Genomic DNA, 115,343 nt, shown 5'->3' with positions numbered 1-115,343 from the left:
GACCCCGTTGATGGTGATCTGCTGTGTTATTGAGCTGGCGCCGCTGAGTTGTTTGCGGCTGGAGACCTCGGTGTAGCTCAGCGCCTGTGGGAAGGTCTTAGAGACCACGACCCGAAGCTGCCCGGAACTGATCTGCTCGGCGTTGGCGGGTAGCACCCCGCCAGGGGCCGCCGAGGCGCTGCCCGCGGTCAATGCCAGGCCGCCGAAGGAGAGGGCTGCGGCGGAGAGAAACGCCAGGCCCTGACGGGTCAAGGCGGCGGAAACGACTGCACTCATAAGGAAACTCTTTCTGCACGAGGCCGAGCTGTGAATGCTCTTTAGTGTGCCTGAGTGTGTTCTCAATCACAAGGGTTTTAATCACAAAAATGATCATTTGGCGCTGTTGATTGCTCGAAATACACCAAAAGACATCATGTTAAGTCACTCATGGTAGGCTTTGATTAGTCTGTTTTGAGCTAGCTACGCGGCCTCGAACCCGCTCCAGCGCAGCGTTTTTTAACAAAGCAGGCACGATGGGAACAACGGTTTTCTGACTTTGATCGAGGAGAATGTCTCTATGACTGAACAGCTCGCCCGCGGTGGCGTCTTTATGGAGGCCGAGCTGCGTAGCCAGCCGGATGTTTGGCGTCAGGCCATTGCGCAGTCTGAGGCTGAGCAACAGGACGGTCAGCGATTGCTGCCACCGAACGGCGCCCGGGTTGCCGTGATTGGTTGTGGCACCTCCTGGTTCATGGCGCAGAGCTATGCCGTCGCTCGCGAATCCGCCGGCCTGGGTGAGACAGACGCTTTTACCGCCACCGAGGCTTTTCTGGACCGCGGCTACGACGCCGTGATCGCGCTGACCCGTTCCGGTACCACCACCGAGGTGCTTGCAGTACTGGAACAAATCAAAGGCAAACTGCCCAGCACCCTGATCGTGGGTGACATTGACTCACCCGCAGTCGCGCTGGCAGATTCCGTGGTGAAGCTTCCCTATGCGGACGAGCGCTCAGTGGTGCAGACCCGTTTTGCCACCACCGCATTGTGCTACCTACTCAGCAGCCTCGGCATCGACCTGGAACCGGCGATTGCCGATGCCGAGCGAGCCCTTGCCGAGGACATTTCAGCTGAACTTATTGCCGCCGAACAATTCAGCTTCCTGGGTCAGGGCTGGACGAACGGTCTCGCTCAAGAGGCAGCCTTGAAAATGCGTGAAGCCGTGCAGGGCTGGACCGAGGCCTACCCGGCGATGGAATACCGCCATGGCCCGATCTCGATTGCCGCTCCCGGCCGAGTGACCTGGATGCTGGGCGAAGCGCCGAGCGGGCTGGCCGAGGAGGTACAGCGCACCGGCGCTAGCTTCATCGCCAAAGCAGCACATCCGCTGGCCGAGCTGGTATTGATCCACCGGGTGGCCTTGGATCGAGCGCGAGCACGGGGCCTGGACCCGGACTCGCCGCGTAACTTGAGCCGCTCAGTCATTCTGGACGACTAGCGCCAATAGACTTTTGGCATGACGATTCCTCACAGTGTGAGGGCCATTTTGGCCTTCGACGTCGGCGGTACCGATACTAAGGCAGGCCTGGTTCTATCAGCTGCTCCCGGCGAAATTCCGGAGATCCGTGACATTCAACGCTTCCCGACCGCTTTGGACGCCGAGCAGCCGGGGGAGGTGCTGGTGGAGTTCTTAGCCGGATTGGTGGACCGTTACACTGCCGCGCATCCCGAGTTCGCGGTAGATGCGATCGGCGTCAGTGTTCCCGGCCTGGTCGATGAGCAGCAGGGCATTGGTATCTACGCGGCTAACTTGGGCTGGCGGGATTATCCTTTCAAAGCCAGCTTGCAGGAACGTTTAGCTAGACCGGTGGCCTTTGGCCACGACGTCGGAGTGGCTGGCGATGCCGAAGTGGCGTTGGGGGCCGGCCAGGGGGCCGAGAACGCGATGATCCTGGTGGTGGGCACCGGGATCGCTGCCGCTCTTTACGTTGACGGGCGCAGGCTTCGCGCCGCAGGGTATGCCGGTGAGGTGGGGCACGCGATGGCCCCCGCACCGGGCGGCGGTTTGAAGATTATGGAAGCCACTGGCTCGGCCGGCGCAATTACCCGACGGTACGCGGCAGCCAGCACAGGTTTCATTGGCGGCGCTCGTGAAGTGTTGGAACGGGCCCAGCACGGCGATGCACTGGCGGCCGGTATTTGGAGCGAAGCGATCGCTGCGCTGGCTTTTTCAATTGCCCAGGCAGTGGCGATGATCGGGGTAAGCAAGGTAGTGATTGGTGGTGGTCTGGCGGAATCCGGAGCGGCGCTTTTCGAGCCGCTCGCCGCCGAGATCGATAAGCTTTTGACCTTCCAGCCTCGGCCCAGCTTGATCAAGGCCAGTCTGGGCCAGGACGCTGGACTGATCGGCTCGGCGCTTAATGCGCAAGCGTTATTGGCACAGCAAGACGAGTCATTGAGCGTTTCAACGGATAATGGCGAAGGGCTGGAAGCCATCCTATGATCCTGACCTTGACCCCCAACCCAGCGATTGATCTGACCTATCGAGTGAACGGGCTCGTACCGGGTGAGTCACACCGGGTGCCGGCTCCGTTGAACCGAGCCGGTGGAAAAGGTATTAATGTCTCACGAGTGCTGCATTCACAGGGGATTTCGAGCCGGATTGTGGCCACTGCGGGAGGCCAGACCGGAGAGCAGCTCGCCACGGAATTGCGCTCCGATGGCTTGTCGCTCCGCTTGATTCCGGTGCAATCCGACACCCGGCGCACCATTGCACTGGTTGACGAGGCCAGCGGTCTGACCAGCATCTTTAATGAGCGCGGTCTCGAATTGGACGCTGCTGAATGGCAATCGGTGGCCGATGTGGTTGCTGACGAACTGGTTGGCGCCCAGATCCTGGTCGCCTCGGGCTCTTTACCGCCCGGTGCGCCAGCCGACTTTTATCCTGGGCTTATTGCCCTCGCTCGGCATCTCGGCGTGTCAGCTGTGATCGACACCTCGGGGGCTGGTTTGCTTTCCGCGGCCAGCGCCGGGGCGGAGTTGTTAAAGCCGAACCGGGCGGAATTGCTTGAGGCGACTGGTGAGCGGGAGCTAAGCGCCGGTGCTCGGGTATTGCTGCGACTAGGCGCCAAGCGACTATTGGTCAGCGACGGCGAGAACGGCATGCTGGCTTTTGAAAACGGGGTAGCCGGGCACCTCAGCGCCCGACTGCCTGAGCCGCTTTCCGGGAACCCGACCGGGGCCGGGGATGCTGCCGTCGCCGGGGCCGCGTCAATCATGGCTGAGGCTCGGCAGGCAGCCAAGCCCGTGGTACTAGAACAGATGTTGCGCCGCGCCGCCGCCTGGGGCTCTGCAGCCGTGCTAATGCCCGGTGCCGGTGAAATTTCCGAACGTTGGACCGAGCTAGAAGCCACTTTGATCCTGGAGGAACATCACTAATGCCACTTGTGTCGACCCGCGAAATCATGGCCGAGGCAGTCGTTGGAAGCTACGGCCAGGGAGCCTTTAATGTGCTTCACCTGGAAACCATTGAGGGGCTGATCAGCGGGGCTGAGCACGCAGAGCTCCCGCTGATTCTGCAGATCTCAGAGAACTGCGTTGCGTATCACGGTGGCCTAGAACCGATTGCAACAGCGACGCTGGCTGCGGCGCGAGCGGCGGAGGTGCCGATTGCTGTGCATTTGGACCATGCGGAATCGGAAGAGCTGGCAATTGCCGCGATTGATCTGGGCTTCGGCTCGGTGATGTACGACGGCGCGAAACTCGATTATCCCGACAATGTCGCAGCCACTCGCCGGATTTCCGACTATGCGCACGAGCGTGGCGTTTACGTCGAGGCAGAACTGGGGGAGGTGGGCGGAAAGGATGGCGCACACGCCCCCGGAGTGTTGACTGATCCGCAGGAAGCCGCGTCCTTTGTTGCCGAGACAGCGGTTGATGCGCTCGCCGTCGCAGTCGGTTCCTCGCATGCGATGACCGAGCGCAGCGCGGCACTCAACCTGGAACGCATCGCCGAATTGCACGCCGCCTTAGAAGTTCCACTGGTACTCCATGGTTCCTCCGGCGTGGCGGATCCGGTTTTGGTGCAGGGGATTGCGGCGGGCATGCGTAAAATCAATGTTTCAACCCATTTGAACGGATTCTTCACCCGGGCGGTCCGAGAATATCTCGCGGAACATCCGGAAACCGTGGACTCGCGGAAGTATCTGGCGGCGGGTAGGGCAGCTTTGGTTCCCGAAGTTGCTCGACTGTTGAGGCTGTTTCACGAAAGAGGTTAGTGATGATTCGCAGTGAGCGCTTGACCGCAATTTTGGACCTGTTGGCACAGACCGGCCGGATCGACGTTGAGGATTTGGTCACTAAGCTCGGCATCTCCCCGGCAACCGCGCGGCGAGATCTCGATTCACTTGCCAGTGAGCGACTGCTGAGCCGGACCCGCGGTGGCGCGGTGGCCGGTTCAGTCTCTTACGATTTGCCGGGTCGCTACAACCGTGATGATCACGCCAGCCAAAAACATCAGATTGCTCTTGCGGCCAGCGAACTAATTCCGCGTGGCGCGGTGATCGGCTTATGCGGTGGCACCACTTCGACGGCACTAGCCCAAGTGCTCTCGACTCGCGATGACTTGGCTGAGCCCTCTAATAAACCGACCCTGACGGTGGTCACCAACGCGATTAACATCGCCGCTCAGCTGGCGGTGCGACCAAACTTCAAGATTATGGTCTCCGGTGGCATCGTGAATCCGCGCTCCTACGAATTGGTGGGGCCTTATACCGACATCATCCTGCAGAAAGTCGCCCTGGACTTCGCCTTTATCGGAGTGAATGGCATTGATCCGGTGGTCGGCCCGACGGTGACCGACGAGGGGGAGGCCACCGTGAACTCGTTAATGGCTCGGCGCGCGGCGGATGCTTATATGCTGGCCGATTCCTCGAAGATCGGCCAGCGGGCCTTTGCCACCATGGAGGGATACCACTTCCGACGGCTGATTACCGATTCCGGAGTGACCGATGAGCAGGTCGCGGCCTTTGCCGCGAATGACATTGAGGTGCTGGTAGCTCCCGAAGCCTAGCGTCGAGGCAGGAAGCCTTGCTGCCAATGGCGTCGTCCCAGCAACCAGCTGGCGCTGCCAAGCAGGGGTAGTGCCAGCACAATCAGGGCCCAGAGGAGCTTGTACTGGGGTGTCAGGATCGACCGAGCAATGCTGATCCAAGCCCAGAGAGCCAGCGCAAAGAAAAGCACGGCCAACAGGATCTGCCAGGCCTCGGCCCAGAACGGAATGATCGGATTGACGCTTTCGCCCATGAAGCGATCATCTCACGCGCCGGTGAACTAGCTGAAGAACTCCTGACCGAAATATTTCCCGGCCTCCGGCAAGCCACGCGGCACCGCGAACAACGCCGAGCCAACGTGCCTAATGTACTCATTGAGCCGGTCAGAAGCTCCGAGCTTTGATTGCAAGCTAATGAACTGCTGCGGATCCTTCTGGAAGCTTAGGAAGAACAAGCCTGCGTCTAAACGTCCTACGCTGTCGATGCCATCGGTGAAGTTGTAGCCCCTACGCAGGATTTTCGTCCCGCCGTTGTTCTCGTGAGCGGCCAAGGCAATATGCGAGTCCGCCGGAATCACTGGCTTGCCGTCCGTCCCGGTGGCCTTGAAATCGGGAGTGTCGTGTTCTTGTTTTCCGGTGAGCGGCGCACCTTCGGTCTTATTCCGGCCAAACACCGCGTGCTGGTCGGCGATATAGTCGGCGTCCCAGGTCTCGATTAACATATGAATTTTTCGCGCCACCAGGTAACTGCCGCCGTCCATCCAGGATTGATCCGAGTCCTCGACCCAGACATGCTCCTGGAGGTCCTCCGGCGTGGTGATATTGCGGGTGCCGTCTTTGAAACCCATGAGATTGCGCGGGGTGGATTGATTAGCTCCGGCCGAGGCCCGGCCGAAGCCCAATACTGTCCAGCGGGTCTTCACCTGAGTCCGAGCCATCCGGGCCAGGTTACGGACCGCGTGATAAGCCACCTGTGGGTCATAGGCGCAGGCCTGGATGCATAAATCACCGCCCACATAAGCGGGGTCGAGCGATTCTCCGGCCATCGCGGGCAGGTCTTTGAGCAGCTTCGGCTTGAATTTAGCCAGCCCAAAGCGCTGGTCGAAAAGCGAAGGTCCGAAACCGAGGGTCAGGGTTAGGCCTTGCGGTCCCATTCCCATTGCCTCGCCGGTATCCACCGGGACGGCCTGTTCACGGGCTGGTTCAACATTGCCCACCGGCTCTCCCGCGCACATCTGGGCCATCGCGGCGCTCCACTTAGCCAACACTAGCTGCAGCTCGGTGGCGCTCTGCGTGGTCAGATCAAAAGACATGAAGACCAGATGATCCTGAGGTGGGGTGGCGATACCCGCCTGATGGGCGTCGTAAAAGGCATAACGCCGCTCGGAAATCGGTTCGCTGGGCGCTGGCTCGGCGTGTAGCGAGTTGGCTACTAAAGCCCCGCCAGCAGCACCAACAGCGAGCGCCCCAGCCGCCGATACCGTTGCTCCGGCGCCGAAAAACCTCCGACGGGACACCCCGTCGGAGGTTTCGGTTGATTCGTGGGAACTCATCTAGGCGGTGGCAACCTTTTCGGCGATTTTGGAGAGCGGAGCCTGCAAGGACTGGATCAACTGGGTTAGCTTCTTGGCATCCGAGGCCTTCAGCGCTGCATCGTAAATCTTATAGCCGCCAATCGCAGAGGCATCCTTGTACCCGTCCAAAGCCTTAGTGACTTCGTCGAATTTAGCGCTGATGGTGTTGGTCAGATCGGCGTCGATCTTGCTCAGCGCAGGTTTGAGGTATTCAAAGGACTGCTGGGAACCTTCAATATTCGCGACAAAGTCGACCAAGTCAATGTGGCTGTACGCCTCTTCCTCGCCGGTGATCTTTGACGACTGGACTTCCTCGAGTAGACCCGAGGCGCCATTGGCCAACTCTTCGGCCTTGTACTTCAGGCCAGCGGTCAGGGATTTCAGTTTGGCAATGTTTCCCACCAGACCTGCGGCCAACGCCTTGGTATTGGCGGTGATTGTCTTGGCTTCGAAGATATCCTTCTCAATCGGGTGGAAACCAGTCCACTTGGTGCCCGGTTGCACGTCGGCGATCCGCAAGTCGAGGGCGGGGTCGAGGTCGGGGAAGCTCTCGGCAACCGGTTCGATCCGCTCGTAGAATGGCCGCGCCTTGGCGTAGGCGAGCTGCGCCGCGTTGACGTCTCCGGAATCAATTGCGGCTTTCAGTTCATCGACTGCGCCGACCAAGGAGTCGACTTGGCCGTCAACGTACTTCGCATAACCATCGGTGCCAGCCTTGAGCTGTTCGGCGACCGAGTTCCCGGCGCTCGCGGCACTGCCGGTGACGGTGAAGGCGGTATTCTCCGGCTCACTGCCCGGGCAGTAGAGCTGATAGCTGCCGCCGCCTAAGGTGACGGTGAAGGAGGAGGGCTTGAGGCCAGGGATCACATTCTCGCGTTCGCCGAGGATGCGCTTATCGCTGAGTAGCTCAACTTCGCTGACACCGGAGGCGTCCTTATTTGATACCTCGAAGGAGACCGGGCCGGCCGGGGCAGAGCTGTGATCCAGCACGCAGACAGCCTTGCCGTCGACATTCTGAATAGTCACCTTGACCTGGGCAGCTCCGTTGGAGACCGGGGCGGCGTCGCCGCTGCTTCCGGTTGTCCCAGTGGCAGCTCCGCTATTGCCGCCGCAAGCAGCTAAGGCCAGCACGGTGAGTGTCCCGAGGCCGGTGATGACAGCCGAACGCAAGGCGCCAGACTTCGGTCGCGGGGTTGCGGATGGATCCGGCAGCCGCAGGGCGGAGCGAGACTTAGACACGTACTGGTCCCTTCGAAGAAGAACCCTGGGGTTCTTGTTGAGTTGATTGTTGTTGTTTGGGAGTCGGATCATTAGTCCGGCCCGTTTGCGGTGAAGATCGCAGTGATTGCAGTGATCGCAATGAGAAGATGAAGAAAACGACTGCGCCCAGCAGCAGCACACCGGGCAGCCACCAGCCCCACAGCACACTCTCGTCCCGCCACTGTGCGGCGTGCTTTAGCGAATTGGCTGCGGCATTATTGCTGGCCTCGGTGCTCTGCCAGTTGCCCTGCGGATTATCGACAGAGATGGTGCGCCTGGTTGGCAGCCCGCCGCCACTGAGCGTCAGCTCGGTGGTGCTTTGTTTGTTCGCCTCAATCAGCTTGCCAGCGGCGAGCCAGACCTCCAGTGTCTCCTGGTGCTGCCAGCCCGCGTTGAACGGTCCGGGGTTGCGTTGCCGATCAACGCCGACCGGCAATCTGCCGCCATTGAGAATGATGAGTTGTTCGAGGGTGAGGTTCTCGGGACGCTGCCCCTCTGCTGGAACGCTAATGCTGAATCGTTGCGCGCTGAGCCCGGAATGGATCGCTGTCTCGCTTGGTGAGCTAGGCAGCGGATAACTGCTCGTATTGCTGCCCGAGCTGAGCGTGAGTTGATCGCCGTTCAGGCTGAGGCTGCCGATTGACTCGTCACCAGCAACAAGTTGTAGTGGCTCGGTGGTAGAGGCAGGGGCTGGCAGCAGCGCGACCAGTGCCGCCAGGGCGACCGCGGTCGCCGCCAAGGAAAGCGCGATGATGCGCTGAAAGCGGGGGAGGGTTTGCGCCGTTGGCCGGAGTTTTTGCGGCCACAGTACAAACAGCAGCATCGGGATGAGGTAGAGCGACCAGCCCAGGACCTCGATCATTCTGGGATCGGCGGGTATTCCGAGCACTCCAGTAAGCAGAGCAGACTGCGGGGAACCGTTTGGTGCCAGCCAGGAAAGATCGATGGTGCTGGCCTGGCCGATGGTCAGCCAGCCAGCTTCATGTGCGGTGCGCAGTGACATCAGCACCAGACCGGCGGCAACCAGTACTAGAAAGACCCCGGTAATCCGGAAGAATCGCGCCATATTGAGTTTCACGCCACCACGGTAGATGCCGTAGCCAATGGCCACCGCGATCAAGACGCCCAGTACCGCCCCTAGCCCGGCGCTCAATGCATCGGTCGAGGATTGGAAGGCTGCCAGCATAAAGACAGAGGTTTCAACGCCTTCGCGCAACACCGCGAGGAACGCCATCACAGCTAGCGCTGCGGTGCTGCCGGTACTCAGCGCCCCCGCGGCTTGAGTTTCCAGATCGCCTTTCAAAGAGCGGGCGTTTTTGGACATCCAGAGGATCATCCCGGTGACCATCAACACTGCGATGGCACCGATGATGCTCTCCATCCCTTCCTGCTGAGCTTGCGGCAGCGATGCGGCAATCAGTTCAAGGGTGAGTCCGACGCCGATGCTGATGGCAAGTGCCGTGGCGACGCCAAGCCACATTGCGCCGAGTCCTCTGCCATGGCGTTTCAGGAAGGCGGCAATAATGCCAACGATCATCGCGGCTTCCAAGCCTTCACGTAGGCCAATGACGAGGGTAGCGAGCAAGGACGGACTCCGAGGGCGAAAGAAACCAGCCGAAACTAGGTCGAGCGAGAATAAACCAAGGTAAGGCTACCCTCAAACTAGGCTTTGGTCCTAATTAAGTCATGCCTGAATGCGCTATTGGTGAGGATCGGCTGCGCTAGCTGGGTTTAACTGGAGCTGCGCCCTGCAAAACCGTCTGATTAGGAGCTACCGGTTTCCACTGCTGGAAGCCGGGGGTAAGGAGATAGCGGCCAGCTGGTTGCCGGATGAGGGAGCGGATTTCGGCATTCTCCGGGTTATTGAGCGATTCGAAATATTCGACCGACCAGTGGAACCAGCGCATGCAGAACAGTCTCATGGTCAGCCCGTGGGTGATGAGCAGGGTATTTGGCGCGTAGTCCGGCCGGCTCCAGTGCCGATAGAGCGTCTCGAGGAACGAGGAGATCCGATCATAGACATCCGAGCCGGATTCGCCGTCGCGAAAGCGGTAGAAGAAGTGCCCGTAGGCATTGCGTAGCTCCTTCTGCTCGGCAATGTCCTCAGGGTTCTGGAAGTTGGCCCAGTCCTGTTCACGGAGTCGTGGTTCTTCGAAAATCCGATCGGTGTGCTCCGCTAGACCGAGCGCCTCCAGTGTTTGATAGGCGCGCAAATAAGGCGAAACATAGATGCAGACCTTTTCGCCCGCGAGTTGCTTTCTGATTTCGGCGCCGGCCTTTTCTGCCTGCTCAATGCCCAATCCGGTGAGCGGAATCCGGTAGTCGGGGATCCGGTCGTAAATACTCTGGTCAAGGTTGGCCTCTGACTGGCCGTGTCGCAGCATAATAATCTGCCGGGGCGCGCTCATGTCCTTGAGTGTAGTGCGCGGGGCTGGAAGCTGTTTAATGTGAGCCATGGGAACTGTTCATGCTCTGGCGCGACGCTGGCGGGTAGAAATCCTGATTGTGCTCGGACTTTCGTTGGGAAAATCAGCGATTTACGCCGTCGTCAATCTGGTCGAAAACCTGAGTCGGGCACCCATCTCGCAGGCCACCGCCCAGTTGAACACCCCGAGGATCAACCGGGAATACTTTGACCTGACCTATCAGCTGCTGGACAACTTCTTTGCTTTGGTGCCGGTGGCGCTGGCAATCTATCTGCTTTGGCGGCCACATCGCTCCGGGTTCCGCGCGATCGGTTTTAACTTCAGCAAACCCGGACGCGATGCGCTCTGGGGGATTGGGCTAATGGTGCTGATCGGTCTGCCCTCCTTGGGGCTCTACGCCCTCGGTCGCAGTCTGGGTATCACCGCCCAGATTGTCACCAATTCGCTCAACGACTATTGGTGGACCATCCCGGTGCTGGTGATTTCGGCGCTCCGCAACGCCATCGTCGAGGAAGTTATTGTGGTGGGTTTTCTGCTCACCCGCTTCAAGCAACTCGGCTGGCAGCCCTGGCTGGCTATTGTGGTCAGCTCGCTATTGCGCGGCAGCTACCACCTCTACCAAGGGTTCGGCCCGTTCGTTGGCAACTTCGTAATGGGGCTGATCTTTGGCTGGCTGTACACCCGCACTAAGCGAGTGATGCCGCTAGTGATAGCGCACGCGTTACTCGACATTGCGGCCTTCAGCTTTGGGCGCCAGCTAGGCTTCGGCTAACCGCCGCATTAACGCCGCGAGTTCGCGGTTTCCTCTCGTTTTCGCTAGTAATTACTGGCGAATTGGTGAGAAAACCGCGAACTCGGCGGAAACGAGACTTAGACGGTGACCTGGCCATTGGCGGTCTCGAAGGTGACGCTCATGATGCCCGGCGTGCCATGTGGGGCAATCCACTCCACTGCGACGTCCTCTAGGGGCTTGTCGACGCACTCGCCGAGCCATTCGGTGACTCGCTCGGCGGAGCCAGCAATGGTCAGCTTCGAGAGCTTCACCTCGCTGGGGCGCGCTAGCGAGGGGTGAAGTGAAGGGTCGCCTTCCCACTTGAGCAGATAAGGAACCTGAGGGTCGGCAATCAAACCTTTAATGCCGATCTGCTGCCAGATGAGTTCTTGGCCGTCAGGAAACTTTCGGTTGCCGGGCACCGCGCTGCGGCCCAGGCGTTCTTCAAACGGCAGCAGATCGTCTACCTCGACGCACCAACCCATCCAACCGCCGCCGGCGCTGGAGCGGGCTCGCACTGCCTGGCCGAAGGGGGCTTTGTCGGAGGCGGGATGGTCCAAGACCTCAACCACCTCAAGGTAGTGATGGTTCGTCAGCGGAATAATCATGTTCCGGGTGCCGAAGCGGGGATGCACGCCACCGCGAACGGCCTTTACACCCAAAGCATCCGCGATTCGCTCCGTGGTGGCAGCCAATCCATCTGATTCACAAGCGTAAGAAACGTGATCCATTCGCATGGCAATATCCTTGCACTTTGTGACGCACGTCTCGACTAAGGGCTACCTAAGTATGAGCCCGGTAGCTGCTTCGTAAATCTGAGGAAATGAACTGTCACATTCCCTTCATCTACTTGCTAAGGCCAACTTCAAGCCCGCAGACTTTAGTTAGGTCATGAGTGCCAGCAAAGTTCCATGACTGTGAGTTAGATGGAACGCCTGCCCCGGCTTGCTGGACGGCAACCCTCCTCCGCGGTGGGGTGCCCCGGGTGACGACCAGGCCCTCATCACAAGATGGGGAGCAAGCGCGGTCTCTCCTCTTGGGACGTCAATGACGGCTACCCGGGAGAGCCTTGAACCGAGGAGTCTCGATGACAACTGGTTGGTCTTTTGAAACCCGACAAATCCATGCCGGGCAGCAGCCCGACCCGGCCACCGGTGCCCGGGCCTTACCCATTTTCCAAACCACTTCCTTCGTCTTCCCTAGCGCGGAGAGTGCTGCGAATCGCTTTGCGCTAGCCGAGCTCGAACCGATTTACACCCGGATTGGTAACCCCACTCAGGATGTGGTGGAGCAGCGCATTGCCAGCCTTGAAGGCGGCGTCGGAGCGTTGCTGCTCGCCTCTGGTCAGGCAGCCGAGACCTTTGCAATCCTCAATATCGCTCAAGCCGGTGATCATTTGGTGGCCAGCCCGAGTCTCTACGGCGGCACCTACAACCTCTTCGCACACACCCTGAAGCGATTCGGCATCGAGGTCACTTTCGTAGAGGACCCGGATGACTTAGAGCAGTGGCGGGCGGCAGTGCAGCCCAACACCAAGCTTTTCTTCGGTGAGGTGGTGTCGAATCCACGCCAAGATGTCTTAGACCTTGAAGGGATCAGTGCCGTCGCCCATGAGGTCGGCGTGCCGTTGATTGTCGATAACACGCTAGCTACCCCGTATTTGGTGCGTCCACTGGAGTGGGGTGCCGATATTGTGGTGCATTCCGCGACCAAGTATCTCGGTGGCCATGGCACCGCCATTGCCGGGGTGATCGTCGACGGCGGTACCTTCGATTTCGCGCAGAACCCGGAGAAGTTCCCCGGCTTCAACACCCCCGATGAGAGTTATAACGGCTTGGTTTATGCGCGGGATCTAGGCGTCGGTAGCGCTTTGGGAGCAAATCTGGCCTATATTCTCAAGGCCAGGGTCCAGTTACTCCGTGACCTCGGCTCGGCGGTGGCCCCCTTCAACGCTTTCCTGATCGCTCAGGGCCTGGAGACCTTGAGCTTGCGGGTGGAACGGCATGTCGCCAATGCTTTGCAAGTGGCGAATTGGCTGAGCGAGCACGAAAGTGTGGCCTCGGTGGCCTACGCCGGACTTCCCTCCAGCCCCTGGTATGAACGCGGGCAAAAGTATGGACCACTGGGTATCGGCGCAGTGGTTGCCTTCGAGATCAACGGCGGTGTGGAAGCGGGTAAACGCTTTGTTGATGCCCTCGAACTACACTCTCACGTAGCCAATATCGGCGATGTGCGTTCGCTGGTGATCCATCCTGCCTCCACCACGCATTCCCAACTCAGTGAAGCCCAGCAGCTCAAAGCCGGGGTGACGCCCGGTCTGGTGAGGCTCTCGGTCGGGTTGGAGAACGTCACCGATATTCTGGCCGATTTGGATGCTGGTTTCAGAGCGGCCAAGTCCGAGCTGCGATGACGATTTCGGATTTATCGCTCGAAGCTTTACGTGGAGTCGACGTGTCTCAGCTGCATTACCTGGAGCTTGGCACGTTGTCGCTTGAGGTCTCGGGGGTGCTGCCCGGGGCGAGTCTGGCCTATGAAACCTGGGGAACCCTCAACGCCGATGCCAGTAATGCGGTATTGGTGCAGCACGCACTCACCGGGAGTTCTCATGCTGCGCAAGGGGAGTCCGCGCAGCCGGGGTGGTGGCAAGAACTGGTGGGACCGGGGAAGGCAGTTGACACCGAAAAATACTTCGTAGTTGCGGCCAATATTCTCGGTGGCTGTTATGGCAGCACCGGCCCGTCCAGCATCGCGCCAGACGGCGAACCGTGGGGCTCACGCTTCCCGTTCTTGACCCTACGAGATTCGGTGCAGGCGGAAGCACGTTTAGCTGACGCCCTCGGCATTACTCGTTGGCACGCCGTGATCGGTGGCTCGATGGGCGGCGCGCGTGCCCTGGAATGGGCGGTGAGTTTTCCGGAACGAGTGCTGCACGCTATTGTGCTCGCGGCGTGCGCTGCGAGCACCGCTGAACAGATAGCGCTTGCCCAAACACAGATCCTGGCGATCCAGCAAGATCCGCGCTACCAAGGTGGCGACTACTATCAGGACGATCCGCCACTGAACGGCCTTGGCCTGGCTCGTCGGATCGCCCACATTTCCTACCGCTCGGAGAGTGAGTTGGCCGCGCGGTTCGGCCGGCAAGCCCAGCAGGGCGAGTTGCCGGTCTCGGCGCAGCGTGCAGGGCAGCTTCGGCTGCAGCGTTATCAGGTGGAGAGCTATTTGGATCACAAGGCCGCTAAACTCAGCCAGATCTTCGATCCGAACAGCTACCTAACGCTGACTGAGGCGCTCATGAGTCATGACCTTGGCCGGGGCCGGGGAGGACTGAGAGCTGCCCTGGAACGCACCTCCGGGGTGCGCTTCAGCTTGGCGGCGGTGAGTTCTGACCGGCTCTACCTGCCGTCCCAAATGGCCGAACTAGCCGCCGCCTTGCCGAAGCCGGTCCAGGTGCATCAGATTACTTCAGAGATTGGCCATGACGGTTTCTTGACCGAGACTGCACAGATCGCTGCTCTGATCGCGCAAAGTGGCTTTTGAGATGAGTTATCTCATCAACTAAACAGAGGTTATGCTCTGAAGATGGACACTCCAGAGCCTCGACGTCGTGGTCGGGCACCCATGACCTCGGCCGAGCTGATCGCTCGAGCCGTGATCAAGGTGGGTTTTCAGGATCTGACGATGGCAAAAGTTGCCAACTCACTCGGCATGAAACATTCCTCCTTATACCGGCATGTTGCCTCGCGGGAGGAACTTATCAGCATGGCCGTCGATCTGATGATCTTGGAAAGCCCTGCGGTGACGCCCGCTCAGGACTGGCGAGGCCACCTTGAGCAGCTCACTGACGCGGTCTGGGAACAATTCGAACGTTTTCCGGGGCTGGCTTCCGAGGTCGCCGCCTTGCCGGAGCCGCCCGCCGGATTGCTCTGGGTCTTTGCTAGCAGCGCCGAGATTTTAGTGTCCTTCGGCTTCAGTGCCGAGCGCGCCATGATGGTGACCGATCTGCTCTGCGATATGACGGTTAGCAGCTATCTCAACGCGACCCAACCGGTCAGGGCGAAAGCCGATAGGGCAGCGGAGATTAAAGCCAAATATCGTAGCCTCAGGGAAGTTCGTCCCGATGTTCAGCTGCCCGGCAGTGAGCAAAAGAGTGAGCAGATCGAGGCTGCATTAGCTGATGCTTTTGCCAGCCAGGGCAAGCAGTGGTGGCGACAGAAGCGCGACTTCATCCTGGACACGCTCGCTGTCGAAGTGAGGCGAGCTGCTGGCTTGCAATTCAGACCCAGCTCGCCACCAATAATGAACTGAGACTTAGCCGAGTCGGCGATTCACTGCCCTTGGGGGCACCGGTTCAGTGGTTGCGGAAGATTGCTTCCCGTTCTTGGGCGTATTGCTCGGCGCTGATTTGGCCAGCTCGACGACGTTGGTCAAGTTCGTTGAGAACTCGCTTCATTTCTTGTTCGGCAGCCCAGCGAGCCGAGGCAAAGCCTGACATTCCAGAGCTTGTTTGAGCCGGTTGCTGCCAGTTGCTGGGATTATTGGCCGGCGATTGCTGAAATTGTGGCGTCGGGGTATAGCCGTTGGGTGGCGCGGCGGGAGCTTGAAAGTTTGCTGGGGGTGCCTGGTAGTTAACATTGTTCGCAGCTGGCCGGGGCTGCTGATATTGCTGGCTATTCTGCTGTTTGGCTCTGGCTCGTTTGCGGGCGTTGGCCAGCTGGCCGATGATTGCTAGCACGACAAAAATCACGAAGAACCAGGGGAACACCGAAAAACCGGAGTTCGAGGCGGCAGGCAGCACAGCAGCGATCATGGCATCAGGCTACTCTGATTTTGCCCGCCGGTGCTTAACTGTGCCGATGACTCTGCTGGCTTTTCTCGTTCGTGACGACTTTTTGTCGCTGCTTACGGCCCGGCGACCGGACCCGGCGTCGGCCGTTTCGCGCTCACTCCATCGCCCGAGGACTGATGACGAATCCGGCGGAGCACCCAGGGAACTAAGAACTCCCGGGCCCAGACCAAATCCTCTGCCCGGGCTTCTCGCCAGGTTCTCGCCGGAAGTGGTGGTGGTTCCATTGGCATCAGCTGGTGCGGAACATTGAGCGCGTCGAGGGCCATCATGGCGATTCGATGATGACCAAGTGGGGAAAAATGTAGCCGATCATCGTCCCACATTGCCGGTGCAGACAGCTCTCGAAGCGACCACATATCGGCGATCACCGCGTCGTGGCGGGCGGCGATTGTTCTCAAGTTCTCGTTATAGATGGCCACCCGGCCGCGCACTAGTCCGAGCACCGGTGTATCACGAATATCCGGACCGTTGAAGAGCAGCACGGTGGCGCCGCTCGCCGCCATTTTCGCAACCGCCGCGTCGAGGCTCTGGGCTAAGCCGTCGGGGTCGGAACCTGGTCGGATCAGGTCATTGCCGCCCGCCGAAATAGATATCAGATCGGGGTTAAGCGCCAAGGCGGGCTCAAGCTGCTCGTCCAAAATTTGTTGCAGCAGCCGACCTCGGATGGCTAGATTCGCGTAGGCGAAATCCTGGTGGCCTTTGCTGAGTTCTTCGGCCAGCCGGTCGGCCCAGCCGCGATGACCACCGGGGCTGGTGGGTTCGGGGTCACCAATGCCTTCGGTGAATGAGTCGCCTAGGGCGACATAACGACTCCAGGGGTGCTGTTCGGATTCGATAGTGCTCACCTTCCTATCCTGCTCCTGCCAAGCTCAACTACCAACTTAATGACTGTTGCTGAATTCTTCATTTTTCTGGCACCTCGGAGGAGAGGGACCAGCCGAATGCTTCGCCAACTAAGGGTACTCAGCAGTCATCCCGCTAATACTCAGTTACTCGATTTGGTGAAGGCGTGCAGTATTTCGATAATTCCTATCGCGCCAGATTTGAGTGAGAAATCGGGGTTGCTAAGAGTCTCGGCGGTAAGCGCGTCGACCGCCCCACCGTAGATGATTGCGTGGGTGCTGGCATTGGCGCTGGCTTCGTACTCACCCGCTTGCTGAGCTCGGGCTATCAGCTCGGCGAGTGGGCGCCATCGAGTCTCAGTGTCGGTATGCTCACTAATTCCGCTCGTCGGGTCATTGAAAGATTCGGCCATCACCCGGACGTGGTGAGGGTGTTCTGTCAGATAAGCCAATTGAGAGGTGAGATACGCCTCGACCGCAGCGCTGGGACCGTCAGCGGCGGTGATTTTCTGGCGCATGTGTTCGATGAGCCCGGTTCTGACGACTTCGTAGGCTGCCTGAATAACTGCCTGCTTGGAAGGGTAGTGGTAGAGCACTGCAGCCTTGGTGATCGAGGCTGCTTCGGCAATGCTTTGCAAAGAGGTGCGCGCGGCGCCGTTTTGAGCGATGAGTTCTATTGTGACGTTGATGAGTTGTTCACGGCGCGCCTGCTCTGCAAAGGTCAGTTCTCGCTCTGAGTGGCGACGCCGAGGTGTGGTCGAGTTGGCAGAACTACCGGTTTGCGAGGGCATCGATCAGGCGTCCTTCTAATGAAACGACAGAGAGCTTTAGGTTAGCCGATCCATAAGCAGCAAAAAGACTTAGCTGTTCGCTGGAGATCAGAAACCTTGCGAGCCGTTATTAGCATTTACCGTGGAGATGATCGCCATCCGGACGGCCGAGTTCGCTTGCTTGATGACCTTCCGCACCGCTTCGGAAGCCCATTCCCCTTCAACGATCGCCTTTACTTCGGCCTTTGAGACTGCTGGCAAAATTCTCCTCAGAAGTCCAGTGGCATCACACAAGCTGATCAGCGAGGCATTCCAGCCGGTGGGCTGACTCTGCCCCCTCAAAACGTCGGTGAGCAGAGATCCTAGCTGCGCCAAGATCTCTGGTTCAGGTAAGTGACGAACTATAGGGAAAATGCCGAGCAGCGCATCGCTCTGCGACTGTACGAGGCCTCGTTCTTGTAAGCGAGAGCTGACGTTTCTTTCGATGTTGCTGCTTCTAAATTTCCTGACCCAATGTTTCGCGGTGCGTGGTTGGGTCTCGGCTCGGATCAGATCATCAGGCTCTGCTAGCAGCCCAGATAACGCTGCACTGCCATTTTCAGATACCACTTTGCCTGCGTTGATTGAAATGCGACGATGCTCTGCTAGATCCGTCAGGAGGGCGCCTGCGAGTCCGATTTTAAGGTATTTACGCTGGATGAGTCGTTTCCCATCCGGTTTATGAGCCAAAAGAAACAGTGCCTCGGTGAGACAGATCTGAGAATTGTTCATGAGCTGCTACTTTCCTGAATCGAGAAAATTATGGATCAGCGAGGAGGCACTAGGTCGGCATCAGTCTGATACCGAGTCTTGAAAAACTCCCGACCCGCCCGCGAGCCCACAAGAAGCAGCAAGATCACCAAGGCAGCCAAGATGAAGGGCACTGTGATAAATCGCACGACGTCCGGCGAGATGAACCAGGTCGTGATGCCGAAGATCACCGACAGCACCTGGGATGCCACGATGATACGGAATACTCTTTTTGACCTCGAGCCGATTTTTACCGCGTAGATGCCGCAAACCACCACTAATAGCGCATGGAAAGATCCTGTCCGCACTAGTTCGACGGCGACTAGTTTCGAGAGGTCTTCGGCAGTCAACCCCGGTTGCATAGTACTGATCTGCGAAATCAAAAGTCCTTGCAAAAGTAGTAGTAGCGCGATGGCTACGGCATGCGCAATGGCAACACCAGCCAAAAGCACGCGCGCCACTCGTACCGGTCCGGGCATCAGTCTCTCCAATCATTAACCAATTGGTAAATATATTAACCATTTGGTTAGCATATGGCAAGTGGTGTTATCGAACGATGCAAGGCGGCAATTGCTTTGCTTGGCGACAGTGCAAGAAACAGTGCAAACAGTGCTGAATAGAATCCCCCTTGGTACTGTTAGTGGGTCAGAATGCCGACCGGGGAGTGGAATGATCGGACAACGTTGGCGCGCAGCCAAGATCGGTTCAGTAGCTGGACTCCTGGCCTTTGCTGCCACGGCGGGTCTGACCGCCTGCACCTTTACTGTGCAAGCGCCCCAAGACACTTCCACTATCTCGCCGAGTCAAAGTCCGAGCTATCAGGGTCCGACCATCCTGCCGGGGCATAACGCCGATGCGGTGGCTGCCAAAGATATGACCTGGGCGGCCGGCAACACCCTCTCGGTTGGCGTACCGGTTGGCTGGTCCGACCAGTTGACCCAAGTGGAGATGGTGAATAACAAGACGCCACCGCCCAGTTGGAAGGAACTGAAGAGCAACCAAGCAGGCTGGACCGAGTACCAGCACGTCAATGGTTGCGTGTTGAGCTACTGGCAGTCCGTCAATCAGCAGAATCTGATGGTCGCTAATGACGATAAGGCTTCGACGGTAGCGCTTTTCAAATATCTGGTGCCTTCAATCCTGCCCGAAGTGTTGAAAGTGAGCACGATGCGATGGGCGAAGCAGCTTGATAAGCCATCACCAAAAATCGAATTCCTCAGTATTCGTACCTCCGCTAAGGGAAAAAGCCCAGCGAAGCTCTATAGTGCTCGGATGTTCAATCGAGCCGGCACCGGGCTGGTCTTCAGTCTCAGCTGTGCCACTGACGCCTTGTTGAATAGCACCTTCGCCTCGGCGCAGAACAAGCTCGTAGTCTCACCGCCACAGCAGTAATAGTCAGCTGTTGAGCTACGCAGCGGCCTGGCTGGCCTTTTGCTCAACCACTCGCGACGGCACCAGCGGGGTGGCCGCTAAGGGGGCGAGTGCAACTATGGCAAAGGTCGCCGGGAAGCTGAGAAGACCAATCAGGCCCCCGATCGCCGGCGGTACCACTGCGGAAACCAAGTATTGGCCGGTGTTCTGAATGCCGAGAGCCCGTCCGGACCAATACGGCCCGGAGATTTCTGCCACCGAAGTGAAGGCCAAACCGTTATCGGCCACGGTAATCACCGAAGCTACCACCAGCAGTGCTATCGACCAGGGCGAATTGAGCCAGTCGGTGAGTGCGAGCAGCAGTAGGGCAGCAGCCGCGGCCAAGGAGACGAGACGTAGCGGCAACACTCTGGAGCCCAGTCGATCCGACCAGATGCCGACCGCTATCCTCCCCAGCGCTCCGGCAAATTGCGCTAAGGCGATAACGCCGCCGGCTAAGGCGGCGGGGAGCTGTCTGTCGTTCATCAGCCAGAGTAGCGAAAAGGTCCAGATGGTGAACTGTGGGATGACCAGGATCGCAGAGACCAGATGGATGCGCACCAAGAAGTTGCTACCAAGATAGGGGTTTTCACTGCTTGGCTCAGCCCGCCGGGCACGCCGGGCCGGGTTCTGCACGCCCAGCCAGCATGACACCGTCGCGGCTGCGGCGATGATTGCGACGGCGCCCAGGGCGCCCTGGATACGAAACCCGTCGGCGACGGCAGGCAGCAGCAGTGAAGCCAGCGCCACGCCCAAGGGCTGCGCCATCTGACGGATCCCCATCGCCAGGCCGCGTTGCTGTGCGGGAAACCAGCCGACAACCACTCGGCCACCCGCCGAATTCGTGCAGCCGGTCGCTGCGCCGGCTAAAAACAAGAATCCGCCCAACAGCACGGGAGATTCGCTGAATGCAGCCGCGATCAGGCAAACTGTGCTCGCGGCAAGAGCGACGGCGAGCGAAAGTCGCTCGCCGATTCGGTCGAGGACAGCACCCCAGGCCACCAAGGTCAACATGGTGCCAGCCAGTGGCATTGCGACCAAAACACCTGACTGCACCAGATCAAGATTCCACTGTTGACGCAATTGAGGAATCAGAAAAGCCATCCCGTTCACCACAATTGAACTGCTCAGCTGTGCAAACACGGCCAGCCCCAGCATGAACCATCGATGTGGTCTGAGTTGCTGGAACAAATTGACTCCTGAGAGGCTGGTAGCGTCTCATTATGTGAGAAATGAGTCTCAAATAATGAGCTAATGACTAGCCTATGCAACTCAGTTCATCGGTTACCACTGTGTCCATAGAGTGAACGCTAGACGACGCAGGTTCGGCTGAGCGCGCTTGAGTCGCCGCGCAGGGAACTAACCGAGGTGATCGTTTTGGCCCGAGGCCCAGGCGATATAGCGCTCTGCTGAAGCGTTCACTACTTCTTTGGCTTGCTCCGGAATGACATTACCGAAGTTGCCGTGCAGCCGATTGAAGTCCAGGGTCGAGATGCGTTGAGTGATGTGACGCACCAGGTTCGGTGAGAGCGGGATGTAATTAGGGTAGCTCCGCATAAAGGTCACCCACCCCGAGGGCGTCGGAAAGATAGTGTCTCCGCTCAGCAGAACGCCTTCCCCGGCCGAGAAGTGTGCCACCGCGCTGCCCGGGAAATGACCGCCGGTCTGAACCAACTTCACCTCGGGTAGGACTTGCTCACTTTCCGACCAGTAGCGAATCGCCGCCCCCTCGCGCCTTAGCCACTGCCGATCCGCTTCGGCGACATAGACCGGAGCATTCGAAAAAGCCGCTGACCATTCAAGTTGCACGCCGAACATGTGCGGGTGGCTGGAAGCGATGGCAGCAATCCCGCCCAGTTCCTCGACTCGGGCTATTGAAGCGGCATCAATAAAAGCCGGCGGATCCCAGAGTAAGTTTCCAGCCGAGGTGCGCAGCAGGATCGAATGCTGCCCAATCCCCATTCGAGGCGTGGGTTGGATCTCCCAGATTCGTGGATGGACTTCAGCGAATTCCATCTGCTGCTCACGACTGACTAAATCGGCGAGGGTGACCCACGATTGCCCAGAGCGCGGCAGGTACTGCCGATCGTCCTGACAAATTTTGCAATCGCCAGCCTTGAGTGTCTCGCTTGAGTGTTCAACGCCGCAGGTTTCACAAAGCACTACTGAAGTATTCACAACACAATTCTGAAACCTCAAGTGCTCTTCGGGTCAAGCTGCTCGGCGGTCCGCGACTGAAATGAGCGGCTCAAGATAGGTAGGGCTAGTCAAAGCTAGCCAGAAATTACCAGAAGTAGATCAAGGTAGAATTATCAGGTGCCCGTGTACTTTGATCATGCGGCAACCACGCCGCTCTGCGAGCCCGCGTTAGCCGCACTCACCGAACAACTTAGCCGTAGCGGCAATCCTTCCTCGCTGCACGGCTCGGGTCGTCGCGCCCGCGCAGTGGTCGAGGAGTCCCGTGAATCGCTGGCGCTCGCCGCAGGTGCGCACCGCTCCGAAGTGATCTTCGTCTCCGGCGGTACCGAGGCCGATAACCTCGCGGTTAAGGGGCTCTATTGGTCGCGGCGTGATGCTGATCCGCGACGCAACAGAATTCTGGTCTCTGCGGTTGAGCACCCAGCTGTGCAGGATACCGTTGAATGGCTGGAAAAACACGAAGGCGCCAAGGTCAGCTGGCTACCCGTCGACGAGTCCGGTTTGCTACGGCTGGACGCCTACCGAGCTGCCCTTGACGAAGACCCAGAAGCGGTGGCGCTGGTCAGCGTGATGTGGGCGAATAACGAGGTCGGCGCCATCCAGCCGATTGCTGAGGTGGTCGCGCTCGCCGCAAGCTACGGTATTCCGGTGCACTCCGATGCGGTCCAGGCCTTTGGCACCATTCCGCTGAATTTTGCGGATTCGGGACTGGCAGCAATGTCCATTAGCGGGCACAAGATCGGTGCACCGGTTGGGGTTGGCGCGCTATTGCTTGGCCGCTCGATCAAACTCACCCCGGTGCAGCATGGCGGCGGACAGGAACGCGATGTGCGTTCCGGTACTCTCGATACCGCTTCGATTGCGGCCTTCGCGGCCGCTGCCCAGCATGCGGTGAGCGGCCTGGTGGAGGAGGGTTTGCGGCTTTCGCAGCTCCGCGACGAGACGATCAAGCGGGTGCAGGAACTGATCCCCGAAGCTGTACTACGGGGGCCGGCGCCTGAAACCGGGAAGCGACTGCCCGGCAATGTGCATTTCACTTTCCCCGGCTGCGAAGGGGATTCGCTGCTGTTCTTACTCGACATGGCTGGCATCGAAAGCTCAACCGGTTCGGCCTGCACCGCCGGAGTGCCCAGGCCTTCGCAAGTTTTGCTCGCGATGGGCCTGAGCGAAGACGAGGCCCGGGGGGCGCAACGATTCAGCCTGGGGCATACAACCGGGCCTGCCGACGTTGAAGCACTTATTGCCGCTTTGCCAGGTGCTCACGCCCAGGCCAAGCAAGCCGGGATGGCTGGACATGAATCCAGCATCCAGACCGCAACCACCGTAGCGAAAGCCAAGGCCTTCGCAGCGGTCGGTACAACAGAGGAAAATGCATGAAAGTTTTAGCTGCTATGAGCGGCGGCGTGGATTCCGCCGTAGCCGCTGCCCGCGCAGTCGACGCCGGGCACGAGGTTGTCGGGGTGCACTTGGCCCTCTCCAGGATGCCAGGCACCTTGCGCACCGGAAGCCGCGGCTGCTGCACTATTGAAGACTCCAATGACGCTTGGCGCGCCGCCGATAAACTAGGCATTCCTTACTACGTCTGGGATTTCTCCGAGCGTTTCAAGGAAGACGTGGTGGATGATTTCATCGCCGAGTATGCGGCTGGCCGGACGCCGAATCCATGCATGCGATGCAATGAGCGGATCAAGTTTGCGGCGCTTTTAGAGAAGGCGATTGCGCTCGGTTTTGACGCGGTCTGCACCGGTCACTATGCCCGGGTCATTCAGGACGAAGCAGGGAATTACGAGCTGCATCGCGCTAATGACTGGGCGAAAGATCAGTCCTATGTGCTCGGCGTGCTGACTCATCAGCAGCTCAAGCACTCGATGTTCCCACTTGCCGACGTAGCCAGCAAGGCAGAGGTGCGAGCCGAGGCGGAACGACGCGGCCTCTCGGTAGCGAAGAAGCCAGACAGCCACGATATTTGCTTTATCTCCGATGGTGATACCCGTGGCTGGCTGGCTGAGAAGATCGAGATGAGTCCCGGTGCGGTGATCGACGAAACCGGAGCGAAGGTCGGCTCACATGATGGGGCTAACGCTTTCACGGTCGGGCAGCGTCGCGGATTGAAATTGGGCACTCCGGCTGCCGATGGTAAGCCGCGCTTCGTGCTGGAAATCCGTCCCAAGGAAAACACCGTAGTGGTCGGTCCGGAGCGGATGCTGGCTATTGACGAGATTCGTGGCATCCGGATTTCCTGGGCTGGAGAGCCCATTGCTGAGGTGGCCACGGGCAGCGAATTCGACTGCATGGCCCAGGTCCGGGCGCACGGTGAGCCGGTGCCCGCACGAGCCCATGTGCAGCCAGACCAGACGCTTGTGGTGGTGTTGAACGATCCGATGCGTGGAGTTGCGCCGGGCCAGACAGTGGTGCTCTATCAGGGCAGCCGAGTGCTCGGCCAGGCGACCATCGATGCTGCCCGATCGCTAGAACGTGCTGCCACGGGCCAGTAAGCCAGCAGGGTTAGCGCTGTTCTTGCACACCAGTGTAAAGACCTCGGGCCAGCACCCGACCGTCAAGCTTGCCCAGTAGTTTGGCGAACTTTGGCGTGTCGGTACCAAGCTCTCGATCCAAAGCGAATAGTTGGAAACGATAACGATGCGGGCCGTGCTGGGGTAAAGGACGCGGCCCACGATAGCCGCGGCTGCCGAACGCGGCTGGCAGGAAGCGGATATCTGCGCTTTCGCGGCTAAGTTCGCCTTGTTCGAGCCCGAGCCGGCTTGCCGAGATGAGCGCCACGGTGTGAAGGATTGGTCGCGGCATTGGCACATCAACGTCCTCCAAAATAAAAAGAAACTGCTTCGTTTCCTCCGGAGGATCGGACCAGGCAAGGGCGGGGGAGAGATTATCTCCTCGGCCCTTGCCTGAATGTAATAGCGGGATATCCCCTTCGTCGTCGAACGCGGTGCTACTCAGCTGCAGGGTTTGCGGGGCGGCAAGTTCCGGTGCATACCAGCAGCTTTTAGCCTCGCTTGAATGAACATTTTTCAACAACCTGCCCAGCAAGTGCTCTAGCACGCCAACCCCTTTTCCTTATTTTCCCCACACTCTGATAGCCACCTTGCCGAACGTTACACCGGTCCGTGGAGTTCCGGTCGCCAGCTGAGAAGCTCAATTAGAGTTAAGCGGGTGAAGTCTGTCTTGATTCTGCAGCACGTCCCGGTCGAAGGTCCTGGTCTGATCGCTAAGGCGCTCGATGAGCGCCACATTCCCTGGCAACTGCGAAACCTACTCGAGGAAGCTGACCCGCAGCTGCCGGATCTGCAGAGACTGGCCGGGGTAGTGCTGATGGGTGGCCCGATGGACGCTGGCGATACCACTAGCTATCCAGCGCTGGCCCTCGAAGCGCTACTGGTTCGGGAAGCAATTGCCGCCGAGCTTCCAGTGCTCGGTGTCTGCTTGGGACATCAAATCATTGCGCTGGCCTTGGGCGCCCAGATCGACTACGCCGCCACTCGTGAAATCGGCCTCGGTGCGCTAAACGCCGGAGCCGAATTGGCGCTGCTTGACGGCCTTGAAGTGCTGCACTGGCACACCGATAACGTGGGATTACCAGCGGGCGCCACGCCGCTGGCGAGCACCTCGGAGTGCGCTTATCAGGCTCTCCGTTATCGTAGTGCGCTGGGCTTGCAATTCCATCTGGAACTCGACCAAGAGTTGCTTCAGCAGTGGCTGGCCGCCGGAATGGATCAGGATCTCGAACCGGGGCAGGCCGCGGCACTGCTCGCCGAATTCGTCAGAACCGCGGCTCCGAGAGAAGCCGCTGCGGCCCAGGTTTTCGGTGATTTTGCCACCGCGGTGCAGCTTGTGATGGATAACTAACTGGTTTCAACTTTCAGTTTCGGTAGGAAAAAACTGTGAATCTCTGGTAGAAACAGAGAATCATGATTGTGCGCTGACTCACACCTGTGGGGGGCATGGGAGGCGTAGATCACTCATCGAAAGAAAGTTCTGGGATGTCTAAGAACACAACTAAGCTGCGTTACCTCGCAGCTTTTGCGGGAGTCTCCGCCCTGGCACTCACCGCCTGCACCGGCCCTGCCGGGAACACCAGCAACACCTCGGGCGGCGCTTCCGGCGGCAGCTTCACCATCGGCACCACCGATAAAGTGGTGGCGCTCGACCCAGCGGGTTCCTATGACAATGGTTCATTGTTCATGGAAACCCAGGTCTACCCCTTCCTGGTGAACATCAAGCCGCAGGGCAATGAGATCGAACCCGATCTTGCCGAGTCGGCCTCGTTCACCAAACCCACCGAATACACGGTCAAGCTGCGACCGAATCTGAAGTTCGTCAACGGTCACACCCTTGATTCCAAAGATGTGAAGTTCAGCTTTGATCGGATTCTGAAGATCAATGACGAGAACGGACCGGCCTCACTGTTGACCAACCTGGCCAGCATTGCCACCCCGGACGCCAATACCGTGGTCTTCACCCTTAAGCAGCCGAACGATCAGACCTTCCCCGGAGTTCTTACCTCCTCTGCCGGACCAATTGTGGACGATGAAGTCTTCCCGGCGGATAAGTTAATGACCGATGAGGACATCGCCAAGGCGCATCCCTTCGCCGGTGCCTACGATGTGACCAGCTATACCAAGAACCAGTTGGTCAGCCTGAAGGCGAACCCGGGATATGTCGGGCTGGTCGAGAAGGCCAAGACCGATGTGGTCAACGTTCAGTACTACGCAAACTCCAATAACCTCAAACTGGATATGCAGACCAATAAGATCGACGTCGCTTGGCGTAGTCTGAGCGCGACCGACATTGGCGACCTGAAGACCAAAGACAATGTTAAAGTTCACACCGGTCCGGGTGGCGAACTGCGCTACATCGTCTTTAACTTCAACACCATGCCGTTTGGTTCGAAGACGGCGGAAGCCGACCCGAAGAAAGCGCTCGCGGTACGCCAGGCAATGGCTGACCTGGTGGATCGCCAGGCGATTTCGGATAGCGTCTACAAAGGCACCTACACCCCGGTCTACTCGCCGGTTGCTTCGGGCTTGCCCGGTGCCACCGAGCCGCTCAAGTCGCTCTACGGTGACGGCAACGGTGCGCCGAGCCTGGACAAGGCTAAGCAGCGCTTTGCCGACGCTGGGATCACCGGCCCGGTTACCGTCAACCTGCAATACAATCCGGATCACTACGGCCCCGGTTCGGGCGATGAATACGCCAAGGTCAAGGACCAGCTGGAGAAGTCCGGCTTGTTCAAGGTGAACCTGCAGTCCACCGAATGGACTCAGTATTCCAAGGACCGTAATAAGGACCTGTACCCGGTCTACCAACTCGGCTGGTTCCCGGATTACTCGGACGCTGATAACTACCTGACCCCGTTCTTCGTCAAGGACAACTTCCTGCACAACCACTACGACAATGCAGAAGTGCAGAAGTTGATCGCCGAGCAGCAAGGCACCAACGACAAGGCCAAGCGTGCCGACTTAATTGGTCAGATCCAAGAGATGGAAGCTAAGGATCTTTCCACTCTGCCGCTCTTGCAGGGCAACCAGATCGCGATTTCCGGTAATAATGTCGACGGCGTCGACACCACCCTGGATGCTGCGTTCAAGTTCCGGCTGGCAGTAGTTTCCAAGAAGTAAATGAATGCTTGGGGCAGGGTGCAAGGCACCCTGCCCCAAGCCATGTCCGCTGGCCAAAAGCAGCTAGCGGACACAATGCGAAGGCACAGATGACAGCTTTAGTAGACACCCCCGCGGAGATCGAGCCCCCGGCTCTCAAGCGGTCAAAAAAATCGGGAGGCGGGCTCGGAAGATACATTCTGGTCCGGTTCCTGCTCATTATTCCGACTATTTTCATCCTGGTCACCCTGGTTTTCTTCCTGATGCGGGTCACTGGCGATCCGATCACCGCGGCACTAGGTGGCAAATTGCCGCCGGATCAGCTGGCCGCCAAAATCCACGACGCTGGCTATGACAGGCCGATTTTCGTTCAGTACTTCGAATATCTCGGCCAGATCTTCACCGGCAACTTCGGCAGCACACTCGATAATCAGCCCATTACCCAGGTGTTGCTGACCTACGGCTCAGCAACCCTGGAACTGGCCTTCTTCGCCCTCATCGTGGCGCTGCTGATTGGCATTCCGCTCGGCATGGTGGCGGCTAAATTCCGGGACAAGTGGCCGGATGCGGTGCTCCGGGTCTTTGCCATCCTGGGTTACGCCACTCCGGTGTTCTTCGCCGGTCTGTTGCTGAAATTGGTGTTCGCGGTCTGGCTCGGTTGGTTCCCGGTAGCCGGGCGCGCCAATACCGATAATGCACTGGCTTTGCAGCAACTCGGTTCACCCACCGGGATTTACTTCCTCGACGCCCTGCGTAGTGGAAATATGGCTGCCTTAGGCGATGTGCTGCAGCACGCCGCGTTACCTGCCATTGCCCTCGGCCTGCTCACTGGCGGGGTTTTCTTGCGCCTGGTACGCACCAATGTGATCGGCACGCTGGGGCGAGACTATGTCGAGGCCGGCCGTTCCCGTGGTGTCAGCGAGTTCAGGCTGGTCACGAAACATGCTTATAAGCCGGCTTTGATTCCGATCATCACCGTGATGGGCCTGCAAATCGCTATGTTGCTCGGTGGCGCTGTGCTGACCGAAACCACCTTTGAGTGGAAAGGCTTGGGCTTCCAGCTAGCTCAATACCTTGGTAGCCGGGACTTCGTCGCGGTACAAGGCATTGTGGCGCTGTTGGCGGTACTGGTCGCGGTGACTAACTTCATCGTCGACGTGATCGCGGCGCTCATCGACCCGAGAGTGAGGTACTGAGATGACCACAGTACAGACCCCGGTTACCGGAGCCGCGCAACGCGGTGGCTTCCTCGGCAGACTGCCGATCATTTCGCACCTCAGAATCAGCGTCGGGCTGCAGCGCGGCATGCTCATTGTGGGCACCGTGCTGACCGGTCTTTTCGTACTGACCGCGATTTTCGCGCCCTTGGTGGCACCCTATCGCTACGATCAAATTAGCAATGCACAGGGCGATTTCCCCACCCAGGCGGCGCCCTCGGCACAGCATCTTTGGGGTACCACGGTGGGCGGCTATGACGTCTTCTCCCGCACGCTCTGGGGAGCGCAGACTGCGGTATCGGTGATCGTGATCGCGGTGCTGCTTTCGATCTTCATTGGCGTCATACTCGGTCTGCTCTCCGGCTATATCGGCGGTTGGCTGGACCGGGTGCTGGTGGTGATTGCGGACGCTATTTTCGCCTTCCCGTCCTTGTTGCTGGCTATCGTGATGTCAATCATCATTAGCGGTGGACGCTCGGACCTTTGGGGTGGTATCTTCGCGGCGGCAATCTCCATCACGGTGGTTTTTGTGCCGCAGTATTTCAGGGTGATTCGTGCCGAAACTGTCCGGCTCAAGGCCGAGCCGTTTGTCGAGTCAGCCAAGGTGGTCGGCGCTTCAACCTGGCGAATCGTGGGCAGGCATATCTTTAAGAACGCCACCCGGACCCTACCGCTGATCTTCACGCTGAATTCCTCCGAGGCCATTCTGACCCTGGCGGGCCTAGGCTTCCTCGGCTTTGGCATTGAACCGACTGCGGCGGCCGAATGGGGCTTCGATCTGAATAAGGCGTTGGCGGATGCCACCAGTGGCATCTGGTGGACCGGGGTGTTCCCGGGAGCTGCCATTGTGCTGACCGTGCTCGGGCTGACTCTGGTGGGCGAGAGCATGAACGACCTCAATGATCCGCGCTTGCGGGGCCGTCGTCGTCCCGGTAAGAAACAATCGGCAGCACCCGCCGCAGCGGCTGAGCTAAGTGACAATTCGGCGTCGCAGGGAGGCCAAGCATGAGCGAGAAGGCAGCAGCCAATAGTGTTCTAGATATTGAACACCTCAAGGTGACCTTTGCCACCGATGGCGGCGACGTTAAAGCCGTTGACGATGTCAGCCTTTCAGTTGCCCCGGGTGAAGTGGTGGCCATTGTCGGCGAATCCGGTTCGGGCAAGACTGTCACCGCCAAGACCATCCTGGGGCTTTTGCCCGAGACCGCGCTCAGCTCCGGCACCGTCCTGGTGAGTGGACATGACGTGGTCTCGATCTCACAACGCGAATTGCGTGCTGTGCGTGGCCGAGATGTCTCGATGGTGTTTCAAGAACCTTCGACTGCGCTCAACCCGGTTTACAGCGTGGGCTGGCAGATCGCCGAGGGGCTGCGCGCCCATCGGGCTAAGAACGGCGGCAAGATCTCCCGCAAGGAGGCTAAGGCCGCCGCTATTGAGGCGCTGCGCAAAGTGGGTATGCCGGAACCGGAGAAGCGGGTGGACTACTACCCGCATCAGTTCTCCGGCGGGCAAAAGCAGCGTGTGGTGATAGCCGCCGCGCTAGCGCTCAACCCTTCACTCATTGTGGCGGACGAACCGACTACCGCCCTTGATGTCACGGTACAGGCCGAGATCCTCGAACTGCTCCGCGACGTCCGGGATAAGTTCGGCACCTCCATTGTGCTGATCACCCACAATATGGGTGTGGTTGCCGATCTCGCTGACCGTGTCGTCGTGATGTACAAGGGCGATGTGGTCGAGGAGGCCTCCGCGAAGGAACTGTTCGCCGCACCGCAGCAGGAATACACCAAGAACCTGCTGGCCGCGGTTCCGCACCTCGGTCGCCATTCGGCCTCACAGGGCCAAACCGAACGGGCGCATCAGGATGCTGAAGTATTGGTGTCAGCACGTGACCTGGTGATCGAATACCCGGGTCGCTTCGGTCGGGCTGGTTTCCGTGCGGTGGACGAGGTTAGTTTCACCATCTCTGCTGGCGAGGTCTTTGGCCTGGTCGGTGAATCCGGCTCCGGCAAGACCACGATTGGCCGTGCCATCGCGGGCCTGAATCGCACCACCGGTGGTTCGCTGCAGGTGCTTGGCTATGAAATGCTGAATTTCAAGGAGCGCAGCTTTAAACCGCACCGCAAGGACATCGGCTTCGTTTTCCAAGACCCGGCGGCCTCCTTCAACCCGCAGCTGAAGATCGGTGAGTGCGTTGCTGAGCCGTTGTTGATTCACACCTCGGATTCACCGAGCCAGGTGAAGAAGCGGGTCGCCGAGTTATTGGAAGCGGTGCAGTTACCAGCTTCCTATGCTGATCGTTATCCGCATGAACTTTCCGGCGGACAACGTCAACGGGCCTCACTCGCCCGATCCCTGGCGCTCAACCCGAAGCTGTTAATCGCCGACGAGCCTACTTCGGCGCTCGACGTCTCGGTGCAGGCGAAGGTGCTTGAACTTTTCAAGGAGATCCAGGCTGAATTTGGCTTCGCGGCGCTTTTCATTAGCCATGATCTCGCGGTGGTGGACATGCTCTCGGAGTGGGTTGGCGTGCTCTATAAAGGCAAGCTGGTCGAAGAGGGCATCGGCTCCCAGGTGATGGGAGATCCGCAGCATGAGTACACCAAGCGACTGATTGCCTCGCTGCCGGTGCCGGATCCGGAACAGCAGGCCCGACGGCGCGAAGCGCACCGGGGTTTGCTTAGCTAGCCTGAGCGAAGCTAGCGGCGGAAGGGCTGGGATCGGCGAATAGCCAATCCCAGCCTTTTTTGTGGGAACTTTCGGCTAAGGAGTCCGAAAGCTAGCTGGGAATACGCTCACAATTTCCAGAATTTACAATTTTTGCGAAAAAATCTAGCTATTCTGACTGAGCTGAGGGGCATTCGATCATATTCGATCAATGGGAGTAAAAATATGAAGACAAATTTTAGGCTTGCGGTCATTGGTGCCGCCGCCGTCTTATCATTGTTTCTGCCAATCGGTGCCGCTCATGCCGCGGGCGATCCGGGTGCTATCAGCGCCAGCGGACCACAGCACTTCATTACCAAGAGCTACTCGATTCCAGCGGCTAATCAGGACTTCAGTTACACCGTCAAGGTGAATACCGCCTTAGCGACCGACAATATTTACTACGCGCAATACAACTACGCGGAAGCCGATGACGGCGGATACTATTCTGGAATTCAACCGCATCCAGACGGAACGGTGAATGTGCGTTTCTCATTCTTTGGTGCGGGGGCTACTCCGATTGGCTCAAATTGTGACTCCGGCGCCGATGGTGATTCCGGCGTGACCTGCGCCCTCGATGGCTTGGCCTATCGGGTCGGCACTAAATACACGATTACCTCTCATCGGCAGTCCGACGCTAACGGGGTGACCTACACGGGCACTATTACTAATCTGTCGACCGGAGTGAAGACGACTATTGGCGCTTGGCGGTTACCGGCAAATTACGGTGGATTCAGCGATCAGATGACTGCCTTCATCGAAAGGTTTTGGGGCATCTCCAGCTGTGCTGATATTCCCGCGGTATCGGTCGACTACAGCAATATCACGGTGGGCGGCACCGCCGTTTCAATCAGTCCGGTGAACAAAGTCGCTGGTTTTGTGCCGGGAAGCAATGGCATCTACCGATGCAACGACGTCTCTGATTATCAGCTCACCAGCAATGGAGCTGGAAACTATTCAGTTCGCTCTCAGATAAGTTCCTAAGCAGCGTAACTAGCGGGGTCTGGGCAGCAGACCAGACCCCGCCAATCTCGGTTTTGGTCGGCGCTTAGCTTGTTATTACGCTATCGCTGGGGCTCTTGGCGGGTCGGTGCAACCGCCAAGCCAAGGTGCCAAAAACCGCGGCAGCCAAAGCCTGAATCGCCATGCACACCGCGAAGCCGCCCGAGAAGCCCACTGCTTCGAGTTGCGAGAGGGTGAAATACACCCCGCCGAGCACCGCCACTCCGAGCGAGAAACTCAGTTGCTGAGCAGTACTAAAGAGGCCGCCGCTCAGCCCGGCCGCCCAGCTAGGAATCTGACTCATCACGGTCTGCACCAACGGCCCAAACATCAGTGCTTGCGAGGCGCCGAGCAGTACCAAGGCCACCTGCAGGTGCCATTGCTGGACACCGAGGCCCTCGACCATGAGCTCAACGCCGAGAGCGATCAGGGCGACAATCTGCGCCGACGCGCCGACCAACATGGTGTGTTTTCCGAGTCGAGCGGTAACCCGATGTAAATAAAAGGAAGTGAAGACAAACGCCAAGGCAAACAGCACAATGGCTAAACCAGAAGAAAGCCCGCTGTAACGCATACCGCGCTGAGTCAGCGATGAGAATTCAAACATAAAGGCCCCGTAGCCGGTGTAGAACAGTAAGTTCATCGCCAAACCCATTCGCAGTGCAGGCACCTTGAATAGCGCCGGCGGTGCCAGCGGGATCTTGCCCTGACCCTCGACCCGTAATTCCCAACGGGCGAAGCAGAAACCGAGGACGGCGCTGATGAGCAGCAGTGCGATCGCAAGCCACAACACGGATCCGGTGGAGAACAAAGTCATCGACACCACGAAGCTCGCCAGCGCTAAGCCGAGCAGCGCCGAACCAAAACCGTCCATCGCCAGCGGTGCAGTGGAGCTAGTCGCTTGGGCGCTACGTAGCAGGGCGAAAATCAGCAGCGCCATTAGCGCGCTGAGCCACATCACCGGTCGCCAGCTTTGGCCGAAGAGGTTCAGGCTCAGCAAGCCGCCACTGACCATCTGTCCGACCACGGTGCCAAGCCCCGAGACTGCGCCGAAAACGGCTAAGGCCCGGGTGCGCAATGCCCCGCTAGAGGTCGCTTGGATAGTGGAGAGGATCTGCGGCATCAGCAGGCCGACGCCGATGCCCTGGCTGGCTCGACTACTAATCAGGAAGGCCGTCGAGTCGCTAAAAGCCGCTGCCACCGAAGCCGCTGCGAAGAGCAGCAAGCCTAGTCCGAAGAGGCGACGGCGACCGAAGCGGTCTCCCAAGCGACCAGCGAAAATCAGGATGGCCGCCAGCAAAGTGCTGTAAGAACTGAGGATGAAACTTTGTTCGGCACCGCTTGCGTTGAACTCTGCTGACACCGAGGGCAGGATGAGGTTCGCCGCACCAAAGGTAAAGGTGCCGAGAAAGGTGCCGGCATACCACACGGTGTAGCTGGCGACCCGCTGTTTCTTTGCTGATTCGGGTGTCGCGGTAAGAGTCATAGTGCTACTCTGAACCTAGATTTATCCTGTTACCAGGATCGTATTTATCCTAGTATTAGCACTGCCTGTCTAGAGTAAGGGACGGCAGTCAGGTAAAGAACGACAAAAAGGTAATTATGAGCAGCAAATCTCGTCTCGAACTTGGTCAGTTCCTGCGTGATCGCCGGAACCGATTACGGCCCTTTGACGTGGGACTCCCCAGCTTCGGTCGCCGTCGCACCCCCGGACTGCGCCGTGAGGAAGTAGCCCAGCTCGCCGGGGTGGGCGTGACCTGGTACACCTGGCTGGAACAAGGCCGAGACATCAAGGCCTCGGGCCAGGTGCTCAAGGCGATCGCTCATGCTTTGCGGTTAGATAGCAGCGAACAACGGCACCTCTTCACCCTGGCGGGTTCTGATAGTCGGCCTGCCGCGGCGGAATGCGAAGAGGTCAGCGATCATCATTTGGCGGTGCTGGAGAAAATGCTGCCCTACCCCTGCGCTATCCAGAATGGTCGTTACGATTTGCTGGCTTGGAACCGGGTCTATCGTTTCTTGATCGGCGATGTTGAGGAGGGAGTAGCCGGTCAGCCTCGCAACTGCCTTTCAATGGTTTTTAACGATCCGGCCTGGCGGAGAGCCTATGGTGAGCGTTATGCCGAAGTCTGCCACAGTATGGTGGCTAGGTTCCGGGCCAATATGGCAGCTCATCTTGATGAATCGGATTGGACCGAACTGGTCGAGCAGCTTCATACGGAGTCGTCCTACTTTTCCGATGTCTGGCAGGCGCAACAAGTTCAGCAGGCCTCTACCGAAGTTAAAATCTTCAATAGCCCCAGGGTAGGCGGGCTACGGCTGCAGTTCACCACCTTCTGGTTGGACCAACAGCGTGACACTCGATTGATGACGGTTACTCCGCTGGATGAACTCTCGGCTAATCGGCTGGCAAAACTTGACGACATGATGAACTCAGAACCTGCGGTGTCGCGTCGTGGCTTGGCTCATGCCGCTTGAATGCCGAAATGTTCGAGATCCGCGAATAGTCAGTTGGCTGCTTCATGAGAGACTGGCAGGATGAGTTCGACGCACGAAGAATTTGACCCTACGGCAAGCTCGCTCGCTGGCCAAGTGGCTCCCGAGGTGATGGCGGAGCTACTTGCGGTTCGATCGAGCATTGATAATTTTGACGCGGCCCTGGTTCACCTTCTGGCCGAGCGATTCAAGGCCACCCAGCGGGTCGGGGTGCTCAAAGCCCGGCATCAGTTACCTGCCGGTGATCCGGATCGTGAGGCAGCCCAAATCGAGCGGCTCAAGGCATTGGCGGAGGAAGCGCAACTGGACCCCGCCTTCGCGGAGAAATTCTTGAACTTCATCATCTCCGAAGTGATTCGCAACCATCGAGCCATCTCGCAAACCCAAAATCCGGCTGCCAGCGAACTCAATGATCAAAGCTAGCGGTAGCGGTCAGTGGCCGGGGCAAGACGTTCCGGAAGCCGACCAAGTCATCTTTGGCGAACTTGGTGATCCACATTTGCCTTTCTTACCGGAGCTGCCCGCGCGGGGCGTCGGCGCCGACCGGGTCGGCCGGAGCGCTGCGGTGCTCACCGAGCTGCCCGTGGATCTGCAATCCTATGGCTGGCGGCTAACTCAACGCCCCGGCGCCGATCTGCAGCGAGCCCGAAGTTTCCTGGCCTCCGATCTGAATATGATCGCCGATGTGGTGGGTGTCCAGCAGAGCGTGGTTCCCGAACTGAAAGTTCAGTTACTCGGCCCGCTCAGCCTAGCCGCCGCCCTACATTTGCCGCTCGGTGAACGGGCGATTTCCGACCTTGGCGCACGACGTGACATTGCGGACTCGCTAGCTGCAGGATTGAGCGATCACCTTTCCGCAGTGCGGGAGGCAGCCCCTGACAGCCGGCTGGTCTTGCAGATCGATGAGCCCGAGGCCAAAAGAGCGCTGAGCGGTGCGATTCCCACGGTGAGTGGCTACCGTCGGATCAGGTCGGTGTCACGGCAAGAAACTCGAATGCTCTGGAGCACGCTGATTGAGGCAGCGCAGCGCGCTGGGGCCGAAGAAACCCTGCTTTCGATTCCCGGGGGTTCCCTGACTGAAGCATTGGAAAGCGACTTCGACGGGGTGGCCCTACCAGCCACAGATCTTGATGCGCAGCGCTGGGAACAAGTGGCGCCCGCCCTCGAAGCTGGGCGACGGCTTTGGCTCGGCATCGACACGGTATTGGATGCCCGGATCAGTACCAGGCAACGCGCGGAGTCGGTGTGGCGTACCTGGCGCACCTTGGGTCTGCCCGCCAGCTTACTGAGCCAGTTGCGGCTGATCGAAGCGGCAGACTTTGCACAGAGCACGCCTGAGGCGGTGAAAGTCGCGCTGGGCAGATTAACCGATCTGAGCGACGCGCTGCAACAGTTCGCGGCACAGGAATAGCCCGCTCGAGGGGGCTTCGATTCGCTGAGGAATGGCTTAGCTGCGGGTTTCCCAACGTTGCGGCTGCGCCGAGTGGGGGAGTCGACTCGGCACCCCATGTGCCGCCGCTTCGTGAGCTGGGTAGGGTTTGAGCTGATAGTCGAAGCCGCCCGCGTAGACCAGGATCAGCCCGATTTGCGGATGAATGACTTTGACCTGGATACGATGTTTGCCAGCTTCTGCATCCCACCACTGCAGCGTGTAGGCCTTGGCGTCGAGCGCAGCAGGTAATCGCAGCTTGAGCTGCCGGGTGAACAGCCTGCTGGTATGCGAGACGGCCCGCAACTTCCGGTCAGCCGCCACCGACAAGCTCAGCTCGGTGGCTAAGCGATGGTGCTTGCCAACATAGTCGATCAACCGACCGTCCACAATGCTGCTGGTGTCCTCGAAGACGCGCTGCTGGGCTGGGAAGCTCAGCGTGCGTCGCGCGGTCAGGCTTGGTCGACCGAAGGGGTCAATATGTGAATGGTTCTCGATCTGAAACGGCACCTGCTCGCCATATTCCGGGAAGAACGCCTGTTCGCTGGCGCTCAACCGCAGGAACGGACGCAACCAGGCCTGCGGGCACCCCGCCACGTCGAAGACTCCGGTGCCCAGTCCGTAGTATCCGGAGCCTGGAGCGAGTGAGAAGTACTCTTGCACTTCAGGCTGTAAGCGGGCAAAGTCCTCGCCCAGCAACTGGGCATAGATTCCTTGGCTCACCGGAGCGTTGTTGGGCAGTAGTCAGACATCTCTTCAGGTTATCTCAGCAATCGGCATGATTTTTCCCCGCTCGACTAGAACTCAACGCTCTGCCCAATGAAAATCTGCTCAGCGCGAATCTGCTTAGCGCAGATCTGCTCAGCGCAGATCTGCTCAGCGCAGATCTGCGTTGAGCAGAGCAAGCTAGTCGGCCTGAGGGTGATTCGAAAGGATCGGCATATGACAACTCAGACGGTGCCGATCAACGCGGCCTTGGACGAACAATTAGCGCTCCGGTTACTGCATCAGCGAATCATCGTGCTGGGCAGTGAAGTGGATGACGAGGTGGCCCACCGAGTCGTCTCGCAATTGCTGCTACTCTCGGCCGAAGACCCGCAAGCCGATATTAGCTTGTATATCAACTCTCCTGGCGGCTCGGTGACCGCTGGGATGGCGATCTACGACACCATGCAAATTATCCCCAATCAGGTGAGCACGCTGGCAATGGGCTTGGCTGCCAGTATGGGGCAGATCCTGCTTTGCGCCGGTGCAGCGGGGAAACGGTATGCGCTGCCACATACCAGGATTCTGATGCATCAGGGTTCGGCCGGGGTGCAGGGAACCACCGCTGACGTGGAGATTCAGGAGCGCAACTTGCGTCAGATTGAAGACATGGTCAATGGGCTGCTTGCTCATCACATTGGCAAAGAGGTCGCGCAGATTGAGTCCGATAGTGACCGGGACCATTGGTTCTCGGCCGCGCAAGCCAGAGAATACGGGATGGTGGACCAGGTGCTGGAAAGTATCGACCTGGCTCCCTCCATGAAGGCCCGAAAGGTAGGCATCTAATGGCCCAATACACCATCCCTACCGTGATCGAACGCAGCCCGCTAGGTGAGCGTAGCTTCGATGTGTTCTCCCGCTTAGTAAGGGATCGAATCATCTTCGTTGGCACCGAAATTGACGATGATGTGGTGAACGTGATCATGGCACAGCTGCTCTACCTGGAGTCAGATAACCCGGACGAAGATATCAACCTTTACATCAACTCTCCGGGTGGTTCGCACACCTCGCTGATGGCCATCTACGACACCATGAGCTATGTGCGGCCGGATGTTGCCACTACCTGCATGGGCCAGGCGGCCTCTGCCGCAGCCGTGTTGCTGGCGGCTGGCGCTGCCGGCAAACGAGCCGTGCTGGCACACTCCCGGGTGTTGCTGCACCAACCCTCGGGGCAGGGCAGGGGCACCATTACCGATTTGTCCCTGCAAGCCAAGGAACTGAGCAGAGTGCGTGCCCAGGTTGAGCAGGTACTCAGTAGGCACACCCGTCAAAGTGTTGAAACGCTGAGAGCCGACACCGCACGAGATAAGATTTTCACCGCGGAGGAAGCAATCAACTATGGCCTAGCCGACGCCATCGTCAGTTCTAGGAAGTTACGAAACTAACCCGAACCTAGCGCGAATGCAGCATGTGACCGAGCTCAGGCTGCCAGCAATAAGGTGGTGATCTGAGTTTGCTGAGAGGCGCTTTGCAAACCGTGCAGCTCGGTGCTCTCGCCTGTGTTCTCACCGTCAATGATGCGTAATTGAAGGTATTGAAGGTATTGCCGGTGAGCTGCTTTGGTGAGCATCGAGACATTGCTGCCCAGGCCCCGACAGACCGCGGCGAGAATTTCCGATGACGGTTCCTTACGGCCACGCTCTATCTCCGAAAGGTACTGCATTGAAATACCAGCAGCCGCAGCGACTTCCTCGAGTTTCTTGCCCTGACGTAGCCGAGCACGGCGCAATAACAGTCCGTGGACTTCGCGTAATAGCGGTTCAGACATACCGTTCCTCCCGAGCTTCTCAGCCCAGCCTAGTTTCGTGCTGAACCCGGCGGTAGCCTGTTCACCCTGAGCGCAGGATCGCGAAGTTATAGCCGGCCCGCCGCTTTGAGTCGAATGTACATATCGGCAAGCTTTGGTGGCAGCTCGGCAGGGTTGGCATCGACGACCTCGGCACCGGCCTGTCTGAGCTGAGCGGTGACCGCGGCACGATCCAGGATGGCCCGTTCTGCCGCAGCCGCCCGATACACCTCGGTGCTGCTGCTGCGCTGCACGCGTAGCTCCCCGAGCACGGGATCCAAGACTGAGGCAACGACCACCAGATGGTTTTGACTCAGCTGATTGACCATCGGGATCAAGCCTTCTTCGGCGGCTCCGGAGTCGAGCGAGGTGAGCAACACCACGAGTGAGCGATGAGCCGAAATCGCCCTCACTTGGGCTGGAATTTGAGTCCAGTCCATCTCGATCAACTCGGAGTCCAGCGGTGCCATTGCCTGCACTAGGGCGGAGAGTAAGTTACCTTTATGGCTCGAGGCCACCCGGGCTCGGGCGCGCCGATCGAAGGCTAAGAAGTCGACCCGATCGCCGCCACGATCTGCCAACACGGACAGCAGTAGCGCGGCCTCAATTTCGGTATCAAGCCTGGGTTCGTCATCGATCCGGGCGGCTGAGGTGCGTGAGGTGTCCATCACGATGACGACCCGGCGGTCCCGCTCGGGGCGCCAGGTCCTGACCACCACCGCCTGCCGCCGTGCGGTAGCCCGCCAGTCAATGGAGCGCACATCATCACCCCTGACGTAGTCCCGCAGTGAGTCAAATTCGGTACCGGCGCCACGGATCTGAACTGCCGCTCGGCCATCCAGTTCGCGAAGTCGACGTAACTTCGAGGGCAGATGTCGTTTCGAGCGAAACGGCGGCAAGACTCGCAGCCTGCCCGGTACGGTTACGGTGAGTTGCCGGGCAGCGACCCCGAGCGGGCCGAAGGAACGGACAGTGACCTGCTGGCTGGAGAGATCTCCGCGACGACGGGGCCGCAGCGAAACAGTGAGCCGGCGTCGCTGCTGTGCCGGAAGGTCAAGCTTCTGCCGTGGATTAGCCGCCCCCGCCGAGGGCTGCCAACCGTCACGAACCAGCGCTCGCAGGCGTCGCTTACCATTATTGGCGATCACCAAGGTGCTTAGGCAACTTTCATCAAGTCGCACCGACTCCGGTAATTGACGGGCGAAGCGCAGCCCTCGTGGCGAGGCGGCCAGCAAGAAGTCCAGCAGAAAAACCACTATCAGTAGCGCGACCCAGCAGAGTATGGTGACCGGCTGCGGGAAAAGCACGATGGGGATCAGGCCAAGAAGAGCCAGCAGCACCAATCGCCCGGTAATGACCATTTCGACGCTTCCTAGCGGGGGACCGGAACGGTAGCCAGAATGCTGGCCAGCACATCATCGACTTGAACGCCGTCCATCTGCGCTTCCGGTCGTAGCCCCACCCGGTGACGCAGCGCGGGTAGGCTGAGCGCTTTGACGTCATCCGGGGTGACGAAGCTACGGCCGGATAGCCAGGCCCAAACCCGCGAAGTGTTCAATAAGGCAGTGGCGCCACGAGGCGAGACTCCGAGCTGGAAGGAGGGTGCAGAGCGGGTGGCTCGAACGATATCGACGATGTAGGAGAGCACCTCAGCGGAGATTTCCACCGCCGAGATAGCTTGCCTGGCCAGGTCCAACTCAGCGATTCCAGCTACTGGTCGGACGCCAGCCGCTGCCAGATCCCGAGGATCGAAGCCCAGACTGTGGCGTCGCACCACCTCAATTTCCTCATCTCGGTTGGGTAAGGGCATGCTGAGCTTGAGCAGAAAACGATCGAGTTGAGCCTCGGGCAACGGATAGGTTCCTTCGTACTCCACCGGATTCTGGGTTGCCGCGACAATAAAGGGCACCGGCAGCGGGCGAGTGACCCCGTCGGCGGAAACTTGACGCTCTTCCATCGCCTCCAGCAGCGAAGCCTGAGTCTTCGGTGGGGTTCGGTTGATTTCATCGGCCAGCAAAATATTGGTGAAGACTGGACCTTCGCGGAAGGTGAATTCCGAACTGTGCGCATCGTAGATTAGTGAGCCGGTGACATCGCCGGGCATCAGATCCGGGGTGAACTGGACACGCTTGGTGTCCAAGCTCAGCGCGGTCGACAGCGCCCTGACTAAAAGGGTCTTAGCGACGCCGGGTACGCCCTCAAGCAGCACATGACCACGAGCCAGTAGCGCGATCAGGATTCCGGTCACGGTGGAATCCTGACCGACCACGGCCTTAGCCACCTCGGTGCGAACCGCGAGTAAAGCCGCCCTGGCCGAGTCATCATGGGCCGGCGCGGTTGCTGTTTGGGCCGCCGGAGGAACTGGTGCCGCTGGTGCAAAGCCAGGCTGGTTTGGGGCAGTTGGCCAGTGTTGATTGGCAGCAGGATAGGGCTGTTCACTCATGGTTCAGTATTCCTTCTCTAGGTCTTTTTCAACGGCTGCTAAATCTTGGGACCAAGCTAAGAACTGCGAATCGTTGCCGGGCTCGGTGAGGAGCAGAATGCGGCGGATCTCCGGTTCCGGCAGCGAACTGTGCGCGATCACTGCGAGTACGATCGACTCCCGGCTAGCCGCCGGACCGAGTCGCAATTTCCTGGCTAGGCGTTGCAGGGTTGCTGCTCTCAGGCTTGCCGAGGCTCGGTCTAAGGCCCGACCATCCTGATACAGTCGGGCGCGTCCAGTTGCCGTCTCTGAGGCTTTGACAATGACTGGCAATGGCTCTTCAACCAGTGGCCCGTCCCGACGCCCCTTCCAGAACATCGCCAGGATCGCCACGATGACCAGCCAAACACTGACCGGCACCAACCAAGCCGGCTGTAGTGAATTCAGCGAGGGTCGCTCCGCGCTGACCGGTAGATCTTTGGCCGAGGGGAGGTACCAAACTAACTGTTGATTATGCCCGAGTAAGCGGAAAACCAAAGCTGCATTCCCGCTATGTGCCAGCCGCGCATTACTGAAAATATCAGCGTTTCCGATCACCGTCAGCTGCTGATCAGCGCTTTGCGCGAACTGCCCAGTTTTCTCGGTGTTTTTGCTCGGCTCAGATTTCTCGGACGGAGAGTCATCGGTGCTAAAACAGACGGTCGGCCCTGAGTAGAGCGCAGCTTGCTCACCATCAATTTTTCCGGCAGCCAAAGCATCCTGATTGGAGCATTTTGCCGCTACCTCATCGCCTTGATGATCACTGCCCACACTGTAAAAACCAGCCGAGGTAATCTCCGAGCTAAGCGCCTGCAGCGCTAACGGCCCCGGGCTGATCACCACGATTCGAGCTCCGCTCTGCTTGAGCTTGCTGAGCTGTTCGGAAGAGAGCAGTAACTTGGGGTCGTAAAGCAGGACAGTGGAGGATGAGGCCCCTTGCGCTGCCACCGCTTGCAAAGTGCTTTCCAGGTTATCGCTGGGCTGCACCTTAATGCCCTGTTGTTTGAGCACCTCGGCTGCCGCCATTGCTCCGGCAGGGGCAGCATTGATCGGAGAAAGCCGAGCTGCCGACTTACTCGCAGATCCGAGCGCGCCAGCCAAACTTATCGCCAGCACGAGCAGGAAAATTGCGCTGACTATTAGCCAAAAACGCCACTTACGCAGCCAGCGAGTGAAGCGCTGCCATGAGGTGCCGATTGATGTGCCATCGGCTTCAGTGGTTTTTTCCTCTGTAGTGGCTTCAGTGGCTGCAGCGGCTTCGGCGGCTTCAGTGGCAGCAGGTGAGATGCTCATTGTGGGCCCACCCATTCGAGTTGAGCGGTACTACCTTCCGCGGGTTGCGAGTCCAGCAAGGACTGATCAAGCCTGCGCAGCTCCTGATAGTCCGCTTCGCTCGCCATGCTTTGAGCAGATTTTCGCTCCGAATAGCGGATCTGATTGAAAAGTCGGGCCGTGCGCCAGAGTGGTTGGCTCTCGGACGGGAAAGCGGCAACCAGTTTCAGCGTAACTTCCTCGGCGGTGCGACCCGGTTGCGGATCGATCACCACTCGTTCTTCGGCGGCCCGGACAATGGCTCGGAAGAGTTCGGTGATGGCACTGTCGTAGTCCCCAGCCGTTGCAGCCTGAGCGGCGCGTTGACGATGCTCAGCTGCTGAGAGCGAGCTGTCGACCTCGAAGATTTCAGCATCCTCATGCTGCTGTCGCCGGAGCAGCCGGGGCCGGACCAAGAAAATAATCAACCCGATCACTATCAACGGCACCAACACCAGCAGCAGTCCAGCCAAGCCATTATCAATGTGTAGAGCCCCGGAGAGGCCGTTCAATAATGAGTTGAAGAAATCAGAGACAATTTTCATCAGTCGCTCGGCCAGCCCAGGTTGGGCATCCTGATATTGCCGTTTGGCCAATTCGTCGATCGCCCATTTCCTGGCTTGTTCAGCGTCCGGCGAGACCGGTGCGTCGAAGAACCTCATCAGCGTGCCGAGGCAGTGTTGAAAAGATCTGAAGGGGCACCGGGAATACCGTCAGGGTTCTCCTCGGTAGCCGTTTCCAGCTCCTTGAGCAAGGTCAGATCGAAACCTTCGCGGCGGATTCTCAAATCCGTGTAGATCAGAGCCAACACCCCAGTTTGGAAGGCGTAGGCGACGGCGGCGATGACATTGCTCAGCAAGGAAGCGGCAAGGTTGGCGATCAGTGCCGCCGCCACCGCATCCGAGGGGTTCATATTGGGGTTGATCAAGGGTATCAACAAAGCAAAGAGGATGCCGATGGGGGTGGAGATGATGCCAGAAATGAATCCCACAATAATTTGCGCGAGGATGTAGGTGCCGAAAGTTCGCCACCAATGGCCGTTGGTGAGGTGCCAGGAGCGTTTGATCGCCTGGAAGACCCCGACCCGCTCGACGATCACCACAGCGGGAGCAACCAGTAACTTGGCAACCACCCAGATCACCAGCACCGCGAGGCCAAGTCCTAATAGCAAAGCAATGGGAACGCTGATCACGCCAATGGTGATAATCAGCACCCCAATGATCGAGCCGAAAACCACGATCAACAGAATCGAGGCAGCCGAATAGAGCAGGGCGAGCAGTACTAAGGTCCCAATTTTTGGCTTGGCGAGCCGCCACATCTGTTTGAAGGTAGTTCGGCGATTGACGGTGGCACGCAATACCGGAATGACCAAGACACCTTGCAAAATCATGGTGCCGATCACTGTGACAAAGGCAGAGATCGACACCGCGATGGAGAAGCTAATCAGCATCGAGCTGAGCTCACCGGCCTCGGCGCTACCAAACTGGCTTCCCGTGCGGTAGCTCAGATCGCCCAGCAGGCTGAGGAAAGAGGTGAACGAGGCGCCCGCCACCAGGATGAGAATCAGAATTTGGAGCAGGGTGCTGCCTGCCTGCAACAGCAGCGCAGAACCGAACATAGCCTTACCATTGCGACGGGCAGCTTGGAAAGCGCCATCTAAAATCTCGCCGAGGCTCAGCGGCCGCAACGGAATCACGCCCGGCTTGGGTGGTGCGATGTACTGCTGCTGACCAGCCATCGGCTGAGCGGCCCATTGCGGCGGTGCTTGCTGCCCCCACTGGGCTTGTTGACCCCATTGCGCTTGTTGACCCCATTGGGGTTGCTGGCCCCATTGGGCTTGTTGACCCCACTGTGACTGAGCTTGTGGCGCCGCCGGCTGGATTGGCTGAGTCGGTCCGTTCTGCCCTGAGTCAGGCCAATGAGCAGGTAGGCCAGCAGCGGGTGCTTGGTTCGAATCGTACCTAGGCGGCTCGGTGGCACCATTCCCCGCGGGGTCTGAAGGCGGGGGATAGCCCTGCTGAGACATCGTGGACCTTTCGGGTTCTCAACGGAACACTTCGCGGCATTCCCTCAATCTTTTCTGCGATTGCTCTTAGCCTACCCAGTTAGCCCGGGGAAAGGATATATCACCGCTATTACTCTTTGTTGGGCAGGTCGATGGGACATTACACAGCCGGATAAGCGAGTATAGAGTTATGAAGGCACGTATTTTGGTCGTGGACGACGACGAAGCTCTTTCTGAGATGATCGGCATCGTTTTGCGTAATGATGGATTCGAGCCGTTTTTCTGTGCCGATGGGTCCCAGGCTCTCGAGGCGTTCCGGGCTGGAAAGCCAGACTTAGTACTGCTAGACCTGATGCTTCCCGGGCTGGACGGCATCGAGGTTTGTCGGCTGATCCGCGCGGAGTCTGATCTACCAATTGTGATGCTGACCGCGAAGGCTGACACCTCAGATGTGGTGCGTGGCTTGGAGTCCGGGGCTGATGACTATGTGCCGAAGCCTTTCAAGCCCGCCGAGCTGGTTGCTCGAGTACGGGCCAGGCTCCGGCCGGGCGAGGTGAAAACCCCCGAAACATTGAGCATTGCAGATATCACCATCGACGTCGCTGGACACCTGGTGACCAGGGGACAAGAGCGCATCTCGCTCACCCCTCTTGAGTTCGATCTGTTAGTCGCGCTGGCTCGCAAGCCTTGGCAGGTGTTCACTAGAGAACTGCTGCTAGAACAGGTTTGGGGATATCGGCACGCCGCGGACACACGTCTGGTGAATGTCCACGTGCAGCGGCTGCGCTCCAAGATTGAAATTGACCCGGAAGCTCCCGAGGTAGTGCAGACTGTGCGTGGAGTGGGATACAAGGCTGGTCAGTAGGCTGGTGAAGATGGCTGGGCTGCTCTCTCGACTGAAAGCGTTGATCAGCAAGGGATGGGCCGCGCTATCCACGCTGCTGAAGCGTGAATACGGTTGGGCCATTGGCCGATGGCGCCGATCCATGCAATTCCGCACCGTCTTGGTCACCTTGTTGGTGACCTTTCTCACCGTTGGCGGCGTCGGTATCTTCCTGTCTAATCAAATTGCCAATGGTTTATTCCAGGAACGGTTAGAGCAGGCCACCGCTGAAGCCAAACGCAGCGTGGCTAGGGTGCAAAACAAATTCGATGGCACCAATAGTCTGCAAGTGACAGATAAGGCGGGCTTGGTCGGGCTGGCGCAGGGAGTTTTGAAAGATCTCAGCGGAGACACCCCGGATACCAACCGTGGTTACTTGTTGGTGCTGGTGCCTGGCCAGAACAGCCAGCTAGCACTGGCGACCTCGATTACCAGTGCTGAGAATGGCTCAATAACTCCCGCCATCCTGCCCGACGATTTGCGTAGCTCAGTTCGAGGAAGCTCGAAATCCGAATTATTTTGGAAGTCAATTGCCCTGCCGGTGGACGACAAAGGTAGCCACCCGGCGCTTGCCATGGGTGGCAAGGTGGACCTGGTAGGTACCAGCTACGAACTGTATTTGGTCTTCGACCTCAATAAGACCCAGGACACCCTGAACTATATCCAGTCGGTGCTCTGGATATCCGGAGCGGCGATCTTGTTACTGATCGGCGGAATCACCTGGTACGTCACTCGGAACGTGGTGCAACCGGTGAGCCAGGCCGCTTTGGTCGCGGAGAAGCTGGCCGCCGGCGAGTTGCAGGAGCGGATGAATGCTCGGGGTGAGGATGAGGTCGCCAGACTAGCTGACTCCTTTAATAAGATGGCTACCGCCTTGCAAGACCAGATCAACCAGCTCGCCTCACTGTCGCAGATGCAGCGTAACTTCGTCTCCGATGTCTCACATGAATTGCGCACCCCGCTCACTACGGTGCGGATGGCTGCCGAAGTGCTTTATGAGTCACGGGATTCCTTCGATCCGGTCAATCGTCGATCGGCGGAGCTGATGTACCACCAAGTCGAAAGATTCCAAGACTTGCTGGCTGATCTATTGGAGATATCCAGGTTCGACGCGGGTGCTGCGGTGCTGGACTGGGAGTCTCAAGACCTGTTTAGCGTGATTGATCGAGTGATTGATGCCGCTCAACCACTGGCAGATCAGATCGGTTCCACCATGACAGTGGTCTCGGCCGTCGAAGGCGACCATTGCGTGCTGGAGATGGACTCGCGACGGATCGAGCGAATTTTGCGCAATCTGATCGTAAATGCTTTAGAACACGGTGAGAAGAAACCGGTGGAAATCTTTGTCGCCGCCGATGCTGAAGTAGTCGGTATTGCCGTCCGGGATCATGGAATCGGGATGGATCAAGAGGTGCTCAGCCGGGTCTTCGACCGTTTCTGGCGGGCCGATCCGGCGCGGGCCAGAACCACCGGTGGTAGCGGTCTTGGGCTGGCAATCGCCACCGAGGACAGCCATCTCCACCATGGCAAGCTCGAGGTGTGGGCGCGTCCCGGCGAAGGCTCATGCTTCCGTCTCACCTTGCCGCGCCGCCGAAATATCGTTGTCGATCACTCACCGGTGAACCTGCCACCCGAGGAAGATCCAACGCAATTAGCGCCAGAGCTGCTGGAATTTGATGAGTCGCTCAAGGCAGTGGGGAGTTCCGATGAGAAGTAGTGCACAGCGAATGATCGCTGTCTTGACGCTATTGGTTCTGGCCCTGGCCGGTTGCGCTGGCATCCCCACCGGCGGCGCGGTGGGTCAGGTCCAGAACAGCCCAAGTTCAGGCTCCGATAATCTCAATATCGGCTACAGCGAGCAGCCTCCGGCGCCGGACGCTGACCAGCGCGGTATCGTAGTGGGCTTTCTCAACGCAGCCACCGGGGTCGGTAATAATTTCCAGGTTGCCCGGAAGTATTTGACCAGCGCCGCAGAGGCTTCCTGGAAGAGCGGGCAGCGTACCGTGGTGTATTCAGAGTCGCCGGAGATCGTGACCAGCGGCAATAGTGGTGCGGTGAGCGCGAATCTCAAAGTGCAATCTATTGTCGACTCCACCGGTGTGCGCACCCCCTCGGCTCCCGGTGCGGTCGAGTCCTTGAAATTCAATTTGGTGAAAGTCGCCGGGGAATGGCGGATCGACTCCCTGCCCGATGGCATCGCGCTCGCCACCAATCTCTTTACTGACCTTTTCAAGCATTACGCGCTTTATTTTTACGATCCGGGATTCAGCTATTTAGTCCCCGATGTCAGGTGGCTTCCCGGCAAGGGGGACTCTGTGGCAATCAGCATCGTGAAGGCTTTGCTAGATGGCCCGGCGAACTATTTGCGCGGCGCAGTGGCCAGCGCCTTCCCGGATAGCATTCGCTTGGAATCTCCCACCGTGCCGATTGAGAATTCAATCGCTACCGTGGACATCTCCGCCAAACCACTGCTGGATGCCTCGCCGAGCACCAAATTGCAAATGCAAACTCAACTCTTGGCGACCTTGCAGGGCGGTTTGAATACCGTCACCGGGGTTCGGATGCGGGCGGGTTCGGACCAGATAGTGTTGGGCTCTGATCCACAACCTGCTGACAAGCTAAAACCGCCTGCGGTGAGTGGGCGGCTGATTGGCATCTCGAATAATGACCTGGCCTACCTGGACGGAAATGTGATCGGTCCGATTGCTGGTGTTGCTTCGGTGGCGCAGTTGGAACCGAGCAACCCTGCGCAGAGCTATCGGCTTTTCGCCGATGGCGGTGCGGTGGCCTTCCTCAATGCGACCGGCTCCTCGCTATACACCATCGCGCCCGGGCAAACGGTAGTCAAGCCGGTCAGTGCAACGAAACTCAGCACCCCGTCCTTCTCACCCAGTAATTGGGTATGGACAGCTGCCGGTGACGGCAGTGGAAATGTTTATGCGAGCCATCCGGGTGGACAAGGAACAAATCAGAACCCAGTGGTAGTGCTTAACATCGACTGGCTCAAGGGAAGAACCGTAAATTCCTTCCGAATTTCCCGGGACGGCACTCGAGCGTTGGTAGTTTCCACCGCCAACGGTCAGAGTCGAGTGCAGTTGACCGGTATCCTCCGCCAAGACACCACCGCTGAGAGCGCGCCGCGTGACCTTACTGATCCGAGCACCATCTATCTCAGCAACACGGCAATCAGCGAAGGCTACTGGGCCGGGGAGAGCAGTTTTGTGCTTTACGCCCCGGGGGCGAAGGAGGTCACTCCGATCGATGTTGAGCTGACCCAAGACGGGGCGCAGATGCCAACCCTCACGGGTTTACAGCAACTCAGCGTTGGTAACAGCATTACCGAGCTATACGCCCTGGATGCCAAAGGTACACTCTATAAATCCTCGGCCGGTTCATGGGCTGAGCTGCCGACTAAGGGCATCTCAGACTTAGCTTTCGCCGGTTAGTTGTCTCGACGCCCCCCATTTCGGTGCTGGTTCCTCACAACGATTCGGCAAATCGGGAAGCTGGCTGACTGGGGCTGGGAGATCTGACAGGCTGAGCACATGTCGGGTGCGATATTGGCAGAAAACAGCGGAGCTGAGGAGGCAGCCAAGGGCTCCGCGCAACATCGGGCTGAGCCAAGAGGCCGTTGGCAGTGGCTCTTTGATCAATTGCTCCAGGCCGCTGAGGCAGTCGCGGACCTGGTCTTCCCCAGGGTGTGTGCGAGCTGTGAGCGGCCGGCCGTTGTGCTCTGCTCAGATTGTCACCGCGCGTTGAGCAGGGCGACTCGGTTCCCGGTCAGAGCCGAGATGCTCGCCGAATCGCTCAGTTCGGCCCAGATCGTCAGCAATGCCGGGGCTGTTCCAATGACGGTGCTAGCGGCTGGGATGTATCGCGACCACCTGGCCCGGGTCATCTTGGCCTTTAAGAACCACTCGGCACTACCTTTGGCCAAGCCGCTAGCTCAAGCGCTCTGGCGGACTCTAGTAGAAATCGCTCATTCGGAAGGCTTTTTTGAACAGGGAGTCTCCGGGCTCCCCAGTAGATCAATGATGCAGCGGAAGCCAGGCCGGCAACCTGGCCTGCCACTCTTGGTACCGGTGCCGGGCACCGGTACCGCTTATCGGCGCCGCGGATACCATCCATTGCTGGTCTTGCTCGCCGCCTTGCAGCGACAGGCGGGTACCAAGCTACCGGTCAGAAAATTACTCCGCCGCTCCTGGCGGGCGGGCTTCCGGGGTAGTGCTCAGCCTGGACTTTCGGCGCGGCAGAGACGTCGCCGACTCGCTGGCAGCATGCTGGTGCCAGCCCGGCTGAGCCGTCGCCGGGCGGGATCGCAGTGTCTGCTGGTTGATGATGTGATGACCACCGGAGCAACCCTTGCGGAGGCTAAGCGTGCCCTTGAGCAGGCTGGCCTCTCGGTGGTTGCCGCCATCGTGCTGGCCGCTGTGCCGAAATATCAGCAGACCATTGAGTAGAGGTTGGGCCAAAGATGGCCAGCAGGTGAAGATACAGAGGATTCCCAGAAAATAATTCGCCTCAAAAGGGTGAATAACGACACGCTTTGAACTAACGTGAGTTAACGGGTACCCATCAAAGGGAAAAGACCCGTCGGCGGTCTGCTAAGCAGGATCCAGAAGCCGGCCGCCGCGTCACTTTCGTCACGTGGAGGGCACTATGGAATTCATGATCAGCGGCCGCAATCTCACCGTCTCAGACCGGTTCCGTGAATACGCTTCGGAAAAAATCTCCAAGCTCGAACACCTCGCGGAAAAGGTCCAACGCATTGACGCAAAAGTGTCTAAGCAGAGCAATGCACGTACTGCTGATCCTCAGCTCACCGTTGAACTCACTGTGCAAGGCCGTGGAGCAGTGATTCGGGCCGAAGCTCACGCCGCGGATAAATTCGCTGCCTTCGATGTCGCCTACGGAAAGCTTCTGGAGCGACTTCGCAGAGTCAAAGACCGAAAGAAGATTCATCACGGCAGGCACACTCCGATTGCGGTCAGCGAAGCGACCGCAGGTCTGGAACCCGTCGGTACCGGGCCGATTGCGCTGGTCCAGGAGGAAGCGAAAGCAGAGCAAGCGGAGCGCTCACCCTATGAGATCGACAACGATATTCCGGCCGGCGATTCTCCGGTTCTGATCCGTCGAAAAGTTTTCCCAGCTGCCGCGATGACGGTTGACGACGCGGTGGACAATATGGAACTGGTGGGGCACGATTTCTACCTTTTCGTGGACGCCGAGACTAACGCTCCGTCTGTGGTGTACCGCCGCCGCGGTTGGACTTACGGCGTGATCACCTTGGACGCCGATTGCACCGAAGAATCTGCCCCGGCAGAACAGATCCTGGCCTACCGCTCAGATGACCGGACGGTTGCATCCTAGAAACAGTTGAATCATAGGGGTTATTGCGGACTCAAATCGTCCGCAATAACCCCTATGATTTTTTTATGACTGCAGCGCCAACATCAGCCTCTCTGAGCATGGCCCAAGCTCGACGGATTGCCATCGCGGCGCAAGGGCTGGCTCGAGGAAAGCCCACCGGGCCAGTAAGCAGTAGAGCGATTAGCAACACCTTCGACCGGCTCCAGCTGGTTCAGATTGACTCGGTCAATGTGCTTTCCCGCAGCCACTACTTGCCCTTTTTCGCCCGCCTCGGGAACTATGATCGAGAAGCGCTAAATAGAATGGCTCAGCAACATCCACGGAAAATGGTGGAGTACTGGGCCCATGAGGCAAGTTTTATCAAGCCCGAGCATTTTGCCGATTTATTGCCTTGGCAGCGCCGTAGCTGGGTTGGCAATAACCCCCTGGGTTCAGAACAGGAAAAGACTCTCGCACCACGCATTCTAGCGTTGCTGGCGAACGCTAGGCCGCTCACCGCGCGCCAAGTGACTGGAAGGCTGGGGCAGCAATCTCAGGTGTCGAAAGACAATTGGGGCTGGAACTGGAATCCGGTAAAGCAGGTTTTAGAGAAGCTCTTCATCGCTGGACAGATCAGTGTGGCTGGGCGAAACGATCAGTTTGAGCGACGGTATACCCTCGCGGAGAAGGTGTACCGGGAGGTTTCTCAGCTCCCGACAGAACGTCAACAGGGGCTCAAACGCCTGATCGAGGCCTCAGCACGGGCGCATGGCATTGGCACCGTGCGTTGTTTTGCTGATTACTTCAGGTTGCCGGTCAAGCCGAGCGCTCAGGCGGTCGCCGAACTGCAAGCTGAGGGAGTGCTTGAGTCGGTGCAGGTGAAGGGCTGGAAGTCGGAACTTTACCTGCATCAGGAAGCAGTCCGGCCGCGACAGTCGCGGGCCAGGGCGCTGTTGAGCCCCTTTGACTCCCTGGTGTTCGAGCGCCGCAGGCTTCTTGATCTGTTCGATTTCCACTATCGGATCGGTATTTATACCCCGGCTGAAAAGCGATTGCATGGTTACTATGTCTTACCCTTCTTACTGCGAGATCGGTTAGTCGCCCGTGTTGATCTGAAAGTCGACAGGCAGTCTGGTCGGCTTCTGGTGCGTACCGCCTTCGCCGAGCCCGACGCCCCCGGCGATACTGCGAGCGAACTTGCTGCGGAACTTGCGTTGATGGCGCGTTGGCTAGGAGTCGAGCAGGTGGTGGTTGAAGAACTGGGCGACCTCGCCCCGGCACTCAAACGGGCGGTCGCCAGCTCACTGGGCGTCGACTAATCAACTGGGGCGACCCGTCGAGTTTTCGCCACCCTCGAGAGATCACCTACCCACGGTGCGGAATTGGTCGCTGAAGTCGTCCAGTACAAGACCTGTATCGCTATTGTTACATCCGGGACTTGACCGGAGTCGTTATTGGGCTAGTCGAAGAATTGCAATAATTCAATGGCTGGGCATGCTCAGATCCGCTAAATCCATGGTTATTCGGATGATGGCGAATCCGATGAACTGACCATGAAATTCGCTCTGCGGGAACCCGTGTGCTCTGTGGCACGTGACTCACGTAGACTAATCACGCTGGAGTCCGGCCAGGACTCCAAAAGCTGCCGAAGCAAACAGGAGTATGGAAAGTGCCATCACTGCTTGAACGAGTTCTCCGTACGGGCGATCGCAAGATTTTGAAGCGCCTGCATGTCTATACAGACGCGATCAATGCGCTGGAGGAGTCCTTTCAGACTTTCACCGACGCGGAATTGCGTGAGGAGACCGACAAGCTCAAGGCGCGGCATGCCGACGGCGAATCACTTGACGACTTGCTCCCGGAGGCTTTCGCCGCGGTCCGTGAAGGTTCTTTCCGCACTTTGGGGATGCGTCAGTTCGACGTTCAGCTGATGGGCGGTGCTGCCTTGCACCTCGGCAATATCGCGGAAATGAAGACCGGTGAGGGCAAGACGCTGGTCGCCACCGCGCCGGCGTATCTCAATGCGCTGAGCGGCAAAGGCGTGCACGTGGTGACGGTTAACGATTACCTGGCTGGCTATCAATCCGAACTGATGGGTCGGGTGCACCGTTTCATGGGCCTGACCAGCGGCTGCATCCTCTCTCAGCAGGAGCCAGCCGTCCGCAAGGAGCAATACGCTGCGGATATTACTTACGGCACGAATAACGAATTTGGCTTCGACTATTTGCGCGACAATATGGCCTGGAGCAGCGAGGAGCTCGTGCAACGCGGTCACCATTTCGCCATCGTCGATGAAGTCGACTCGATTCTGATTGACGAGGCTCGTACTCCGTTGATCATCTCGGGCCCGGCGAGCGGTGACGCGAATCGCTGGTACAGCGAGTTCGCTAAGGTGGTGCTGCGTCTCGATATTGAAGACGACTACGAGGTGGACGAAAAGAAGCGCACCGTTGGCGTGCTGGAACCAGGCATTGAAAAGGTCGAAGATTACCTCGGCATTAGCAATCTCTATGAATCTGCTAATACTCCGCTTATTGGTTTCTTGAATAATGCCATTAAGGCGAAAGAGCTCTTCAAGCGCGATAAAGACTATGTGATTCTCGACGGCGAAGTTTTGATTGTCGATGAGCACACCGGACGTATTCTGGCCGGTCGGCGTTACAACGAAGGTATGCACCAGGCGATCGAAGCCAAAGAGGGTGTTGAGATCAAGGCCGAAAACCAGACCTTGGCCACGGTCACCTTGCAGAACTACTTCCGGTTGTACGAAAAACTCTCTGGGATGACCGGCACCGCCGAGACCGAAGCTTCCGAATTCATGGGCACCTACAACCTGGGTGTGGTGCCGATCCCGACCAATAAGCCGATGGTTCGTATCGATCAGCCAGACCTGGTGTACCGCAATGAAGTGGTGAAGTTCGACGCTGTGGTCGAGGACATCGCCGAGCGACATGAACTGGGGCAGCCAGTTTTGGTCGGTACCACCAGTGTGGAGAAGAGCGAATACCTTTCCAAGCAACTGGCTAAGAAGGGCATTAAGCACGAGGTGCTAAATGCGAAGAATCACGCTCGGGAGGCTGCCATTGTCGCCCAGGCTGGCCGTAAGGGTGCGGTCACGGTGGCTACCAATATGGCGGGTCGCGGCACCGACATCATGCTCGGCGGAAACGCTGAGTTCAACGCCGTGGCCGAGTTGGCCAAACGTGGCTTGAACCCTGAGGAGACTCCGGAGGAATACGAGGCTGCTTGGGCCGAGGCCTACGCAGAAGCCAAGAAGGTGGCCGAGGCTGAGCACGAAGAGATCATTGAGCTCGGTGGCCTCTACGTGCTAGGCACCGAACGGCACGAATCCCGACGGATTGATAACCAGTTGCGTGGCCGGTCCGGGCGTCAAGGTGATAAGGGCGAATCGCGGTTTTACCTTTCGCTCACCGATGATCTGATGCGGTTGTTCAACTCCGGTGCTGCTGAGCGTTTGATGGGTCGTTCAGTGATGCCTGACGACGCAGCTTTGGAGTCCAAGCTGGTTTCCAAAGCCATTGCCTCTGCGCAGGGTCAGGTTGAGGGGCGCAACGCTGAACAGCGTAAGAACGTGCTCAAGTACGACGATGTGCTCAACCGTCAGCGTGAAGCAATTTACGGTGACCGGCGTCGCATCCTCGAGGGCGATGATCTGCACGAAAAGGTCCAACACTTCCTGGAAGACACCATTAACGAAACGATCGATAGCGCTACCGCTGAGGGACATAGCGAGGAGTGGGATTACAAGGCGCTATGGGCCGAACTTGGTACCCTGTATCCGATTAGCATCACGGTTGACGATATCGCTGAGGAAGTTGGCGGCAAGGGCGGCATTAGTCAGGAAGTTCTGAAGACTGAGGTGCTCTCCGATGCCCGGCTGGCCTATCAGCAGCGTGAGGAAACTTTGGGCTCGGAAACTATGCGCGAACTGGAGCGTCGAGTGGTGCTCTCGGTGGTCGGCCGCAAGTGGCAGGAACATCTTTACGAGATGGACTACCTGAAGGAAGGCATCGGCCTGCGGGCGATGGCGCAGCGGGATCCGCTAGTTGAGTACCAGCGTGAAGGTTTTGCGCTTTTCCAGACCATGATGGGTGCCATCCGGGAGGAGAGCGTCGGCTTCCTGTTCAATCTGGAGGTTCAGGTTGAACAAGCGCCGGCGGCTTCAGTCGGTGTGCAAGCTGAACAGCCTGCCGCCCTGCTCGACCGAGTGTCTGGCGCGGAAACCTCCTCTGCGGAGGAAACGGAGGAACGCGATGCTGCAACGCAGCACCCGGTGATCTCTGCCCCGGGCTTGGAAGCTCCCGAGCGACCAAATCAACTGCAGTTCACCGCACCAGATGCCTCAGGTGAAGCGGAAACGCACGTGGAACGCCGTTCCGGTGGAACTAACCCGCCGCCTTCTGCGCGCAAAACAAATAAGCCAAATAATAAGCGCAAGAAGCGTCGATAACGGCTAGCCGTTTGTCGCCGCTGCCTGATCAGCCGATCTGCAACACGGTGACGATCCAATTACCGAACTGCTGCTCTATTCGTAGGGCTATCGCCCGGTAGCGTGGTCCGTCTGCTGCCAGCACACTGAGTTCGTAGATTCCTGGCGCAACGGAACAGCCATGTGCCGATCTGATTTGCGGGCTTTGACCGGCCCTGGGTGCTAAGCCAGGCGTCATTGCTTGTGCTGACCTCGCTTGCTGGGTGAGTTCGGCTCTGCGTTGCAAAGTGCCGAACACTTCGGGGCTAAGCAGCCGAGCAAGTTGTTTCGGAGCGCGGGTGCCTGCGAGCACCTCCAGGCTTGCTTTGGCTACGCTGGCCGCCAGTTTACGAATTTGCAGCTTCTCTTCGGTGCTGGGAGTTGCCAATGCGATGACTGCTGTTCCCGGTACTCGGTTTGGAAGTTGTGGCGGATGAGTCAGCTTCTTGGCCTGAGGCGGACGGAATGATTCTTCGCTAGCTAGCTTGCTAACCGAGGGCATGGCACTGTCCTTTTACGGCGGGTGGGCGTAGCAGCTGGCCGGGAAGCAGTAAATCCGGATCCGGGCCGATTAATTGACGGTTAGCCAAGTACCATCGCGGCCATTCCTTGGCAATTTCTGCGTCGGTGGCGAGCGGGCCGAGAATTCGTCGGGTCAGCGTCCACAGACTCTCACCCGGACGCACCACCTGGAAATGGGTCTTAGTCGCCGCCGGACGCCGGGGCATGGCAATAAATAGTCCGGGCTGTGCGGGCGGCGCTGACGGAGTCCAATTCGGTATTGGCGGCGGTTCGGCCATGCCAGTGGAGGGTCCGAAAGTTGGCTGGAGTTGAGTTGGCTGGAGAGCCGAACCGGCGACGAAGATCTTCGAAGCTGCCCAGTCGGTGTTCGTTGATGCTGCTTGCGCAGGCTGCTGGGCTAGGGCTGCGGTCGGGGGACCGAGGGAGAGGTGCAGCCCGATCAGCAGGGCAGCTAGCTGGTGAAGCTGACGGGGGATCAAGGCGGATAACCAGTGCACTCGGTGAAATCGACTGCGCAGAGCTCGGTCAGCCGTAACCCGCTGCAAGGCGATGGCAAGCAAGAGGCTGCCGAACCACCATAGTGTCACGCCGATCCCGAAAAAGAAGACGAAGAGACTGAAAGACAGCCCTAAAAATCGTTGATCCGTAGCAGGGAGGGTGAGCAAACGAGAGAGGTTCAGCAGGCCGATGATTGAAACCCCACTAGCGAGAATTGGCGGTATGACGAAAAGACTGAGCTGACCGCAACTTATCGTCAAAGATCTTTTGATGTTCTTTGTTGATTTTTGATGGCTTTTAATACTCATAGGATTTGTTTAGCACTCGGTGTCCAGACTGTCTAGGTTTTTCGGAGTTATCCACAGCTTGACCCCGCTGAGGGACGGTCATAATCTGGCCGGGTGCGATGGGAAGCGCTCTTTAACGACTTGCTCGGGCAGCTAGATGCGGCTGAGCAGCGTACAGCCGATCTAGAGATTGATGAGCTTTTTCGCGCCGAGTTGGTCTCGCTCAAGCTGATGGACCGCCTTCGTGCGGCGCTCAACACGTCGGTCTCTATTGTGCTGAGCGCAGACCTTCGTTTCTCAGGTGAGCTACGAGTGGTTGGTGCGGACTGGCTGTTACTGAGCACTCAGCGCAGATCGGTCCTGCTGCCAGTCGGGGCGATTTCGCACCTCGAAGGTCTCAGCCATGCTGCTCGACCGAGTACTAAGGCTCTGCAATACCGCTTTGCTTCAGCCCTTCGGGTGCTCAGTCAGCGCCGTGCCGGGGTGCATCTTCTGCTGGGCAGTGCGCATGGCTCACCAGAAGCAGTGCAAGGGGTGATTGATCGGGTAGCTGCAGATCACTGTGACATCTCCGCGCTTCGAGACGGTGAATTTCGTCGTGAGGGGAGCATTCTCGGAGAGAAAATAGTTCCATTTACCGCCATTTTGGCAGTGTCGTCGCTGCCGGTGGGCGATGATGGAGGGCTATGATCAACTGGTGATTGAAGAACCCTCGCCGAGCTTGTTGTATGAAATCTGGTTGCTCTCGAGCAGCACGCAAATGATCCTTGACCGCTTGGGCGCGGATTCTGCTATTTCCGCAGATGAGATCGCCGTGCTCACTACTCTGAGGTTCGGCAATGGGGTCAGTCAAAAACAGATTGCTGAGCTAACCAATCTACGGCGTAGCACCTTGTCAATGATGCTCGGCCGACTGGAGAAGGCAGGTTTGGCAAGTCGCAAGACGAATCCGCGAGATGCCCGATCACGAATTTTCTCGATCACAGCAGAAGGCGACCGAATCCTGGACCAGCTGGTGGTCGGCATTTTTAATATTGAGAACGCCTACGCCGACCGAGTGGGGGAGTCGAGGGAACAAGCGGTGCAGACGTTGTTCGAACTGCGGAGAAACGTTTTACAGGCTGGTATCTCCGAACTTGAAAAGGTCGGTAAATAGCTGGTTCAGTCCTTCGCTGCGTCTCTGAGCCGCTCGGCTGCTGCATACCGTTCCTGGATGTAGCGTTCTAACATTGACTCTTCAATCCGCCATTGGCCGCGACCGCCGACTTGGATAGCTGCTAATTCGCCGCTGCGCACCAAGGCGTACGCCGCAGGTGCCGAAATTTGCAGCTGCTCGGCGACGTCTGCAAGGGTCAAAAAACGGGGCATTGACCTATTTTGTCATTCTTTGAGTAGCTTTGGTAGTTTCCGGGCTGTTATCCACAACTCTTTCAACCCCTTATTAATTCCAGCTTTTCGGAATAGTCTGTGTGCACACTATTCATAGTTGCCGCAAAGGAATGGAAATGGTGCCGGAAGCAGCTCCGATTAATCGATTGAGAAAGCCATCCTGGAAAGACCCCCGTCTGTTGATCGGAGTCTTGCTGATCTTGTTCTCGGTCAGTGCGGTGCTATTGCTGCTCGGAAATGCAGAGCGGACAGTCGAAGCTTTCGTCAGCACCGGAGACATCGTGGTTGGGCAGAAGCTCGAAACTGCGTCGATGAGCAAAGTGAAAGTTCGACTCGATGAACTTCAAGGAGCCTACTACCTTGCCGCGGACCAGTTCCCGAGTGGCGCGGTAGCTGTGCAAATGATTCATAGTGGGCAGCTGATTCCCAAAAGCAGCGTGGCGATGGTTGATGAATCACATCGCAAACCAGTCGCTGTGACCTTGGAACAGAAGCTTCCGGCCGCGGCCCAAGTGGGTGATCGAGTGGATATTTGGGTTGCTGAGGTGGATCCCAAGACGGGTCTGACGGCACTGCCCCAACTCATTCTGCCGAGCGTCGAGATTGAAGCATTGGAGAGAGCGAAACCCGGTTTGATGACTCAAGACCAAGACCTGGTCTATGTCCTGGTAGACGCGCCTAGACTGCCGGTGCTGCTGCACGCCCTCACCGATAAAGCGAAACTCTCAGTTGTCCTTGACTTGGCCGGAGGGCATCGATGAATTTTCGCTTTGCGGTGCTAGGCGAAGCCGCTGATCGTTTGGTGGAACAGCTGGAAGCTATCGGTGAGCAATTTACAGTGGTTCGTCGCTGTGCCGAGCTCCGAGAACTAGTGGCCGCCTGCCAAAGCGGTTTAGCGGGGGTCGCCCTACTGAGTGAACACACCGCAGAACTGAACTCAGCTTTGCTGGAACGTTTAGCTGCCTGCCACTCCCGGGTCGTGGTGCTAACAGATGATGAAGCAGAAACTCAGCGGCTGAACTCGCTGGGAGCGCGGGTTTTTTCGCTCGGTAGTGATGCGCTGAAGATCATTCAGGGACTAGAGTCCGACTCGGTTGATGCAGATGGGGCAGTGACCGAGCCGGCAGCGCAATTCCTGGCGATCCAGGACGCCAAGGACGACGCAGCGTCGAATAAGCTACTTGGGGAGGCTGAAAAGAAAAAACATCCTAAGAATGTGGACTCCTCGCAGATCATCGCGATCTGGGGCCCGATAGGTTCTCCAGGAAGGACCATGCTGGCCACGAATATGGCGGCCGAGTTCGCTGCGCTGGGGCTTGAGGTGCTGCTGATTGATGCGGATAGTTACGGTGCCAGCGTGGCGGCAACTTTGGGTATTTTGGACGAATCTGCCGGAATCGCTCGGGCAGTCCGGTTAGCGGATCAGGGCTCACTCGATCCGGAAGGTCTGTGGCAGATCGCTCCGGAGCTGGTATTTCGTGGCGGTCGATTTCGGGTGCTTTCTGGATTGACCCGTCCGGATCGTTGGCCAGAATTACGTGCGATGGCGCTTCAACAGCTATTCACGCTATCTCGTCAGCTGCTGCCGGTCACCATTATCGACTGCGGGTTTTCCCTGGAAACGGATGAGGAACTGAGCTTCGACAGCTACGTGCCTCGTCGCAATGCAGCTACTCTCGCCGCATTGCGCTCGGCTGATCAGATCATTGCGGTTGGTGCGGCGGATAGCATCGGCGTGCCTCGGCTGATTCGGGGCTTGACCGAGCTGGCGAATATTTGTCCGGGACAGGAGCCCCTTGTGGTTTTGAACAAGGTCAGGCGTGGGGCTGCCGGTCGTTCACCTGAGCAGGCATTGCAGCAAGCCTGGCTCAGGTTCGGGCCGCAATTCTCAATCAAGGCCTTTTTGCCCGCAGAAACAGCACTTCTTGACCGAATGCTGCTCTCCGGCGAGTTATTAATAGAGGCGGGGCCAGACTCCGCATTGCGAAAAAAGCTTCAGACATTCGTTAGTGCACTTGCACAGCGAAACTCGCAAACTGCTGTGTCCTCGACCACAGCAAAAAATGGCTGATTCAGGCTACTGTCAGTAGGGGCCGCAAGGAAGCGGTTCGTAACTGCTACGGAGGCGTATTTAGATGTCGAACGGGTTCGAAGAAACCGGAACCGTCGGGTCCACTACCGGAACCACGAAACTCACTGAGAAGACCATCGACAGCTTCATCGCCGATTATTATGAGCAGATCGCTGAGGAAGACCGCTCAAAGTACGACCAGGCCACCCTCCGGCAGCGCGCCCTGGCGCATCGCGAACTCGCTCAGCACCGGCCCAGCGGCACCTCCAAGGTTGCGGTGGTCAACGAGAGCGACGAGTCGAGGCACTACAAGGAGACAGTGGTCTATATCGTCACCGACGATATGCCCTTTCTAGTAGATTCCGTTACCGCTGAGATTTCGCGTCAAAATGCCGCCATCACGCTGGTGGTTCACCCGATGTTCGTGGTGAGCCGGAATGATAATGACGACGAATTAGTCAGTGTCGCCAAGGTGCCCACCTATCTCGGAGTGGCCAGTGGCGATACGGCTGCAATGCCCGATATCTCACATTTGATTGCCAGCAATGGCCAGTCTTCACATATGGAGTCCTGGATCGCAATCGAAATCGCTCAGCTTGATGAGGCAGCCGGCCAGGAACTCTTGGCAGGTCTGGATCGAGTGCTTGGCGATGTGCGAGTGGCGGTTGAAGATTGGCAGCCTATGAGGCACAAGGCGCTTTCTTGCGCAGCCAGCCTCGCTGAAGTCACCGGTGGTGATCAGGTTGCTGATCTGCGTGAAGCGGAAGAACTGCTGAGTTGGATGGACGCCGGAAACTTCACTTTCTTGGGCTATCGGGAGTATGACCTGGTGGACGAGAGCGGCGAAGACGTCTTAGTCAACCGAGAAGGCAGCGGGCTGGGCTTGCTGCGTGAGTCCCGAGTGGCCAAACAGGTTCAGCACCTCACCTCGGCCGGCCGGAAGAAAGCCCGAGAGAAACATGCTTTGGTGATCACCAAAGCCAACTCGCGATCGACCGTACACCGTTCGGGATATCTCGACTACATCGGAATCAAGTCCTTCGACGCGGCCGGGAACGTCAATGGTGAGCGGAGATTTATCGGTCTTTTCGCTTCCGGTGTCTACACCGGTTCGGTGCGCAGCATTCCGGTAGTTCGCGAGAAGGTCAATGCTGTGCTTAGGCATTTTGGCTTCCCTCCGGACTCCCATTCCGGTAAAGACCTTTTTGCAGTGCTGGAAACCTACCCTCGCGATGAGCTCTTCCAAATTGAGGTCAATGACTTGATCACGATTGCCGAAGGAATCATGCGCTTGCAGGAACGCCGCCGTACCCGATTGTTCCTCCGCCCGGATATTTATGGCCGATTCATGTCGGCATTGGTATATATCCCGCGAGATCGTTACACCACGGCTGTTCGGCGACGAATCGAAGCGGAACTCACCAAAACTTTTGACGCGGTCAGCATCGATTTTGAAGCTCGAATGAGCGAGTCGACACTGGCCAGGCTGTTTTTCAGAATCAGATTGGCCCGAGGCACCGACCTCAGTAATGTTGACGCAAGCGCGCTGGAGGCGCGGCTGGTGACAGCAGCACGTTCTTGGTCGGAGGGCTTGCGAGAGGTGCTCGGCAAGGCGCTTCCGCTTGACCAGGCGACAGCTCTGGCCGCGCAATGGGCAGAGGCCTTCCCCGCCAGCTATCGCGTCGACTTCGAGGTTGAGGATGCTATCGAGGACATCCGCCGTTTTGAGGAATACGGTCAGAACTACCGCGCTGCTAAGCAACAGAACCCTGATGCACTCTGCAGCCCCGGGCTCAAGGTCTACATTCCGCAAGGTGCCCACGAAGAGCTCGAAGAAGACGCCCGGGTCAAGCTCTATATGGCGTATCCGAAGAGCCTGAGTCAGATCCTGCCGTTCTTCCATAATCTGGGCATTGAGGTTCTAGACGAGCGACCCTTTGAAATTCAAACCACCGATAAGAGGGACTTCTTCCTTTACGATCTGGGATTGAAGTACCCGACGGGAATAGACCCACTGGCAACCAGCGAGTTGCTCGCTGAATCATTCGGCGCAGCGATCACCGGGGTCAGCGAATCGGATGCCTTTGACCGGCTGGTGCTGCGCGAAGGCATGGCTTGGCGACAGGTCGTCATTCTGCGCAGCTATGCCAAGTACTTGAGGCAAATGGGGAATACCAACTCTTACGGCTTTGTCGCGGATACTCTGCTAGCTAATGCTTCGGTGGCGCAGTCTCTGGTGAAGCTCTTCGAGACCAGTTTCGATCCCGCTATCCCGGCAGACGACCGTTCAGCGCTGCTAACTTCAGTGCGTACGCAACTCGCCGAAGGCCTTGAGCAGGTGCCCACCCTGGATGCTGATCGAGTGCTGCGCACCCTGGGCCAGCTCATTGAGGCGACGCTGCGAACCAATTACTTCCAATTCAAGCCCTACTTGAGTGTCAAACTGAACCCCACAGCGATTGATGGTTTGCCGTTCCCGCGTCCGATGTTTGAGATCTGGGTCTACTCGCCACGAGTAGAGGGCGTACACCTGAGGTTCGGTAAGGTCGCCCGAGGCGGTTTGCGCTGGTCCGATCGTCGGGAAGATTTCCGCACCGAGATTCTTGGCCTGGTCAAAGCCCAGACGGTGAAGAACGCTGTTATCGTACCGACCGGGGCGAAGGGTGGCTTCTTTGCCAAAGCGCTGCCGGACCCGGCGGCGGACCGAGCTGCCTGGATGGCAGAGGGGATAGAGAGCTACAAGACCTTCATTCGCGGTCTGCTTGATCTGACCGACAACTTGGTTACCGGCCCGGACGGTGAGCAACTTGTGCCACCGTCAAACGTAGTTCGTTTCGACGAGGACGATTCGTATCTGGTGGTGGCTGCCGATAAGGGAACTGCCTCGTTCTCCGATATCGCGAACTCCATCTCCGCGGAGTACAACTTCTGGCTAGGAGACGCCTTTGCCTCAGGCGGCTCGGTCGGCTACGACCATAAAGCAATGGGCATCACCGCCCGCGGAGCCTGGGAGTCGGTAAAGCGTCATTTCAGTGAGCTGGACGTTGACACCCAGACTGAGGATTTCACCGTAGTGGGTGTCGGTGATATGTCAGGCGATGTCTTTGGCAATGGTGTGCTGTTGTCTGAACACATCAAACTTGTCGCTGCTTTCGATCACCGACATATCTTCCTCGACCCGAACCCGGACCCGGCACTTTCCTATGCCGAGCGGCGGCGGATGTTCGAGTTGCCGCGTTCCTCCTGGGATGACTATGACAAGTCATTAATAAGCGAGGGCGGCGGCGTTTACCCACGTCAAGTGAAGACCGTGCCGATCTCCGAGCAAGTGCGCCTCGCGCTGGGCTTGGCTGAGGGCGTTGTGGCGCTTACTCCGCCGGAGCTGCTGCGTGCCATCTTGCTGGCTCCGGCTGATCTGCTCTACAACGGCGGTATCGGCACCTACGTCAAAGCCAGTTCGGAGAGTCACGCGGAGGTGGGGGACAAAGCCAATGACTCAATTCGGGTCGACGGTCGAGAGCTCCGGGTCAAGGTAGTTGGCGAGGGCGGTAACCTCGGGATGACCCAGCGTGGTCGGATTGAGGCTGCGCTGCACGGAGTGATCCTGAATACCGATGCCATTGATAACTCGGCCGGTGTCGATTGTTCTGATCATGAGGTCAATATCAAGATTTTCGTCGACCGGATGGTGGCAGCAGGCCAGCTGAAGGCTGAGGAGCGGGCAGAGTTCCTTGCCGAGATGACGCAGGAAGTGGGCCGACTGGTCCTGGAGGATAACTTCGATCAGAACGTGCTGCTCGTCAACGACCGGATGCGCGTGGTTGAGTGGAGCCCCAGCTACGAAAGATTGATGGACTGGCTGGAGAACAAAGCCGATTTAGATCGCGCTATCGAGGCGCTGCCTAGCACCGAAGAACTGCACAACAGACTGGAAGGTGGCCAGGGGCTAACCTCCCCTGAGCTATCGGTGCTGGCTGCCTACGCCAAGATCGAGCTGGCTAAAGCTCTTCGCGACAGCGATCTAGCCGACGATCCGTGGTTCCGCCGCACGCTTCGCCAGTACTTCCCTAAGCATTTGGCCGAGCGTTTTGACGCCGAACTCGATTCGCATCCGCTGCGTCGGGAGATCATCGCCACCATGGTGGCAAATGACATGATTAATATCGGTGGCATTACCTTTGCCTTCCGTGCCATGGAGGAGACCAACGCCACCGAGTCGGTGCTCGCTCGTGCTTTCGTAGCGATGCGGGAGATCTATCAGATCGATCAGGTGACTGAAGCTCTGGCAGCGCTGCCACCATCGTTCCCGACCGAGCACTGGTGCAATATCCACCTCGATTTGCGCCGTTTGCTTGATCGCGCGGTGCGCTGGCTGATCGGTCATTCGGCTGGTTCGCAACCGATTTCCGAGACGGTGGCTCAGTACCAGCCGGTGGTCACCTCGCTACGAGCTCATCTGACCGACTTCTTAGACGGAGTCGATCGCGAACGTGTGCAGGCGTGGCACGCCAAGGCGGAGGGCTGGGGGGTGCCCACCGAACTGGGCAACCGCTGGTCCGAGATGTTCGAAAGCTTTGCGCTGCTCGACATTGCCCGAGCTAGTCGGCAAATCAAGGAACCGGTCGAAGAAATCGCCAAGGTTTACTATGCGATCTTCGCCCAATTCGGTGTCGATGGCTTATTGGAACGAATCTCTGCACTACCGAGGAAAGATCGCTGGCAAGCCCTCGCTAGGGGTGCGTTACGAGACGATCTGTACTCGACAGTTGTTGACATGACTCTTGCGGTGATGAAGGCGACCCCGGCTGAACCGGGTGCGCTTGGTCAAAGCCCGGAGCAGCGAATTGCCGGTTGGGCTGTGCAAAACGCCGAGCCGCTGGCTCGGGCCCAGGCGATGTTCAAGGAAGTCAATCAGCTGGAAGAAGATGATATGGCTTCGCTTTCGGTTGCCTTGCGGTTGCTCCGCTCGATTGTGCGCAGGTAAGCTCATCGGGCTATGGCAATTTTCACCGACCCGATTCGGGAACACGCAGATTTTGGGCCAGGTGACGCCGAATGGCTACACCTGCTGGTGGGCGATTGGCAGCTGATTGCCGATTTGGCTTTCGCTGATCTGGCGCTCTGGTTCCCGGATCCGGAGGGTGATTACCTGGCCCTCGCGCATGTGCGCCCGTCTACCACGCATACGGTTTTCCACAAGGATTTCGTCGGCGAGAAATTGCGGGCAGACTTGCTGCCGCTAGTGCAGAAGGCCTGGCACAGCCAGAGTATCGAAAGAGCGGGCGAAGCCACCTGGAACTCCGAAATGGCGGTGCGAGTCGACGCGGTGCCGATGGTGCGCAACGGGCGAAGTCTGGCTGTGGTGACCTCCCATATGGATGTTTCCTCCTCCAGGCTGCCTTCACGGCTGGAACTGACCTATCGGCAGAGTGCCTATGACCTGCTCCGAATGGGCACCCTTGGCTTATGGCCGGACTTTGCCTCACCTACCGGATCTCGTCGCGGTGCACCGCGCGTTGGCGATGGGTTCATTCGACTCGACGCTGAGGGATTGGTGCAGTATGCCAGCCCCAATGGTGTTTCCGCTTTCCGGCGGCTCGGCGGCGCCGATGCCCTAGAGGGGCGCTCGTTGGCCGAGGTAACTGCGGGACTGCTGCATGAGCGGAAAATGATCGATGAGACTTTGCCGCTGGTGGTCACCGGTAGGATGCCGTGGCGCACCGAGGTGGAGTCCCGCGGGGTCAGTCTTTCGTTACGTGCCATTCCGTTAAGAGACGCCAGTCACCGTTTCGGTGCCATCGTGCTGTGCAGGGATGTCACCGAGCTAAGGCGTCGCGAATTGGAATTGGTCACCAAAGACGCCACGATCAGGGAGATCCATCATCGAGTCAAAAATAACTTGCAAACGGTGGCGGCGTTATTGCGGATGCAGTCTCGAAGAATGCAGTCGACGGAAGCCAAGCACGGTCTAGAACAAGCGATGCGCCGAGTGGCCACCATTGCCCTGGTGCACGAAACGCTATCTCAAGGGCTCAGCCAGAATGTTGATTTTGACGAGTTGATTGGTAGGCATTTCAGGCTCGCTGCCGAGGTCGCCTCGCCGACTCAGATGGTTCGCACTGAACGTGAGGGCGAATTCGGAGAGCTAGCCAGCGATTTAGCCACCCCACTTGCCTTGGTGATCAATGAACTGGTGACCAATGCCGTGGAACACGGTCTGGAGGATCGGGGCGGTACAGTTCGACTGATTGCCGAGCGTTACTCGAAAGAAGATGGTTCTGAAATACTCAGGGTCTCGATCGCCGATGACGGGGTTGGCTTGCCGGAGACCCCGCTTGAAGAAGGACTCGGCCTGCAGATTGTTAGGACCCTGGTCACCAGTGAGCTTGATGGCACCATTCGTTGGGAACCAGTAGCCTCAGGCGGCACCGTCGTGATCATCGAGCTGCCGCTCTAGCCGAGGCACGAGAAAGACAAAACGCAAGGAACACAAAAAGTGTGCTGCCCACCAGGTTGGTGAGCAGCACACAGAAGGTTTCCGGTCGAAGCTTAAGCCAATCGATTAGCTGGCGCGACGGGCTCGCGCAGCGCGCCGTTTGAGGGCACGTCGTTCGTCTTCGCTCATCCCGCCCCAGACACCCGCGTCCTGACCGGACTCAATGGCCCACTGCAGGCAGGTATCAACCACCTGGCAGCGGCGGCACACACTCTTTGCTTCCTCGATTTGGAGTAAAGCCGGACCGGTATTACCCACCGGGAAGAAAAGCTCCGGGTCCTTATCGAGGCAGGCAGCGCGACTACGCCAATCCATGCTGATCACTCACTCCTTAGAATATTCTTAGAACGCCTTGTGAAAAGATTCACGAGCGTTCTCACAAAAGAGGGGCCTCTCTCCTGCAGGCGGGCCCCTTGGTCTCTGCTATTAAGCGTTTCACGTTAACCGCATGTAAACAAGGGGTAAATCCCCCTAAATTGCTGAGAAGAGTGAGCGGTTCGTCACATTTGACCAGCGGGTTTAGCCGTGTGATGAATATCTCCGGTAAGGTGCCAATGTGTCAAGACCCGTAGCCGACAAATCATCTGAGGTTCCACCCACTCGCCCCTGGGGAGTGTGGCTGATAACGGTGGTGGTCGGCCTTGAATCGCTAGTGCTGCTGTTTATCGCGGTGACCTTCTTGATTGGTCTATTCAATGCCGCAGCGAATTCACTCAGTGGTGCAATTTTCCTCACCATTATGCTCTTCGCTTTGGGGGTGGCGCTCGCCGCGGTAGCGCTGCAGCATTTTCGAGGTTATCGCTGGACCCGGGCGGCGGCCTTGGTATGGCAATTGCTGATGCTCGCCATTGCGGTGACCACCTTACTTAATGGCCAGATCTGGTTGGGTCTTTCACTGCTGATTCCGCCGTTGGCGGTTTTGGTGCTGCTCTTCACTCCTCGAGTTGTTGCCTTCACGCTCCGGCAGGGAGACTCGGGCGCCCTATAGTCGAAGCGGTGCCGCCCGGGGAGCCGCCGTGCAGCAGAAGGGAGCAAATACCGGGTTCAATCACCTGGTCAGGTAATCTGGAGAGGACTAACCGGGCGTTTTTGCGCCCAAATGCCGAACCAGGAGTTTTAGTGAACGCTGATCTTGTCATTGTGGGATCGGGCTTTTTCGGCCTGACCATTGCGGAGCGGGCCGCGAGGGAGCTAGGCCTCAAGGTTGTCGTGATTGATCGGCGGCACCACATCGGTGGTAACGCCTACAGCGAGAACGAGGCGCAGACCGGCATCGAGGTTCACCGTTATGGTGCGCACTTATTTCACACCTCGAATCAGAAGGTCTGGGACTACGTCAGCCAATTCACCAAGTTCACCAACTACCAGCACAAGGTTTACAGCAGCCACAAGGGTGAGGTCTACCCGCTCCCGATCAATCTCGGCACGATTAACCAGTTCTTCCGTGCTTCCTTCGGCCCCGCCGAGGCTCGTGCCCTGATTCAGGAGCAGGCTGGCGAATTGGCCGGTACCGATCCTCAGAATCTCAACGATAAGGGCATCCAGCTGATTGGCAGACCGCTCTATGAGGCTTTTATCAAGCACTACACCGGTAAGCAATGGCAAACCGATCCTAAAGACCTGCCCGCTGGCATCATCTCCCGGCTTCCGGTGCGTTACAACTACGACAACCGCTACTTCAATGACACTTATGAAGGCCTGCCAGTCGATGGTTACACCGCCTGGATTGAGCGAATGGCAGATCACCCGAACATCTCAGTGGTATTGAACACCGATTTCTTCGATGACGGGGAGTTCTCCCGCTCCGCCGTGCTAGGTCAAGTGCCGGTCGTCTACACCGGTCCGGTGGATAAATACTTCGACTATGCAGAGGGCGATTTGTCCTGGCGCACCATCGACCTTGAAGAGGAAGTGCTGCCGATCGAAGATTTCCAGGGCTGCTCGGTGATGAACTACCCTGACGACGACGTGCCCTACACTCGGATCCACGAGTTCCGACACTTCCACCCGGAACGTGATTACACCAAGGAGGCCACCGTGATTATGCGGGAGTTCTCCCGGTTCGCACAAAAGGGAGACGAGCCTTATTACCCGGTGAACACTGCCGAGGACCGGCAGAAGTTGCTGGCCTATCGTGATCTGGCGAAGGGCGAGCCGACAGTGCTCTTCGGCGGCCGACTGGGAACTTACAAATACCTCGACATGCATATGGCCATTGGCTCGGCGCTCACCATGTTTGAGAACAAAATCAAGCCGCACTTCTCCGGGGGCAGCAAGCTTGAAAGTGGGGGAGTCGACGCGTGAGCGGAGACCAGCAGGGCTGGACTCAACTGCAGCGGGTCATCTTGCCACCGGAAGGGCAAGTTGACACCATTCCGCTGTATGTCGACGCAGGCACCGTCAACGGCGTTCGGCTGATTGAGGATGATGCTGTTTACCGGGCTGCCAAGTTGCCGGAGGACAAACTCAGATTCATGAGTTCAACGCCTCGGCAGGCTCATTTCGAGGATCTGCTGAGCCGCACCTCGATGAAGGTGCGCAGCGGCGACCGGATGTCTTTTGGCACCTATTTCAATGCCTTTCCGGCAAGCTATTGGCGGCGTTGGACCACGGTGAGGGATATCCGGCTGACCGTAAGCACTCAGGGCGAGGGTGCCGTCGTGGTTTACAAGTCTAATGCCCGCGGTAGTTTGCAACGAGTGGCCAGCGAGCGGGTCAGCGGCAGTACCGTGAGTAATTTCGAATTGAGCCTGAAGCCGTTCGGCGATGGTGGCTGGTACTGGTTCGACCTGGTAGCGGGCGGTGAAGATCTGATCCTCACCGAGGCGCAGTGGCTCAGCAATGCCGAGCGACGAATCGAGGGCGGTGGTTCGATCACACTCGAGATCACCACCATGAATAAGCCCGATTATTGCCTTAATAACGCCAAGATCCTGGCGGACAATCTAGACGTGTTGGACTGCGTGAAAGAGTTCGTGATTGTCGACCAGGGCAATCAGAAGGTTCTCGATTACCCCGGTTTCAAAGAAGTCGCCGAACGTTTCAATGGTCGGTTGCGGATTATCGAGCAGGCCAATCTGGGTGGTTCCGGCGGCTTCTCCCGGGGCATGTACGAGGCGCTCGAGAACGAAAGCGACTATGCTCTGCTGCTCGATGACGATGTGGTGATCGAGCCAGACAGCATTACCAGGCTGGCGGTTTTCGCGGATTATTGCCGGAAACCCACCATCGCCGGTGGTCATATGTTCGATCTCTACAATCGCACTGTGCTGCACACCTTTGGCGAAATTGTCGATGCGCATCGGATCCAGCCAGCGCTGCCGCACCAGGATATGGAATTGCGGCATGACTTTGCCGTGGTGAATCTGCGGCAGACGCCGTGGACCCATCGCCGCACCGATGTGGATTACAACGGTTGGTGGATGTGCTTGATCCCCACCGCGGTGATTCGCGAAATTGGTCTGTCAATGCCGCTGTTCCTCAAATGGGACGATGCTGAATACGGTCTGCGTGCCAAGGAAGCCGGTTTTGCTACCGTCTCGCTGCCCGGTGCCGCGGTCTGGCACGTCTCCTGGGCCGATAAGGACGACTTGGTTGGCTGGCAGGCCTATTTCCACGAGCGCAATCGGGCAATTACCGCGTTGCTGCATAGCCCGTTCCCCAAAGGCGGCAGAGTGCAGCGAGAATCACTGCAGCAGGATGTCAAACACCTGATCGCAATGCAGTACTTCACTGAGCGAGGCAGGATCATGGCGATGGAGGACTTGCTCCAAGGGCCCGAAGAGCTCCATCGTTTGCTCGCCGAGCGGCTGCCCCAAATCAATGCTTTGCGTGCTGAATATCCGGATGCTCAGGTGAAGGAAGATTTCGATGACTTCCCACACCCCAGGATCAGCAAGGGTCCGCACCCCAGCGCTAATGCCGGTATTCCGGCGAAGAAGGATTTGATTCCCTGGGCTTTGAAGACAGTGGTGCGTCAGTTGGTGCGTAAACCTGACCCTTCCTCCGAGGAGTATCCGCAGACCGTGCTGGCTCACAAGGACAACCGTTGGTGGCGCACCGCAGGCTATGACAGCATCATCGTTACGAATGCTGAAGGGACCGGAGCTTCCTGGTACCGCAGAGACCCAGCGAAGTTGCGTGCCATGATGGCCCAGTCGACGCGCTTACACGCTCAGATCTATCGTGAATGGGAATCGCTAGCCGCTCGCTACCAGGCGGCGGTGCCGCAGATCACCTCGTATCAAGCTTGGCGAGAAACCTTCGAAAAGCACACAGTGAGCCGCGATGAGGCGCAACCTTGAGTCAAAGCATCATTCCGTTGACCTTCCCAGGCCGCGGCAAAGGCCTGCGGGATGTCTATAAGAACCGGTTTTTGCTCAAGCTTTTGGTGAGCAAGGAAATTAAGGTTCGTTACCGGGGCTCAATTTTGGGCATCCTGTGGTCGTATATGCGCCCGCTCATGCAGTTCGTGGTGTTCTATCTCGCGCTTGGCTTGTTCCTCAACGTGCAAGGTTCCACGCCGAACTATCCGATTTACCTCTTCGCTGGCATCGTGTTGGTGAACTTCTTCACTGAGGCGCTAGGCAATGCGACTCGCTCGATCGTGGAGAACCGTGACTTGATTAGGAAGATCTACCTGCCGCGGGAACTTTTCCCGGTAGCCAGTGTTTGGGTTTCAGCGGTGCACTTCCTACCTCAGGTACTGATCCTGCTGGTCGTCTGCTTATTCAATGGCTGGCACCCATCGCTTTGGCAGCTCGCCGCCGTGCTGATTGCTTTTGCGATGCTGGCTATTCTGGCAGTCGGCCTAGGACTGTTTTTCGGAGCTATTAACGTCTATTTCCGAGACTCTGAAAACCTGGTTGATCTGCTCATTATGATGGTGACCTGGCTGTCGCCGGTGCTGTATCTGTGGAGCCAGGTGGAACATGTGCTGGGGCCTTTCTTCTGGATTTACCAACTCAACCCGATGACGGTAGCGGTGGAGATCTTCCACAACACCTTCTGGCACGCCACCTTGAACGCTGAACAGGCAGCCAGTCCCGCTGCCCAAGTGGTTCCAGGTCTTGACTATTTCTGGCTTCCAATTGGCCTGGGGATCTCGCTGGCTGTTCTGTTCATCGGGCAGTTCACCTTCGGTCGGTTGTCCAAGAAGTTTGCGCAGGAGCTCTGATGACTGTCCAGATTCGTGACGAAACCGCGATAGTCGTCGACAGCATTGTCAAAGAGTTCGTGTTGCGGCACTCACGCTCGCTCAAAGAAGTCTTGGTTTGGCTATTGAGAGGCCGGAAAAAGGAACTCAGCAACCGCTTCAAAGCGCTCGACAATGTCTCCCTGCACGTAGCACAAGGCGAGACGGTGGCCCTGCTGGGCCTCAACGGCTCGGGAAAGTCGACCCTGCTGAAACTGATCTCGGGGGTGCTGCAACCGGATGGTGGTTCGGTACAAACCCGCGGCAGAGTGGCTGGCCTGATCGAGGTAGGCGCCGGTTTCCACCATGATCTGAGCGGCCGGGATAATGTTTTTCTCAACGGCGCTATCCTGGGCATGACCGAGGTGGAGATCAAGGAAAAGTTCGATTCCATCGTTGAGTTCGCCGAGATTCATGAATTCATTGACACCGAGGTGAAGTTCTATTCCTCGGGGATGTACCTGCGCTTGGCGTTTTCGATCGCCGTGCACACCGATCCGGAGATTTTCCTGATCGATGAGATCTTGGCCGTCGGTGACGAGCCGTTCCAACGCAAATGCATCGCGAAGATCAAGGAACTTGCCGCACGCGGTAAGACCCTCTTCGTGGTCAGCCATGATCTAGATCTGGTGGCGACGGTGTGCGAACGTGGCGTGCTGCTAGAGCATGGCGAGATCACCATGGATGGCCCGGTAGCCGAGGCGGTGGCTGAACTGCGCCGCCGTTCGGCTGGCGATGACGAAGCCAGCTAAGCGATGAGTTTTGACAGAGTGAGACGAGGATAGAGAAGTAATGGACTGGATAATTGCCCTGCCGGTGATCCTGATCGCCGCATTGGTGATGCTGATTCCTGGCGCGCTCTTAGCATGGGCCTTTGGTTTGCGAAAGATCAGCCTGCTTGCGGTGAGTCCGGCCCTCTCGGTCTCGTTGATCGCAGTGGCCTCAATCGCTGCTTCTTTCCTGAAAATTCCATGGACAATTTTGCCGGTGCTTGCACTCACCGTGCTGGCAGCTCTCTGTGCCTGGTTGGTGCGGAAGTTCACCCGAAAACGTTGGCCCTCACCGGAGGCTGCGCCTTTTGACGCCCGGACCAAGGTGGGTTTCTTAGCCCTTGCACTCTCCTTTGTGGTGATCTCGGCCCAGTTCATTCTCGCGGTGATCCATCCGGAAAATATCTCTCAATCGTTTGACAATATCTTCCACCTCAATGCGGTACGTGGAATTTTGGACTCTGGCTCGGCGTCGCCCTTCACGGTCGGCGATATTACCGGCATCCCGTTCTATCCCGATGGCTGGCATGCCACGGTCTCCCTGGTGGTCCAACTCAGCGGGGCCAGTATCCCAGTTGCGGTGAACGCTACCAACCTGATCATTTCGGCATTGGTTTGGCCTCTTGGCTGCCTCTTCCTCTGTCGCCAGGTGCTCGGACAGTCACGCTTAGTCGCGATTGCGGTGGGCATTGTCTCCACCGGGTTTGGCGCTTTCCCGCTGATGATGGTCGATTACGGGGTGCTCTACCCGAATCTGCTCTCAATTGCGATTTTGCCGAGCATTCTTGCTCTGGTCATTCAAGTGCTGGGACTATCGAAGGTCGCGGACCTTTCCATTCCGTTGCGTTTGATTGCCTTGGCACTGACCATCCCGGGTCTCGCCTTAGCTCATCCGAGCACACTGATGGCGCTGCTAGCCTTCAGTGTGCCACCGGTGGGCTACGCATTCTTCCTCTGTTGGAAGCGTTGGCTGGCTGACTGGTCACGTTACCGGGTACTCGCCGTGCTGAGTTCAGTTGGTGTCTTGCTCTGCCTGGTTATTTGCTACTTCCTTTGGCGCGCTGTGCGGCCAGAGTCCCAATTGGCCACCTGGCCGCCGGTGCACTCGATCCCCGGCGCTTTGCTTGGACTGCTGAGTAATTCCGAGCGACTCCGGGCACCAGCCATCCTAGTGTCAGTGCTGATCGTGCTCGGCGTTATTCAGTTGCTGCGTCGGCGTAAGAACTGGTGGGTATTGGGTATGCTCGCGGTTTCCTGGTTCCTCTTCATTGCAGTATCGGCTTTTCCGCGCGGAAATCTGCGGAATTTCATTGCCGGTATTTGGTACAACGACAGCTACCGGCTGGCCGCGCTGGTTCCGGTCATTGCGATTATTCCCGCCGCTTTGGGGGCCAGCTGGTTCCTGCGCAGCCTCGGCACCTACCTCAAGGAATGGCGTGCCGAACTGCAAAGCGACGGTCGGCCCGTTTCCTCACCCAGACTGTGGTCGGCTACGGTCCCGGCTGCCATTGCGATCATTCTGATCGTGCTGCAGGTTGGCAGCGTTAGCTCGTCGATCAGTATCGCCCGCTCACACTATGCTTATAGCCCGACCTCTTCGGTGGTCAATTCGGATGAGCTTGCGGTAATAAACAAGGTCGATAGCCTGGTGCCAAAGGGGTCGGTAATTGCCGCGAACCCCTGGAACGGCGGAGCTTTGGTCTATGCGCTGGCGGATCGTAAGGCGATCCAATTGCACCTATTGACCTCAAACTTCACCGATGAGGACAAGTTGATCTACAAGAGTCTGCGCGATGCGGCTAAGAACCCGGCTGTTTGCGCAGCAGTACATGATCTCAATATTGGTTATGTTTTGGACTTCGGCCAGACCATGATCACTCCGGATGGCACTCCTTCGCCCGGCATCTCGAATCTCGAAGATTCCGGGGTAGCAACCTTATTGTTCAAACAAGGCCAAGCCAAGTTGTTCAAATTCACAGGTTGCGGATTGGGATAGCGAACACTGCCAGGTTCTTTGAGATGACTCGGTACGATAGCTCAGGGCTATGTCCCGAAACATGTTTTTTTAGGGAAGGTAACAGATGCGTGAGTCTGAAGCAGATCGGCAGAATCTGAAACGGAGGTCATTCCTCGCTAGCGCTATTCTGCTGCCGTTTGGCCTAGCCGGGTGTGGCTTCTTGGAACCCACCGCTGCTGTGCAACCGGTACCGGCCGACGCTGACTCCTACCCCGTCAAGATCACCTCAAGCTATGGCGATATTTCGGTGCCATTCGAACCCAAACGAATTGTTGCCCTCGATTCTGCCAGTGCTGATTCTCTGCTGGCGCTAGATATTGTCCCCGTGGGCATGTCTAACTCGGGTATTCAAAGCAATGGTGCCTCGCCATGGTTTGATTTCACACTCAACGGCAGGCCTGGGCCGGATCTTTTAGACAGTTCCAAGACCCTGCCGCTTGATCAAATTAAGAACCTCAAACCTGACCTGATCCTGGCGGTCAACTCCAGCATCAGCCGCCAGGACTATGGGGATCTTTCCAAGATTGCCCTGGTACTGGCTCCGCCAGGTAAACCGATGAACACGGACTGGAAGACGACCATGACCTTGGTGGGGCAAGCCTTGGGTAGGGCTCAGAAGGCTACTCAACTGATCAAGGAGATTGCTGATTCGGTGGATCAGGCAATAGGTAACTATCCAGCATTGAAAGGCACAACAGTTACCTACTTCAGGGCTAGCGCGGCCCCGGGAGCGGATCTCAGTGTTTTCGGCCTGTCTTCAAACCCGCTGCAAGTGCTGACTGAACTTGGCCTGGAACTGGCACCATCGGTAAAAAATGCGAGCAAGGTGGGGGCTGTGCTCGACCCCTCTAGCGGCCCACAGCTATATCAGTGGCCACGCGATAAGAGCGCTGAGCTGAGTAGCGACGTCGCGGTGATCTCATTGGCCGCGAGCGAAGTTGCTGTGATGAAGGATGGGGATCTGCTCAACACCGTTCCCGCCTACCGGCTGAAACGCGGGGTAATCGTGGATTCAGCCTCGAATGGTTTTGCGCTTGAGAACGCTTCGGTGCTTTCGATGAGGTGGATAGTACGGAACCTTGTCTCGGAGATCGCCAAAGTTGCGTATCTTTCCAAGAAATAAGATTAGTCAGTTGGCGGGGGACCAGCCCGAAGTCTCCGAAGGAGATTGAATGAGCGAGCTCAAGAGCGGCGTCCTAAAACAGGGCAGCCAATCGTCGCCGAAGTCTGCGGTCCGCAAGGATATCCAGGGGCTGAGGGCGATTGCAGTAGGGCTGGTGGTGCTCAACCACCTCTGGCCAGAGCGGTTGCCTGGTGGCTACGTCGGCGTCGACGTCTTCTTCGTGATTTCTGGTTATTTGATCTCCAACCATCTGCTTAAGGAGCTTGAGGGCACCGGTAAGATCAGGCTTGGCCAGTTCTACGCGCGGCGTGCCAAACGACTACTGCCGGCTTCGCTGTTGGTGGCGACGCTGTCCTTAGTAGCCGCCTGGGTGTTCCTGCCATTTTCACGCTGGCTAGGCGTGCTGCAGGAGACTATCGCTTCCTCGCTCTACGTCGAGAACTGGTTCCTGGCGGCCAAATCGGTCGATTACTCTGCTCGCGACGAAGCCGCCTCCACCGTGCAGCATTATTGGTCGCTTTCGGTTGAGGAGCAGTTCTATCTGATCTGGCCACTACTGCTGATCGGGCTATTCGCAGTGGCCATCATGTTACGTCGACACAAGCGTTCGGTGACCCGGATCGGCATCCTGTTGGTGACCATAGCGGCGCTGATTTTCTGTATTTGGATCACCGCCACCAATAAGAGCCAGGCTTATTTCGTCACCCCGGCTCGGGCCTGGGAGTTTGGCGCTGGTGCCCTGGTTGCGCTGGGTCTGCCTGGTTTATTGAAGAAGCTCAGCCAGACACATCGTGGTCTCTTGCTGACTGGCTGCCAGTGGCTGGGCTACGCGGCGATTGTCTATTCCGCTTTTTTCTTTAACGAAGAGACGTTCTTCCCCGGGTTTTGGGCATTGGTACCGGTGTTGGGCACGGTGTTGGTAATCGCCAGTGGACCAGGCAGCGTTAGGGCTTCAATCGGTGGGGTGCTGGAATGGCGACCCTTCCAGGTACTTGGCGACATCTCCTACTCGCTCTACCTTTGGCATTGGCCGCTGATCATTATTGCGCCCGCTGTGCTTGGTCATGATCTCAACTTCTGGAACAAGCTGCTGATTCTGGTCTTAGGAATCTTGCTGGCCTATCTTTCGAAGAGGTTTGTCGAAGACCCGGGCCGCATCAAACTCTTCCGCGGCAGCAAGGCTTGGAAGCCGCTGCTGGCCACCGCGGCGGCGATGGCGGCGGTCTGCGCTCTTTGCGGTTCCATGTTCTACTTCTACCAGGGGGCCCAACAGGCTGAAGCTGCGGCGGTTCAAAGCTTCTCCCAGCAAGCCTGTTATGGGGCTGGCAGTTTGAACCCGAAGAATCGCTGCCCCGACCCGTTCGGGCCAGCGAAAGTCTCCAATATGGGTCCGAGCGAAACACCTTGGTTCAATGCGCCCGAGTGTAAGGGGGATGTCAATCCGATCAGGCTGAACGGAACGGCCTACCTTGCAGACTGCGATTTCACTCAGGGACGCAAAGCCACCGCTACCGTGTGGTTGATCGGCGACTCTCATGCCGAGCAGTGGAAGGCTGCTTTCTATCAGCTCGCCAGGCAGCAAAGTTGGCAGGTCAAGGAGAGCATGCTGGGTGGTTGTCCCTTTGTCGGGCTAAAACGAGTCGGATTCCTTGGCAAACCTGGCTTTGATCCGGCTGGGTCGGCCCGCTGCATTAACTGGTCGAACCAGGTATCCGAACGGATCACTCAAGAAAAACCCGACAAGGTTTTTGTCTCAGCCTTCGGCTCCCAGGAAACCGTAGATGACGGTACTGGCCGCTCGCAGCAAGACCAGTACGCAACGGAAGTAACCAAGCGTTTTCAGGCCTGGACAGCTGCCGGTCCGGAGATTTTCGTGTTGCGAGATACGCCGTTGACTCTCGGTGAAGTAAGCCCGGATTGTGTGGCCCTAAATCTGAATACCCCGCTGAATTGCTCAAGTAGCCGTAGCGATGCCTTAGCAGTGGATCCGGTGGCAGCAGCAGCCAGCTCAATGAATAATCCCAAGGTGAAAGTGCTGGATCTTTCTGATCAGTTCTGTGATGCTGAGCGGTGTTATGCAGTGATCGGTGGGCTGCAAGTGTTCTACGGTAAGGACCACGTGGCCAGGAGCTATATGAAGTCCTTAACCGCCGTGCTCGAAGAGCGGTTCAAGCAAGCACAGTCTGACAAGCCCTAAACCTGTCGTTTTCTACGCCTCAGGATCCACCAGAGTCCCGCAGCCACAACCAGCAGTAGCGCGGCGAGACCGCCCAGAATAGGCCAGAGCGCAGCACCCTGCGAAGCAGCGCCCTGCAAGCTAGCAATCACGACGCTGCCAGATTCTTGGGCAGTCACTCTGAGCTGGTTGCCGCCTGCTTGCAGGCCAGCCGGAACAGTGGTGGTCAACTTGGCCGAACCGTCGGCCGCGACCTTGACCGCACCGAGTGGGATCGAAAGCTGCTCGCCGTAAACGGTGAAAACCAGGTACTCGCCGGGCTGGAACCCGCCGGCGCTAATCACCAATTTATCGCCCGTTTTTGCTGAGTCCTGCGAGAGCGAGACTGAATTCGTCGCTGCTCTAAAAGTCTGATCGCAGGCCTTCAACAGAGTCTGGTTAGAGCTTCGTACCTTGGCCGCATCGACTTTGAGAGTCTTCCGGTCATAACTCATTAGGCCGTTTACTTCACGCTCGACGTCGCTAATCTGCGTATAGACGCTGCCAGACATCGTACAGGTGGAGCTGTTGTAGTCAATCAGCTTCTGATTATTGGCCAGGAAAGCATTGAGTAGGCTGCCTTCGGCCGGCAGGTACTGAACGAACTTTTCGGTCCAGCCATTACCTGCTGAGTAGTCATTAATACCGCCGTGTTCCCCATCGATATAGGCTCTCGGGTCATTGGCGGCGGGCTTGCCTAAAAAGGGCCCGGGATAACGGTGCTCGTCGAAGATCTGACCCGATCCGGCGGGGTGTTGGCCGCCGACTACGCCCAGATCAATCCGGCCCTTGTCGATATTCTGCCCTGAATGGGGGAGTAGCAATCTGCTGGGATCCCAGCGACCGACTTGTTGGGCGATGTCAGCGACCTCGGCATTCGACGGGGTCGACCAGCCCTCATTGAACAATGACCAGCCAACAATCGAGCCGAAGTTACTCAGGTCCTTGACGATTCGTTCGGCTTCAGCCAGGAAACGCTGCTGAGGGAGACCGCTCAGTCCTTTGCTGTAGGAGGCTGGGAAATCTTGGATAACCAGCAGACCGAGCTGGTCCGCGTAGTGGTACCACAGGTCTGATTCAACCTTCACATGCTCGCGCAAGGCGTTGAAACCCAGCTCTTTTATGGTTTCTAGATCATCGGATAAGGTCTGCGGGCTTGCCGGGGTATACAAACCATCCGGCCAGTAGCCTTGGCTCAAGGTGGCGTTGAGGAAGGTCGCTTTGCCATTTAGCAGAATCCGGGGCGGGCCCGAAGCGGTAGGGCTCACTTCGACTTTACGCAGTGCAATGGGGGAGGCCACGTTATCTGTTCCAGAGGAAACTTCCACCCGATAAAGCAGCGGATTAGAGGGCGTCCAAAGTATCGGGTCTTTCACCGTGATGAAGAGGTCCTGATTAGTTTTACCCTTGGTCTCCAGCAGCAGATTGCCTAATTGGTCCTTCAGCCGGATAGTTATTGATTCGGTGGTCTCGGAGCTTGACGCCTTCAGTCGAAGCGCCGAGCTAATCAACTTACCCGAAGCGTCAAAGGCGAGTTCCGGTGAAAGAGCAAGATTCTGGATGCCACGGCTCGGCCTTGGCTCTGCCCAGACGGTTTGCCAGATTCCGGAGACAGAAGTATAGAAAATGCCGTTAGAAGCGGTCGCCTGTTTTCCTACTGACTGCTGTTCCTTAGCGGTGGAATCTTCGACCTTGAGCACTATTTCTTGCGGCCCTTCGGGACGCAAATAGTCAGTCGCATCAATACTGAATCCCACATATCCGCCGACATTGTTCGGTTTGCCGGAGTGCAGGGCAGAGGTGTCAGGCATCACTTCACCGCTTTTAGTGAAGGTTTGCGAGAGGGGGATTTGATGACCATTGATGTAGACCCAGCTGGCATAGTCAACCGCACCGAAGTTGATCAAGTAGCGGTTATTACTACCAATCTGCCAACCGGGATCGACAGTGAAAGTACGTCGATATAAAGAGTAGTCGAAATGCTCAGTGACCCGGGAGAGCGCTGACTCCATTGGGTAAGGCACCACAATGTTCTGACGCAGTTTACTGCCGCTGGGAACCGGTGCATCCCTTCCAGTGGCCTGGAATTCCCAGATTCCGTTCAGGTTCTGCCATTTCTCACGTTCCAACTGTGGTCGTGGATAAACATCTCGGTAAGGCTGTTGCGGGCCTGCTAATTGCTGCTCATCGGCAGCCGCGAGTTTTTCGCCGTCGGGCGTGTACATCGCTGCGCTGGCATCGCCCAACAGAGTCGATTGGCTGGGGATGGCTTGCCCAGATTGGATCGACACAGATAGCGATGTTCGATGATTTAACTTGCCATCAAGTGAAATCTTGAGAATGTCCGGGTGTTGCGGCTCAGGACTAACCGCAGTGACGCGGATTGGCCTGACTTTATCGTTGCCGGCAATGATCCTGACCTCGTTCGCCGAGGGAACTGCGCTGCCAGCTGTGAAACGCTGCCAGATCGTCCCGCCATCTTCGGAGAGCAAGGTCCGGGGCGGGGCATCTTTTGGATAGTGAAAGGCAGAATTAGGTACGGTGCTCAACGGCTGACTACTGCTTGCAAACTGCAATACAAACCGGGCCTTGCCATTATTAGCAGTGGTTTTGCTGATCTTGGCGGTGAGTGGCACTGCTTGGCCAGCGGTCAAGTCGGCGACCACGGTTGGCTGGCCTGGTTTGATGGTGACGCCCTTAATCGTCACTTCGTCCTCGGTGTTTTGCATGGCCAGCAGAGAAAAGGTGTACGTCTCCGAATACTTCGGCGTAAAGCTGCCCGCAATCGAGAGCGTGCTGCGGTTCTCTCCGAGGGCGTCAAAGACACCAGCAGTGGTGGGAAAATTCAAATTGGGTACACCGAGGAACACTTGGGCGGAATCCGCTTCGGTGCTCAATTGCAATCCCGAGGCGGTGGCCAGTGAGTCTGCTGAAGCGGCCGGTGTCTTGGTGACAGATGAGGCTTGCGATTGGCCGGCAGCGGGGAGCGGCAGAGCAGCTAAGATCAGCGCAGTAAGCAGACCAAACGTCAGTAAATGAACGCCGTCGAAACGGGGCAGGCCCTTGTTACGACGCGGGTGATGAGCCATCTGCATTGAGATGGCCTTCTTCCGGGCAAGCCAACGAGACATCAGTCAATTACCCGCAGGCAGTAACTTTATAGAGCCGGGCAGTACCCACTTCTTTGACTAACTGCATTCCCGGAGCGCTTTTGTCCATTAGATCCCGCAGGCCGATGAAGGTTTGCGGACCTGGAACGATTTCTGAGTCGCCGAAGTCGAGTGCCCAGTAGGCTTTGAGCTTGGTGATCACCGGGCAAACGGACTTATTGTAAGCGGCTTCATCCCAGTGATCGAGGAGCAACTGTTCATCGGGGGAGCGAATACCGAAAATGTGCGGAGTGAGCGGCTGACGATTCGCGATCGCATAGACCAACGAGCCACCGGTGCGAGGATTGGAAACCACCACATCAGAAGTCGGCACAATAGCGGCAACTGAATTGAGGATTGTCAGTTCATCGCTGGTAATCAAGGCCGATGTTGGGGTGGTTTGGAAGATGAGACCGATCCGATTCTGCACATTGGACAGTGTGCCTCCCTGGGCAGCCGCGCCGGAGCCCAGGATCAGTACCATCATCACCGCAATCGCCGAATAGGCAGGCAGTCGTTTAGCGATTGGACGGAGTGCGGGGGCCAGCAAACCGGGCTCATGCAGGCCACGATCACGCAGCGAAGTGATCGATGCACTGATCCGCCGGAAGATCCATTCGGCTCCAATGACCACGACGGGAAGAGTGACGGTGGGCAGCAGCGCCGCGAGCCGGAATGTGTCGTTGTACCAAGCTCCGGTCCAGAAGGTTCTGAAATTGCCAACCGGCCAAGCAGAGACAATCAAGTACAGCGCTCCGCCGAAGACATAAATTGCCAATACCCACCAGTATTGCTTGAAGTTCCTGACAATCACGTACAGCCCGATCAGCGTCATTGTCAGTAGCACCCAGGAGGCTGTCGTTGCCATCGGAGCGCTGGAGAGTATCTCGCCGATGGCGCGGGCATTGGTCTGGATAGGAGTCCACGGGGCGGTATCTAGGCCCGGACGGACATAGATCCAGACCAGCGCGGTGACCAAGAAATAGCCCACCGTGAAAATAAACCAGAACAACAGATGGCGTTTTCCTGCCACTCCGCTTCGGGCGTCCAAAATACTCCGAATCAGGCGGGCAATCACCACCGGTGCGGCAAAGCCAAACAAAGCCACGATGACGCTGGTATGGGCGAGGGCAAGGCCCGGAATCACCGCGATCAAAAATAGTAGGCCCGGCCAGAACGAGGAAGATTTTTCTTTGCTCATGCCGAGGAAATCTATGGCTAAGCCGAGCGCTGCAGGAAGCAAGGCTATCGCTGTGTGGTTCGGGTAAAGAATGCCGAAACCAACCATCAAATAGGGGAAGCCGCTGGAAGCTGCAGAGAAAACGCCTGCACATAAAATCGCCACCGGTCGATTACCGATGATTCTGGTGATCAGGAATAGGCAACCCAACGGCCAAATAACTGCGCCGATGATGATGGTGCCAACGTTGGCCACCGCCATTACCGTTGAATTGCTCTGCATCAGTACCAAAGCCATCATGTCGTGCATGGCCGCCGGATAGAAACCCGCCGAGGTGTCGGTCATATTGCCAATGGTTAGCGAGGAGCCGTTATGGGTGTCTGCGATGAATCTGATCGCGTTGAGATGGTAGACGTTATCAAAAGTCTGCGAGAAGTTATTGGGGCCGCCGAAGCCTTTGAGGTAGCGGTAGCTCACAATAGCGGCCGGAATGATAGTAGCCGTCGCGATAAGTACTGGGGAAAGCCAGCGTGGCCGACCCGGCCCTAGGGGAATCGGGCCGTTGGAGGCGAGCACCCCGAAACCGCTCGAATCAGCCGCTCCTGACCTACGTAGCAGCAGCTTTCTGATCAGAAAAACTATTGCCGCGACAATTACTGTTGCGAGGTAGTAGAGGATTGGATTGAACGGTAGATGTACTTTGTCGAGGATAACCGCCAAAACCGAGGCCAAGCTGAACGACACCGGTGCAGCCAGCGAAACCAGGTTGAGTCGACGAACTCCGGCGGCTGCCAAAATAGCCAGGCCCGGGCCGAAGAAGACAATCATAGTCACCACAAAAGTAGGTATGGTTGACAACCAGGTCATAGGTAGGAGCTCCTCAGGGTCTGACGCTAACCCTCTAATTATGCCGCCTCAAGTAGTCCGATCCGACCATGATGATGCCGTGGCGTCCTCCGGAATGCCGTTATCTCCTTGATATAGTTGTCTGTTGTGACCGCTTCCATAACCCCCCGCGTGCTGATCATCATGCCCGCTTGGAATGAGTCGGAAGTGATCGGCGACACGATTCGGAGCGTCAATCAAGTCGTTCCGTATTCGATTCTGGTGGTCGATGACGGTTCCAAAGATGACACCGCAGCGGTCGCTCGGGAAGCGGGCGCAGAAGTGATTACGCTTCCCTTTAACCTCGGTGTCGGGGGAGCCATGCGTACTGGTTTCAAGTACGCGCTCCGGCATGGCTACAACACAGTGATTCAAGTTGACTCAGACGGCCAGCACGATCCGCTGGACATTGATCGCGTACTAGCCGGTTTACAACAAGCTGACATTTCGATCGGTGCGAGGTTTGCCGGACGTGGTAGCTACAGTGTGCGCGGACCCCGTAAATGGGCAATGTCGGTGTTAGCAAGGGTGATTTCCGGTGTGGCTCGAGTCAAGCTCACCGATGTCACCTCGGGTTTCCGGGCTGCCAATGAAAAAGCCATCCGGCAATATATTGAACACTTCCCCACCGAGTATCTGGGGGACACCATTGACTCGCTGATCGTGGCAGTCAAGTCAGGATGCCGTGTTGTCCAGGTACCAGTGGAGATGAAAGTTCGCCAGGCTGGCACACCTAGCACCAGCCCATTGAAATCCACCATCTACCTCGGTCGTTCTGGTCTGGTGCTTGCTTTTGCACTGGCTAGGCGAAGGATCAAACAAGATCCAAGGGCGGTCTCGGTGCACGAGCAAGAAACAGACAGGCTAGGAGGAGCACAGGGATGAGCGTCGCCTTCTCACTGGTGATCTCCATTGCGATGATCATCGCGATTCTTTGGCTTTTGCGCACCGGTAAGCTTCGCGAGAAGTATGCGGTGCTCTGGATCATCGTCGGCGTGGTGATGACCGTTCTCGGGCTTTTCCCGAGTCTGCTGGAATGGTCTGCGCGACTGCTTGGCGTAGTGGTGCCAGCCAATTTACTCTTCGCACTCTCCATTGTGCTTTTGCTCGGTGTGAGTCTGCATGTGTCCCGGGAACTGACCATTCTCGAGGATGAGACCAGAACGCTCGCTGAGGAAGTCGCTATTCTACGCGCTATGGTGGAACGAGCGGCCTCAGCCGAGAAGGTCAGCAATGAAGACCCTCAATACCCGGCGGCGCCGGAACATTTACCCAGGAAAGAAAATAATGACCATTGACGTAATGCTGCCCTACTACGGGGACGTGGCCATGATGAAACTAGCCGTCGATTCGATCCTGACTCAGGAGGATCGGGACTTCCGGCTCACCATTGTTGATGACGGTTATCCCGATGACTCGCTGCCCGCCTACTTCGCTGGGCTGACCGAAAGCGACGATCGAGTTCGCTACCTGCGCAACGAGCAGAACCTTGGCGCCAATGGTAACTACCGTAAGTGCTTAGGGCTGCTGGAACACGAGTACGCGGTCATTATGGGTGCTGACGACGTCATGCTGCCTAACTACATCGCCACCATCCGTCGTGCTTTCAAGAACGCTGAGGTCGACATTGTGCAACCCGGCGTCGAGGTCATCGATGAAAATGGCGTGGTTTACAACCCGCTGGGTGACAAGGTCAAGGCGTATCTACGTAACCGGACTGTCGGAGTCAGTGCAGATGCGGTGGTTTCCGGAGAGCCGATCGCTAAGAGCTTGATCACCGGTGATTGGCTGTACTTCCCTTCGGTCGCTTGGCGTTCCGAGGCACTGAAGAAGCACAGTTTCCGTGAGCAGTATGATGTGGTGCAAGATCTCGCCCTGGCAATGGACATCATCATGGATGGCGGAAAAATGATGGTGGCTGACACCGTGTGCTTCCAGTACCGCCGTCACCGTGAGTCGGATTCCTCGGTGCGGGCGCTTGACGGTCGTCGTTTCGCCGAGGAGCGAGCGTTCTTCGATGAATGTGTTCGCGACTTCCGCAAACTTGGCTGGAATGATGCAGCTGGTGCGGCCAAAGCACACCTGTCCTCTCGCCTGCATGCGCTGACGCTAGCGCCCAAGGTTGTACAGAAGCGGATGTGGCCCGGCTTGCAGAAACTTGTGGCACACGCCTTCAAGCCGTAAGCGATTTCCGCGTGACCGAGGTGTCAGCAAGTCCCGCACAGCAGACTGACTCGCGATTGGCCTTGCTCTATCTGCTGGGTTCACTGCTGCAAGGCCTGGCCCTGATCTTGATCCAGCCATTCGCGATTAGGGCTGTCGACGGTGTGCAGTGGGGGCTGATTTCCAGTTCCGTAGCGACAATTCAGATCGTCATCGTTTTGCTTTCGGCCGGGCTGCCACTAGCAATTACCCAGCGCTGGTTTAATCCCGCTAATGGGCGTGATCGGGCGCTGGGGATGTACGGTTTTCTGGCCTTGGCCTGTTTGCTGATCGGCGTTTTGCTGGCGATTGTGGTGCTAATAATTTCCGGCCTGGGCAGCGGGATTTCTTGGGAACTTGTCTGGGCAATGATTTCCCTTGGCCTGCTTGGCACCATTTTGGGAGCGCAGGCCATCCTGCGAGCACAGGGCCGTCCGCTGTTGTTTGTACTGCTCAGCATCGTTTCCTCGGTGCTGGCCAACTTAGCTGGCCTGCTCGCCTTGCTGGTGATTGGGCCGAGTGCGGCCAACTATTTGGGTGGCTATCTCATTGTGGTGCTTGCTAGCGCGGTTTTGGCGGTTTTGCTGGTGAAACCCAAGCTGCCCTGGAAAGTTACCGGGGTGCTGAAGGAAACCTCAGCCGTGGCGCTTCCGCTGCTGCCGCATACCGGAGCGCTCATGTTGCTCACCCAGGGTGCGGTGCTATTGCTGATTTCCACGGCCGGGGAGGTTTCTGCGGGGCGGTACGGGGCCGTTTTAATCTTCGTGCTAGGTCCGCTCACGGTGCTAAACGCGCTCAATAATGCCTGGTCCACACGGATGATGTCGGCTGTGGGGGAGGGCTCATCGACTCGACTCCGTCAGGTCGCCACCGAAGCTGCGCTGGCTGGTCTGCTGGTCGGCGCGGTGGCTTCGGCTGCAGCAGTTCTGGGAGCGACGGTGCTTAGCCGAGACCCTGAACTGCTAACCCCGGTAGCCACCATCCTGCCCTTGGCTTCGGTGGGATACGCGCTGTTTCTGGTGGCCACCAATGTCACCTATATCACCGAGCGAACCAGCATGATGGCGTATCTGACGCCCGCAGTGCTGCTCGTGGTGTTGCTTTTTGCACTGCCCCAGGTGCTGGCCAATAATCTCGGCGCCCTCGCGCTAGTGCACGCCGGGGGCTTCAGCCTTTTGGGCCTGGTGTACTGGTGGCTGAACCGTCGTACCAAAGTGGGCAAACTGCCGCTGAAGGCCTTTATCTGGTGCTTTGCGGTGCATCTGCTTTTGGTCGTAATGCTCAGCCTGATCCCGGTCACCCTCACTGCCGGCCTGCTAGAAGCTGCTGTGGTCTGGCTGTTGGCGCTTGGCTTCGCGGCCTTCGCGCTACGCAGAGCTAAGCGATCGGTCGCCTAGCGAGGCCCAGTTATGCTAAAGCACGAGGTGCTTCACCGGTTCTCCGTGTTTCCATCAACCTTCGAAAGTTATTAAGCTGCTATGGATATTCAGAATCACTACTACGGCCACTCGGCTGCGCTCGCTCATCACTGTGGCTTGACCCGGCTCCGCCATATTTCTGGGCTGTTGCAGCATGGTTGGACGGTGAGTAATCCGATCCTGGCGCAATTCGGTGACTTTTCAGACCGAGGTGCCAATCGCCGTCGCTTGGCTTGGACAAGTTCCTCCCGTGCCTGGTCAGTCGAAGAGCCTATTAGCTACAGCTCGAAGGGAGAGCCATTAATAGATGCGATTGGTGCGCCGTATCTATATCTACTCGACGCAATTCGAGCGGCCGGTAAGCTTCCGGAACGCACCGAACGTTCTCTGGTGCTGCCGTTGCACGGCACCGCTTTGTTGAAGGTCAATGGTGACCATCGGGCGTATGCCGAACTGGTGCGGCAACGGGAGGGCCAGGCGATGGTCAGCTTGCACGTTGAAGACTTACAGAATCCTGAAATAGCCGGGGCTTGGCAGGAGGCCGGGCATACCATCGTCAGCGCCGGAGAGCGCCGTGATCCATACTTCCTAGGCCGGATTGTTTGGATGATGACGACCTCGAAGCGAGTGATCTCCAATAGGTTATCGACGTCGAGCCTATATGCGGCGATCAGCGGTGCAGAAGTTGAAACTTATGGCCCAGAATTTCAACTCGGCTCCAACGCCGAGGTGGACCCCGGTGCGGTAATGCGTGACCTCTGGCCGGAGTTCTATCAGGAATCGCCGGACCAGGCTGCACTCCGTGAGATAGCCGCAGCCGAATTAGGAGTCGCCGATCAGCGTTCGGCGGAGGAACTCAAGCGAATTCTTGGTTGGGACGGTTCGACAATGAGCCCATTTTTTGAATATTGGTTGAGTGGACCGGTCAGCAAAGCCCAAGCCGTACTGGGAATAAAAAAGCGTCCCGAGGGCGCGCACGCTACCGAGGCTGGTCGCTCGCCCTTGCATTGGCTACGCCACCCGCTGAAGCACTTGCCGTCACCGCTCCCGGCCCTGCCGCCGCTCGCCCCAATTGAGCCGCTGAGCATTTAGGCATCGAATTGGGAGCAAGGACGCAGAGCTGAAGCGCATTCTCACCTGCTGCGTCCTAAGCTAACTGGTGAGAATATAGCGATTCGGTCAGCTCAGGACTCCACCTGGTACCCAGGTAGCGGGGCGATACCGGCTTTCACGATCGCTTCGATAATCCTGAATTCAGGTTCTTCGTCGATACTGAAGGCTTGGGTTTCGGGAATTTCGACATGCCCGTGAACTCCTTCGTCAAACCAGCTGTTCTCTAGTCTGCGGATGAATTCAGCACGCCAAACATAGAAGTTCCCGTTGATTCTCAAGAACCGTGGCACGTCTTGTCGACGCACTACATTCTCGCCTTCGGAGAAATAACGTTCCAATTTGTTTTCATTGGTCTTCTGCGGTTTCACCCCGACCCAGGTCGGGTTGAAGAATGCTTCCGAAACAGCGATCACGCCGTCAAGCTCCGGGCTCTCTTGAAGCGAATCGATGGCCGCACGGATGCTCTCAACCGTGCGGGTGGGGCTGGTGGGTTCGAGTAGCAAGACAAGATCGAACTGTGTCTCGGTCAGACTTTCCATCGTCTCTAAAGCATGCCTTAACACCACGCTGCTCGGTGCCAGATCGCCAGCAAGCTCATCCGGACGCATAAACGGCACTGAACCGCCAAATTGCCGAGCCGTCTCCGCGATGTCGGCATCGTCGGTAGACACTACGCAGGTGACATTCTCGCCAAGCATGGCAGCGATGGAAATTGAATAAGCGATCAGTGGTTTTCCCAGTAGCGGCTTGATGTTTTTGCCGGGTAGACCTTTGGAACCGCCTCGGGCGGGGATTATCGCAAGAACTTGTGGTTGCAGAGGGCTGGTTGTCATATCTCTTTCGGCCTTAAAGCAGATTGGGTGAGGTTTTTTATCAGCCTACCCTGGCTGAGTCGATAGCTTGCCAGAATGAATGAAGCGCAGCGGTTGGACGCCCTCGACGCCGTATGATGTGAGGATTACTGATCATCACTTTCAAAGGGCCACGGATGAATCTCGCGATAGCACCGAATCGAGTTGCCTAGTGTCGGGATGGTTGATCATCGGTGCGTCAGGGCACGGCAAAAGTCTGGCTGCGGTGATCCGCGGGCGAGGTGAAAGTGTGGTGGCCCTGAGCGATAGTTTTTTGATGGGTCGGCAAGAAGCAACGGGGAATGATGCTCGGACTGCGAGCTTGGTGACGTTCGCCAACTCCGATGGTAGTCATCCTGCCTATTATGCGGATGATGACCAGGCCCTTCTTTACGCTCTCGAACATTCACTGAATATCGCGCTCGGGATTGGCGATAATACCGTCAGAACACGGCTGGCTGAGAAAATTCTGGCCCGGACCGAACTTCGGCCGCTCTGTTCAGCATTGATTGCTAGTAGCGCCACGGTCGATCAACATGCGGAAGTGGCTGCCTTAGGGCAAGTCTTGGAGCATGCGCACGTCGGGCCAGCGGCGAGCTTGGGGCAGGCCGTGATTGTCAATACCGGGGCGATTGTCGAACACGATGCCGTGGTGGGCGCGGGCTCTCATCTTGCCCCGGCCTCGGTGCTGCTCGGTGCTGCTCGGCTGGGCTCGCAGGTGCTGCTCGGTTCCGGCGCGCGGGTATTGCCTGGAGTGGCAATAGGCGACAGTGCCAACCTCGGTGCCGGGGCGGTGGCGGTGCATGAGTTGCCCGGTATGACAACATATATAGGAGTCCCCGCCCGCCCAATGAACCACCGAAAGGCTTCACTGTGACCCACGAAACCCCTTCCGAATCAGTCTCTTTTGGCCCACACCGGATTGGTGCGCAGGAGGAGATCTTCATCATCGCCGAGGCAGGGGTCAACCATGACGGTGACGTTGCGGTAGCGCACGAACTGATCGACATTGCCGCAGACACCGGCGCCAATGCGGTCAAGTTCCAGACTTTCAAGGCCGACGCGCTGGTCACCGGCACGGCAGATACCACGCCGTATCAGAAGGAAGCGGGCTTCGCCGAGTCGCAGTCCGAAATGCTCACCAGACTCACCTTGCCCGATTCGGCGTGGGTCGAATTGCGGGATCATTGTGAGCAACGGGGAATCACTTTCCTGTCCACGCCTTTTGATTTCGAAAGCGCCAGAATGCTAGCCGAAATTGGGGTGCCCGGCCTGAAAATCGGTTCTGGCGAATTGACGAACACGCCCTTCCTCTCGGCTGTCGCCGAGTTCGGTATTCCCATGATTGTCTCCACCGGGATGGGAACTCGAGAGGAGATTGCTGCCGCGCTGAAAGCCACCGAGGCAGCTCCGGCAACCGTGTTGCTGCACTGTGTTTCCGCCTATCCTGCGCCGCTCGAAGAAGCCAATCTTCGTGCCATCCCTGCGCTCCGGGAAGAGTTCGGTGTAGAAGTCGGTTGGTCGGATCACACCCCCGGTGCGCTCACCGCGATTGCCGCCACCGCGCTTGGCTCGACCCTGCTGGAGAAGCACATCACCACCGATAAGACTCGCAACGGCCCTGATCACAGCGCCTCCCTGGAACGCGATGAATTCGCCGAATACGTTCGTTCGGTGCGTCAGGCGCACAGCGCTCTCGGCGACGGAAAGAAACGACGGATGCCCAGCGAAGAGGCGAACGCCCCTTTGGTGCGCCGCTCCTATCAGGTGGTCCGGCCAGTAACGGCGGGTGCCGTGTTGCAGGCGGCCGACGTGGCCATCCTGCGTCCAGAAGGGGGACTCGCGCCCTCTGCTCAGGTGATTGGCCGCCGAGCTGTACGGGACATTCAGGCAGGTGCCCCGTTGCTCGCTGAGGACCTCGCCTAATATGCGGGTTTTGGCTTTTGCCGGCACTCGGGCTGATCTCTTTCCGCTCGGTCCGGTACTGGAATCACTCGCCACCGACCCCAGCGTCGAGTTGCACATCGTGACCGCCATTGGCTTTGAACCCGGAACCGCCGAGGAACGGATTCAGCAAGCTGGAGTGCCCGCCGGAAGCTTCACACACCATGATCTGGGGCTCTATCTGCAGAGCGCTACCGCAGCCGAGCAGCTTCGCCTCGGACCTTTGCTCTCCGAACAGATCGCTACGCTATTGCCGCGGATTGCTGCGGAGGCTGTTGTGGTGCTGGGGGATCGCTGGGAACTGCTTTATTTGCTGCCGCCCGTGGTGATCAGCGGGGTCCGGCTGATCCATCTACACGGAGGTGAGGTCACCGAAGGAGCGCTTGACGAAAGAGTGCGACACGCCGTCACTAAGCTAGCTGATCAGCATTGTGTCAGTACCGACGGTTCAGCTCGGAGGGTCGCGCAATTGGGCGAGGCAGCGGAGCGTATCCATCGTACCGGGGCGCCAGGACTGGACCGGTTCCGAGAGCAACAGCCCTTAACCGCTCAAGAGTTCGAAGCTGAGTTCGGCCAGCCACTGCGTCAGCCACTGCTACTAGTCACCTATCACCCGCCGACCGCCGGCGGTGTGGGTCGCCCCGGCGAATTGGCGCGCCAGGTCTTTGAAGCGGCAATCGCGGCGGCTAAGACCGTGATCCTGACTTATCCGGGATTCGACGCGGGCCGGGACGAAATCATCGCCGAGTTGCAGCGGCTCAATGCCCAGCAGCTGACCGGCGTGGTGGTGCGGGAGAGCCTTGGGCCGCTTTATCCGCGGGTGATGGCCACCGCCCAGGCGATGATTGGAAATTCTTCCTCGGGAATACTGGAAGCAGCAAGTTTCCAGATGCCGGTGGTTGACGTTGGTGAGCGGCAGAGAGGCCGTGAACACGGGGCCAATGTGCTGCACAGCTCGGATGATCCCGCCGCCTTACAAGCTACTATTGAGAAGGCCTTGAGTTCAGACTTTCAGCAATTCTGCCAGAGCGTGATCAATCCTTATGGTGATTCGCATGCCGCCGAACGCATCAGCCAGGTGGTTCTGGCCAGCGGGGAGCAGGCTCTGAGTAAGGCTTTTGTTGATTGTGACGCTAGGAAAGTAGATCTATGAGTATCGACGGCTCACTTGCCAAGGTGTGCATTGCGCCCGACGCGACTGTCCGCCAAGCGCTGGAAGCCATCGACCTCGGCGCCTCCGCGATCGCCTTGGTCATTGATGAGCAGGAATCCCTGCTCGGCGTGGTGACAGATGGTGACATTCGTCGCGGACTGCTTAAGGGAGCGAGTTTAGAAGGTCCGATTATTGACTACGCCAATAATCGACCGCATACCGCACTTCCATCGACTAGCCGCGCAGCGGTGTTAGATACCATGCGCAGCCTGCGGATCAGCGAGCTTCCAGTGGTTAACGCCGAAGGAAAGCTGGTGGGCCTACACACCCTGACCGATATCGTCGGCCGTCGCAAGCTGGACAATATCGCCGTGATCATGGCTGGCGGTAAGGGGACCCGGCTGGGGGCGCTCACCAAAGAGACGCCTAAGCCGCTGATGACAGTGGCGGATCGCAGCATTATTGAGTGGATCATTCTCGGCTTGGTGGAGTCGGGAATCACCCGGATCTACGTCTCAGTGGCTTATTTGGCTGAGAAAATCATCGCCCAGTTGGGCGACGGCTCGGCACTCGGCTGTCAGATCAGCTATCTGCATGAGGACCCCGAGAAGCCGCTTAACACTGCCGGTGCGCTGGGTATCCTGCGACACGAAGTGGCTGATATTTCAGAGCCGGTGATTGTCACCAATGCGGATCTGATGGTTCAGTATTCGGCCGCAGACCTGCTGGCTTTCCACGCTGCGCAGGGTGCCGCCGTCACGGTCGCTGCGCGCCCTTATGTCCACCAAGTGCCCTTCGGGGTGCTTGAAGTCTCGGCTGACCGCAAGATCTCCGGTGTGGTAGAAAAACCGAATCTGGAATTCGAAATCAGCACTGGGATCTATGCGGTATCTCCGGAAGCTCTGGACATGGTGCCGTACCTCGAACCCTTCTCGATGCCTGATCTGGTCAATTCTTGTTTGGCAGAGTCGAAGACTGTGGCCGCGTGGCCGATAGAATCTGACTGGATCGACGTTGGAACACCCAAAGACCTGGCAACTGCGAAAGGCCAATAGTTACTCATGGAATATCAGAATCTCGCCGGTAAGACTGTCGTTGTCACCGGAGCGGACGGCTTTATTGGCAGCCACGTCACTCAGCGTCTCATCGCCGAAGGCGCCAAGGTCAGGGCGTTATGCGTCTACAACTCGAATGGCTCCTTCGGCTGGCTCGATGATCTGAGCGCGGAGGAGCGGGATGCCGTCGATTTGCGGCTGGGCGATGTTCGTGACGCCGAATTCGTCTCTGATTTAGTCAAGGGTGCGGATGTGGTCCTTCACCTCGCTGCGCTGATCGCCATTCCATACTCCTACCAGGCTCCGCGTTCCTATGTAGAAACCAATGTGGTTGGTACCCTCAATGTGCTTGAAGCGGTACGCCGTCATGATGTTGCCCGGCTGGTGAACACCTCCACCTCGGAAGTCTATGGCACGCCTAAGACGGTGCCGATCACGATTGAGAACGAGCTGCGTGGGCAATCTCCTTACAGTGCCACCAAGATCGCCGCCGATAAACTCTGCGAGGCTTGGGCAAGTTCATTCGAGACGCCGGTTTTGGTGCTCCGGCCGTTCAATACCTTCGGTCCTCGTCAGTCTGCACGTGCAGTGATCCCGACCGTGCTGCAGCAAATGCTCGGTGGTGTCGAGAAGATTCACCTCGGCTCGCTCACGCCGCGTCGTGACTTCACCTTCGTCGCTGACACAGCCGATGGCTTCATTAAGGCCGCTAGCGCTCAGATTCCCTTGCAGGGACAGGTCATTCAACTGGGTACTGGTCGCGATGTGAGTATTGGCGAACTTGTTGAGATGGCCCGAAAGGTGACCGGTTCCACCGCCGAGATCATCACCGAAGAGGTCCGGGTACGTCCGGAGGCTAGCGAAGTGATGCACTTGCTTTCAGATCCGGCTCAGGCGCTGGCCGAATTGGGCTGGGCACCACAAACCAGCCTGGAAGACGGCTTGCGACAGTCAGCAGACTGGATTGCTGCCAGGGGAGTCGACCTCTCTACTGCCACTAAGTACTCGCGATAGCCCAGGAAGGTAACTGTGACTGAACGAATTCCGCTGGCGATCCCGAATATCGGCGATCGGGAAATTGAGCTGGTCAACGAAGCGGTGCGCAGCGGCTTTGTCTCCTCAGTAGGACGTTTCGTCTCTGAGTTCGAGACTCAGTTCGCCGAGTATGTCGGGGCGAAATACGCGGTTGCCTGCGCTTCCGGGACAGCGGCTCTACACATTGCGATGCGGCTTGCTGGCGTGCAACCTGGAGACTTGGTCGCGGTCTCAGACTTCACCTTCATGGCTAGCTCGAACGCTGCCTCCTATCAGTTCGCCGAGCTGCTTCTGGTTGATTCCGAGCCTGAGTCTTGGAGCATGGATGTGGTGAAGCTGCGGGCCGAGTTGGAACGACGCAAAGCAGCTGGCGAGAAACTACCTAAAGTCATTGAGATCGTGCATATTCTCGGTCAGCCGGCAGATGCCCACGCGGTTATTGAACTTGCCGCTGAGTATGGCATCACCGTGATCGAAGATGCCGCAGAAGCGCTTGGCGCGGTCTGGACCGAGGGGCCGCTCGCAGGCAAGCACGTCGGCACAGTGGGACAGATGGGTGCCTATTCCTTCAACGGGAATAAGATCATCACCACCGGCGGCGGCGGCATGTTCACCACCGATGATGAAGCCCTAGCGCAGCGGGCCAAGCACCTATCGACTCAGGCTCGGCTGCCTGATCGTGGTTATTTGCACGACGAGATTGGCTTCAACTATCGGCTTACCAATGTCGCGGCGGCGCTCGGGATCGCCCAGCTGGAACGTTTGGACGAATTCGTGGCAACCAAACGTGCCATCGCACGACGCTACAATGAGGCTTTTGCGGGCACCGATATTCAGACCCCACCTGATTTGCCGGGTAAAGAATCTACCTACTGGCTTTACTCGATCCAGGTGCCTGCTTCCCGCGGTGAACATGCCCGGGATGAACTGCAGGACTTCCTCGCAGAGGTTGATATTGAGTCTCGCTCGCTATGGCGTCCGCTACATATGCAGCCCCCGCTCAAAGCTGAAGCGGTTATCGGCGGTGAGGTAGGCGAAGATCTCTTCGCGCGTGGCCTTTCACTACCGTGTTCGACCGATCTCACCGAGTCAGATCAGGATCGAGTAATCAAGCGGGTACTGGAATGGATTCAACTCGCAGGTGAGTAGTCTCGAGGAGGGGACTAGCCCGGCGTCGGGGGCTGGCCCTGTCAAGACCGGCCGCAATTCGATTCTGTATTTGGTCGGGGCCCTCATGCAGGGTCTGGGAATGGTGCTAGTGCAGCCCTTCGCCATCCGAATGCTGAATAACGATGCGCAATGGCAAGAACTTTACCTTTCAGTGTCGGTAATTCAGATCGGCGTGGTGCTGGCTAGCGCTGGGCTGCCGCTGGCCATTACCAAAGCCTGGTTTGCTCCGGACGGTCATGCCAAGGCTAGGGCGATTAGCGGGTTCCTCTGCGCTGTCGGGCTACTTCTTGGCTTGCTTGCTGGCCTGGTTTGCTGGTTCTTAATGGCAGGCTCAGGTGAGTCGCTGAGCTTCACCATCGCCCTGGTATCAATGGGACTTTTGGCCAGCGTCTTAGCCGGGCAAGCGATTCTGAGAGCCCAGGAACGCCCCGTGGTCTTTGTGCTGCTCAGCATTGGCTCCTCGGTTTTTGCCTATCTGGTTGGCTTGCTGGCGATGCTGCTGATGGGTGCCAAGGCAAGTAATTTCATGGTGGGATTCGGGCTTGCCGTGCTGCTGACCGCAGCTGCCGCTGTGCTGCTGACCCGGCCGACCTCCCCTTTTGCGGTTTCCGGTGCCGCGAAGGAAGCACTCAAGATCGGTCTGCCGGTACTGCCGCACACCGGTGCTTTGATGCTGATGACTCAAGGAGCGGCGTTTCTTTTGGCCGCGGTTGCGGTACGCGGAGTCTCCGGTGACTGGGGCAAGGTGCAGATCTTCGTCTTGGGGACTATCACCTTGCTCGGAGCGCTCAACAATGCCTGGGTGCCTGCCATTATGTCGGTGAGTGGACAGCAGCGGGTGGAAAGAATGCGCAGCACGATGCGGACCGCGAGCATAGCGGGGCTGGGAATCGTCGTGGTCGCCGCCGCTGGCGCCAATGTAGTCACCCACATTATTGCGGTGGGACGCGAAGACCTGATCCCGGTAGCGCAAATCATGCCGTTGGTGGCGATGGGGTATCTGCTCTACCTCAATGCCTCAACCCTGCTTTTTGCCGACTCGATGACTTGGCTGCTGGCGATTGTCACGCCGGTTGTCCTGCTAATCGGGGTGGGAGTTACCTATTTCCCGGCCAGCCAGGGGAATCTGGTCGCCGTCGCAGTAGCTTTAGTTATTTCGTTTTTCCTGCTTGGTGTCGGCTATTTCGTGGTCTCCTGGCGGAGGGCTCGTGGCGGATGGTCGCTATTGGTATTCGCGATATGTTCGTTGGCCGCGGCCGGGTATGTGCTATTGCTATTGATGCTGCCACGCGACATCATCACCGGATTGCTGACCATCGTGGTGGTGGGGGTATTGCTTTGTCTAGGGTTCTTAGCCTGGCGGTTAAAAAAACGCATGGCCAGGCGGATACGGTCGACTCCTTAGCTCACTCCTTAGCCCAGCACGGCTGGCCGTGAGGTCGGCGTGTGGGGTGAAAGAGCCTTGGTATGAAATACTTATCCGGTGAGTCGCACTTGGATTGTCATCCCGATGTACAACGAAGCTACCGTCGTCGGCACTGTCATTGAGGGCTTGCGCGAAGTTTTTCCCCATGTCGTCTGCATTGACGATGGCAGTAGCGACGGCTCGCAGAAAGTGGCCCGTGAGGCTGGCGCTGTAGTGGTACAGCACCCGATTAACCTTGGTCAGGGCGCCGCGCTGCAGACTGGCTTGGAATTCGCTTTGCAGGACCCTGAGCTGGACTGCATTATCACCTTTGACGCAGATGGGCAGCACCGCGTTGAAGATGCTCAGGCGATGGCGCAACGGATTATTTCTGGCGAGGCGGAGGTCGTTCTGGGCTCTCGGTTCCTTGACGATCGGACTAAATTATCTGCGGCGAAAAGACTTGTGCTGCGCACCGCGGCTATTCAATCTCGCTTTTCCACTGGAATGGCGCTAACCGACGCGCACAACGGCTTGCGAGCTTTCAGTCCTCAGGTGGCTAAGGGCATCCATTTACAGCAGAACCGAATGGCGCATGCTTCTGAACTTGTTCACCAGTTGGCCGAAATGAAACCGCATTGGGTTGAGCATCCGGTGGAGATCATCTATACCGAGTACTCCAAATCCAAAGGGCAGTCCTTGCTGAACTCAGTCAATATTCTCGCAGAACTCTTCTTTAGGTGACATTGTGCAAATAGCCGTCCAAATCGTACTCGTTGTCGCCGTCGTTCTGGGCTCCCTGGTATTAATGCGGGGCGGGTCGAACGCCAGGCATCTTGCGGTGCGTCGAATCATGGTGATGCTCTTCGCGTTGCTGGCTGCATTTTCCATTTTCTTCCCGGAGATGCTCACCGGCCTGGCGCGTTTCTTCGGTATTGGCCGTGGCACCGACCTAGTGCTCTATGCCTTGGTAGTGAGTTTCCTGGTATTCATGGCGACCACTTACCAGCGTTTCCGGCAAATGGAGTCAACCATGACCAAGCTTTCTCGTAGAATTGCTCTAGATGAGGCTCCGCTGCCAACAGATCAAGACGAAACCTCGGTTCGCGACCCGCAACGCTAAATACGCTGACGACTGCGAGCCCGGTAGATTTCTCTAGCGAACCGCTACCCCAGTACTACTCCAGGTCATTGTGCCGCCCTGGAATTTCACGGTCTTATAGCCACCGGCAGCGACAGCGGCAGCCAGCGGGTACCCTAACTTACCCATCTGCCAGCCAGCGTTCTTCCAGGCTGCGCGATAAGGCTCATTGACGGCATGGGCTCCCGAGCCCGCCGTCCAGTAGATGTTGCCGCCGGTGAAGGGTTGGTAGCAGCCGTTGCCGTAGAGTCCGCAGGTGACGTTGCCGGTGGGGTAGCCGATGGCTTTTTGCCAGCCGGCTTGTCCCCAGGCGCTGTAGTAGGGTCCGGTGACTGCGTAGGCGTTGGTGGTGGGGGATTTGTAGATGTTGCCGCCGGTGAAGGGTTGGTAGCAGCCGTTGCCGTAGAGTCCGCAGGTGACGTTGCCGGTGGGGTAGCCGATGGCTTTTTGCCAGCCGGCTTGTCCCCAGGCGCTGTAGTAGGGTCCGGTGACTGCGTAGGCGTTGGTGGTGGGGGATTTGTAGATGTTGCCGCCGGTGAAGGGTTGGTAGCAGCCGTTGCCGTAGAGTCCGCAGGTGACGTTGCCGGTGGGGTAGCCGATGGCTTTTTGCCAGCCGGCTTGTCCCCAGGCGCTGTAGTAGGGTCCGGTGACTGCGTAGGCGTTGGTGGTGGGGGATTTGTAGATGTTGCCGCCGGTGAAGGGTTGGTAGCAGCCGTTGCCGTAGAGTCCGCAGGTGACGTTGCCGGTGGGGTAGCCGATGGCTTTTTGCCAGCCGGCTTGTCCCCAGGCGCTGTAGTAGGGTCCGGTGACTGCGTAGGCGTTGGTGGTGGGGGATTTGTAGATGTTGCCGCCGGTGAAGGGTTGGTAGCAGCCGTTGCCGTAGAGTCCGCAGGTGACGTTGCCGGTGGGGTAGCCGATGGCTTTTTGCCAGCCGGCTTGTCCCCAGGCGCTGTAGTAGGGTCCGGTGACTGCGTAGGCGTTGGTGGTGGGGGATTTGTAGATGTTGCCGCCGGTGAAGGGTTGGTAGCAGCCGTTGCCGTAGAGTCCGCAGGTGACGTTGCCGGTGGGGTAGCCGATGGCTTTTTGCCAGCCGGCTTGTCCCCAGGCGCTGTAGTAGGGTCCGGTGACTGCGTAGGCGTTGGTGGTGGGGGATTTGTAGATGTTGCCGCCGGTGAAGGGTTGGTAGCAGCCGTTGCCGTAGAGTCCGCAGGTGACGTTGCCGGTGGGGTAGCCGATGGCTTTTTGCCAGCCGGCTTGTCCCCAGGCGCTGTAGTAGGGTCCGGTGACTGCGTAAGCACCAGTGGCTGCACTCCAGTAAATATTTCCATTGGCATATTGTTGGTAGCAGCCACCGCCGTAAAGTCCGCAAATATCGCTGCCGGAAATGGCGGCCCCCAGGCTGCCGGCGGCACCTCCCATGGCTTGCCAGCGTGCGGTAATCGCGCCCTTTGAACCGGTTGTTGCACCGGTGGCGAAGACCTTGAGGTTTTCGTAAGTGCCGTTCCAAACATTGGAGTCGCCCGCAGTTGGTCCGGTTGAGCTATATTGCCAGATGCTGTACTGACTCCAGCCAGCGGGCAATGATCCAGGCCCAATGTTGTTGTAAGCAGCAATATGGAGTGGTTGGTTGCCAAAAGCACTGCTATTGCCGGTGCAACGAGACCACCAGTCAGCGGTGGTGTAGATCGCAGGCAGCCTGCCGGTTTTGGCGAGCATAGCCTTGGAGAACTCCTGAAGCCAGGCGACCATCCTACTACCGGCCATGTTGTAGCAAGTATCGCCCAAATTCGAGTAAGGATTGTATTCAATGTCCAGCAGCGGTGGAAGAGTCTTTCCGTCCGCTGACCAACCTCCGCCATTCGCCACGAACCAGTTGGCCTGAGTCGTCCCGCTCGATTGACTCGGCAACGCGAAATGATAGGCGCCTCGGATCATCCCTGTGGTGTATGAGGAGGTGTATTGCTGGTTGAAGGTGAGCGATGTGGAGTTGGACCCTTCGGTCGCCTTGACGTAGGCGAAACGCGCGCCGCGGTTCCACTCTGCTGACCAATTGACGTTATCAGTTCGTGTGCCGTCGGGATTCGGTGTGCCCTGCCAGCCGGAGACATCTAAGCCGAGTACGCCCCAGTTCGGAATATAAGTATTACCTGCAGCTTCTGGCTGGGCAGCTGCGGCCGCACCGACCGCACCCTGATCCTTCGGTGCTCGCGATAGCAAAGCCGAAGCTGCAGCCTGATCTTGTTTCCAGCCCATTTTGGCACCGTTGGTGCCTTGAGCGGCTTTTAGCTCAGTCTCGGCTGCAGGACTGAGATTGCTGCTTGGCGCAACTGATGGTGTCTGATTCGCGCTGACCAGCGAACTGAGGCTTGACGAGGGTACTTCCGGGCCGGGGGCGGGGGCGGCCTGAGCCACGGCACTGGTTGCCACCAGAGAGACCCCGAGGAGCCCTCCGATGCTGAGAAGCCGGCTAGTGATATTGCAAAAGTCTAGGAAGGGGCTGCGGTTCTTTGTCATTTTTTACTCCGAGTAGCATGGATCCGCTTCCCCCGGAGCGACTCGCCTTAGCTTGGATAGCGTATCACCGGTGTTACTGGTGTGGCCAGAGTTAGTATTGTTACTGAGTATGCCCAAAATGATATCGATTTTTAGCGTTCTCTCGGTGAGGTACCAATTGCCCCCAGAACTTAGTCAGCTAGCTACGTATCGCCAATCCTCTCAATTGCCACCAACGAAGCAGCTAAACTCGCATCCCTAAATGGCTCCGGACAAAGGCAAAGGAGCGGGCCACCCTCAGGGTGGCCCGCTCCTTTGCCTTTGGTGGATGGTTAGTGTCCGGCGATTTTCATGGTGTTCCAGCCGTTGCCGATTTGGCTGGGGGTGCCGAAGGTTGTTCCGGTGATGGGGTAGTAGTGGAGGGTGCCGTCGGTTTTGGTGGCGAGGAGTCCTTTGGTTCCGGTGCCGTTGAAGCTGGTGATGGCTTGGATGCGGATGCCGGTCCAGCCTTGTCCGATTTTTTGGCTTTCGAAGGTGTTGCCGCCGTTTTTGACGTAGGCGATGAGGTCTCCGGTGGAGGCTTGGATGCCGATGACGTCGGTGGCGCCGTCGTTGTTCCAGTCCAGGGTGGTGAAGTCGGAGATGTTGTTCCAGCCGGATCCGATGGTGCGTGGGTTGCCGATTTTGTTGCTGCCGAGGTTGGGGTAGAACAGGAGGGCGCCGGTGTTGGTTTTGGCGATGATGCCGGGGTAGGTGTTGGGGCCGTCGAATTTGGCGATTTGGATGTCGAGGTTGGCCCAGCCGTGGCCGATTTGGAGGGGGTTGTTGAAGCCTCCGTTTGAGCTTCCGTAGTAGATGGTGAGGTTACCGCCGTTGGCTTGGGCGAGGAGGTCTAGGACGCCGTCGTTGTTCCAGTCGGTGACGTGGACGCTTTTGAAGTCTGCCCAGCCTGGTCCGATGAGGTTGGGTGGGGAGACTAGTGGGAGTTTGGCGCCGTAGTTGACGAGTTGGCCGGAAGGATTGATCGCGACCAGCGAGCCAGCATCACCAATCGTCGGCCCACCGAGAGCATTTGAGCGCTGAATCAAAGCTTCAGCGATTGACTGAGCTTGATCGTATCGTTCCGGATAAGCAGACCTTTGCACACTTTGGGCGACCGTTCCAGCACTCCAGCTGGGGTAGTTAGCGGCGTTCGGAATGGCTTGATCGAGGAACTTATTCGTCGCATAGACAACATTGGTGCACTGCGCCACGGTTCCCCAACCAGCAGCTGGCCGCTGCTGAAAGACGCCGACCGAGTCGAGATCCCCACAGTTGAGATTATTAGCGTGTGATTCAACCCAGGCGGTTTCAAACATTGCCAATCGCACGCGGTAGCTGATACCACGTTGATCGCCGATGGATTTCATTGTTTTGAGGACGTTATCGTCAGCGGTCGATGGAACGTAGCAAGCCTCTTCGGTTAGCTGAGCGGAGCTGAGCTCGGTTGCTGGCACATGGTCGCCTACCGTGGGCAGCTCCTCAGCTGCCCCGGCTAGCGGAGCGGGTAGCAGCCCCAAGCCGGAGAGCAGTAGTGCCCCGATCGCAACTCGTGCGGTCATTTCCCTTGAAAATTTCATGATTCTTTGCCTTTGGTGGATGGTTAGTGTCCGGCGATTTTCATGGTGTTCCAGCCGTTGCCGATTTGGCTGGGGGTGCCGAAGGTTGTTCCGGTGATGGGGTAGTAGTGGAGGGTGCCGTCGGTTTTGGTGGCGAGGAGTCCTTTGGTTCCGGTGCCGTTGAAGCTGGTGATGGCTTGGATGCGGATGCCGGTCCAGCCTTGTCCGATTTTTTGGCTTTCGAAGGTGTTGCCGCCGTTTTTGACGTAGGCGATGAGGTCTCCGGTGGAGGCTTGGATGCCGATGACGTCGGTGGCGCCGTCGTTGTTCCAGTCCAGGGTGGTGAAGTCGGAGATGTTGTTCCAGCCGGATCCGATGGTGCGTGGGTTGCCGATTTTGTTGCTGCCGAGGTTGGGGTAGAACAGGAGGGCGCCGGTGTTGGTTTTGGCGATGATGCCGGGGTAGGTGTTGGGGCCGTCGAATTTGGCGATTTGGATGTCGAGGTTGGCCCAGCCGTGGCCGATTTGGAGGGGGTTGTTGAAGCCTCCGTTTGAGCTTCCGTAGTAGATGGTGAGGTTACCGCCGTTGGCTTGGGCGAGGAGGTCTAGGACGCCGTCGTTGTTCCAGTCGGTGACGTGGACGCTTTTGAAGTCTGCCCAGCCTGGTCCGATGAGGTTGGGTGGGGAGACTAGTGGGAGTTTGGCGCCGTAGTTGACGAGTTGGCCGGAAGGATTGATCGCGACCAGCGAGCCAGCATCACCAATCGTCGGCCCACCGCCGGAGTTCTGGCTGGTGATTGACATCCCATTACTGAAACCGCCGGGGTATTCAGCCGTATGCAAAGCGCCACGAGTGGTCAAAGTCGAGCAATAGATGGTGTTCCAATGCAGATGCACGCCGTAGGCCGTGCCGGTGCTGCCCGCGCCACCGAGCAGGGCGCCTCGCCCGACGCTCTGTCCAACCGAGACGTTGACCCAGTTGAGGTGGTTGTACTGTGTGCAGAAATTTCCGCCGTGGTCGATGATGACCTGATTGCCGTTAACTGCGGTAGAGGCATTATTGACAGATCCAGCGGTGACAACGGTCCCAGCGGCTGAGGCAAGGATGGAGTTATTCAACGGCATACCGATGTCCATGGCATAGCCGTTGTACTGATCACCGCCATGTGGATATTGCGTGATGGTGTGAGTTTGTCCAGCGGGGAAAGGCAAATACAGCAGCGGATCGGCCGCTGCTTGTTGAGTGCCGAGTCCGAGCAAGAAGAATGAAACCACCGGTATTGCCGCGAGTAGTTTCCAATGTGCTTTTTTCATTGTGGTCCTCAGTTTTCCGAAGTGACACCAGATCTTCCCTATCAGCAGCTCAGCGGGGACACAGATTCGATGTTCGATGTAGTAATGCTGGCAGGGAAGTGCTTATAAAAGTCGATCAGCGATTGGAAGTTTTTTTGGAAGTGATTGGAATTTTTGGATCCTCAGAAAAAACTTCCAATCACTTCCAGAAAAACTTCCAGTCCCGTGCAGCGAACGGGCGTGCATCATCTGAGATTCTGGAATTACTGCCAGCGCTCGATCTGGTCTTCCCGTTGATTGCGGCTAGGAGACCTCTGTGCGCAGGCGGCGGCTGAAACAGCTGCTGAGGCTTGGACACAATGTTGTTGACCGTGAGAAGAAAGGAAGAAGTCATGAGCTATACCCTTGACCATCGATTCCAGTTTTCTTGCGCAGGCGTATTGGGGGCGGTCGGAGCGAGTCGACGCTTCGACCAGCCAAGTGCCCGAGCCAGCAACACCATTCTCCTCGCTAAAGAATGGTTCTCATCCACTCGCTGAGACAATCACAAGCTGGCCGAAAGGCCACGGTTGCTATGCCCCTAGTACCGTGGCCTTTTGGTCTTTTTATTGATCGGTTCGTGACCGGCTGCCAGAGCGGTGAAACCTGGTGCCCGCCGCTAAAGCTGTGGGCTGGTGTCCCTCAATAACCGAGACACCAGCCCACAGAACGAAAAGTTAACTAAGACTGCTAGCTAGTGGGGTTAATATTTTCGCCGCCGGCAATGAGGTAGTTGCCCCAGCCCGGGCCAATCAGCTGGGGCGCACCCCAACGGCGATTCTGTTGAATGGGATAGTAATAAATTTCGCCGGTTTGGTTCCTCGCAGTGACACCAATGCTGTTGATCCCCTGGAAGCCTGAACGCAGACTGACGCTAGTCATGTTCTGCCAACCTGAGCCGATCACAGTGCGGGTCTCTGAGATAAAGGCTCCGGCACCATTTGAGCGATATAAGCGCATCGCACCATCGCTACTTTGAGCTAATAGATCCTGATTGCCGTCACCGTCGAAATCGACCATGGTGGTGTTCAGGCTGCCCCAACCTTGGCCGATCTGAGTGGGGTCACTTAGTGCGGTGCCATTGGTGTTGTGCCAGAGCCGCATGATCCCGCTGCTTTCTTTACTCAGCAACTGCGGGTATTTGCTGCCTTTGATCCAATAGCCGATCGTCAGCTGCACATCGGCCCAGCCTTGAGCGGAAAGAACAGGACCAGTACTGAAGCCACCACCAGAGGAGCCAAGGTAGACATTGACCTTGCCGTTATTCCACTGGGCTACCAGATCTAGTACGCCGTCGGCATTCCAGTCAATGACCTTGATCGATCGCACTCCGGTCCAGCCCTGCCCAATCTGGACTCTGCCAGCGAATTGACCGTCACCACGTGCCGGGTAGTTCCAGAGAATGCCGTCGGAGTCCGCCGCCACGAGATCGCCAGCGGACTTCACTGAAGCTGCTGAAGCACCGACGGCAGTCGGCAGTACCGGGTAACCATTGGTCCAGGAAATTGGTGTGGCGAACATTGAACGCGCGGCACCGGAGTTAGTCCAACCATGCAACATGAGGACATCGCCCTGTGCAGAAGTGACCACATCTTGTCCGCCTGGGCCGACAACGGCCCGGCCATTTGACTGGGTGGTCATTAAGGACTGGCTCGACTTGGTGTACGGACCGCGGATTGAACTAGAAATCCCGTAGGAGATGTTGTAGCTGGAGTTACCGCCGTCATAGGTATAGATGCCGCCCGAATAGAGCAAGACGTACTTGCTGTCCCGCTTGACCAAGGTCGGGGCTTCGATATTGCCATGCTCGCTGGCGGCACCACTACTCAATAGCAGGCTCCGGCTTCCGATCAGCGTGACCCCGTCGTCGGCAACCTGCTGTAGGTAGAGCCGAGTGGGTAGATTAGTGGTGACGCCGTCTGTCTTATAGAGCAAGTAGCGCTTGCCGTCGGTGTCTACGAAGCTCGCTGGATCGATGCTGCCACCTTCGCTGTACTGGCAGAACAACGGCGCAGCGGCGGTGGAGACGAAGGGCCCACGCGGCGAAGCCGAAGTGGCCGCGCCGATGCAGTGCCTTCCAGGGCTGATGCTCTTCGCGGCGAAGTACATCAGGAAGCTGCCATCCTTGAGCTCAGTGACATCGGGTGCCCACATCCAACCACCGCTCTGTACTGCCCAGGCAGGACGCTTCGGCAAAGCGTTGCCCTGCATACTCCATGGCCCGTAGGGCGAGGAGGAAGTAGCGAATGGTATGTTTCCGGCATTCGAATTTGTTGAGTATGCGTAATAGGTGGAGCCAACCTGAAGCACATCGGGATCGGGGAAGTCACCTGATATCACCAATTTCGGTGATTGGGCTGCCTGTGCGCCGGGCGCCGCTGCCAACGACAGGGCTGCTGTGGCGAATAACGCCGTGGCCAATATGCCGCTGAGCGTTTTCAAACGTTGTAATCGTTTCATTAATTTCTTTCCCTTCCTTCAAACTGCAGGGTGCGGGTCTCATCGGGAAGCAATTGAGCCGTTGAACGAGATGAACCGCTGATATCAACCAGCCTGGCAGATGGTGCTCGGCAATTTGCCGCCTCGGATTGGAAGTTTTTCTGGAAGTGTTTGGAACTTTGACTTATCGGTTTGCTCACCAATTGACCCCGCGCCCCGGCGTCGCTGAAAAGTGGGAGATATCTGGGAGATACTAAGAGGGGTCCTCGGTGCGGCCTGAGTGTTCCTGCGGGTGCTTGGCAGTGGTGCGCTCGGGGGCGAGTGCGAAAACTAGGCCGAGCGTGACCACGGCGGTTATCGCTGCTGCGGGCGCGAGCCAGCCCGTCGGACTGCCTGCCAGTACCAGCCCGCCAAGGCCCGCACCGACAGCAGAGCCGATGTAGCTAGCAGACCCGTTGAATCCCAGGGCTATCGGGGCCAGGTCTGGGATAAGGCTGAATAACCGCTGTTGCTGCGGAACGATGAGCACCCCGACGCATCCGCCGAGAAGAAGAAGTGACAGGGACGCCAGTACCGATGACTGCTGAGTGACGCTGAGTAGGATAAGGACTAGCGGCGTGGCGATAGCTCCGCCGAGGAAGGTGGGCCAGTCCCCGAACCGGGTAATCAGCGGGACAACTAGACGCGTGCCGATGACCTGTCCGGCGCCGAAACAGAGCATGGCAATAATGATCATGCCGCCGCTGTCGGGCACGATGCTCGGCAGGTAGCTCAATATCAGGTAGGCGGGAGTCAGTGCTAGCAGTGTGCTGATAAGCAGCCTGAGCACCGCGCTCTGGCGTAGTGCGGCAAGCCGCGTTCGAAACCCAATGGCCGCGATCTTCACTTTAGGTAAGCTGCCGAGCAGTGCGCCTACCAGAAGCGCTAGCACCAATAGCAGCCAGATTGAGGCGCGCCAGCCGAGCCAAGATCCGATCGCGACGCCGAATGGCAGTCCAGCTACTAATGAAAGTGAAGTTCCTAGGGCAACTGCCGCGAGATTGCGTGGCCGAGTGGTTTCGGAGGCCAACACGCCAGCAACAGCGTAGGCGTTAGCTTGAAAAGTTGCTGCGCCGAGGGCGGCAACTATCCGGCCAACTGCCACCATGACAAAGGAACTACCGGCCGCTTGAAACAGCATTCCCGCCGCAAAGATTGCCATTCCTAGTACTAGCAGGCGGCGACGTTCCCATCGTCCGGTGAGTATCGCAATCATGGGTGAGGCAACCGCATATACGAGTGCGAAGAGTGTCGTTAGTTGTCCGGCCTGCGCAATGCTGACCCCGAGCTCGTTTGCCAGCTGTGGCAGTAAGCCAGCGAGGACAAAACCGTCGATGCCCAGCACGAAGGGTCCGGCGGCGAGGGTCCAGAGCTGGGCGGGTCCAAGATAATTAGATGATTGTCGAAGTGACATGGGTCGATGTTATGGCGATAATTAGATAATAGTCAAACTATTAGGGAGGCCTACGTGGACAACTTGAGTCAGCCGTCGGTGCAAGAGATCGACTTGGTAAGTGTCTTAGCTGCGCTGGCCGATCCGGTGCGGCTGGCGATTATGCGAGCCCTGTATCGGGATGAAGGACCGATTGATTGCAGTATTGTGGCAGCAGATATCAAGCTCACCCCGGCAACCGTTTCCCACCATTGGCGGGTACTTCGGCAAGCCGGGCTGACCGCAACCACTAAGCACGGCCGCAGTCGCAAGGTCGAGGTCAGGCGAGCCGATTTAGCTAATAGATTCCCCGGCTTGCTTGAAGCGACACTTGCTATCGACTAGGCCGTAAGGCGCCGATGGTCGTAGAGGTTTTCCACAATTAAAAATTTCTCTTGGCGAATCGAATTAATTGATTTACGATCTTTTCACATCATTAATCGGAGCTAAGGAACTCCTGGATGACTGCATTGGATATTATTGAAAATGAAGTTCGGGAGTTAATCAAGCGCCGAGGCCTAGACCCGATGCGACAGCTCGCCGAGGTGCAAGGGCTTATTGATGCCGTGCTTGAAGACTATAGCCAACGCTCATTACTCGGTGCTGTTCCACCGGTTACTGGGATTGCTCAAATCCGGAAAACGATTATTGACTCACTGTCCGGATTCGGTCGCTTGCAGCCCTATCTTGACGATCCTGCGGTTGAGGAAATATGGATTAATTCTCCCCAACAGGTTTATATCGCCAAAAATGGCGCTGCGGAACTCACCTCGCTGACCTTTTCAGCTCAGGAAGTCAAGGACCTCGTGGAGCGAATGCTCAAGTCTTCCGGGCGTCGTCTTGATCTCAGCAGCCCTTTTGTTGACGCGGCCCTTCCTGATGGTTCTCGGCTACATGTGGTGATTCCCGAAATAACCCGGGAGCATTGGGCCATCAATATTCGGAAATTCGTGGTGCGGGCTAATCGCTTAGAAAATCTCGTTGAGCTAGGAACTCTTAGTTCTGAGGCCTCTCGTTTTTTGAGCGCTGCTGTGGTTGCCGGGCTCAATATCCTGGTATCGGGTGCCACTCAGGCCGGCAAAACAACGCTGTTGAACTGTCTCGCCAGTGGTATTGGCCCGCGAGAACGGGTGGTCACCGTTGAGGAAGTCTTTGAATTGCAGTTTCCAATTCGTGATGTGGTGGCAATGCAGTGCCGTCAGTCGAATTTAGAAGGGCAAGGTGTTGTCCCGTTGCGCAGGCTGGTGAAAGAAGCGCTCAGAATGCGCCCCGACCGCCTGATTGTTGGGGAAGTTCGTGAGGCGGAGAGTCTCGATATGTTGATTGCGCTGAATTCTGGATTACCCGGAATGTGCACGATACACGCAAATTCGGCGCATGACGCAGTCATAAAGCTCTGCACTTTGCCGCTGCTAGCAGGGGTAAATATCACTTCGGATTTTGTAGTTCCCACGGTGGCTTCCTGCATTGATTTAGTAGTGCACTGCCAGAGGTCGGCTCGTGGTCTAAGACAAGTAACGGAGATCATCTCACTTAGTGGCAGGGTGGAAGGGAAGGTCATTGAAAGTTCTCCTATTTTCCGTCGACAGGGTGGCGAGTTAACTATTGTTGCCAACTCAATGCCGGCCGCGCAGAAGTTCGCCGCCGCCGGGTACCAGGTATCTGCTTTACTGGCGGCAAGCTGATGAGCATCTTAGCTGGCCTGTTGTTAGGCGCCGGATTTTTCTTAATCTGGTGTTCTTTTTGGCCCAGCCACATCGCTTTTGTCCAAGCACCGCAATTTCGGCGGATTAACCAGTTGCTCATTCAGGCTGGTTTGCAGAAGACCACAGCTTTTCGCTTCTTCGCGTCTTGTCTGCTGGCAGGATTCTCGGCTTTTTTGATAGTTATCCTCATCACTCGTTCACCACCAATGAGTGTTTGTTTTGCTGGTTTAGCTGCCTGGCTACCGATTGCGCTAGTGCGACGGCGGGCTAGACGACGCTCAAAGGCGCTTCGGGAGTTATGGCCTGAGGTGGTGGATAATTTACGTTCGGCGGTGCGCGCCGGGCTCAGCATCTCAGAAGCACTGGCGCAGCTGGCGGATCGTGGTCCGGCAGAGTTGAGGAGCTATTTCGCCGATTTTTCTGCCGATTACCGACTTGGTGGTCGGTTCGATCAAGCCCTTGAACGACTCAAAGCGCAATTGGCCGATCCGGTGGCGGATCGAATCATTGAGGCGTTAAAGCTGGCTCGGGATGTTGGCGGCACGGATTTGGGCGGCCTGCTATTCATTCTTAGCAGTTTCCTCAGGGAGAACATTCGGATTCGAGCGGAACTTGAGGCAAAACAGTCCTGGTTAATCAATGCCGCCAAACTTGCCGTGCTGGCACCGTGGCTATTGCTCCTGGTATTGGCTAGCCACCCACAGACCATCCAGGCTTATAACTCGGTCACTGGATGGCTAGTCTTACTGATCGGCCTACTGATCTCAATTATTTGTTATCGCGTGATGCTCAGAATCGGTGCCCTGCCAGAGGAACTGCGAGCCCTGGCATGAATGTGAATACGGCTGTGGGTGTGATCTCCGGGATGGGCATGGGAGCGGGGCTGTGGTTACTCCTTGCGCGATTGCTGTGGAATCGTCGCGGTGATTTCAGCGATCGCATTGCGTCTCAGCTCACTGCCTTAGCACGGCAGTCGAAACTGCTATCCGAAGATTTGCCCGGTGCTGGGGTTCTTGAGCCCCTCGAACGGATCATTCGATTATTGGCTGACGATGCCAGCGGCTGGCTAGCGCGACTGAGGCCAGGGACTGCGGGGCTGGCGCTGAGGCTGGAAAGGGCAGGACGGCCGGAGAATACCTTGTACTTTCGGGCTGTGCAGGTAATTTCAGTCGTTGCCGGTCTGATTGTGGCGAGCGTAGTGCTGATGTTTTACGGTGCGAACGGAGGCTTCAATCTACTACTCGCCTTTTTGGTGACGATCACCGGTGGCATCATGGGCCTTTACGCTCCGGAATGGCTTCTGAATCGGCAGATCCACCGTCGAGAGAGCAGGATGCTGGCCGAGTTCCCAGCCTTAGCCGAACTGATGGCGTTGGCTGTGGGGGCGGGTGAGAGTGTTACGGGTGCCTTAGAGAGAGTCTGTCAAAACTCTGCCGGGCCGCTTGCCAAGGAGTTCAGCCGGATATTAGCCCAAACCAGAACTGGCAGCTCGCTCGCCGACGCACTTTCGGACTTCTCCCGGCGCAGCAGCGTGGCTCCGCTGATTCGTTTCACCGAGGGCTTGGCGATCGGAGTGGAGCGGGGCACCCCGATGGTCGAGGTGCTGCGTGCTCAAGCCCAGGATGTTAGGGAGTTTGCAAAACGGCAGCTCATCGAAAGTGCTGGCAAGAAAGAGATTGCCATGATGGTTCCGCTGGTTTTTGGCATCCTGCCGCTGACTGTCATTTTTGCGGCTTTTCCCGGCCTGCAATTACTCACCTTTGGTCTCTAACCATGGAAGGAACCGTTATGTCGTCTATCCCTCTTAAACCGATTAATAAATCTGATCGTGCTCTGCCACTCTCTGCCCGGCTATTACTTTTTTGGCAGCTGCTCCTCCGTCGACTGCGTGCTGCGGATCATCCGGAGCGCGGCGATGTTCCGGGCTGGGTCATGGTCACGCTAATGTCGGCGCTGCTGGTTGCGGCGCTGTTGGCCATTGCTGGGCCTGCGCTGACCGGGATGTTCAACGACGCCATTCAGCAAGTGCACAAATAATGTCAGAGTCAGAGTCAGAGTCGCTGCGTCGGCAAGCTGGATCTGCGGTGGTGGATTTTGTCTTGGTCGGCGCGTTGCTCAGCTTGCTCTTCGTCTCGATTGCCCAGCTCGCCTTAGTGCTGCACGTCAGGAATACCTTGATCGATGCTGCAGTCTCCGGAGCACAATTCGGTGCGCTCGCCGACCGATCGCCTGAACAAGCCGCTGAACGTTCTAAGCAGCTGATCAATGCTGCCCTGAACTCCAGCTTTTCCACCGATGTGAGCTGCTCAGAGCAAGAACTGGGCGGCCTCAAAGTACTTCAAGTTTCGATCAGGGCACCGTTGCCGCTGATCGGTTTCCTAGGGGTACAGCAAGCCCTAGAGGTCAGCGGTCATGCGGTCCTGCAACCTTGAACAGAATGCTGTCCGCCGGACCGCGACCTGGCTGATAACGCCCATGGACCGTATCGCCGTCCGGTGTAGTCCGGAAGCTGAAGAGGCCAGGCAGGCTCAACCGGATGTCCAAGGCGAACCAGGCAAACCAGCCGAGCAAGGCAGCGCCGTGGTGGAGTTCGTCTTCTTGGTCGCGGTGTTGCTGATTCCGGTGATTTACCTGGTTGTGACGTTGGGGCAAATGCAAGGGGGTGCCTATGCGACGGTCGAATTGGCCGATCAGGCGGCAAAGATCCTGGCGACGTCCAAGCAGCCAGCCTTAGCTCAGCAGCAAGCGAACCAGGCAATCATCCTGGCCGCGGCAGATTATGGTTTCTCGGCGGAGCAATTCACCATGCAGGTTTCGTGTTCGCCGTCCGACTGTACGGCGCCGGGGACAGCCATCTCAGTGAAGATTTCACTGAAGGTGCCCTTGCCGCTCATACCGACTTTGCCCACCCTGCACACCACAGCAGCAACAATGCAGTCGGAAGCCACTCAAATTGTCAGTAGCTATCGATGACCAGACAGCTATCGATGACCGGGCGAAGCCAGTGTCGGCGTGGCGGGCGAATCAAGGGGAGGAGGGGCAGATTGCTGTCCTGGCTATTGGATACATGCTGCTTAGCCTAATGATTGTCGCCACCGTGACGGCAGCTTCGGCGCTCTATATTGAGAGCAAGAAGCTGCTGTCGGTTGCTGATGGAGCTGCTGCCGCCGCCGCGGACCAAATTTCCCTCAATAACTCTCAAAGTCACCCAGGGCTGCACCTCGATTCGAACGTCGTGATCAGCGCCGCTCAGCAATATCTCAAGGACTACGTGGCCTCGGGCGAATTTGACCAGCTCTCTATCTCAGCCGGCACCGGAAGCCCCGACGGGCAAAGCGCACGGGTCGTGCTGACCGCAGTGGCACATCCGCCGATCCTTAGTCTGTTGATCCCTGACGGTATTCCGATCAGCGCTGAGAGCACTTCACGGCCCCAATTACACCGTTAACCGGGCTTCTCATCTCGGCACGGCTCGCGATGCCATAAGCTTGTTGATCATGGCAGAAATCGACTTTCCGGTAGAAATCCGCACGCTCCGTGCCACCTACGAGTCAATCGAGCGGGTGGTTGATGCCGCGGCCTTGCGCAGGGACATTGAGGCGCTTTCGGCTGAAGCTGGTGTTCCAGACCTTTGGGACGATCCAGCCAAGGCCCAGAAAGTGACCTCTCAGCTATCTCATGCTCAATCAAAACTAGAGCGGTTGGAATCTTTGGCATCTCGAATCGACGACCTCGAGGTGCTGGTGGAGCTAGCTGAGGCCGAAGCGGATGCCGATTCCTTGGCAGAAGCGGGCAAGGAACTGCTGGCTTTGCAGAAGTCTCTCCAGGAGCTCGAAGTGACCACTTTGCTGGCGGGGGAGTATGACGAGCGCGAGGCCGTCGTCACTATTCGATCCGGTGCGGGCGGCGTGGACGCTGCCGATTTCGCTGAGATGCTGTTGCGGATGTATTTGCGCTGGGCGGAGCGACACGGCTACTCAACTCAGGTATTGGACACCTCCTATGCCGAAGAAGCTGGTTTGAAATCAGCGACTTTCGAAGTCAAGGCGCCTTACGCTTTCGGCACTCTCAGCGTGGAAGCCGGCACCCATCGTCTAGTCCGGATCAGTCCCTTCGACAACCAGGGGCGCCGTCAGACCTCCTTTGCTGCCGTCGAAGTCATCCCGCTGATTGAGCAGACCGACAGCATCGAGATCCCGGAAAACGATATTCGGGTCGATGTTTTCCGCTCCTCTGGCCCCGGTGGGCAGTCGGTGAATACCACCGACTCAGCGGTGCGACTGACTCACATTCCCACCGGCACAGTGGTGTCGATGCAGAATGAAAAGTCGCAATTGCAAAATCGGGCCGCGGCCTTGCGGGTGTTGCAATCAAGGCTGCTGCTGCTGAAGAAGCAGGAAGAGGATGCGGAGAAGAAGGCACTCGCTGGTGACGTGAAAGCTTCCTGGGGCGATCAGATGCGTTCCTATGTGCTCAATCCGTATCAGATGGTCAAGGACCTGCGCACCGAACACGAAGTCGGGAATACCGCTGGCGTGCTCGACGGGGATATCGACGACTTCATCGATGCGGGCATCCGCTGGCGGGCGAATCAGCGCAACGCCGCTGAGTGAGTAGCTCGGCTCGGAGGAGCTGGCCCGTCAAGCTGTTAGCCAGCTGTTGATTCGGAGAATTCGCCGACACACCGAGCCGAGTCCCCGCAATACCGGTCCACTGGTGCATATAGTCGAAAAGCCGGTGGACTCTTCCCCGATCCTGCCCAGCCGCCGGCTCTGAACTGGGTGAAAAAAGAGCCATGATTCGTTTCGACAGTGTCACCAAGGTCTATGACCGGAAAAGCCGTCCCGCGCTGGACAAGGTTTCCTTGGAGATTGACCGCAGTGAATTCGCCTTCCTGGTCGGTGCTTCCGGCTCCGGAAAGTCGACCTTTCTGCGGCTGGTCCTCAAAGAAGACAAGGCCTCCAGCGGCGCCGTCTATGTCGCTGGGCAGAACGTCGCTCATATTTCTTCTTGGCGGGTACCTAAGCTGCGACGCGGCATTGGCGTCGTCTTCCAAGACTTCCGATTGCTGCCGCAAAAGACTGTTTTCGCCAATGTCGCTTTCGCTATGCAGGTGATTGGCCGCAGCCGTAGCATCATTCGGGAAACCGTACCGGACGTACTGAAAACCGTGGGCCTACAGGGCAAAGAGAACCGGATGCCGCATGAACTTTCTGGTGGTGAGCAGCAGAGAGTAGCAATAGCCCGGGCCGTGGTGAATAAGCCCGGCATCTTGTTGGCTGATGAACCGACCGGAAACCTCGATCCAGAAACATCACTGGGGATTATGAAGGTGCTAGACAAAATCAACCAGAACGGCACCACGGTGGTGATGGCCACTCACGACGACGATATCGTCAATCAGTATCGTAAACGCGTGATCGAGTTGCGAAACGGCGTCATCGTCCGCGACGAGGCGAAGGCGCTATACACCTCAATGATCCCGCAGGTCGGCGACTCCGAAAAGCGTGATCAGCAACCGTCCGAGCGCGAGGAAGCCGAGGAGCAGAAGTGAGGCTCGGATTCATTCTCGGCGAGATCGGTTCAGGGCTGCGTCGTAATCTGGCGATGGTGATCTCGGTGGTCTTGGTGACCCTGGTTTCGTTGACCTTCGTCGGCGCCGCTTTCATGCTGCAGAAGCAAATCGACGTGATGAAGGATTACTGGTACGACAAGGTCCAAGTCTCAATTTTCCTTTGCAATAAAGATTCGGTCAGCCCTACTTGCGCCGCTGGTGCAGTGACTCCGGAGCAGCAAGCCAATATTAAAGCCCTGCTCGAATCGCCGGAGATCAAGCAGTACATCAAGAGCACCGCTTTTGAGTCTCAGGCCGAAGCTCTGGTGCACGTTCGTGAACAGTTCAAAGACTCACCGATCGGCGCCTCGGTCACCGAGGATCAACTGCAAGCCTCCTTCCGAATCGGCCTGATCAACCCGGAAAAATACTCGATTTTCCAGGAGCGGTTTTCCTCAGTGGCTGGTGTTGATCAGGTCATTGATCAACGGAAAATTTTTGAGGGCCTATTCGGCATTCTGAATACCTGCACAATCATTTCGGTGGTAGTGGCGGGGCTCATGGTGGTCGCTGCCTTCTTGCTTGTCTCCACCACAATCAGGCTCTCTGCATTCAGCCGACGGCGCGAGACCGCGATTATGCGTCTGGTCGGCGCCTCTAAAACCGTGGTGCAATTGCCCTTTATTTTGGAGGGCATCATCGCCGCACTAGTGGGCTCCGTTTTAGCTTCGGTGGCCTTGTGGGCAGTGACTAAGTTCCTCGTTGAAGGAGTGCTGGCCCCAAATAATCCGGGGATGGTCTTCATAAATGTGGGTCAAGTTTGGTGGGTCTGTCCAATTCTGATCGGAATCAGCATTATTGTTGCCGGATTCTCTTCTTGGATAACCCTCAGGAAGTACTTGAAGGTCTAAGATGGCTAAAGCAGTGAAAATCTGGAGAGGCTAATGATGAACATCATCAAGCGAGATGCTCTGGGGGAAAAACCGTTTCGGCGTGTGCTGAGTTTATGCGTTACTGCTGGCTTGGCTGCCGGCCTAGTC

General features: G+C 57.7%; 105 protein-coding genes and 1 riboswitch (2 of these 106 running past the window's edge). Of the genes, 70 read left to right on the top strand and 35 right to left on the bottom strand.

The window, feature by feature from the left end:
* Positions 1–276 carry the 5' portion of an endo-alpha-N-acetylgalactosaminidase family protein gene (locus UM93_RS08015; protein ID WP_045074876.1) on the bottom strand. The gene continues 3,639 nt to the left of window position 1, outside the view, so the window shows 276 of its 3,915 coding nt (coding positions 1–276); the start codon lies at positions 274–276; its stop codon lies beyond the left edge, outside the window.
* Positions 277–556: 280 nt separating this feature from the next.
* Between UM93_RS08015 and UM93_RS08010 the strand changes: the two genes are divergently transcribed.
* From UM93_RS08010 to UM93_RS07990, 5 genes are read left to right on the top strand one after another with little or no spacing between them, the layout of a single operon-like run.
* Entirely contained in the window at positions 557–1,474 is a 918-nt protein-coding gene (locus UM93_RS08010; RefSeq protein WP_045074874.1) for an SIS domain-containing protein, read from the top strand.
* An 18-nt stretch (positions 1,475–1,492) separates the two neighbouring features.
* Positions 1,493–2,479 (top strand): ROK family protein, encoded by a 987-nt coding sequence (locus UM93_RS08005; protein ID WP_045074872.1) that lies wholly within the window; start codon positions 1,493–1,495, stop codon positions 2,477–2,479.
* Between the two features lie 8 nt (positions 2,480–2,487).
* Positions 2,488–3,414, top strand: a complete 927-nt coding sequence (locus UM93_RS08000) for a 1-phosphofructokinase family hexose kinase (RefSeq protein WP_324606750.1) — start codon at positions 2,488–2,490, stop codon at positions 3,412–3,414.
* A complete protein-coding gene (locus UM93_RS07995) occupies positions 3,414–4,253 on the top strand; it encodes a class II fructose-bisphosphate aldolase (protein WP_045074869.1) in 840 nt (279 codons plus the stop codon). The genes UM93_RS08000 and UM93_RS07995 overlap by 1 nt, the downstream gene beginning before the upstream one ends.
* 2 nt (positions 4,254–4,255) lie before the next feature.
* Entirely contained in the window at positions 4,256–5,047 is a 792-nt protein-coding gene (locus tag UM93_RS07990) for a DeoR/GlpR family DNA-binding transcription regulator (protein WP_045074868.1), read from the top strand.
* Here the strand turns inward: UM93_RS07990 and UM93_RS07985 are convergent.
* From UM93_RS07985 to UM93_RS07965, 5 genes are all read right to left on the bottom strand, one after another.
* Positions 5,044–5,280: a PLD nuclease N-terminal domain-containing protein gene (locus UM93_RS07985; RefSeq protein WP_045074867.1), complete on the bottom strand. Its 237-nt coding sequence runs from the start codon at positions 5,278–5,280 to the stop codon at positions 5,044–5,046. The two genes, UM93_RS07990 and UM93_RS07985, sit on opposite strands and share 4 nt — an antisense overlap.
* Positions 5,281–5,307: 27 nt before the next feature.
* Positions 5,308–6,579, bottom strand: a complete 1,272-nt coding sequence (gene efeB, locus UM93_RS07980) for an iron uptake transporter deferrochelatase/peroxidase subunit (RefSeq protein WP_045074865.1) — start codon at positions 6,577–6,579, stop codon at positions 5,308–5,310.
* On the bottom strand, positions 6,580–7,839 hold the full coding sequence (gene efeO / locus UM93_RS07975) for an iron uptake system protein EfeO (RefSeq protein ID WP_234399406.1): 1,260 nt from the start codon (positions 7,837–7,839) through the stop codon (positions 6,580–6,582).
* Positions 7,832–9,445, bottom strand: a complete 1,614-nt coding sequence (gene efeU / locus UM93_RS17455) for an iron uptake transporter permease EfeU (protein WP_082057060.1) — start codon at positions 9,443–9,445, stop codon at positions 7,832–7,834. The genes efeO and efeU overlap by 8 nt, the downstream gene beginning before the upstream one ends.
* Positions 9,446–9,581: 136 nt before the next feature.
* On the bottom strand, positions 9,582–10,268 hold the full coding sequence (locus tag UM93_RS07965) for a histidine phosphatase family protein (protein ID WP_052663929.1): 687 nt from the start codon (positions 10,266–10,268) through the stop codon (positions 9,582–9,584).
* Positions 10,269–10,314: 46 nt separating this feature from the next.
* On the opposite strand from UM93_RS07965, the gene UM93_RS07960 reads away from it, so the two are divergent.
* Positions 10,315–11,058 carry a CPBP family intramembrane glutamic endopeptidase gene (locus UM93_RS07960; protein ID WP_045074860.1) on the top strand — a complete coding sequence of 248 codons (744 nt, stop codon included), beginning with the start codon at positions 10,315–10,317 and terminating at the stop codon, positions 11,056–11,058.
* 98 nt (positions 11,059–11,156) lie between these two features.
* Here the strand turns inward: UM93_RS07960 and UM93_RS07955 are convergent, their stop codons facing one another.
* On the bottom strand, positions 11,157–11,795 hold the full coding sequence (locus tag UM93_RS07955) for a VOC family protein (protein ID WP_045074858.1): 639 nt from the start codon (positions 11,793–11,795) through the stop codon (positions 11,157–11,159).
* A 150-nt stretch (positions 11,796–11,945) separates the two neighbouring features.
* Positions 11,946–12,088: riboswitch (SAM riboswitch) on the top strand.
* 57 nt (positions 12,089–12,145) lie between these two features.
* On the opposite strand from UM93_RS07955, the gene UM93_RS07950 reads away from it, so the two are divergent.
* The 3 genes from UM93_RS07950 to UM93_RS07940 are packed head-to-tail and all read left to right on the top strand — an operon-like array spanning position 12,146 to position 15,363.
* Positions 12,146–13,468 carry a bifunctional o-acetylhomoserine/o-acetylserine sulfhydrylase gene (locus tag UM93_RS07950; protein ID WP_045074856.1) on the top strand — a complete coding sequence of 441 codons (1,323 nt, stop codon included), beginning with the start codon at positions 12,146–12,148 and terminating at the stop codon, positions 13,466–13,468.
* On the top strand, positions 13,465–14,595 hold the full coding sequence (metX, locus tag UM93_RS07945; RefSeq protein WP_045074853.1) for a homoserine O-acetyltransferase MetX: 1,131 nt from the start codon (positions 13,465–13,467) through the stop codon (positions 14,593–14,595). Before UM93_RS07950 ends, metX begins: the two co-directional genes overlap by 4 nt.
* A 42-nt stretch (positions 14,596–14,637) precedes the next feature.
* Entirely contained in the window at positions 14,638–15,363 is a 726-nt protein-coding gene (locus UM93_RS07940) for a TetR/AcrR family transcriptional regulator (protein WP_082057059.1), read from the top strand.
* 43 nt (positions 15,364–15,406) lie between these two features.
* On the opposite strand, the gene UM93_RS07935 is transcribed toward UM93_RS07940, so the two are convergent.
* The 5 genes from UM93_RS07935 to UM93_RS07915 form a co-directional block, all read right to left on the bottom strand.
* Positions 15,407–15,865 carry a hypothetical protein gene (locus tag UM93_RS07935; protein ID WP_045074849.1) on the bottom strand — a complete coding sequence of 153 codons (459 nt, stop codon included), beginning with the start codon at positions 15,863–15,865 and terminating at the stop codon, positions 15,407–15,409.
* Positions 15,866–15,957: 92 nt separating this feature from the next.
* On the bottom strand, positions 15,958–16,749 hold the full coding sequence (locus UM93_RS07930; protein ID WP_045074847.1) for an SGNH/GDSL hydrolase family protein: 792 nt from the start codon (positions 16,747–16,749) through the stop codon (positions 15,958–15,960).
* 140 nt (positions 16,750–16,889) lie between these two features.
* Positions 16,890–17,537 carry a TetR/AcrR family transcriptional regulator gene (locus UM93_RS07925; RefSeq protein WP_052663689.1) on the bottom strand — a complete coding sequence of 216 codons (648 nt, stop codon included), beginning with the start codon at positions 17,535–17,537 and terminating at the stop codon, positions 16,890–16,892.
* Between the two features lie 87 nt (positions 17,538–17,624).
* Positions 17,625–18,287, bottom strand: a complete 663-nt coding sequence (locus UM93_RS07920) for a GOLPH3/VPS74 family protein (RefSeq protein ID WP_045074845.1) — start codon at positions 18,285–18,287, stop codon at positions 17,625–17,627.
* A gap of 35 nt (positions 18,288–18,322) precedes the next feature.
* Positions 18,323–18,784 carry a hypothetical protein gene (locus tag UM93_RS07915; protein WP_045074844.1) on the bottom strand — a complete coding sequence of 154 codons (462 nt, stop codon included), beginning with the start codon at positions 18,782–18,784 and terminating at the stop codon, positions 18,323–18,325.
* A gap of 190 nt (positions 18,785–18,974) precedes the next feature.
* Between UM93_RS07915 and UM93_RS07910 the strand changes: the two genes are divergently transcribed.
* A complete protein-coding gene (locus tag UM93_RS07910) occupies positions 18,975–19,697 on the top strand; it encodes a hypothetical protein (RefSeq protein ID WP_052663688.1) in 723 nt (240 codons plus the stop codon).
* Between the two features lie 15 nt (positions 19,698–19,712).
* On the opposite strand, the gene UM93_RS07905 is transcribed toward UM93_RS07910, so the two are convergent.
* Entirely contained in the window at positions 19,713–20,906 is a 1,194-nt protein-coding gene (locus tag UM93_RS07905) for an MFS transporter (RefSeq protein WP_234399405.1), read from the bottom strand.
* A 168-nt stretch (positions 20,907–21,074) separates the two neighbouring features.
* Positions 21,075–21,893, bottom strand: coding sequence for an MBL fold metallo-hydrolase (locus tag UM93_RS07900; protein ID WP_157874121.1), 819 nt, complete (start codon positions 21,891–21,893; stop codon positions 21,075–21,077).
* A 138-nt stretch (positions 21,894–22,031) separates the two neighbouring features.
* Here UM93_RS07900 and UM93_RS07895 point away from each other — a divergent pair, with 138 nt between their 5' ends.
* Complete coding sequence (locus tag UM93_RS07895) at positions 22,032–23,291, top strand: cysteine desulfurase family protein (RefSeq protein WP_045074840.1); 1,260 nt, start codon at positions 22,032–22,034, stop codon at positions 23,289–23,291.
* The gene (gene mnmA / locus UM93_RS07890) at positions 23,288–24,409 is read left to right on the top strand and encodes a tRNA 2-thiouridine(34) synthase MnmA (protein WP_045074838.1); all 1,122 of its coding nucleotides are present in this window, start codon (positions 23,288–23,290) and stop codon (positions 24,407–24,409) included. The genes UM93_RS07895 and mnmA overlap by 4 nt, the downstream gene beginning before the upstream one ends.
* A 10-nt stretch (positions 24,410–24,419) precedes the next feature.
* Here mnmA and UM93_RS07885 read toward each other — a convergent pair whose 3' ends face one another.
* Positions 24,420–24,974, bottom strand: a complete 555-nt coding sequence (locus UM93_RS07885; RefSeq protein WP_045074837.1) for a YbhB/YbcL family Raf kinase inhibitor-like protein — start codon at positions 24,972–24,974, stop codon at positions 24,420–24,422.
* 111 nt (positions 24,975–25,085) lie between these two features.
* On the opposite strand from UM93_RS07885, the gene UM93_RS07880 reads away from it, so the two are divergent.
* The 6 genes from UM93_RS07880 to UM93_RS17115 all read left to right on the top strand — a co-directional run bounded on the left by UM93_RS07880 (position 25,086) and on the right by UM93_RS17115 (position 32,436).
* Positions 25,086–25,778 carry a type 1 glutamine amidotransferase gene (locus UM93_RS07880; protein ID WP_045074836.1) on the top strand — a complete coding sequence of 231 codons (693 nt, stop codon included), beginning with the start codon at positions 25,086–25,088 and terminating at the stop codon, positions 25,776–25,778.
* A gap of 134 nt (positions 25,779–25,912) precedes the next feature.
* Entirely contained in the window at positions 25,913–27,550 is a 1,638-nt protein-coding gene (locus tag UM93_RS07875; protein WP_045074835.1) for an ABC transporter substrate-binding protein, read from the top strand.
* A gap of 89 nt (positions 27,551–27,639) precedes the next feature.
* On the top strand, positions 27,640–28,725 hold the full coding sequence (locus UM93_RS07870) for an ABC transporter permease (RefSeq protein ID WP_045074834.1): 1,086 nt from the start codon (positions 27,640–27,642) through the stop codon (positions 28,723–28,725).
* Position 28,726: 1 nt separating this feature from the next.
* On the top strand, positions 28,727–29,755 hold the full coding sequence (locus UM93_RS07865) for an ABC transporter permease (RefSeq protein WP_045074833.1): 1,029 nt from the start codon (positions 28,727–28,729) through the stop codon (positions 29,753–29,755).
* Positions 29,752–31,434: a dipeptide ABC transporter ATP-binding protein gene (locus tag UM93_RS07860; RefSeq protein ID WP_045074832.1), complete on the top strand. Its 1,683-nt coding sequence runs from the start codon at positions 29,752–29,754 to the stop codon at positions 31,432–31,434. The genes UM93_RS07865 and UM93_RS07860 overlap by 4 nt, the downstream gene beginning before the upstream one ends.
* 204 nt (positions 31,435–31,638) lie before the next feature.
* On the top strand, positions 31,639–32,436 hold the full coding sequence (locus tag UM93_RS17115; protein WP_052663687.1) for a DUF3472 domain-containing protein: 798 nt from the start codon (positions 31,639–31,641) through the stop codon (positions 32,434–32,436).
* A 64-nt stretch (positions 32,437–32,500) separates the two neighbouring features.
* Here the strand turns inward: UM93_RS17115 and UM93_RS07850 are convergent, their stop codons facing one another.
* Entirely contained in the window at positions 32,501–33,940 is a 1,440-nt protein-coding gene (locus UM93_RS07850) for an MFS transporter (protein ID WP_052663686.1), read from the bottom strand.
* A gap of 116 nt (positions 33,941–34,056) precedes the next feature.
* Here UM93_RS07850 and UM93_RS07845 point away from each other — a divergent pair, with 116 nt between their 5' ends.
* From UM93_RS07845 to UM93_RS07835, 3 genes are read left to right on the top strand one after another with little or no spacing between them, the layout of a single operon-like run.
* Positions 34,057–34,932, top strand: coding sequence for a helix-turn-helix transcriptional regulator (locus UM93_RS07845; protein ID WP_045074830.1), 876 nt, complete (start codon positions 34,057–34,059; stop codon positions 34,930–34,932).
* A 60-nt stretch (positions 34,933–34,992) separates the two neighbouring features.
* Positions 34,993–35,373 carry a chorismate mutase gene (locus tag UM93_RS07840; RefSeq protein ID WP_045074828.1) on the top strand — a complete coding sequence of 127 codons (381 nt, stop codon included), beginning with the start codon at positions 34,993–34,995 and terminating at the stop codon, positions 35,371–35,373.
* Positions 35,360–36,361: a uroporphyrinogen decarboxylase/cobalamine-independent methonine synthase family protein gene (locus UM93_RS07835; protein WP_045074826.1), complete on the top strand. Its 1,002-nt coding sequence runs from the start codon at positions 35,360–35,362 to the stop codon at positions 36,359–36,361. Before UM93_RS07840 ends, UM93_RS07835 begins: the two co-directional genes overlap by 14 nt.
* A gap of 36 nt (positions 36,362–36,397) precedes the next feature.
* On the opposite strand, the gene UM93_RS07830 is transcribed toward UM93_RS07835, so the two are convergent.
* Positions 36,398–37,102 (bottom strand): DUF4166 domain-containing protein, encoded by a 705-nt coding sequence (locus UM93_RS07830; RefSeq protein ID WP_045074824.1) that lies wholly within the window; start codon positions 37,100–37,102, stop codon positions 36,398–36,400.
* 219 nt (positions 37,103–37,321) lie between these two features.
* Between UM93_RS07830 and UM93_RS07825 the strand changes: the two genes are divergently transcribed.
* Both UM93_RS07825 and UM93_RS07820 read left to right on the top strand, forming a co-directional pair.
* The gene (locus UM93_RS07825) at positions 37,322–37,930 is read left to right on the top strand and encodes an ATP-dependent Clp protease proteolytic subunit (protein ID WP_045077076.1); all 609 of its coding nucleotides are present in this window, start codon (positions 37,322–37,324) and stop codon (positions 37,928–37,930) included.
* Positions 37,930–38,529, top strand: a complete 600-nt coding sequence (locus tag UM93_RS07820) for a ClpP family protease (protein WP_045074822.1) — start codon at positions 37,930–37,932, stop codon at positions 38,527–38,529. The genes UM93_RS07825 and UM93_RS07820 overlap by 1 nt, the downstream gene beginning before the upstream one ends.
* 35 nt (positions 38,530–38,564) lie before the next feature.
* Here the strand turns inward: UM93_RS07820 and UM93_RS18055 are convergent, their stop codons facing one another.
* The 6 genes from UM93_RS18055 to UM93_RS07790 all read right to left on the bottom strand — a co-directional run bounded on the left by UM93_RS18055 (position 38,565) and on the right by UM93_RS07790 (position 44,728).
* Positions 38,565–38,912, bottom strand: coding sequence for a helix-turn-helix domain-containing protein (locus UM93_RS18055; protein ID WP_082057058.1), 348 nt, complete (start codon positions 38,910–38,912; stop codon positions 38,565–38,567).
* An 86-nt stretch (positions 38,913–38,998) separates the two neighbouring features.
* Positions 38,999–40,291 (bottom strand): DUF58 domain-containing protein, encoded by a 1,293-nt coding sequence (locus UM93_RS07810; protein ID WP_045074820.1) that lies wholly within the window; start codon positions 40,289–40,291, stop codon positions 38,999–39,001.
* Between the two features lie 11 nt (positions 40,292–40,302).
* Complete coding sequence (locus tag UM93_RS07805; RefSeq protein WP_045074818.1) at positions 40,303–41,373, bottom strand: AAA family ATPase; 1,071 nt, start codon at positions 41,371–41,373, stop codon at positions 40,303–40,305.
* A gap of 3 nt (positions 41,374–41,376) precedes the next feature.
* Complete coding sequence (locus tag UM93_RS07800) at positions 41,377–42,684, bottom strand: DUF4350 domain-containing protein (RefSeq protein ID WP_045074817.1); 1,308 nt, start codon at positions 42,682–42,684, stop codon at positions 41,377–41,379.
* Complete coding sequence (locus UM93_RS07795) at positions 42,681–43,364, bottom strand: DUF4129 domain-containing protein (protein WP_045074816.1); 684 nt, start codon at positions 43,362–43,364, stop codon at positions 42,681–42,683. Before UM93_RS07795 ends, UM93_RS07800 begins: the two co-directional genes overlap by 4 nt.
* Positions 43,364–44,728, bottom strand: coding sequence for a DUF7847 domain-containing protein (locus UM93_RS07790; protein ID WP_157874120.1), 1,365 nt, complete (start codon positions 44,726–44,728; stop codon positions 43,364–43,366). The genes UM93_RS07795 and UM93_RS07790 overlap by 1 nt, the downstream gene beginning before the upstream one ends.
* Before the next feature lie 169 nt (positions 44,729–44,897).
* Between UM93_RS07790 and mtrA the strand changes: the two genes are divergently transcribed.
* The 7 genes from mtrA (at position 44,898) to secA (ending at position 55,410) form a co-directional block, all read left to right on the top strand.
* A complete protein-coding gene (mtrA, locus tag UM93_RS07780) occupies positions 44,898–45,572 on the top strand; it encodes an MtrAB system response regulator MtrA (RefSeq protein ID WP_045074812.1) in 675 nt (224 codons plus the stop codon).
* A 10-nt stretch (positions 45,573–45,582) separates the two neighbouring features.
* Entirely contained in the window at positions 45,583–47,307 is a 1,725-nt protein-coding gene (mtrB, locus tag UM93_RS07775; protein WP_045074810.1) for an MtrAB system histidine kinase MtrB, read from the top strand.
* Complete coding sequence (locus UM93_RS07770; RefSeq protein ID WP_162183377.1) at positions 47,297–49,036, top strand: LpqB family beta-propeller domain-containing protein; 1,740 nt, start codon at positions 47,297–47,299, stop codon at positions 49,034–49,036. The genes mtrB and UM93_RS07770 overlap by 11 nt, the downstream gene beginning before the upstream one ends.
* A 99-nt stretch (positions 49,037–49,135) precedes the next feature.
* Positions 49,136–50,050 (top strand): ComF family protein, encoded by a 915-nt coding sequence (locus UM93_RS07765; RefSeq protein WP_052663685.1) that lies wholly within the window; start codon positions 49,136–49,138, stop codon positions 50,048–50,050.
* A 199-nt stretch (positions 50,051–50,249) separates the two neighbouring features.
* Entirely contained in the window at positions 50,250–50,960 is a 711-nt protein-coding gene (gene hpf / locus UM93_RS07760) for a ribosome hibernation-promoting factor, HPF/YfiA family (RefSeq protein ID WP_045074807.1), read from the top strand.
* 65 nt (positions 50,961–51,025) lie between these two features.
* A complete protein-coding gene (locus UM93_RS07755) occupies positions 51,026–52,258 on the top strand; it encodes a winged helix-turn-helix domain-containing protein (RefSeq protein WP_045074806.1) in 1,233 nt (410 codons plus the stop codon).
* A gap of 350 nt (positions 52,259–52,608) precedes the next feature.
* The gene (gene secA / locus UM93_RS07750) at positions 52,609–55,410 is read left to right on the top strand and encodes a preprotein translocase subunit SecA (RefSeq protein ID WP_045074804.1); all 2,802 of its coding nucleotides are present in this window, start codon (positions 52,609–52,611) and stop codon (positions 55,408–55,410) included.
* A gap of 28 nt (positions 55,411–55,438) precedes the next feature.
* Here secA and UM93_RS07745 read toward each other — a convergent pair whose 3' ends face one another.
* Both UM93_RS07745 and UM93_RS07740 read right to left on the bottom strand, forming a co-directional pair.
* The gene (locus UM93_RS07745) at positions 55,439–55,930 is read right to left on the bottom strand and encodes an Rv3235 family protein (RefSeq protein WP_052663684.1); all 492 of its coding nucleotides are present in this window, start codon (positions 55,928–55,930) and stop codon (positions 55,439–55,441) included.
* A complete protein-coding gene (locus tag UM93_RS07740; RefSeq protein WP_045074802.1) occupies positions 55,917–56,756 on the bottom strand; it encodes a LysM peptidoglycan-binding domain-containing protein in 840 nt (279 codons plus the stop codon). The genes UM93_RS07745 and UM93_RS07740 overlap by 14 nt, the downstream gene beginning before the upstream one ends.
* A gap of 93 nt (positions 56,757–56,849) precedes the next feature.
* Between UM93_RS07740 and UM93_RS07735 the strand changes: the two genes are divergently transcribed.
* Positions 56,850–57,425, top strand: a complete 576-nt coding sequence (locus UM93_RS07735; protein ID WP_045074801.1) for a hypothetical protein — start codon at positions 56,850–56,852, stop codon at positions 57,423–57,425.
* 7 nt (positions 57,426–57,432) lie between these two features.
* Entirely contained in the window at positions 57,433–57,891 is a 459-nt protein-coding gene (locus UM93_RS17110) for a MarR family winged helix-turn-helix transcriptional regulator (RefSeq protein WP_157874119.1), read from the top strand.
* Between the two features lie 5 nt (positions 57,892–57,896).
* On the opposite strand, the gene UM93_RS07725 is transcribed toward UM93_RS17110, so the two are convergent.
* Positions 57,897–58,103 carry a helix-turn-helix domain-containing protein gene (locus UM93_RS07725; protein WP_045074799.1) on the bottom strand — a complete coding sequence of 69 codons (207 nt, stop codon included), beginning with the start codon at positions 58,101–58,103 and terminating at the stop codon, positions 57,897–57,899.
* Between the two features lie 137 nt (positions 58,104–58,240).
* On the opposite strand from UM93_RS07725, the gene UM93_RS07720 reads away from it, so the two are divergent.
* The 4 genes from UM93_RS07720 to UM93_RS07705 all read left to right on the top strand — a co-directional run bounded on the left by UM93_RS07720 (position 58,241) and on the right by UM93_RS07705 (position 66,652).
* Positions 58,241–58,885, top strand: a complete 645-nt coding sequence (locus UM93_RS07720; RefSeq protein ID WP_052663682.1) for a hypothetical protein — start codon at positions 58,241–58,243, stop codon at positions 58,883–58,885.
* Positions 58,882–60,195: a CpaE/TadZ family protein gene (locus UM93_RS07715; protein WP_045074798.1), complete on the top strand. Its 1,314-nt coding sequence runs from the start codon at positions 58,882–58,884 to the stop codon at positions 60,193–60,195. The genes UM93_RS07720 and UM93_RS07715 overlap by 4 nt, the downstream gene beginning before the upstream one ends.
* A gap of 64 nt (positions 60,196–60,259) precedes the next feature.
* Complete coding sequence (locus tag UM93_RS07710) at positions 60,260–65,179, top strand: NAD-glutamate dehydrogenase (RefSeq protein WP_045074796.1); 4,920 nt, start codon at positions 60,260–60,262, stop codon at positions 65,177–65,179.
* A 12-nt stretch (positions 65,180–65,191) separates the two neighbouring features.
* Positions 65,192–66,652, top strand: a complete 1,461-nt coding sequence (locus UM93_RS07705) for a sensor histidine kinase (protein WP_045074795.1) — start codon at positions 65,192–65,194, stop codon at positions 66,650–66,652.
* Positions 66,653–66,757: 105 nt separating this feature from the next.
* Here UM93_RS07705 and UM93_RS07700 read toward each other — a convergent pair whose 3' ends face one another.
* On the bottom strand, positions 66,758–67,006 hold the full coding sequence (locus tag UM93_RS07700) for a WhiB family transcriptional regulator (protein WP_026544131.1): 249 nt from the start codon (positions 67,004–67,006) through the stop codon (positions 66,758–66,760).
* 241 nt (positions 67,007–67,247) lie between these two features.
* On the opposite strand from UM93_RS07700, the gene UM93_RS07695 reads away from it, so the two are divergent.
* The 8 genes from UM93_RS07695 (at position 67,248) to UM93_RS07660 (ending at position 77,992) form a co-directional block, all read left to right on the top strand.
* A complete protein-coding gene (locus tag UM93_RS07695) occupies positions 67,248–67,679 on the top strand; it encodes a hypothetical protein (protein WP_045074789.1) in 432 nt (143 codons plus the stop codon).
* A gap of 131 nt (positions 67,680–67,810) precedes the next feature.
* A complete protein-coding gene (glf, locus tag UM93_RS07690; RefSeq protein WP_045074788.1) occupies positions 67,811–68,995 on the top strand; it encodes a UDP-galactopyranose mutase in 1,185 nt (394 codons plus the stop codon).
* Positions 68,992–70,995: a glycosyltransferase gene (locus UM93_RS07685; RefSeq protein ID WP_045074786.1), complete on the top strand. Its 2,004-nt coding sequence runs from the start codon at positions 68,992–68,994 to the stop codon at positions 70,993–70,995. Before glf ends, UM93_RS07685 begins: the two co-directional genes overlap by 4 nt.
* Entirely contained in the window at positions 70,992–71,867 is an 876-nt protein-coding gene (locus tag UM93_RS07680; protein ID WP_045074784.1) for an ABC transporter permease, read from the top strand. Before UM93_RS07685 ends, UM93_RS07680 begins: the two co-directional genes overlap by 4 nt.
* Positions 71,867–72,637 (top strand): ABC transporter ATP-binding protein, encoded by a 771-nt coding sequence (locus UM93_RS07675; protein WP_045074783.1) that lies wholly within the window; start codon positions 71,867–71,869, stop codon positions 72,635–72,637. The genes UM93_RS07680 and UM93_RS07675 overlap by 1 nt, the downstream gene beginning before the upstream one ends.
* 40 nt (positions 72,638–72,677) lie before the next feature.
* Positions 72,678–74,651, top strand: coding sequence for a DUF6541 family protein (locus UM93_RS07670; protein WP_045074781.1), 1,974 nt, complete (start codon positions 72,678–72,680; stop codon positions 74,649–74,651).
* 85 nt (positions 74,652–74,736) lie between these two features.
* Positions 74,737–75,795 (top strand): ABC transporter substrate-binding protein, encoded by a 1,059-nt coding sequence (locus UM93_RS07665; RefSeq protein ID WP_045074779.1) that lies wholly within the window; start codon positions 74,737–74,739, stop codon positions 75,793–75,795.
* 49 nt (positions 75,796–75,844) lie between these two features.
* Positions 75,845–77,992, top strand: coding sequence for an acyltransferase family protein (locus UM93_RS07660; RefSeq protein WP_045074778.1), 2,148 nt, complete (start codon positions 75,845–75,847; stop codon positions 77,990–77,992).
* Here the strand turns inward: UM93_RS07660 and UM93_RS17105 are convergent.
* Both UM93_RS17105 and UM93_RS07650 read right to left on the bottom strand, forming a co-directional pair.
* Positions 77,989–81,141 carry a glycoside hydrolase family 2 protein gene (locus UM93_RS17105; RefSeq protein ID WP_157874118.1) on the bottom strand — a complete coding sequence of 1,051 codons (3,153 nt, stop codon included), beginning with the start codon at positions 81,139–81,141 and terminating at the stop codon, positions 77,989–77,991. The two genes, UM93_RS07660 and UM93_RS17105, sit on opposite strands and share 4 nt — an antisense overlap.
* 7 nt (positions 81,142–81,148) lie before the next feature.
* Complete coding sequence (locus UM93_RS07650; protein ID WP_045074776.1) at positions 81,149–83,206, bottom strand: DUF6541 family protein; 2,058 nt, start codon at positions 83,204–83,206, stop codon at positions 81,149–81,151.
* A 126-nt stretch (positions 83,207–83,332) separates the two neighbouring features.
* Here UM93_RS07650 and UM93_RS07645 point away from each other — a divergent pair, with 126 nt between their 5' ends.
* The 5 genes from UM93_RS07645 to UM93_RS07625 all read left to right on the top strand — a co-directional run bounded on the left by UM93_RS07645 (position 83,333) and on the right by UM93_RS07625 (position 87,936).
* Entirely contained in the window at positions 83,333–84,109 is a 777-nt protein-coding gene (locus UM93_RS07645) for a glycosyltransferase family 2 protein (RefSeq protein ID WP_199921819.1), read from the top strand.
* Complete coding sequence (locus tag UM93_RS07640) at positions 84,106–84,522, top strand: DUF2304 domain-containing protein (protein ID WP_045074774.1); 417 nt, start codon at positions 84,106–84,108, stop codon at positions 84,520–84,522. Before UM93_RS07645 ends, UM93_RS07640 begins: the two co-directional genes overlap by 4 nt.
* On the top strand, positions 84,512–85,408 hold the full coding sequence (locus tag UM93_RS07635; protein ID WP_045074773.1) for a glycosyltransferase family 2 protein: 897 nt from the start codon (positions 84,512–84,514) through the stop codon (positions 85,406–85,408). Before UM93_RS07640 ends, UM93_RS07635 begins: the two co-directional genes overlap by 11 nt.
* Before the next feature lie 11 nt (positions 85,409–85,419).
* Positions 85,420–86,823, top strand: a complete 1,404-nt coding sequence (locus UM93_RS07630; RefSeq protein ID WP_045074772.1) for an MATE family efflux transporter — start codon at positions 85,420–85,422, stop codon at positions 86,821–86,823.
* Between the two features lie 81 nt (positions 86,824–86,904).
* Complete coding sequence (locus UM93_RS07625) at positions 86,905–87,936, top strand: hypothetical protein (protein WP_045074770.1); 1,032 nt, start codon at positions 86,905–86,907, stop codon at positions 87,934–87,936.
* 92 nt (positions 87,937–88,028) lie between these two features.
* Here UM93_RS07625 and UM93_RS07620 read toward each other — a convergent pair whose 3' ends face one another.
* Positions 88,029–88,790, bottom strand: a complete 762-nt coding sequence (locus tag UM93_RS07620; RefSeq protein ID WP_045074769.1) for an acylneuraminate cytidylyltransferase family protein — start codon at positions 88,788–88,790, stop codon at positions 88,029–88,031.
* A gap of 190 nt (positions 88,791–88,980) precedes the next feature.
* Between UM93_RS07620 and UM93_RS17100 the strand changes: the two genes are divergently transcribed.
* The 9 genes from UM93_RS17100 to UM93_RS07575 all read left to right on the top strand — a co-directional run bounded on the left by UM93_RS17100 (position 88,981) and on the right by UM93_RS07575 (position 97,693).
* On the top strand, positions 88,981–89,685 hold the full coding sequence (locus UM93_RS17100) for a PglD-related sugar-binding protein (protein WP_052663679.1): 705 nt from the start codon (positions 88,981–88,983) through the stop codon (positions 89,683–89,685).
* The gene (locus UM93_RS07610) at positions 89,682–90,734 is read left to right on the top strand and encodes an N-acetylneuraminate synthase family protein (RefSeq protein WP_082057052.1); all 1,053 of its coding nucleotides are present in this window, start codon (positions 89,682–89,684) and stop codon (positions 90,732–90,734) included. The genes UM93_RS17100 and UM93_RS07610 overlap by 4 nt, the downstream gene beginning before the upstream one ends.
* A 1-nt stretch (position 90,735) precedes the next feature.
* Entirely contained in the window at positions 90,736–91,905 is a 1,170-nt protein-coding gene (gene neuC / locus UM93_RS07605) for a UDP-N-acetylglucosamine 2-epimerase (RefSeq protein ID WP_045074767.1), read from the top strand.
* Positions 91,902–92,960: a sugar phosphate nucleotidyltransferase gene (locus UM93_RS07600; RefSeq protein ID WP_045074766.1), complete on the top strand. Its 1,059-nt coding sequence runs from the start codon at positions 91,902–91,904 to the stop codon at positions 92,958–92,960. Before neuC ends, UM93_RS07600 begins: the two co-directional genes overlap by 4 nt.
* Before the next feature lie 6 nt (positions 92,961–92,966).
* On the top strand, positions 92,967–93,974 hold the full coding sequence (locus UM93_RS07595) for an SDR family NAD(P)-dependent oxidoreductase (RefSeq protein ID WP_045074764.1): 1,008 nt from the start codon (positions 92,967–92,969) through the stop codon (positions 93,972–93,974).
* A gap of 15 nt (positions 93,975–93,989) precedes the next feature.
* Positions 93,990–95,144 carry an aminotransferase class I/II-fold pyridoxal phosphate-dependent enzyme gene (locus UM93_RS07590; RefSeq protein ID WP_045074763.1) on the top strand — a complete coding sequence of 385 codons (1,155 nt, stop codon included), beginning with the start codon at positions 93,990–93,992 and terminating at the stop codon, positions 95,142–95,144.
* Complete coding sequence (locus UM93_RS07585) at positions 95,137–96,570, top strand: polysaccharide biosynthesis protein (protein ID WP_045074761.1); 1,434 nt, start codon at positions 95,137–95,139, stop codon at positions 96,568–96,570. The genes UM93_RS07590 and UM93_RS07585 overlap by 8 nt, the downstream gene beginning before the upstream one ends.
* A gap of 78 nt (positions 96,571–96,648) precedes the next feature.
* Positions 96,649–97,314, top strand: coding sequence for a glycosyltransferase family 2 protein (locus tag UM93_RS07580; protein ID WP_234399404.1), 666 nt, complete (start codon positions 96,649–96,651; stop codon positions 97,312–97,314).
* A 4-nt stretch (positions 97,315–97,318) separates the two neighbouring features.
* Positions 97,319–97,693 carry a DUF2304 domain-containing protein gene (locus UM93_RS07575; RefSeq protein WP_045074758.1) on the top strand — a complete coding sequence of 125 codons (375 nt, stop codon included), beginning with the start codon at positions 97,319–97,321 and terminating at the stop codon, positions 97,691–97,693.
* Between the two features lie 33 nt (positions 97,694–97,726).
* On the opposite strand, the gene UM93_RS17095 is transcribed toward UM93_RS07575, so the two are convergent.
* The 5 genes from UM93_RS17095 to UM93_RS07545 all read right to left on the bottom strand — a co-directional run bounded on the left by UM93_RS17095 (position 97,727) and on the right by UM93_RS07545 (position 107,025).
* Positions 97,727–100,225 carry a GH25 family lysozyme gene (locus tag UM93_RS17095; RefSeq protein ID WP_052663678.1) on the bottom strand — a complete coding sequence of 833 codons (2,499 nt, stop codon included), beginning with the start codon at positions 100,223–100,225 and terminating at the stop codon, positions 97,727–97,729.
* Between the two features lie 311 nt (positions 100,226–100,536).
* On the bottom strand, positions 100,537–101,823 hold the full coding sequence (locus UM93_RS07565; protein WP_157874117.1) for an FG-GAP repeat domain-containing protein: 1,287 nt from the start codon (positions 101,821–101,823) through the stop codon (positions 100,537–100,539).
* A gap of 23 nt (positions 101,824–101,846) precedes the next feature.
* Positions 101,847–103,115 (bottom strand): VCBS repeat domain-containing M23 family metallopeptidase, encoded by a 1,269-nt coding sequence (locus tag UM93_RS07560; RefSeq protein ID WP_045074755.1) that lies wholly within the window; start codon positions 103,113–103,115, stop codon positions 101,847–101,849.
* 708 nt (positions 103,116–103,823) lie between these two features.
* Positions 103,824–105,593: a family 43 glycosylhydrolase gene (locus UM93_RS17090; RefSeq protein WP_052663677.1), complete on the bottom strand. Its 1,770-nt coding sequence runs from the start codon at positions 105,591–105,593 to the stop codon at positions 103,824–103,826.
* A gap of 232 nt (positions 105,594–105,825) precedes the next feature.
* Complete coding sequence (locus tag UM93_RS07545) at positions 105,826–107,025, bottom strand: MFS transporter (RefSeq protein ID WP_045074754.1); 1,200 nt, start codon at positions 107,023–107,025, stop codon at positions 105,826–105,828.
* A 54-nt stretch (positions 107,026–107,079) separates the two neighbouring features.
* Here UM93_RS07545 and UM93_RS07540 point away from each other — a divergent pair, with 54 nt between their 5' ends.
* The 12 genes from UM93_RS07540 to UM93_RS07485 form a co-directional block, all read left to right on the top strand.
* On the top strand, positions 107,080–107,388 hold the full coding sequence (locus UM93_RS07540; protein WP_045074752.1) for an ArsR/SmtB family transcription factor: 309 nt from the start codon (positions 107,080–107,082) through the stop codon (positions 107,386–107,388).
* A gap of 116 nt (positions 107,389–107,504) precedes the next feature.
* Positions 107,505–108,728, top strand: a complete 1,224-nt coding sequence (locus tag UM93_RS07535) for a TadA family conjugal transfer-associated ATPase (RefSeq protein ID WP_045074751.1) — start codon at positions 107,505–107,507, stop codon at positions 108,726–108,728.
* Complete coding sequence (locus UM93_RS07530) at positions 108,728–109,582, top strand: type II secretion system F family protein (RefSeq protein ID WP_045074749.1); 855 nt, start codon at positions 108,728–108,730, stop codon at positions 109,580–109,582. Before UM93_RS07535 ends, UM93_RS07530 begins: the two co-directional genes overlap by 1 nt.
* On the top strand, positions 109,579–110,520 hold the full coding sequence (locus UM93_RS07525; protein ID WP_045074748.1) for a type II secretion system F family protein: 942 nt from the start codon (positions 109,579–109,581) through the stop codon (positions 110,518–110,520). Before UM93_RS07530 ends, UM93_RS07525 begins: the two co-directional genes overlap by 4 nt.
* A 17-nt stretch (positions 110,521–110,537) precedes the next feature.
* On the top strand, positions 110,538–110,786 hold the full coding sequence (locus tag UM93_RS07520) for a hypothetical protein (protein WP_045074747.1): 249 nt from the start codon (positions 110,538–110,540) through the stop codon (positions 110,784–110,786).
* Positions 110,786–111,181: a TadE family protein gene (locus tag UM93_RS07515; RefSeq protein WP_045074746.1), complete on the top strand. Its 396-nt coding sequence runs from the start codon at positions 110,786–110,788 to the stop codon at positions 111,179–111,181. The genes UM93_RS07520 and UM93_RS07515 overlap by 1 nt, the downstream gene beginning before the upstream one ends.
* On the top strand, positions 111,162–111,722 hold the full coding sequence (locus UM93_RS07510; RefSeq protein WP_162183376.1) for a hypothetical protein: 561 nt from the start codon (positions 111,162–111,164) through the stop codon (positions 111,720–111,722). Before UM93_RS07515 ends, UM93_RS07510 begins: the two co-directional genes overlap by 20 nt.
* On the top strand, positions 111,703–112,197 hold the full coding sequence (locus UM93_RS07505; RefSeq protein WP_234399403.1) for a pilus assembly protein TadG-related protein: 495 nt from the start codon (positions 111,703–111,705) through the stop codon (positions 112,195–112,197). The genes UM93_RS07510 and UM93_RS07505 overlap by 20 nt, the downstream gene beginning before the upstream one ends.
* Before the next feature lie 49 nt (positions 112,198–112,246).
* On the top strand, positions 112,247–113,362 hold the full coding sequence (prfB, locus tag UM93_RS07500) for a peptide chain release factor 2 (protein WP_045074744.1): 1,116 nt from the start codon (positions 112,247–112,249) through the stop codon (positions 113,360–113,362).
* A 182-nt stretch (positions 113,363–113,544) separates the two neighbouring features.
* Positions 113,545–114,303, top strand: a complete 759-nt coding sequence (ftsE, locus tag UM93_RS07495) for a cell division ATP-binding protein FtsE (protein WP_045074743.1) — start codon at positions 113,545–113,547, stop codon at positions 114,301–114,303.
* Complete coding sequence (gene ftsX, locus UM93_RS07490; RefSeq protein ID WP_045074741.1) at positions 114,300–115,214, top strand: permease-like cell division protein FtsX; 915 nt, start codon at positions 114,300–114,302, stop codon at positions 115,212–115,214. Before ftsE ends, ftsX begins: the two co-directional genes overlap by 4 nt.
* Before the next feature lie 36 nt (positions 115,215–115,250).
* A protein-coding gene (locus UM93_RS07485) for a peptidoglycan DD-metalloendopeptidase family protein (RefSeq protein ID WP_082057258.1) crosses the window boundary here: on the top strand, positions 115,251–115,343 show its 5' portion. 1,269 nt of this gene lie beyond the right edge of the window; only the first 93 of its 1,362 coding nucleotides appear in the window; its start codon is at positions 115,251–115,253; its stop codon lies beyond the right edge, outside the window.

The sequence above is a fragment of the Psychromicrobium lacuslunae genome (assembly GCF_000950575.1).
In the GTDB taxonomy this organism is placed as follows: domain Bacteria; phylum Actinomycetota; class Actinomycetes; order Actinomycetales; family Micrococcaceae; genus Renibacterium; species Renibacterium lacuslunae.
Note: the sequence above shows the minus strand (reverse complement) of the source record. Positions and strands in the feature narration are given on the sequence as shown.

Excerpts from the sequence above, each read along its gene's own strand:
- UM93_RS08010 (WP_045074874.1), top strand. The coding sequence starts at position 557 with ATGACTGAACAGCTCGCCCGCGGTGGCGTCTTTATGGAGGCCGAGCTG.
- UM93_RS08005 (WP_045074872.1), top strand. The coding sequence starts at position 1,493 with ATGACGATTCCTCACAGTGTGAGGGCCATTTTGGCCTTCGACGTCGGC.
- UM93_RS07995 (WP_045074869.1), top strand. The coding sequence starts at position 3,414 with ATGCCACTTGTGTCGACCCGCGAAATCATGGCCGAGGCAGTCGTTGGA.
- UM93_RS07990 (WP_045074868.1), top strand. The coding sequence starts at position 4,256 with ATGATTCGCAGTGAGCGCTTGACCGCAATTTTGGACCTGTTGGCACAG.
- UM93_RS07985 (WP_045074867.1), bottom strand. The coding sequence starts at position 5,280 with ATGGGCGAAAGCGTCAATCCGATCATTCCGTTCTGGGCCGAGGCCTGG.
- efeB (WP_045074865.1), bottom strand. The coding sequence starts at position 6,579 with ATGAGTTCCCACGAATCAACCGAAACCTCCGACGGGGTGTCCCGTCGG.
- UM93_RS07965 (WP_052663929.1), bottom strand. The coding sequence starts at position 10,268 with ATGAGCGCGCCCCGGCAGATTATTATGCTGCGACACGGCCAGTCAGAG.
- UM93_RS07960 (WP_045074860.1), top strand. The coding sequence starts at position 10,315 with ATGGGAACTGTTCATGCTCTGGCGCGACGCTGGCGGGTAGAAATCCTG.
- UM93_RS07955 (WP_045074858.1), bottom strand. The coding sequence starts at position 11,795 with ATGCGAATGGATCACGTTTCTTACGCTTGTGAATCAGATGGATTGGCT.
- UM93_RS07950 (WP_045074856.1), top strand. The coding sequence starts at position 12,146 with ATGACAACTGGTTGGTCTTTTGAAACCCGACAAATCCATGCCGGGCAG.
- metX (WP_045074853.1), top strand. The coding sequence starts at position 13,465 with ATGACGATTTCGGATTTATCGCTCGAAGCTTTACGTGGAGTCGACGTG.
- UM93_RS07940 (WP_082057059.1), top strand. The coding sequence starts at position 14,638 with ATGGACACTCCAGAGCCTCGACGTCGTGGTCGGGCACCCATGACCTCG.
- UM93_RS07935 (WP_045074849.1), bottom strand. The coding sequence starts at position 15,865 with ATGATCGCTGCTGTGCTGCCTGCCGCCTCGAACTCCGGTTTTTCGGTG.
- UM93_RS07925 (WP_052663689.1), bottom strand. The coding sequence starts at position 17,537 with ATGCCCTCGCAAACCGGTAGTTCTGCCAACTCGACCACACCTCGGCGT.
- UM93_RS07920 (WP_045074845.1), bottom strand. The coding sequence starts at position 18,287 with ATGAACAATTCTCAGATCTGTCTCACCGAGGCACTGTTTCTTTTGGCT.
- UM93_RS07915 (WP_045074844.1), bottom strand. The coding sequence starts at position 18,784 with ATGCCCGGACCGGTACGAGTGGCGCGCGTGCTTTTGGCTGGTGTTGCC.
- UM93_RS07910 (WP_052663688.1), top strand. The coding sequence starts at position 18,975 with ATGATCGGACAACGTTGGCGCGCAGCCAAGATCGGTTCAGTAGCTGGA.
- mnmA (WP_045074838.1), top strand. The coding sequence starts at position 23,288 with ATGAAAGTTTTAGCTGCTATGAGCGGCGGCGTGGATTCCGCCGTAGCC.
- UM93_RS07875 (WP_045074835.1), top strand. The coding sequence starts at position 25,913 with ATGTCTAAGAACACAACTAAGCTGCGTTACCTCGCAGCTTTTGCGGGA.
- UM93_RS07870 (WP_045074834.1), top strand. The coding sequence starts at position 27,640 with ATGACAGCTTTAGTAGACACCCCCGCGGAGATCGAGCCCCCGGCTCTC.
- UM93_RS07865 (WP_045074833.1), top strand. The coding sequence starts at position 28,727 with ATGACCACAGTACAGACCCCGGTTACCGGAGCCGCGCAACGCGGTGGC.
- UM93_RS07860 (WP_045074832.1), top strand. The coding sequence starts at position 29,752 with ATGAGCGAGAAGGCAGCAGCCAATAGTGTTCTAGATATTGAACACCTC.
- UM93_RS17115 (WP_052663687.1), top strand. The coding sequence starts at position 31,639 with ATGAAGACAAATTTTAGGCTTGCGGTCATTGGTGCCGCCGCCGTCTTA.
- UM93_RS07850 (WP_052663686.1), bottom strand. The coding sequence starts at position 33,940 with ATGACTCTTACCGCGACACCCGAATCAGCAAAGAAACAGCGGGTCGCC.
- UM93_RS07845 (WP_045074830.1), top strand. The coding sequence starts at position 34,057 with ATGAGCAGCAAATCTCGTCTCGAACTTGGTCAGTTCCTGCGTGATCGC.
- UM93_RS07840 (WP_045074828.1), top strand. The coding sequence starts at position 34,993 with ATGAGTTCGACGCACGAAGAATTTGACCCTACGGCAAGCTCGCTCGCT.
- UM93_RS07835 (WP_045074826.1), top strand. The coding sequence starts at position 35,360 with ATGATCAAAGCTAGCGGTAGCGGTCAGTGGCCGGGGCAAGACGTTCCG.
- UM93_RS07825 (WP_045077076.1), top strand. The coding sequence starts at position 37,322 with ATGACAACTCAGACGGTGCCGATCAACGCGGCCTTGGACGAACAATTA.
- UM93_RS07820 (WP_045074822.1), top strand. The coding sequence starts at position 37,930 with ATGGCCCAATACACCATCCCTACCGTGATCGAACGCAGCCCGCTAGGT.
- UM93_RS18055 (WP_082057058.1), bottom strand. The coding sequence starts at position 38,912 with ATGTCTGAACCGCTATTACGCGAAGTCCACGGACTGTTATTGCGCCGT.
- UM93_RS07810 (WP_045074820.1), bottom strand. The coding sequence starts at position 40,291 with ATGGTCATTACCGGGCGATTGGTGCTGCTGGCTCTTCTTGGCCTGATC.
- UM93_RS07805 (WP_045074818.1), bottom strand. The coding sequence starts at position 41,373 with ATGAGTGAACAGCCCTATCCTGCTGCCAATCAACACTGGCCAACTGCC.
- UM93_RS07800 (WP_045074817.1), bottom strand. The coding sequence starts at position 42,684 with ATGAGCATCTCACCTGCTGCCACTGAAGCCGCCGAAGCCGCTGCAGCC.
- UM93_RS07795 (WP_045074816.1), bottom strand. The coding sequence starts at position 43,364 with ATGAGGTTCTTCGACGCACCGGTCTCGCCGGACGCTGAACAAGCCAGG.
- UM93_RS07790 (WP_157874120.1), bottom strand. The coding sequence starts at position 44,728 with ATGTCTCAGCAGGGCTATCCCCCGCCTTCAGACCCCGCGGGGAATGGT.
- mtrA (WP_045074812.1), top strand. The coding sequence starts at position 44,898 with ATGAAGGCACGTATTTTGGTCGTGGACGACGACGAAGCTCTTTCTGAG.
- mtrB (WP_045074810.1), top strand. The coding sequence starts at position 45,583 with ATGGCTGGGCTGCTCTCTCGACTGAAAGCGTTGATCAGCAAGGGATGG.
- UM93_RS07770 (WP_162183377.1), top strand. The coding sequence starts at position 47,297 with ATGAGAAGTAGTGCACAGCGAATGATCGCTGTCTTGACGCTATTGGTT.
- UM93_RS07765 (WP_052663685.1), top strand. The coding sequence starts at position 49,136 with ATGTCGGGTGCGATATTGGCAGAAAACAGCGGAGCTGAGGAGGCAGCC.
- hpf (WP_045074807.1), top strand. The coding sequence starts at position 50,250 with ATGGAATTCATGATCAGCGGCCGCAATCTCACCGTCTCAGACCGGTTC.
- UM93_RS07755 (WP_045074806.1), top strand. The coding sequence starts at position 51,026 with ATGACTGCAGCGCCAACATCAGCCTCTCTGAGCATGGCCCAAGCTCGA.
- UM93_RS07745 (WP_052663684.1), bottom strand. The coding sequence starts at position 55,930 with ATGCCCTCGGTTAGCAAGCTAGCTAGCGAAGAATCATTCCGTCCGCCT.
- UM93_RS07740 (WP_045074802.1), bottom strand. The coding sequence starts at position 56,756 with ATGAGTATTAAAAGCCATCAAAAATCAACAAAGAACATCAAAAGATCT.
- UM93_RS07725 (WP_045074799.1), bottom strand. The coding sequence starts at position 58,103 with ATGCCCCGTTTTTTGACCCTTGCAGACGTCGCCGAGCAGCTGCAAATT.
- UM93_RS07720 (WP_052663682.1), top strand. The coding sequence starts at position 58,241 with ATGGTGCCGGAAGCAGCTCCGATTAATCGATTGAGAAAGCCATCCTGG.
- UM93_RS07715 (WP_045074798.1), top strand. The coding sequence starts at position 58,882 with ATGAATTTTCGCTTTGCGGTGCTAGGCGAAGCCGCTGATCGTTTGGTG.
- UM93_RS07710 (WP_045074796.1), top strand. The coding sequence starts at position 60,260 with ATGTCGAACGGGTTCGAAGAAACCGGAACCGTCGGGTCCACTACCGGA.
- UM93_RS07705 (WP_045074795.1), top strand. The coding sequence starts at position 65,192 with ATGGCAATTTTCACCGACCCGATTCGGGAACACGCAGATTTTGGGCCA.
- UM93_RS07700 (WP_026544131.1), bottom strand. The coding sequence starts at position 67,006 with ATGGATTGGCGTAGTCGCGCTGCCTGCCTCGATAAGGACCCGGAGCTT.
- UM93_RS07675 (WP_045074783.1), top strand. The coding sequence starts at position 71,867 with ATGACTGTCCAGATTCGTGACGAAACCGCGATAGTCGTCGACAGCATT.
- UM93_RS07670 (WP_045074781.1), top strand. The coding sequence starts at position 72,678 with ATGGACTGGATAATTGCCCTGCCGGTGATCCTGATCGCCGCATTGGTG.
- UM93_RS07665 (WP_045074779.1), top strand. The coding sequence starts at position 74,737 with ATGCGTGAGTCTGAAGCAGATCGGCAGAATCTGAAACGGAGGTCATTC.
- UM93_RS07660 (WP_045074778.1), top strand. The coding sequence starts at position 75,845 with ATGAGCGAGCTCAAGAGCGGCGTCCTAAAACAGGGCAGCCAATCGTCG.
- UM93_RS17105 (WP_157874118.1), bottom strand. The coding sequence starts at position 81,141 with ATGTCTCGTTGGCTTGCCCGGAAGAAGGCCATCTCAATGCAGATGGCT.
- UM93_RS07650 (WP_045074776.1), bottom strand. The coding sequence starts at position 83,206 with ATGACCTGGTTGTCAACCATACCTACTTTTGTGGTGACTATGATTGTC.
- UM93_RS07640 (WP_045074774.1), top strand. The coding sequence starts at position 84,106 with ATGAGCGTCGCCTTCTCACTGGTGATCTCCATTGCGATGATCATCGCG.
- UM93_RS07635 (WP_045074773.1), top strand. The coding sequence starts at position 84,512 with ATGACCATTGACGTAATGCTGCCCTACTACGGGGACGTGGCCATGATG.
- UM93_RS07625 (WP_045074770.1), top strand. The coding sequence starts at position 86,905 with ATGGATATTCAGAATCACTACTACGGCCACTCGGCTGCGCTCGCTCAT.
- UM93_RS07620 (WP_045074769.1), bottom strand. The coding sequence starts at position 88,790 with ATGACAACCAGCCCTCTGCAACCACAAGTTCTTGCGATAATCCCCGCC.
- neuC (WP_045074767.1), top strand. The coding sequence starts at position 90,736 with ATGCGGGTTTTGGCTTTTGCCGGCACTCGGGCTGATCTCTTTCCGCTC.
- UM93_RS07600 (WP_045074766.1), top strand. The coding sequence starts at position 91,902 with ATGAGTATCGACGGCTCACTTGCCAAGGTGTGCATTGCGCCCGACGCG.
- UM93_RS07595 (WP_045074764.1), top strand. The coding sequence starts at position 92,967 with ATGGAATATCAGAATCTCGCCGGTAAGACTGTCGTTGTCACCGGAGCG.
- UM93_RS17095 (WP_052663678.1), bottom strand. The coding sequence starts at position 100,225 with ATGACAAAGAACCGCAGCCCCTTCCTAGACTTTTGCAATATCACTAGC.
- UM93_RS07565 (WP_157874117.1), bottom strand. The coding sequence starts at position 101,823 with ATGAAATTTTCAAGGGAAATGACCGCACGAGTTGCGATCGGGGCACTA.
- UM93_RS07560 (WP_045074755.1), bottom strand. The coding sequence starts at position 103,115 with ATGAAAAAAGCACATTGGAAACTACTCGCGGCAATACCGGTGGTTTCA.
- UM93_RS17090 (WP_052663677.1), bottom strand. The coding sequence starts at position 105,593 with ATGAAACGATTACAACGTTTGAAAACGCTCAGCGGCATATTGGCCACG.
- UM93_RS07545 (WP_045074754.1), bottom strand. The coding sequence starts at position 107,025 with ATGTCACTTCGACAATCATCTAATTATCTTGGACCCGCCCAGCTCTGG.
- UM93_RS07535 (WP_045074751.1), top strand. The coding sequence starts at position 107,505 with ATGACTGCATTGGATATTATTGAAAATGAAGTTCGGGAGTTAATCAAG.
- UM93_RS07530 (WP_045074749.1), top strand. The coding sequence starts at position 108,728 with ATGAGCATCTTAGCTGGCCTGTTGTTAGGCGCCGGATTTTTCTTAATC.
- UM93_RS07525 (WP_045074748.1), top strand. The coding sequence starts at position 109,579 with ATGAATGTGAATACGGCTGTGGGTGTGATCTCCGGGATGGGCATGGGA.
- UM93_RS07520 (WP_045074747.1), top strand. The coding sequence starts at position 110,538 with ATGTCGTCTATCCCTCTTAAACCGATTAATAAATCTGATCGTGCTCTG.
- UM93_RS07515 (WP_045074746.1), top strand. The coding sequence starts at position 110,786 with ATGTCAGAGTCAGAGTCAGAGTCGCTGCGTCGGCAAGCTGGATCTGCG.
- UM93_RS07510 (WP_162183376.1), top strand. The coding sequence starts at position 111,162 with ATGCGGTCCTGCAACCTTGAACAGAATGCTGTCCGCCGGACCGCGACC.
- prfB (WP_045074744.1), top strand. The coding sequence starts at position 112,247 with ATGGCAGAAATCGACTTTCCGGTAGAAATCCGCACGCTCCGTGCCACC.
- ftsE (WP_045074743.1), top strand. The coding sequence starts at position 113,545 with ATGATTCGTTTCGACAGTGTCACCAAGGTCTATGACCGGAAAAGCCGT.